This is a genomic window from Geodermatophilus sp. SYSU D00815 (assembly GCF_054050035.1).
On record NZ_JBJGYO010000002.1, the window covers coordinates 280,364 to 380,374 of the forward strand.

The 100,011-nt window shown below is 75.5% G+C and carries 103 protein-coding genes (1 of these 103 running past the window's edge); 49 read left to right on the forward strand and 54 right to left on the reverse strand.

The window, feature by feature from the left end:
• The 6 genes from ACI78S_RS04005 to mftE form a co-directional block, all read right to left on the reverse strand.
• Positions 1-1,622, reverse strand: partial view of a xanthine dehydrogenase family protein molybdopterin-binding subunit gene (locus tag ACI78S_RS04005; RefSeq protein WP_456970917.1) — the 5' portion only. Its footprint begins 883 nt before the window's first position; only the first 1,622 of its 2,505 coding nucleotides appear in the window; it begins with the start codon at positions 1,620-1,622; its stop codon lies off the left edge, out of view.
• Positions 1,619-2,164 carry a (2Fe-2S)-binding protein gene (locus ACI78S_RS04010; RefSeq protein WP_456970918.1) on the reverse strand — a complete coding sequence of 182 codons (546 nt, stop codon included), beginning with the start codon at positions 2,162-2,164 and terminating at the stop codon, positions 1,619-1,621. The genes ACI78S_RS04005 and ACI78S_RS04010 overlap by 4 nt, the downstream gene beginning before the upstream one ends.
• Before the next feature lie 244 nt (positions 2,165-2,408).
• Entirely contained in the window at positions 2,409-3,614 is a 1,206-nt protein-coding gene (locus ACI78S_RS04015; protein ID WP_456970919.1) for an MFS transporter, read from the reverse strand.
• A 158-nt stretch (positions 3,615-3,772) separates the two neighbouring features.
• Complete coding sequence (locus ACI78S_RS04020) at positions 3,773-5,089, reverse strand: GAF domain-containing protein (RefSeq protein WP_456970920.1); 1,317 nt, start codon at positions 5,087-5,089, stop codon at positions 3,773-3,775.
• A gap of 91 nt (positions 5,090-5,180) precedes the next feature.
• On the reverse strand, positions 5,181-6,587 hold the full coding sequence (gene mftF, locus ACI78S_RS04025) for a mycofactocin biosynthesis glycosyltransferase MftF (protein WP_456970921.1): 1,407 nt from the start codon (positions 6,585-6,587) through the stop codon (positions 5,181-5,183).
• On the reverse strand, positions 6,584-7,279 hold the full coding sequence (mftE, locus tag ACI78S_RS04030; RefSeq protein ID WP_456970922.1) for a mycofactocin biosynthesis peptidyl-dipeptidase MftE: 696 nt from the start codon (positions 7,277-7,279) through the stop codon (positions 6,584-6,586). The genes mftF and mftE overlap by 4 nt, the downstream gene beginning before the upstream one ends.
• A 42-nt stretch (positions 7,280-7,321) precedes the next feature.
• On the opposite strand from mftE, the gene ACI78S_RS04035 reads away from it, so the two are divergent.
• Entirely contained in the window at positions 7,322-7,813 is a 492-nt protein-coding gene (locus ACI78S_RS04035) for a pyridoxamine 5'-phosphate oxidase family protein (RefSeq protein WP_456970923.1), read from the forward strand.
• Here ACI78S_RS04035 and ACI78S_RS04040 read toward each other — a convergent pair.
• The 4 genes from ACI78S_RS04040 to mftA all read right to left on the reverse strand — a co-directional run bounded on the left by ACI78S_RS04040 (position 7,810) and on the right by mftA (position 9,814).
• Complete coding sequence (locus ACI78S_RS04040) at positions 7,810-8,055, reverse strand: hypothetical protein (protein ID WP_456970924.1); 246 nt, start codon at positions 8,053-8,055, stop codon at positions 7,810-7,812. The genes ACI78S_RS04035 and ACI78S_RS04040 overlap by 4 nt on opposite strands.
• Positions 8,056-8,202: 147 nt before the next feature.
• Positions 8,203-9,411, reverse strand: coding sequence for a mycofactocin radical SAM maturase (gene mftC, locus ACI78S_RS04045; RefSeq protein ID WP_456970925.1), 1,209 nt, complete (start codon positions 9,409-9,411; stop codon positions 8,203-8,205).
• Positions 9,408-9,680, reverse strand: coding sequence for a mycofactocin biosynthesis chaperone MftB (mftB, locus tag ACI78S_RS04050; protein ID WP_456970926.1), 273 nt, complete (start codon positions 9,678-9,680; stop codon positions 9,408-9,410). Before mftB ends, mftC begins: the two co-directional genes overlap by 4 nt.
• 8 nt (positions 9,681-9,688) lie before the next feature.
• Positions 9,689-9,814 (reverse strand): mycofactocin precursor MftA, encoded by a 126-nt coding sequence (gene mftA / locus ACI78S_RS04055; protein ID WP_456970927.1) that lies wholly within the window; start codon positions 9,812-9,814, stop codon positions 9,689-9,691.
• 110 nt (positions 9,815-9,924) lie between these two features.
• On the opposite strand from mftA, the gene mftR reads away from it, so the two are divergent.
• On the forward strand, positions 9,925-10,524 hold the full coding sequence (gene mftR, locus ACI78S_RS04060; RefSeq protein ID WP_456970928.1) for a mycofactocin system transcriptional regulator: 600 nt from the start codon (positions 9,925-9,927) through the stop codon (positions 10,522-10,524).
• 4 nt (positions 10,525-10,528) lie between these two features.
• Here mftR and ACI78S_RS04065 read toward each other — a convergent pair whose 3' ends face one another.
• Positions 10,529-11,071, reverse strand: a complete 543-nt coding sequence (locus ACI78S_RS04065; protein ID WP_456970929.1) for a hypothetical protein — start codon at positions 11,069-11,071, stop codon at positions 10,529-10,531.
• A gap of 36 nt (positions 11,072-11,107) precedes the next feature.
• Positions 11,108-12,589, reverse strand: coding sequence for a bifunctional 3-(3-hydroxy-phenyl)propionate/3-hydroxycinnamic acid hydroxylase (locus ACI78S_RS04070; protein WP_456970930.1), 1,482 nt, complete (start codon positions 12,587-12,589; stop codon positions 11,108-11,110).
• A gap of 154 nt (positions 12,590-12,743) precedes the next feature.
• Between ACI78S_RS04070 and ACI78S_RS04075 the strand changes: the two genes are divergently transcribed.
• The 3 genes from ACI78S_RS04075 to ACI78S_RS04085 all read left to right on the forward strand — a co-directional run bounded on the left by ACI78S_RS04075 (position 12,744) and on the right by ACI78S_RS04085 (position 15,897).
• A complete protein-coding gene (locus ACI78S_RS04075) occupies positions 12,744-13,871 on the forward strand; it encodes an NDMA-dependent alcohol dehydrogenase (RefSeq protein WP_456970931.1) in 1,128 nt (375 codons plus the stop codon).
• 125 nt (positions 13,872-13,996) lie between these two features.
• Complete coding sequence (locus ACI78S_RS04080) at positions 13,997-14,887, forward strand: AAA family ATPase (RefSeq protein WP_456970932.1); 891 nt, start codon at positions 13,997-13,999, stop codon at positions 14,885-14,887.
• A gap of 92 nt (positions 14,888-14,979) precedes the next feature.
• A complete protein-coding gene (locus ACI78S_RS04085; protein ID WP_456970933.1) occupies positions 14,980-15,897 on the forward strand; it encodes a vWA domain-containing protein in 918 nt (305 codons plus the stop codon).
• Positions 15,898-15,916: 19 nt separating this feature from the next.
• Here ACI78S_RS04085 and ACI78S_RS04090 read toward each other — a convergent pair whose 3' ends face one another.
• The 7 genes from ACI78S_RS04090 to ACI78S_RS04120 form a co-directional block, all read right to left on the reverse strand.
• A complete protein-coding gene (locus tag ACI78S_RS04090) occupies positions 15,917-16,363 on the reverse strand; it encodes an MOSC domain-containing protein (protein ID WP_456970934.1) in 447 nt (148 codons plus the stop codon).
• 121 nt (positions 16,364-16,484) lie between these two features.
• A complete protein-coding gene (locus ACI78S_RS04095; RefSeq protein ID WP_456970935.1) occupies positions 16,485-17,159 on the reverse strand; it encodes an ATP-dependent Clp protease proteolytic subunit in 675 nt (224 codons plus the stop codon).
• Positions 17,156-17,422 carry a helix-turn-helix domain-containing protein gene (locus ACI78S_RS04100; RefSeq protein WP_456970936.1) on the reverse strand — a complete coding sequence of 89 codons (267 nt, stop codon included), beginning with the start codon at positions 17,420-17,422 and terminating at the stop codon, positions 17,156-17,158. Before ACI78S_RS04100 ends, ACI78S_RS04095 begins: the two co-directional genes overlap by 4 nt.
• Positions 17,423-17,497: 75 nt before the next feature.
• Complete coding sequence (locus ACI78S_RS04105; RefSeq protein ID WP_456970937.1) at positions 17,498-18,619, reverse strand: XdhC family protein; 1,122 nt, start codon at positions 18,617-18,619, stop codon at positions 17,498-17,500.
• A 59-nt stretch (positions 18,620-18,678) separates the two neighbouring features.
• On the reverse strand, positions 18,679-19,806 hold the full coding sequence (locus tag ACI78S_RS04110) for a vWA domain-containing protein (RefSeq protein ID WP_456970938.1): 1,128 nt from the start codon (positions 19,804-19,806) through the stop codon (positions 18,679-18,681).
• Positions 19,799-20,710 carry an AAA family ATPase gene (locus tag ACI78S_RS04115; protein ID WP_456970939.1) on the reverse strand — a complete coding sequence of 304 codons (912 nt, stop codon included), beginning with the start codon at positions 20,708-20,710 and terminating at the stop codon, positions 19,799-19,801. Before ACI78S_RS04115 ends, ACI78S_RS04110 begins: the two co-directional genes overlap by 8 nt.
• 113 nt (positions 20,711-20,823) lie before the next feature.
• Positions 20,824-21,720 (reverse strand): DUF2382 domain-containing protein, encoded by an 897-nt coding sequence (locus tag ACI78S_RS04120; protein ID WP_456971021.1) that lies wholly within the window; start codon positions 21,718-21,720, stop codon positions 20,824-20,826.
• A 315-nt stretch (positions 21,721-22,035) separates the two neighbouring features.
• Here ACI78S_RS04120 and ACI78S_RS04125 point away from each other — a divergent pair, with 315 nt between their 5' ends.
• The gene (locus ACI78S_RS04125; protein WP_456970940.1) at positions 22,036-22,845 is read left to right on the forward strand and encodes a DUF3097 domain-containing protein; all 810 of its coding nucleotides are present in this window, start codon (positions 22,036-22,038) and stop codon (positions 22,843-22,845) included.
• A 101-nt stretch (positions 22,846-22,946) separates the two neighbouring features.
• Here the strand turns inward: ACI78S_RS04125 and ACI78S_RS04130 are convergent, their stop codons facing one another.
• The 3 genes from ACI78S_RS04130 to ACI78S_RS04140 all read right to left on the reverse strand — a co-directional run bounded on the left by ACI78S_RS04130 (position 22,947) and on the right by ACI78S_RS04140 (position 26,036).
• Entirely contained in the window at positions 22,947-23,786 is an 840-nt protein-coding gene (locus tag ACI78S_RS04130) for an aldo/keto reductase (protein ID WP_456970941.1), read from the reverse strand.
• Between the two features lie 109 nt (positions 23,787-23,895).
• Entirely contained in the window at positions 23,896-24,774 is an 879-nt protein-coding gene (locus ACI78S_RS04135) for a tryptophan 2,3-dioxygenase (protein ID WP_456970942.1), read from the reverse strand.
• A 5-nt stretch (positions 24,775-24,779) separates the two neighbouring features.
• Positions 24,780-26,036 carry an MFS transporter gene (locus ACI78S_RS04140; RefSeq protein WP_456970943.1) on the reverse strand — a complete coding sequence of 419 codons (1,257 nt, stop codon included), beginning with the start codon at positions 26,034-26,036 and terminating at the stop codon, positions 24,780-24,782.
• Positions 26,037-26,316: 280 nt separating this feature from the next.
• Between ACI78S_RS04140 and moaA the strand changes: the two genes are divergently transcribed.
• The 5 genes from moaA to ACI78S_RS04165 all read left to right on the forward strand — a co-directional run bounded on the left by moaA (position 26,317) and on the right by ACI78S_RS04165 (position 29,267).
• Positions 26,317-27,366 carry a GTP 3',8-cyclase MoaA gene (gene moaA, locus ACI78S_RS04145; protein ID WP_456970944.1) on the forward strand — a complete coding sequence of 350 codons (1,050 nt, stop codon included), beginning with the start codon at positions 26,317-26,319 and terminating at the stop codon, positions 27,364-27,366.
• The gene (locus ACI78S_RS04150; protein ID WP_456970945.1) at positions 27,363-27,602 is read left to right on the forward strand and encodes a MoaD/ThiS family protein; all 240 of its coding nucleotides are present in this window, start codon (positions 27,363-27,365) and stop codon (positions 27,600-27,602) included. Before moaA ends, ACI78S_RS04150 begins: the two co-directional genes overlap by 4 nt.
• A 19-nt stretch (positions 27,603-27,621) precedes the next feature.
• A complete protein-coding gene (locus tag ACI78S_RS04155; protein ID WP_456970946.1) occupies positions 27,622-27,837 on the forward strand; it encodes a hypothetical protein in 216 nt (71 codons plus the stop codon).
• Positions 27,838-27,841: 4 nt separating this feature from the next.
• Entirely contained in the window at positions 27,842-28,687 is an 846-nt protein-coding gene (locus ACI78S_RS04160; RefSeq protein WP_456970947.1) for an SMP-30/gluconolactonase/LRE family protein, read from the forward strand.
• Positions 28,688-28,751: 64 nt separating this feature from the next.
• Entirely contained in the window at positions 28,752-29,267 is a 516-nt protein-coding gene (locus tag ACI78S_RS04165; RefSeq protein WP_456970948.1) for a GAF domain-containing protein, read from the forward strand.
• Between the two features lie 10 nt (positions 29,268-29,277).
• Here the strand turns inward: ACI78S_RS04165 and ACI78S_RS04170 are convergent, their stop codons facing one another.
• From ACI78S_RS04170 to ACI78S_RS04185, 4 genes are all read right to left on the reverse strand, one after another.
• Entirely contained in the window at positions 29,278-29,835 is a 558-nt protein-coding gene (locus tag ACI78S_RS04170; RefSeq protein WP_456970949.1) for a DUF308 domain-containing protein, read from the reverse strand.
• A gap of 84 nt (positions 29,836-29,919) precedes the next feature.
• Positions 29,920-30,342, reverse strand: a complete 423-nt coding sequence (locus ACI78S_RS04175) for a molybdenum cofactor biosynthesis protein MoaE (RefSeq protein WP_456970950.1) — start codon at positions 30,340-30,342, stop codon at positions 29,920-29,922.
• 20 nt (positions 30,343-30,362) lie between these two features.
• Positions 30,363-30,932 carry a nucleotidyltransferase family protein gene (locus tag ACI78S_RS04180; protein WP_456970951.1) on the reverse strand — a complete coding sequence of 190 codons (570 nt, stop codon included), beginning with the start codon at positions 30,930-30,932 and terminating at the stop codon, positions 30,363-30,365.
• Positions 30,929-31,534: a TetR/AcrR family transcriptional regulator gene (locus ACI78S_RS04185; RefSeq protein ID WP_456970952.1), complete on the reverse strand. Its 606-nt coding sequence runs from the start codon at positions 31,532-31,534 to the stop codon at positions 30,929-30,931. Before ACI78S_RS04185 ends, ACI78S_RS04180 begins: the two co-directional genes overlap by 4 nt.
• A 45-nt stretch (positions 31,535-31,579) precedes the next feature.
• Between ACI78S_RS04185 and ACI78S_RS04190 the strand changes: the two genes are divergently transcribed.
• The gene (locus ACI78S_RS04190) at positions 31,580-32,167 is read left to right on the forward strand and encodes a hypothetical protein (protein ID WP_456970953.1); all 588 of its coding nucleotides are present in this window, start codon (positions 31,580-31,582) and stop codon (positions 32,165-32,167) included.
• Here the strand turns inward: ACI78S_RS04190 and ACI78S_RS04195 are convergent.
• The 5 genes from ACI78S_RS04195 to ACI78S_RS04215 form a co-directional block, all read right to left on the reverse strand.
• Positions 32,155-33,201, reverse strand: coding sequence for an ABC transporter ATP-binding protein (locus tag ACI78S_RS04195; protein ID WP_456970954.1), 1,047 nt, complete (start codon positions 33,199-33,201; stop codon positions 32,155-32,157). The two genes, ACI78S_RS04190 and ACI78S_RS04195, sit on opposite strands and share 13 nt — an antisense overlap.
• Positions 33,198-34,007 carry an ABC transporter permease gene (locus ACI78S_RS04200; protein WP_456970955.1) on the reverse strand — a complete coding sequence of 270 codons (810 nt, stop codon included), beginning with the start codon at positions 34,005-34,007 and terminating at the stop codon, positions 33,198-33,200. The genes ACI78S_RS04195 and ACI78S_RS04200 overlap by 4 nt, the downstream gene beginning before the upstream one ends.
• Positions 34,004-34,795, reverse strand: a complete 792-nt coding sequence (modA, locus tag ACI78S_RS04205; protein WP_456970956.1) for a molybdate ABC transporter substrate-binding protein — start codon at positions 34,793-34,795, stop codon at positions 34,004-34,006. The genes ACI78S_RS04200 and modA overlap by 4 nt, the downstream gene beginning before the upstream one ends.
• A gap of 64 nt (positions 34,796-34,859) precedes the next feature.
• Positions 34,860-35,255: a TOBE domain-containing protein gene (locus ACI78S_RS04210; RefSeq protein ID WP_456970957.1), complete on the reverse strand. Its 396-nt coding sequence runs from the start codon at positions 35,253-35,255 to the stop codon at positions 34,860-34,862.
• 38 nt (positions 35,256-35,293) lie between these two features.
• The gene (locus ACI78S_RS04215; RefSeq protein ID WP_456970958.1) at positions 35,294-35,887 is read right to left on the reverse strand and encodes a cysteine hydrolase family protein; all 594 of its coding nucleotides are present in this window, start codon (positions 35,885-35,887) and stop codon (positions 35,294-35,296) included.
• On the opposite strand from ACI78S_RS04215, the gene ACI78S_RS04220 reads away from it, so the two are divergent.
• The 9 genes from ACI78S_RS04220 to ACI78S_RS04260 all read left to right on the forward strand — a co-directional run bounded on the left by ACI78S_RS04220 (position 35,886) and on the right by ACI78S_RS04260 (position 44,546).
• The gene (locus ACI78S_RS04220) at positions 35,886-37,247 is read left to right on the forward strand and encodes a DUF2786 domain-containing protein (RefSeq protein ID WP_456970959.1); all 1,362 of its coding nucleotides are present in this window, start codon (positions 35,886-35,888) and stop codon (positions 37,245-37,247) included. The two genes, ACI78S_RS04215 and ACI78S_RS04220, sit on opposite strands and share 2 nt — an antisense overlap.
• Before the next feature lie 104 nt (positions 37,248-37,351).
• Positions 37,352-37,792 (forward strand): flavodoxin family protein, encoded by a 441-nt coding sequence (locus ACI78S_RS04225; protein ID WP_456970960.1) that lies wholly within the window; start codon positions 37,352-37,354, stop codon positions 37,790-37,792.
• Positions 37,793-37,838: 46 nt separating this feature from the next.
• Positions 37,839-39,560, forward strand: a complete 1,722-nt coding sequence (locus tag ACI78S_RS04230) for a RecQ family ATP-dependent DNA helicase (protein ID WP_456970961.1) — start codon at positions 37,839-37,841, stop codon at positions 39,558-39,560.
• Positions 39,561-39,660: 100 nt separating this feature from the next.
• Positions 39,661-41,304 (forward strand): carbamoyltransferase family protein, encoded by a 1,644-nt coding sequence (locus ACI78S_RS04235; RefSeq protein ID WP_456970962.1) that lies wholly within the window; start codon positions 39,661-39,663, stop codon positions 41,302-41,304.
• 125 nt (positions 41,305-41,429) lie between these two features.
• Complete coding sequence (locus ACI78S_RS04240) at positions 41,430-41,867, forward strand: DUF4383 domain-containing protein (RefSeq protein WP_456970963.1); 438 nt, start codon at positions 41,430-41,432, stop codon at positions 41,865-41,867.
• Between the two features lie 199 nt (positions 41,868-42,066).
• Positions 42,067-42,474 (forward strand): DUF4383 domain-containing protein, encoded by a 408-nt coding sequence (locus ACI78S_RS04245; protein WP_456970964.1) that lies wholly within the window; start codon positions 42,067-42,069, stop codon positions 42,472-42,474.
• Positions 42,475-42,601: 127 nt separating this feature from the next.
• Complete coding sequence (locus tag ACI78S_RS04250) at positions 42,602-42,883, forward strand: DUF3040 domain-containing protein (protein ID WP_456970966.1); 282 nt, start codon at positions 42,602-42,604, stop codon at positions 42,881-42,883.
• 51 nt (positions 42,884-42,934) lie between these two features.
• A complete protein-coding gene (locus ACI78S_RS04255) occupies positions 42,935-44,146 on the forward strand; it encodes an acyl-CoA dehydrogenase family protein (RefSeq protein ID WP_456970967.1) in 1,212 nt (403 codons plus the stop codon).
• Positions 44,147-44,177: 31 nt separating this feature from the next.
• On the forward strand, positions 44,178-44,546 hold the full coding sequence (locus tag ACI78S_RS04260) for a hypothetical protein (RefSeq protein ID WP_456970968.1): 369 nt from the start codon (positions 44,178-44,180) through the stop codon (positions 44,544-44,546).
• A 19-nt stretch (positions 44,547-44,565) separates the two neighbouring features.
• Here ACI78S_RS04260 and ACI78S_RS04265 read toward each other — a convergent pair whose 3' ends face one another.
• Both ACI78S_RS04265 and ACI78S_RS04270 read right to left on the reverse strand, forming a co-directional pair.
• Positions 44,566-44,766 carry a hypothetical protein gene (locus ACI78S_RS04265; RefSeq protein WP_456970969.1) on the reverse strand — a complete coding sequence of 67 codons (201 nt, stop codon included), beginning with the start codon at positions 44,764-44,766 and terminating at the stop codon, positions 44,566-44,568.
• 241 nt (positions 44,767-45,007) lie between these two features.
• Positions 45,008-45,583, reverse strand: coding sequence for a hypothetical protein (locus ACI78S_RS04270; RefSeq protein ID WP_456970970.1), 576 nt, complete (start codon positions 45,581-45,583; stop codon positions 45,008-45,010).
• A 95-nt stretch (positions 45,584-45,678) separates the two neighbouring features.
• Here ACI78S_RS04270 and ACI78S_RS04275 point away from each other — a divergent pair, with 95 nt between their 5' ends.
• The 13 genes from ACI78S_RS04275 to ACI78S_RS04335 all read left to right on the forward strand — a co-directional run bounded on the left by ACI78S_RS04275 (position 45,679) and on the right by ACI78S_RS04335 (position 58,531).
• Positions 45,679-46,242, forward strand: a complete 564-nt coding sequence (locus tag ACI78S_RS04275; protein ID WP_456970971.1) for a hypothetical protein — start codon at positions 45,679-45,681, stop codon at positions 46,240-46,242.
• Between the two features lie 65 nt (positions 46,243-46,307).
• The gene (locus tag ACI78S_RS04280; RefSeq protein WP_456970972.1) at positions 46,308-46,577 is read left to right on the forward strand and encodes an ArsR/SmtB family transcription factor; all 270 of its coding nucleotides are present in this window, start codon (positions 46,308-46,310) and stop codon (positions 46,575-46,577) included.
• A 38-nt stretch (positions 46,578-46,615) separates the two neighbouring features.
• Positions 46,616-46,972 carry a VOC family protein gene (locus ACI78S_RS04285; RefSeq protein ID WP_456970973.1) on the forward strand — a complete coding sequence of 119 codons (357 nt, stop codon included), beginning with the start codon at positions 46,616-46,618 and terminating at the stop codon, positions 46,970-46,972.
• Positions 46,973-47,048: 76 nt separating this feature from the next.
• Positions 47,049-48,299 carry a multidrug effflux MFS transporter gene (locus ACI78S_RS04290; RefSeq protein ID WP_456970974.1) on the forward strand — a complete coding sequence of 417 codons (1,251 nt, stop codon included), beginning with the start codon at positions 47,049-47,051 and terminating at the stop codon, positions 48,297-48,299.
• Between the two features lie 164 nt (positions 48,300-48,463).
• Positions 48,464-49,261, forward strand: coding sequence for a DeoR/GlpR family DNA-binding transcription regulator (locus tag ACI78S_RS04295; RefSeq protein WP_456970975.1), 798 nt, complete (start codon positions 48,464-48,466; stop codon positions 49,259-49,261).
• Complete coding sequence (locus tag ACI78S_RS04300) at positions 49,258-50,757, forward strand: rhamnulokinase (protein ID WP_456970976.1); 1,500 nt, start codon at positions 49,258-49,260, stop codon at positions 50,755-50,757. The genes ACI78S_RS04295 and ACI78S_RS04300 overlap by 4 nt, the downstream gene beginning before the upstream one ends.
• A gap of 85 nt (positions 50,758-50,842) precedes the next feature.
• Complete coding sequence (locus tag ACI78S_RS04305; RefSeq protein ID WP_456970977.1) at positions 50,843-51,889, forward strand: autoinducer 2 ABC transporter substrate-binding protein; 1,047 nt, start codon at positions 50,843-50,845, stop codon at positions 51,887-51,889.
• Between the two features lie 75 nt (positions 51,890-51,964).
• Positions 51,965-53,530, forward strand: coding sequence for a sugar ABC transporter ATP-binding protein (locus ACI78S_RS04310; protein ID WP_456970978.1), 1,566 nt, complete (start codon positions 51,965-51,967; stop codon positions 53,528-53,530).
• Positions 53,527-54,570: an ABC transporter permease gene (locus ACI78S_RS04315; RefSeq protein WP_456970979.1), complete on the forward strand. Its 1,044-nt coding sequence runs from the start codon at positions 53,527-53,529 to the stop codon at positions 54,568-54,570. Before ACI78S_RS04310 ends, ACI78S_RS04315 begins: the two co-directional genes overlap by 4 nt.
• Positions 54,567-55,673 carry an ABC transporter permease gene (locus ACI78S_RS04320; protein ID WP_456970980.1) on the forward strand — a complete coding sequence of 369 codons (1,107 nt, stop codon included), beginning with the start codon at positions 54,567-54,569 and terminating at the stop codon, positions 55,671-55,673. Before ACI78S_RS04315 ends, ACI78S_RS04320 begins: the two co-directional genes overlap by 4 nt.
• Positions 55,670-56,446, forward strand: coding sequence for a class II aldolase/adducin family protein (locus ACI78S_RS04325; RefSeq protein ID WP_456970981.1), 777 nt, complete (start codon positions 55,670-55,672; stop codon positions 56,444-56,446). The genes ACI78S_RS04320 and ACI78S_RS04325 overlap by 4 nt, the downstream gene beginning before the upstream one ends.
• The gene (locus tag ACI78S_RS04330) at positions 56,443-57,141 is read left to right on the forward strand and encodes an HAD family hydrolase (RefSeq protein ID WP_456970982.1); all 699 of its coding nucleotides are present in this window, start codon (positions 56,443-56,445) and stop codon (positions 57,139-57,141) included. The genes ACI78S_RS04325 and ACI78S_RS04330 overlap by 4 nt, the downstream gene beginning before the upstream one ends.
• 10 nt (positions 57,142-57,151) lie before the next feature.
• The gene (locus tag ACI78S_RS04335; protein ID WP_456970983.1) at positions 57,152-58,531 is read left to right on the forward strand and encodes an FGGY-family carbohydrate kinase; all 1,380 of its coding nucleotides are present in this window, start codon (positions 57,152-57,154) and stop codon (positions 58,529-58,531) included.
• Between the two features lie 16 nt (positions 58,532-58,547).
• Here ACI78S_RS04335 and ACI78S_RS04340 read toward each other — a convergent pair whose 3' ends face one another.
• From ACI78S_RS04340 to rhaI, 4 genes are all read right to left on the reverse strand, one after another.
• Positions 58,548-59,405 (reverse strand): aldo/keto reductase, encoded by an 858-nt coding sequence (locus tag ACI78S_RS04340; RefSeq protein ID WP_456970984.1) that lies wholly within the window; start codon positions 59,403-59,405, stop codon positions 58,548-58,550.
• A 9-nt stretch (positions 59,406-59,414) separates the two neighbouring features.
• The gene (locus tag ACI78S_RS04345) at positions 59,415-60,893 is read right to left on the reverse strand and encodes a rhamnulokinase (protein ID WP_456970985.1); all 1,479 of its coding nucleotides are present in this window, start codon (positions 60,891-60,893) and stop codon (positions 59,415-59,417) included.
• Positions 60,890-62,926 (reverse strand): bifunctional aldolase/short-chain dehydrogenase, encoded by a 2,037-nt coding sequence (locus ACI78S_RS04350; RefSeq protein WP_456970986.1) that lies wholly within the window; start codon positions 62,924-62,926, stop codon positions 60,890-60,892. Before ACI78S_RS04350 ends, ACI78S_RS04345 begins: the two co-directional genes overlap by 4 nt.
• Before the next feature lie 106 nt (positions 62,927-63,032).
• Entirely contained in the window at positions 63,033-64,205 is a 1,173-nt protein-coding gene (gene rhaI / locus ACI78S_RS04355; protein WP_456970987.1) for an L-rhamnose isomerase, read from the reverse strand.
• 219 nt (positions 64,206-64,424) lie between these two features.
• Here rhaI and ACI78S_RS04360 point away from each other — a divergent pair, with 219 nt between their 5' ends.
• Genes ACI78S_RS04360 through ACI78S_RS04375 form a run of 4 tightly spaced genes read left to right on the forward strand, consistent with a single transcriptional unit; the run spans position 64,425 to position 68,306 of the window.
• Entirely contained in the window at positions 64,425-65,441 is a 1,017-nt protein-coding gene (locus ACI78S_RS04360; RefSeq protein ID WP_456970988.1) for a LacI family DNA-binding transcriptional regulator, read from the forward strand.
• Entirely contained in the window at positions 65,438-66,226 is a 789-nt protein-coding gene (locus ACI78S_RS04365; RefSeq protein ID WP_456970989.1) for a (Fe-S)-binding protein, read from the forward strand. The genes ACI78S_RS04360 and ACI78S_RS04365 overlap by 4 nt, the downstream gene beginning before the upstream one ends.
• On the forward strand, positions 66,223-67,683 hold the full coding sequence (locus tag ACI78S_RS04370; protein WP_456970990.1) for a LutB/LldF family L-lactate oxidation iron-sulfur protein: 1,461 nt from the start codon (positions 66,223-66,225) through the stop codon (positions 67,681-67,683). The genes ACI78S_RS04365 and ACI78S_RS04370 overlap by 4 nt, the downstream gene beginning before the upstream one ends.
• Positions 67,680-68,306 (forward strand): LutC/YkgG family protein, encoded by a 627-nt coding sequence (locus tag ACI78S_RS04375; RefSeq protein ID WP_456970991.1) that lies wholly within the window; start codon positions 67,680-67,682, stop codon positions 68,304-68,306. Before ACI78S_RS04370 ends, ACI78S_RS04375 begins: the two co-directional genes overlap by 4 nt.
• 22 nt (positions 68,307-68,328) lie before the next feature.
• Here ACI78S_RS04375 and ACI78S_RS04380 read toward each other — a convergent pair whose 3' ends face one another.
• Positions 68,329-69,888, reverse strand: a complete 1,560-nt coding sequence (locus tag ACI78S_RS04380) for an LCP family protein (RefSeq protein WP_456970992.1) — start codon at positions 69,886-69,888, stop codon at positions 68,329-68,331.
• Between the two features lie 189 nt (positions 69,889-70,077).
• On the opposite strand from ACI78S_RS04380, the gene ACI78S_RS04385 reads away from it, so the two are divergent.
• From ACI78S_RS04385 to ACI78S_RS04405, 5 genes are all read left to right on the forward strand, one after another.
• A complete protein-coding gene (locus tag ACI78S_RS04385; protein ID WP_456970993.1) occupies positions 70,078-71,010 on the forward strand; it encodes an acyl-ACP desaturase in 933 nt (310 codons plus the stop codon).
• A 67-nt stretch (positions 71,011-71,077) separates the two neighbouring features.
• Positions 71,078-71,869, forward strand: a complete 792-nt coding sequence (locus ACI78S_RS04390) for an exodeoxyribonuclease III (protein WP_456970994.1) — start codon at positions 71,078-71,080, stop codon at positions 71,867-71,869.
• 72 nt (positions 71,870-71,941) lie between these two features.
• Positions 71,942-72,403 (forward strand): ester cyclase, encoded by a 462-nt coding sequence (locus ACI78S_RS04395; RefSeq protein WP_456970995.1) that lies wholly within the window; start codon positions 71,942-71,944, stop codon positions 72,401-72,403.
• Positions 72,404-72,414: 11 nt separating this feature from the next.
• The gene (gene yaaA, locus ACI78S_RS04400; RefSeq protein ID WP_456970996.1) at positions 72,415-73,203 is read left to right on the forward strand and encodes a peroxide stress protein YaaA; all 789 of its coding nucleotides are present in this window, start codon (positions 72,415-72,417) and stop codon (positions 73,201-73,203) included.
• Positions 73,200-74,624, forward strand: a complete 1,425-nt coding sequence (locus ACI78S_RS04405) for an amidase (RefSeq protein ID WP_456970997.1) — start codon at positions 73,200-73,202, stop codon at positions 74,622-74,624. Before yaaA ends, ACI78S_RS04405 begins: the two co-directional genes overlap by 4 nt.
• Positions 74,625-74,672: 48 nt before the next feature.
• On the opposite strand, the gene ACI78S_RS04410 is transcribed toward ACI78S_RS04405, so the two are convergent.
• The 4 genes from ACI78S_RS04410 to ACI78S_RS04425 all read right to left on the reverse strand — a co-directional run bounded on the left by ACI78S_RS04410 (position 74,673) and on the right by ACI78S_RS04425 (position 82,123).
• A complete protein-coding gene (locus tag ACI78S_RS04410; protein WP_456970998.1) occupies positions 74,673-75,161 on the reverse strand; it encodes a hypothetical protein in 489 nt (162 codons plus the stop codon).
• A 10-nt stretch (positions 75,162-75,171) separates the two neighbouring features.
• Positions 75,172-76,545, reverse strand: a complete 1,374-nt coding sequence (locus tag ACI78S_RS04415) for a glucose-6-phosphate dehydrogenase (RefSeq protein ID WP_456970999.1) — start codon at positions 76,543-76,545, stop codon at positions 75,172-75,174.
• Positions 76,546-76,734: 189 nt separating this feature from the next.
• Positions 76,735-81,678, reverse strand: a complete 4,944-nt coding sequence (locus ACI78S_RS04420; RefSeq protein WP_456971000.1) for an NAD-glutamate dehydrogenase — start codon at positions 81,676-81,678, stop codon at positions 76,735-76,737.
• A 73-nt stretch (positions 81,679-81,751) separates the two neighbouring features.
• Positions 81,752-82,123: a phage holin family protein gene (locus ACI78S_RS04425; RefSeq protein ID WP_456971001.1), complete on the reverse strand. Its 372-nt coding sequence runs from the start codon at positions 82,121-82,123 to the stop codon at positions 81,752-81,754.
• A gap of 97 nt (positions 82,124-82,220) precedes the next feature.
• Between ACI78S_RS04425 and ACI78S_RS04430 the strand changes: the two genes are divergently transcribed.
• Positions 82,221-83,258: a chemotaxis protein CheB gene (locus ACI78S_RS04430; RefSeq protein WP_456971002.1), complete on the forward strand. Its 1,038-nt coding sequence runs from the start codon at positions 82,221-82,223 to the stop codon at positions 83,256-83,258.
• On the opposite strand, the gene ACI78S_RS04435 is transcribed toward ACI78S_RS04430, so the two are convergent.
• Positions 83,255-83,629, reverse strand: coding sequence for a nuclear transport factor 2 family protein (locus ACI78S_RS04435; RefSeq protein WP_456971004.1), 375 nt, complete (start codon positions 83,627-83,629; stop codon positions 83,255-83,257). The genes ACI78S_RS04430 and ACI78S_RS04435 overlap by 4 nt on opposite strands.
• A gap of 88 nt (positions 83,630-83,717) precedes the next feature.
• Here ACI78S_RS04435 and ACI78S_RS04440 point away from each other — a divergent pair, with 88 nt between their 5' ends.
• Genes ACI78S_RS04440 through ACI78S_RS04450 form a run of 3 tightly spaced genes read left to right on the forward strand, consistent with a single transcriptional unit; the run spans position 83,718 to position 86,627 of the window.
• Positions 83,718-84,902, forward strand: coding sequence for an AAA family ATPase (locus ACI78S_RS04440; RefSeq protein WP_456971005.1), 1,185 nt, complete (start codon positions 83,718-83,720; stop codon positions 84,900-84,902).
• Between the two features lie 54 nt (positions 84,903-84,956).
• A complete protein-coding gene (locus ACI78S_RS04445; protein WP_456971006.1) occupies positions 84,957-85,721 on the forward strand; it encodes a ZIP family metal transporter in 765 nt (254 codons plus the stop codon).
• A gap of 9 nt (positions 85,722-85,730) precedes the next feature.
• Positions 85,731-86,627, forward strand: a complete 897-nt coding sequence (locus ACI78S_RS04450; RefSeq protein ID WP_456971007.1) for an alpha/beta fold hydrolase — start codon at positions 85,731-85,733, stop codon at positions 86,625-86,627.
• Here the strand turns inward: ACI78S_RS04450 and ACI78S_RS04455 are convergent.
• Entirely contained in the window at positions 86,624-88,354 is a 1,731-nt protein-coding gene (locus ACI78S_RS04455; RefSeq protein WP_456971008.1) for a SpoIIE family protein phosphatase, read from the reverse strand. The two genes, ACI78S_RS04450 and ACI78S_RS04455, sit on opposite strands and share 4 nt — an antisense overlap.
• Before the next feature lie 184 nt (positions 88,355-88,538).
• Here ACI78S_RS04455 and ACI78S_RS04460 point away from each other — a divergent pair, with 184 nt between their 5' ends.
• A complete protein-coding gene (locus tag ACI78S_RS04460) occupies positions 88,539-90,227 on the forward strand; it encodes a SpoIIE family protein phosphatase (RefSeq protein ID WP_456971009.1) in 1,689 nt (562 codons plus the stop codon).
• Between the two features lie 101 nt (positions 90,228-90,328).
• Positions 90,329-90,778: an ATP-binding protein gene (locus tag ACI78S_RS04465; protein WP_456971010.1), complete on the forward strand. Its 450-nt coding sequence runs from the start codon at positions 90,329-90,331 to the stop codon at positions 90,776-90,778.
• 87 nt (positions 90,779-90,865) lie between these two features.
• On the opposite strand, the gene ACI78S_RS04470 is transcribed toward ACI78S_RS04465, so the two are convergent.
• From ACI78S_RS04470 to ACI78S_RS04515, 10 genes are all read right to left on the reverse strand, one after another.
• Positions 90,866-91,354, reverse strand: coding sequence for a hypothetical protein (locus tag ACI78S_RS04470; protein WP_456971011.1), 489 nt, complete (start codon positions 91,352-91,354; stop codon positions 90,866-90,868).
• Complete coding sequence (locus tag ACI78S_RS04475) at positions 91,351-91,713, reverse strand: response regulator (protein WP_456971012.1); 363 nt, start codon at positions 91,711-91,713, stop codon at positions 91,351-91,353. Before ACI78S_RS04475 ends, ACI78S_RS04470 begins: the two co-directional genes overlap by 4 nt.
• A 25-nt stretch (positions 91,714-91,738) precedes the next feature.
• A complete protein-coding gene (locus tag ACI78S_RS04480) occupies positions 91,739-92,245 on the reverse strand; it encodes a chemotaxis protein CheX (RefSeq protein WP_456971013.1) in 507 nt (168 codons plus the stop codon).
• Positions 92,242-92,625, reverse strand: coding sequence for a response regulator (locus ACI78S_RS04485; RefSeq protein WP_456971014.1), 384 nt, complete (start codon positions 92,623-92,625; stop codon positions 92,242-92,244). Before ACI78S_RS04485 ends, ACI78S_RS04480 begins: the two co-directional genes overlap by 4 nt.
• 3 nt (positions 92,626-92,628) lie before the next feature.
• Positions 92,629-93,453, reverse strand: coding sequence for a CheR family methyltransferase (locus tag ACI78S_RS04490; RefSeq protein WP_456971015.1), 825 nt, complete (start codon positions 93,451-93,453; stop codon positions 92,629-92,631).
• Positions 93,450-94,553, reverse strand: a complete 1,104-nt coding sequence (locus ACI78S_RS04495; protein WP_456971016.1) for a protein-glutamate methylesterase/protein-glutamine glutaminase — start codon at positions 94,551-94,553, stop codon at positions 93,450-93,452. The genes ACI78S_RS04490 and ACI78S_RS04495 overlap by 4 nt, the downstream gene beginning before the upstream one ends.
• Positions 94,554-95,238: 685 nt before the next feature.
• On the reverse strand, positions 95,239-96,126 hold the full coding sequence (locus ACI78S_RS04500; protein ID WP_456971017.1) for a hypothetical protein: 888 nt from the start codon (positions 96,124-96,126) through the stop codon (positions 95,239-95,241).
• Between the two features lie 311 nt (positions 96,127-96,437).
• A complete protein-coding gene (locus tag ACI78S_RS04505) occupies positions 96,438-96,890 on the reverse strand; it encodes a chemotaxis protein CheW (RefSeq protein ID WP_456971018.1) in 453 nt (150 codons plus the stop codon).
• A gap of 2 nt (positions 96,891-96,892) precedes the next feature.
• Positions 96,893-99,376, reverse strand: a complete 2,484-nt coding sequence (locus ACI78S_RS04510) for a chemotaxis protein CheA (protein WP_456971019.1) — start codon at positions 99,374-99,376, stop codon at positions 96,893-96,895.
• Between the two features lie 126 nt (positions 99,377-99,502).
• The coding region (locus ACI78S_RS04515; protein ID WP_456971020.1) for a methyl-accepting chemotaxis protein at positions 99,503-100,011 on the reverse strand (509 nt) is incomplete at its 5' end.

The window sequence follows — 100,011 nt, forward strand, 5'->3', positions numbered from 1 at the left end:
TCCTCGAACGGCACGCCGAGCTCGTCGGCGACGAGCTGGCTCCACGCCGTCTCGTGGCCCTGCCCGTGGGGGGTGGAGCCGGTGACGACCTCCACCTTGCCGGTGGGCAGCATGCGGATCGAGGCGTGCTCCCAGCCGCCGGCGCCGTAGGAGAGCGAGCCCAGCACCCGGGACGGCGCCAGGCCGCACATCTCGGTGAAGGTGGAGAAGCCGATGCCCAGCTGGACCGGGTCGCCGGACTCGCGGCGGCGGCGCTGCTCCTCGCGCAGCTCGTCGTAGCCGATCAGCCGCAGCGCCTCCTGCGTGGCCTGGTCGTAGTCGCCGCTGTCGTACTCGAGCCCGGCCACCGTGGTGAACGGGAACTCCTCGGCCTTGATCCAGTTCTTCCGGCGCAGCTCGAGCGGGTCCATGCCGAGCTCGACGGCGAGCTCGTCCATGATCCGCTCGATCGCGAACGTCGCCTCGGGCCGCCCGGCGCCGCGGTAGGCGTCGGTGGGCGTCTTGTTGGTGAAGACGCCCTGGCAGTCGAACCGGTAGGCGGGGAACTTGTAGATGCCCGGGTACATGAACGCGCCCAGGATCGGCACGCCGGGGCTGACCAGGCGCAGGTAGGCCCCCATGTCCGAGAGGATGTGGACCTTCAGGCCCTTGATGGTGCCCTCGCGGTCGGCGGCGATGTCGACGTACTGGATCTGGTCGCGGCCGTGGTGGGCGCTCATCAGCGACTCGCTGCGCGTCTCGGTCCACTTGACCGGCTTGCCCAGCCGCTTGGCCACCAGGAGGGTGATCACCTCCTCCGGCGTGACCTGCAGCTTGCCGCCGAAGCCGCCGCCCACGTCGGGCGCGATGACCCGCAGCTTGTGCTCGGGCGTGCCGGTGATCATGGCCAGCATCAGCCGCAGGATGTGCGGGACCTGCGTGGAGGACCACATCGTGTAGTTGTCGCCCTGGGGCTGCACGACCGTGGCCCGCGGCTCCATGAACGCCGGGATCAGCCGCTGCTGCACGAACCGCCGGCTCACCACGACGTCGGCGTTCGCGAACGCCTCCTCGGTGTCCTGGCCGGTGCCGGCCTCCCCGGCGTCGAAGACGAACCGGAAGCTCTCGTTCGACTGCAGGTGGTCGTGGCAGAGGTAGGGCTGGTCGGCCTGCTCGGCGAGCGCCTCCTCCATGTCGAGGACGACGGGCAGCTGCTCGTAGTCGACGTCGACGAGCTCGACGGCGTCCTGGGCCGCGGCCTTGCTACGGGCCACGATCACGGCGACCGCCTCGCCGACGTGGTTGACCTCCTCGACGGCGAGCGAGGGGTGGCCCGGGTTCACCATGTCGGGCGTCACCGGCCAGGCGCAGGGGATGGAGCCCTGCTCCTCGGCGAAGTCGCGGCCGGTGAAGACGGCGACCACGTTCGGCGCCGAGCGGGCGGCCTCGACGTCGATGCCGCGGATCTTGGCGTGCGCGACCGGGCTGCGGACCACCGCGAGGTGGAGCATCCCCGGCAGCACCAGGTTGTCGGTCCACTGCGTCCGGCCGGTGATCAGCCGGGCGTCCTCCTTGCGCCGCCGGGCCTGGCCGACCTCCTTGGCCGGGGCCTGCGTGTCCGGGCGCTCGTCGGTGACGGTCATGCCTCCACCGCCACGTGGGGAGCGGCCGCGGTGTCGACCGCGGCCGGGGAGACGTGCCCGTTGCCGGCCTGCCGGCCGCTCATCTCGGCGGCGGCCTGCTGCACGGCGCGGACGATGTTCTGGTAGCCGGTGCAGCGGCAGAGGTTGCCCTCGATGCCCTCGCGCACCTCGTCCTCGGTGGGGTCGGGGTTGTCCCCCAGCAGGTCGATCGAGGCCATGATCATGCCCGGCGTGCAGAAGCCGCACTGCAGGCCGTGCATCTCGTGGAAGGCCTTCTGCACCGGGTGCAGGCTTCCGTCGGGCGCCGCGACGCCCTCGATGGTCGTGACCTCGCTCCCGTCGGCCTGCACGGCCAGCACGGTGCAGCTCTTCACCGCCTCGCCGTCGAGGTGCACGGTGCAGGCGCCGCAGTTGCTGGTGTCGCAGCCGACGACCGTCCCGATCTTGCCCAGCTGCTCGCGCAGGTAGTGGACCAGGAGGGTCCGCGGTTCGACGTCGTCGGTGTACGAGGCCCCGTCGACCCGCACGCTTATCTGTGTCACGCGTCCTCCGCTCGACTCGCACGTTCGGACGACCCGGGCACGGGCCCGGGTTCGCGAGCGGAGTCTGACCTCTCCGGAGTGACTTAGGCCACGCTAACCTGCGACGGGCGGCGGCCGACCGCGGGCAGGGCGACGCCCGTTCCGCATCTGCGGCGAGATCCACCTGCCGCCTCCGCGCCTGCGGGTCGGCGCAACGTTGCAGCGTCGTTGCAGCGCGGCTCCCCCGCCGTCGGCCGGCAGGCCGTCAGCCGGCCGACGCGTAGACCTCGGCGCGCCCGGCGGCCGCCGGCCGGGTGGCGCGGCGGCGCAGCAGCGCCGAGGCGAGCAGGGGCAGCAGGCCCGCGGCCGCCAGGCCGGCGCCCACCACGCTGGGCGCGCGGTACCCCAGGCCGGCGGCGATGACGAGGCCGCCCAGCCAGGCGCCGAGCGCGTTGGCGGTGTTCAGCGCGGAGTGGTTGAGGGCCGCGCCCAGCATCTGGGCCTCGCCCGCGGTCTCCATCAGCCGCAGCTGCAGGCAGATGGCCAGGACCGAGGCGGCGACCGAGACCAGGAAGACGCCGGCGAACAGCGCGGGCGCCCAGGGGGAGGTGAGCGCGACGACGGTGAGCAGCACCCCGAGGACGACGAGGCTGCCGACCAGCGAGCGGAACAGGGCCAGGTCGGCCAGCCGGCCGCCGAGCGCCGTCCCCACGATGCCGCCGAGCCCGTACGCCAGCAGCACCCACGGCACGGTGCCGCGGGCCAGGCCCGCGACGTCCGTCGCCACCGGGGCGATGTAGCTGTAGAGGGCGAACATGCCGCCGAAGCCGACGGTCCCGACCAGCAGGGTCAGCAGCACCTGCGACCGGCGCAGCGCGTCGAGCTCGCCGCGCACGGTCGCGTCGGAACGGCCGGGCGAGCGCGGCACGACGGCGAGGACGGCGGCCACCGTGGCGGCAGCGAGGACGACGACCAGCCAGTAGGCGGCGCGCCAGCCGACCGTCTGCCCGAGCCAGGTGGCCGCCGGGACGCCGGCGACCATGGCCACCGCGAGGCCGAGCATCACCGAGCTGACCGCGCGCCCGCGCAGGTGCGGGGCGACGAGCGAGGCGGCGACCAGCGAGGCGACGCCGAAGTACGCCCCGTGGGGCAGCCCGCTGAGGAAGCGGGCGACCGAGAGCGTGCCGTAGCCGGGGGCGAGGGCGCTGAGCGCGTTGCCCACGAGGAACGCGGCCATCAGGCCCACGAGCAGGGCGCGGCGGGGGAGGCGGGCCGAGAGGGCGGCGATGACCGGGGCGCCGACGACGACGCCGAGCGCGTAGTAGCTGATGACGTGGCCGGCGGTCGGGATGTCCACCGCCACGCCGTCGGCGATGTCGGGCAGCACGCCCATCGTCACGAACTCGGTGGTGCCGATCGCGAAACCGCCGAGCGCGAGCGCGACCAGCGCCACGACGGCACGGGCGGTCACGCGGGTGGGAGGAAGGGCGGTCTCGGGCGCGGCACTCACGTGGAACTGCGAAGCCGCTCCCCGGCGACCGCATTCCCGGCGGGCGGGGGGTGTGACGGAGCTTTCGGTGCAGTGAGCCCGGGTGTCCGAGGGCTTCCTGCACCGGAGCGCCGGCGACGTCAGCGGGGGCGGACGCCCCGGCGCAGCCGCTGCAGGTGGGCGGCCGCCTCGGCCCGCCGCGGCGAGGCGGCCGGCAGGACGTCGACGCAGGCCTGCCAGACCGCGACGTCGTCCTCGGCCTCGGGCAGGGTGCTGTAGCGCAGCAGCAGCTCCGGCCGGCGGCTGCGCAGCACGTGGTGCCGCAGCAGCGCCGAGAGCCGCTCCCGCGACGACGTCACCCCCGGCGCGCGCGACGCCGGCAGCACCGCGCCCGGGTAGCGCTCGAGGGCCGCGCCGACCGACCCGCGGCCGAGCAGCCGGCGCACCCGCTCGAGGTCGGTCTCCAGCGGGCCGAGCAGCCGGTAGGGCCGCGAGCCCACCAGCCGCGGGCCGACCAGCCGGCGCAGCCGGGACAGCTCCGCGCGCACCGTCACCGCCGCCGTCCCGCCGGGGTGGCACTCGGCGGCGAGCTGCTCGGCGGTGCGCCCCTGCCCGGCCACCGCGGCCTCGGCGAGCAGCAGCAGCAGCTCGGAGTGGCGCAGCGAGAGCTCGAGCCGCCCGCCGGGCAGGGTGAGGCGGGCCCGCTCCCGGCCCAGGACCTCCAGCCGCGGCGCGGTGCGCGCGACCGGCGGCGCGCCGGGGCGGCGGGCCGCCTGCTCGCGGTGCAGGAGCCGCAGCTCCGACTCGACCGCGGCCACGGTCGCGCGCACCAGGGTGAGCATGTGCGGGCTGGCCACGTGGTCGCCGCCGGTGACGTCGATGGCGCCCAGCAGCACACCGGAGACGGGGTCGTGCACCGGCGCGGCCGAGCAGCTCCAGGGCTGGACGGGCCGGCGGAAGTGCTCGCTGCCGAAGATCTGCACCGCGTGGTCGAGGGCGAGCGCCGTCCCGGGGGCGTTGGTGCCGGCCACCTCCTCCGACCAGCGCGCGCCCTCGACGAAGTGCATGCCGGCGGCCCGCGAGCGCAGCCGCGCGTCGCCCTCGACCCACAGCATGCGGCCGGCGGCGTCGGAGACCGCGACGATCATCTGGTCGGCCTCGGCGTCCTCGACCAGCAGCCGGCGGATCACCGGCATCACCGGCGCCAGCGGGTGCGCCTCGCGGTAGGCGAGCAGGTCGTCGTCGAGCAGGTCGACCGGCGGGAAGGCGCCGTCGGGGTCGACGCCGCTGCCGAGCGAGCGCCGCCACGACTCCCACACCACGTCGCGGACACCGGCGGCGGGCGCACCCGCGCCGGCGGTCACGAAGGTCTCGTGGGCGGCGCGCAGCCGTCGGGTCAGCCCGGGGGTCGGCCGCCCGTCGGGGAGCGCCAGCCACGGGTTCACGGTCGACGTCACGCACGCTCCCCGTCGAGTGGCCTGGATCGCACCCATCGTGACCTGCGGACGGCGTTTCCACCAGCGACCGTCCCACCGGGCAGGGGCGGGCTCAGAAGCGCGGCGGGACCGTGGGGAGCAGCGCGCGGGCGTCCCGGGCCCGCGCCGCGCCGGCCCAGAGCCCCGCCCCGTAGGCGAGGTCCTCGAGCCGGCGGGCGGCGGCGAACCGGAGCAGGCCCACCTCGCGGCGGTGCGGCCACCACCCGTGGACGGCGTCGGCGACGGCGACCGCGGCGACCAGCCGCCGCGCGCGCCGGGACGCCAGCGCGGCCGCCGCGGCCAGCGGCCAGTGGTGGCGGGTGACCGCCCGCGCCAGCGTCGTCCCCGCCGTCGCCGTCCCGCGGAGCACGAGGCCGGCGGCGAACGCCCACGGCGCCGGCTCCCCCGGCCGCGCCAGGCGGACGGCGAGCCGGACCGACGCCGCGCCCACCACCCCGGCCGCCGGCAGCAGCCCGCGCCGGCCGGCGAGCAGCAGCGCCCACGCCGCGACCGACCACGGCGAGACCACCAGGGGCGAGACCAGGGCGCCGTGCCGGGCGGCCAGCGGGGCGGCGCCCGTGCCGTAGAACGCGCGGCGGAGCAGCCAGGCGCCAGGTGCGGTGCGGTGGTCGTGGGCGACGCGCGCGGCCGGCTCGTAGCGCACCCGCCGGCCGGCGGCGACCAGCCGCCACACCAGGTCGACGTCCTCGGCCACGCGCATCGCCTCGTCGAACCCGTCGCCGAGCGCGGCGCGCCGGGCCAGCAGGGCCGCGCTGGGCACGTAGGACACCGCCGACAGCGGGCGCACCGGCGCCGGGCGCGGACCCATGTCGAGCGCGCCGGCGACGGTCTCGTACGGCGCCAGCCAGGAGGGGCGGGACGGCGGCAGCCCGACCACCCGCGGGGCGACCAGCGCCAGCCGGGGGTCGTCGAGGTGCGGGGCCAGCGCCTCGAGCCAGCCCGGCCGCGGCACGCAGTCGGAGTCGAGGAAGGCGACCAGCTCGGTGGTCGCGGCCCGCAGGCCGGTGTTGCGGGCGGCGGCCGGACCGCGCGCGGTGCCGTGCCGCAGCACCCGGACCCCGGGAGCGCGCACCGGACCGGCCGAGCCGTCGTCCACCACGAGCACGGGCAGCGCCGCCGTCGCCGGGTCGGCCCGCAGCGCCGCGAGCAGCCGCGCGAGCTCTTCCGGGCGGTCGCGCACGGGCACCACCACGGTGACGTCGTCCCGGCGGCGGGGCGCCAGGTCGGGGTGCGCGAGCCCCCCGTCGAGCAGCCGGCCGGCCAGCTCCGCCGTCGCGCCGTCGCGCACCACCAGCCGGTCGCCGGCCAGCAGCGCCCGCGCCCGGGGCGACAGCCGCACCAGCCGCAGCGGCGAACCGCCGAGCAGCGCCGCTCCCCCGTCCCGCCGCCGGACCGCCGGGTCCAGCCGCACGGCGAACCCGTCGGGCAACCGGTCCCCGGACGGCGGGCCGGCCGTCACGCGCGGAGGCGGCCGGCCAGGTCGACGTCCCAGGCCGCGACGGCGGCGACCAGCCGGTCGGCCACCAGGGCCAGCAGCTCGGCCCCCTCGACGGCGGAGGCGCCGGCCGGGTCGCCGAGCACGCCGGTCGGGCTCACCGCGCCCACCCCCTCGGCCCGCAGCCGGGGGAGGATCTCCTCGAGCGGGCGGACCTCCCCCGCCACCGCCTGCTCCCCCACCACGCGCTCCGGTTCCACGTGCAACATCAGCGACGTCTCGGTCCGCCCGGCGTGCGCGTCGCCACCCGGGACGGCGCAGGGGAACCAGGCCACCTCGCGCCGCTCGTGCCGCAGGACGCGCCCGGCCGCGGCCAGCGCCTCGAGGTTGCCGCCGTGCCCGTTGACGAGGAGCACCCGCCCGGCCCAGCGGCAGGCCGAGCGCCCGTACTCGACCAGCAGCCCGGTGAGCGCCTCCGTGCCGAGCGAGATCGTGCCCGGGAAGCCCTCGTGCTCGCCGCTCGCCCCGTACGCGAGGGCCGGCGCGAGCAGGGCGCCGTCCAGCCGGTCGGCCGCGGCCTCGGCGACGGCGCCGGCCACCGCGGTGTCGGTGGTCAGCGGCAGGTGGTGGCCGTGCTGCTCCACCGAGCCGAGGGGGACCACGAGCAGCGGCGACTCCGGGACGTCGGGCCAGACCAGGCCGTCCAGGATGCGCACCAGGGCAGCTTAGGAACGCGGGACGGCGGGCAGGACCACCGCATGGCATCAGAGGAGACGACCAAGGTCGCCGAGCTGCTGCAGGACGAGCGGTTCGGCCTGTTCACCACGATCGCGCCCGACGGCACGCTGATCAGCCGGCCGATGGCGATGCAGGAGGTCGAGTTCGACGGCGACCTGTGGTTCTTCGCCCGGCGCGGCTCGCGCAAGGTCGCCCACGTCACCGCCAACCCGCAGGTCAACGTCTCGACGTCCGGCAGCTCGAGCTGGGTGTCGCTCACCGGCCACGCGGTCGTCGTCGACGACGTCGAGAAGAAGCGCGAGCTCTGGAACTCCGTCGTCGAGGCGTGGTTCCCCGACGGGCCGGAGGACCCCGACGTCGTCCTGCTGCGCGTCGAGGCCGCGTCGGCGGAGTACTGGGACTCCCCCGGCGGCCGGCTGGCCAGCGCGATCAGCTTCGCCAAGGCGAAGGTGACCGGGCAGGCCTACGACGGCGGCGAGAACGAGCGGGTGGAGCTGCGCGGCACGCCCTAGGCCGCCGACTGGGGCTGCGCCTGGCGCTGCGACCCGTCCTGCGCCCGCATCGCCTGCGCGAACGCCTCGAGGCTGGCCGCGCCGGCCGTGCCGCCACAGGTCAGCGAGGCGAGCAGGTTGCCGAGCAGCCCCGACCGGTCGGCCACGATCCGGATCCGGCCGATCTCGACCACCAGCCCCAGGAGGTCGAGCCGCAGGCCGTCCGGGATGTCGAGGATCACGCATTCGACAGGTGTGGTCATCGCACGCTCACCCTCTCGGCCCCCGTGTCTCAGCCGGATACGGAAGAGTTTCGGCCGGTTCGGCGGACGCCGTCACCGGGGAGGCGCGCGGGCATGTACGGGCCCGGCGCGGCGATCACCCGCTGCACCGGAACGGGGCCGGCCGGGTCAGGCCATCCCGGCCAGGGGCGACTCGTCGCACATCTTGGCGGGGATGCCCGGCATGCCCAGCAGGGTGGGCTGGCCGCGGACGGGGCCGGTGTGCGAGTGGTCGAGGTGGCTGCGCGGCGTCACGGTCGTGGCGTCGCGGGCGGCGAGCGCCGTCTCCCCGTGGCCCTGCACGCACTCGGGGTCGGGGCCGTCGAGCGGCAGGCCGGTGAAGAACTTCGCCGCCATGCACCCGCCGCGGCAGGCGTCGAAGTGCCCGCACCGGGTGCAGGCGCCGCCGGTCTGCGGGCTGCGCAGCTCGGCGAACAGCTCGCTCTCCTGCCACACCCGCCGGAACCCGCCCTCGTCGCGGACGTTGCCGGCGAGGAACTGCTCGTGGATGGCGAACGGGCAGGCGTAGACGTCGCCGACCGGGTCGATCAGGCACACCACCCGCCCGGCGCCGCACAGGTTCAGCCCGGGCAGCGCCTGCCCGTAGGCCGACAGGTGGAAGAACGAGTCGCCGGTGAGCACGTGCTCGCCGTTGGCCAGCAGCCACGAGTAGAGCTCGCGCTGCTGGGCCTGCGTCGGGTGCAGCTGGTCCCAGACGTCGGCGCCGCGGCCGGACGGGCGCAGCCGGGTGATGCGCAGTTGGGCGCCGTAGCGGTCGGTGAGGGCCGTGAAGTCGTCGAGCTGGCCGACGTTCTCCCGGGTGACGACGACGGAGACCTTGAAGTCGCGCATCCCGGCCTCGGCCAGGTTCTCCAGCGCCCGCACCGCGGTGGCGAACGAGCCGGCGCCGCGCACCCGGTCGTTGACCTCGGCGGTGGCGCCGTCCAGGGAGATCTGGACGTCGACGTAGTCGGTGGCCGCGAGCTGCCGGGCCCGCTCGCGGGTCAGCTTGACTCCGTTGGTGGAGAACTTGACACCCACCTGGTGGGCGATCGCGTAGTCGAGCAGGTGCCAGAAGTCCGGCCGCACCGTGGGCTCGCCGCCACCGACGTTGACGTAGAAGACCTGCATCCGCTGCAGCTCGTCGATCACCGCCTCGGCCTCGGCGGTGGACAGCTCGCGCGGGTCCCGCCGTCCGGACGACGACAGGCAGTGCACGCACGCCAGGTTGCAGGCGTAGGTGAGCTCCCAGGTCAGGCAGATCGGCGCGTCGAGCCCGTACTCGAACTGGTCGATCAGCCGGCCACCCACGGGCCGGTCCGGGACGACGGCGGTCATGCGCGCACCTCGATCATCTGGGAGCGGGCGAGGTCGGCCAGCGCCTTCTCGTAGGCCGGCCGCTGGGGCTCGGCGACGCCGCAGGCCGCCAGGGCGGCCGTCGCCGACGGGTGGTCGGCCAGCGACTCGACCACCGCCACCAGCTGATGCGACTTCAGGAACGACAGCTTGCGGTTGGCGAAGGAGTAGACCAGCGCGCCGAACGGCTCGGGCCGCAGCGCCACCGACCGGGCCCGCCGCCAGGGCAGGCCCGGGTCGAACTCGGGCACGGGTGGGCTCAGTAGACGCCGCACATGCCGTCGATGGAGACCTCCTCGACCAGGGACTCCTCCACCAGCGCCTCCTCGGCCGCGGGCACCTCCGCCTCGGTCTCGACTGCGGGGGCGGTCGTCGGCTCGGGCATGCGGGCCTCCTGGAGCGGTGTGACGGGGATCGCACGGGACGCTAGTGGCACCGGGTGCCACCGGCAAGCCGGGCCCGGGACGCGGCCGCCGCGCGGGGAGAGGGCGCAAGATGGCTGCCGTGACCCAGGCCTGGGCGGACCCGCGCGAGGAGACGCGCGCCCGCATCGAGCAGGCGGCGCTGGACCTCTTCGCGGTCAAGGGCTTCGAGCAGGTCACCATCGACGACGTCGCGGCCGAGGCCGGCATCGGCCGCCGGACCTTCTTCCGGTACTTCGCCACCAAGGCCGACGCCGTGTGGGGCGACTTCGGCGGGCACGTGGCCCGGCTGGAGCGGCTGCTCGCCGCGGCCGACCCCGCAGAGCCGGTGCTGGCCGGCATCTGCGCCGCCTACGTCGAGGTCAACGACTACGCCGCCGGTGAGCTGCCGCTGCTGCGCGAGCGGATGCGGCTGATCCTCACCGAGCCGGCGCTGCAGGCGCACTCGCAGCTGCGCTACGCCGAGGTCGACCGGGTGGTGGCCGAGCACGTCGCCCGGCTGACCGGGACGCCGGCCGGGTCGCTGCTCCCGCGGCTCGTCGCCACCACGACGCGGGCCGCCGCCACGACCGCGTTCGAGGTCTGGCTGGCCGACGGCCGGACGAGCCTCGCCGACGTCCTGCACGCCGCCTTCGACGAGCTCGCCGGCGCGTTCCCCGCCCTGCGCGGGTAGCGGCTCAGGCCTTCTCGGCCAGACCCCGGGCGACCTCGGACGGCCGCTGCTGCTCCCCGGCGTAGGAGCTGACGACGACGAGGGCGCCGGTGATCGCCGGCACCACCCACTGGAGCGCGTCGAGCCGCTCCTGGGCCGCGGCGATCTCCCGGCGGGCGCGCTTGGACGGCTTGGTGGCCTTCTTCGACGGCGTGGCGCCGCCCTGCGACACGATCTGCCCCAGCGCCCGGCTGTAGGCGGTCACGCCGAGCGCGGCCAGCGTGAGCGCCGTCTTGGTCACCGACAGGCCGGCGGCCCCCTGCTGGCGCGCCACGCGGGTGCGGTTGCCCAGCAGCTGGCCGACGCTGCCGACGAGGTGGGCGCCGATCGCGGCCGCGTTGACCGGCGTCCAGCGGTCCCAGCCGGCGTTGGCGACGGCACCGGTGGCCGCGGCGCTCCCGGCTGCGCCCGCGGCCTCGTTCAGGGCCACGGCGTTGGCCAGCGTGCCGCCGAACCAGGCCGCCAGGCCGAGGTCGTGCAGGGAGCGGGACAGGGTGTTGCGAGCCATGGGACGCCTCGTGTGCTCGGGGAAGGGGATCCCCCACTACCCCACCGCGCGCGGCCCACGCCTCTCAACCGGATGGCGCGCAACCTTCCCGCGGCGCCGCCGGCCGACCGCGGCCACCACCCGGTCGGGGCGCACGAGGACCGACCGGCCGCGCAGCCACCCCGCCAGCTCGGGCACGCGCACCACCGACGCCGGCTCACCGGTCGGCGGCGCGAGCACGGGACCGCCGTCGGTGACCACCGCCCACCCGTCGCCGAGGACGTCGTCGAGCCGGCGGGCGCCGCCGTCGACGGCCACCGTCGGCTGCGGCAGCAGCGCGCCCACCGGCGAGCCGACCGCGAACCGCGGACGGCGGACCAGCGGCCCGCGGCGCAGCGGCGGGGTCCGGCTGCTGCGCGCGAACGCCCCGACCAGGGGCAGCCGGCGGACCACGGCCAGCACGACCCGGCGGACGGCGGCGGCGCCGTGCCCACCGCCGGTCATCAGCCACCCCACCAGCTGGGCGATGCGGATCAGCGCCCGCGCGTGCGGCTCGCGCTCGGCCTGGTGCGTGTCGAGGAGCGTCCCCGGCGCGCCGGCCAGCACCGCGGCCAGCTTCCAGGCCAGCGAGTGCACGTCGCGCAGCCCCAGGCCCAGCCCCTGCCCGATGAAGGGCGGGGTCAGGTGCGCCGCGTCGCCGGCGAGCAGCACCCGGCCGGTGCGCCAGCGGTCGGCCACCTGGGCGCGGAAGGTGTACTCGGCGGTCCGCTCCACCTCGACCGGTCCGACCCCGTAGGGGGCGAGCAGCTCGTCGAGCCGGCCGACCAGGTCGGCGGCGGACTCCCCCGGCGCCAGGCGGAACTCCCAGCGGTGCCGGCCGCCGGTCAGCGGCATCAGGGTGGCGGCCCGGCGCGGGTCGCAGACCTGGTGCACACCGGGCCAGTACGGCGTCGCCGGCCGCGCCCGGACGTCGACGACGAACCAGCGGTCGGCCGGTCCGAGGTCGCGCATCGCGGCGCCGGTGAGCGTGCGGACGGTGCTGCCGGCGCCGTCGCAGCCGAGCACGAAGCGGGCGGTGACCGACCGGTCGCCCCCCGTCGCCCGGTCGACGACCTCGAGGACCACCTCGTCGTCCTTGCCCCGCAGGCCGGTGACGTCGGCGCCCCAGCGCAGGTCGATGCGCGGCTGCGCGGTCACGGCGTCGAGCAGCGCCGCCTCGAGGTCGGGCTGGTGGAACAGCACGCCCGCCGGCCAGCCCAGGGCGCCCGGGCCGGCGTCGCGGGCGAACTCGGCCAGCACCCGCAGCCGGGCGTCGAGCAGCCGCATGCCGGCCAGCGGCTCGGTGCGCGGCAGGAAGGCGTCGGCGACCCCGGCGGCCTGCAGCACGCGCAGCGCCTCGTCGCCCAGGTGGACCGCCCGGGGCAGCGGGTACGGGCCGGCCTGCCGGTCGAGGACGACGACGTCGACCCCGCGGCGGGCGAGCAGCAGCGCCGCCGTCAGCCCGACCGGTCCCGCGCCGACCACCGCCACCTCGTGCACCGGCCCAGTCTGACCACCGCCGCGGCCGGACGTAGCGCGGACGTTGCACCCGGCTTCCACCGCCTGTGACGGGGGTCATACCGTGCGGTGCAGCCATGCGCACTCGCGCATGCCGTCCGGGCCCTCACCGACGAGGGCGACGAGGAGGTTCCCTGTGCCCGTAGAGACACGCGGCGCGATCATCCGCGAAGCACCCGGCACGTTCGAGGTCGTCGACCTGATCTCCGACGATCCCCGCCCCGGCGAGATCCAGGTCAAGCTGGCCGCCTCGGGCATGTGCCACTCCGACGACCACCTGGCCACCGGCGACATCCCCGTGGCGCACTACCCCATGTGCGGCGGGCACGAGGGCGCCGGCGTCGTCACGGCGGTCGGTCAGAACACGAAGGGCTTCACGGAGGGCGACCACGTCGTCTTCTCGTTCCTGCCGGCGTGCGGCCGCTGCCGGTGGTGCGCCAGCGGCATGTCCTACCTGTGCGACCTCGGCGCCGGCCTGCTCGTGGGCGCCCGCTTCGACGACCTGGAGAGCTTCCGCTTCCAGACCACCGACGGCACGCCGGTCGGCCAGATGTGCGGCCTCGGCACCTTCTCCGGCTACACCACGGTGAACGCGGAGTCCGCCGTCAAGATCCCGGACGACATCCCCCTGCAGGTCGCCTGCCTCACCGGCTGCGGCATCGGCACCGGCTGGGGCTCGGCGGTGAACGCGGCGGACGTCCAGCCGGGCGACACGGTCATCGTCATGGGCGTCGGCGGCATCGGCATCAACGCCGTGCAGGGCGCCGCCTACGCCGGCGCGAGCCACGTCATCGCCGTGGACCCGGTCGCGTTCAAGCGCGAGAAGGCGCAGGAGCTGGGCGCGACGCACGCCTACGAGGGCATCGAGGAGGCCGCCGACTTCGCCCGCAGCGTCACCAACGGGCAGGGCGCGGACAAGGCCATCGTCACCATCGGCGTCACCACGGGCGAGCACGTCGCGCAGGCGTTCTCGTCCATCCGCAAGGCCGGCACCGTCGTCGTCACGGGCCTCGGCGACATCACCGAGGTGGGCCTGCCCATCTCCATCGGCGAGCTGACCCTGTTCGCCAAGGAGATCAAGGGCGCGATGTTCGGCGACTCGAACCCGCACACCGACATCCTCAAGATGCTGCGCCTCTACCAGGAGGGGCACGTCAAGCTCGACGAGCTGGTCACGAAGACCTACACCCTGGACGAGGTCAACCAGGGCTACGAGGACATGCACGCCGGCAAGAACATCCGCGGCGTCATCGTCTACGACTGAGGAAGACCTCGCTGCCCCCCCCGCGCCTCGCACGCCCGGCGCGGGACCCTGCAGCGAGGCCGTCCCAGCGCCTCCTCCCCCGCGGTGCCGCGGGGGAGGAGGCGCTCACGTGGGGAGGAGGCCCGGTGGGGACGACGACCGCCTCGCGGCTCGACGCCGGCGGCATGGTGCGCGTCGCCCGCGAGCGGGTGGTCGCCCGCGTGCGGGAGGCCGAGGTCGTCGCCGCGGCGCTGGCGGCCGGGCGCAACGTCGTCCTCGAGGGACCGCCGGGCACCGGCAAGACCACGCTGCTGCGCTCGCTGGCCGACGGCGCCGGCGTCCCGCTGGTCCTGGTCGAGGGCAACGCCGAGCTGACCCCGACCCGGCTGGTCGGCCACCACGACGCCTCCCGCGTGCTCACCGAGGACTACCGGCCGGAGAACTTCGTGCCCGGCCCGCTCACCCGGGCCATGACCGAGGGCGCGCTGCTCTACGTCGAGGAGTTCAACCGGGTGCCCGAGGAGACGATGAACGTCCTCCTCGGGGTGCTGTCCGAGCGCGAGATGCACGTGCCCCGCTACGGCCGGGTGGCCGCCCTCCCGACGTTCCGGCTGGTGGCGGCGATGAACCCGTTCGACGCCGTCGGCACCGCGCGGGTCACCCCCGCGCTGCACGACCGCTCCTGCCGGGTGGCCATGGGCTACCAGGACGAGGACGCCGAGCTGGCCGTCGTCGCCGCGACGACCGGCGCGCCCGCCGAGCTGGTGACCCGCGCGGTGCGGGCGGTGCGGCTCACCCGCGACCACCCGGAGCTGCGCATCGGCGCCTCGGTGCGCGGCGCGATCGACACCGTGCTTATCGCCCGCGAGCTCGCCGTCGTCCGCGGCCGGGAGGGCGTCGACGACGGCACGGGGCTGGACGCCGCGCTGGCCGCGCTCACCGGCAAGGTCACCGTCGCCGACGGCGTCGCCCGCCCGGTGGAGGACGTCGTCGCGGACATCTGGCGACGGGCCGGTGAGGCGCCGGGAAAAGCCTGACGCCGGAGGACGCCCCGGCCTCCGGTCCCTCCCCGGGTCCACCCCCGGGCGGCCGCCCGCGGCCGCCCCGCGTCGTCGAGAACCCCGCCGAGGTGGAGGAGCTGCTGCGCGCCTCGGCCGCCCGCCGGGCCAGCCGCGACCAGCTCTCGCGCAGCAACCCCGACTTCGACGCGGTCTCCCCGGCGGCCGGCCGGCTCGACGCGGCCGCCGTCGCCGAGCTGGCCGCCCGCGACCCCGACGCCGCGCTGCGGGTGCTCGCCGCGGCCGCGCGCGCGTTCGACCCTGCGCTGCGCGCCGCCGCGCGGGCGCTCGCGGCCCGGTTGCCGGTGGGCCGGTCGCGGGTCGGCGTCCCCGACCGGCCGGGGGTGTCCCGGATGGTCACGCGGCCGGACGCCACCGGCTCGGACGTCGACCTCGACGCCAGCCTCGCCGCGCGCGGCGGGGACCCGCGCTGGCGCGCCGACCACCTGCGCACCCGGGGCTGGCGCTCGACCGGCCGGGCCACGCTGCTGCTGGTCGACGCGTCCGGCTCGGTCGCCGGCGACCAGCTCGCCACCGCCGTCCTGACCGCCGCGGCGCTGGCCCAGCGCCTGCGGCCGGGCGACGAGCTGGGCGTCGTGGCGTTCTGGTCGAGGGCGGTCGTGCTGCGGCCGCTGTCGGGCGACCCACGGGTGGACGTCGTGGTCGACCGGCTCTGCGACCTGCGCGGCGGCGGCACCACCGACCTCGAGCTCGCGCTGCGGACGGCGGCGGCGCAGGTGGCCCGCTCCCCCGTGGCCGACCGGTCGGTGCTGCTGCTCTCCGACGGGCTGGCCACCGACAGCCCCGACCCCACCTCGGCCGCCTCGGCGCTGGCCCGGGTGCCGGCGCGGCTGTCGGTGCTGGCCCTGTCGGGCGAGGACGAGGCGATGGCCTCCTGCGCCGCGCTGGCGGCGGCCGGCGGTGGGCGCGCGGCGCCGCTGCACCGGCCGTCGGAGGCGCCGGCCGCCGTCCGCGACCTGCTCGGCTGAAGCGGGCCGACCCGCGCGGTCAGGAGCGGCGGTGCGGCAGGAGCCGGTGGACCGCGCCCGCGCGGGCGGCCTCCAGCGGGACGGCGGAGCGCAGCACGGCCGGGCCCAGCCGCAGCAGCCCGTCGGACAGGGCGGCGCAGCGGACCCCGGCCCGCCCGCGCAGCCCGCGGTGCGCGCCGGGGGCCAGGACGACGTCGAGCCAGGCGCAGGGGTTCGCCGGCCGCCCGCCGCGCAGCCGCACCACCCCGGCGCCGCAGTCGAGGGAGAACTCCTGCCCGCGCAGCGCCTCCACCTCGGCGCCGCGCAGGACGACGTTGCGGCGGGCGAGGAGCGCGTCGGGCACGGGCACCCCGAGCTCGGCGGCGAGCTCCTCCACCGCCTCGGCGGCCAGCACGGTGACCTGCGCGTCCCGGTGCGCCGGCTGGCCGAAGTAGCGGTCGCCCACGACGCCGGCGCCGGCCCGCACCTCGAGCTCGGTGCGCCGGTCGCCGTCCTGGGGCGGGACCGTCGTCCCCGGCCGGCCGTCGTAGCGGTGCTCGCGCGAGGCGAGCAGCCCGACGACCTCGACGTCGTACCGGTGCGGGAGGTCAGCGCTCAGGGTCGACCAGCCCGTACTCCCGCGCCTCCTCCGCCGACAGCAGCCGGCCGGCGCGCATGTCGGCGGCGATCTGCTCGGCGTCGCGCCCGGTCGCCGCGGCGAGCCGCTCCTGCAGCCGGCGCACCTGCCGCGCGTGCTCGGCGGCGAGGGCCTCGACGTCCCCGGAGAGCCCCCGGCGGGGGCCGCGCGGCTCGGTCAGCTGGAACACGGCGTGCGCGCCGGCGGCCCGCCGGTCGCAGACGGCCAGGACGACGACCGCCACGCCGCGCAGCGCGCCCAGGCTCGTGGCGTGCACCGGCGCGCCCATCAGGTCGAGGGCGTCGACCAGGGTGAGCGCGGCCTCCACGTCGGCGCTCACCCCGGAGAGGCGCAGCTGCACCGGCTCGTCGCCGGAGGAGTCGAGCAGCGCCAGCTCGGCGACCGCCCGGTTGACCGCCTCGGCGTCGAGCTCCCCGGCCAGCGCCACGACCCGCCGCTCGAGCAGCCGCTCGGCCAGCCAGTCCGCCGTCTCCACGACGACGGACATCGAGGTGGACGGGCCCGGCGCGGCCGGCCGGGGCTCCGGCTGCCACGGCGTGCGCGGGAACTCCGGCGGCCCGGGCGGGAAGGGCGGCTGCGGCGGGCCGGGTGGGACCGGCGGCCAGGCACCTGCGGGTCGGGTCATGGCGACTCCTCGGACGGTCGGACCTGCCACTCGACGGTGCGGCCGAGCGCGGCCGCGTAGCGCTCCAGCGTCGACAGCCGGGCGTCCAGCTCGCCGCTCTCCAGCCGGGCGACGGCGGACTGCGAGGTGCCCATGCGCGCCGCGATCTCGGTCTGGCTCAGCTCGCTCTCGCGGCGGGCGCGGACCAGCTCCTCGATCAGCTCGCGCCGGCGCTCACCCCGACCCTCCAGGCCGGGGAAGCGGCTGCGGCGCGCCGGCGGCATACCGGAAACGGTATACCTCTTCGGCTATACCGGGCCAGCCCTCCGCGACCGGGTCGCCGATGCGGGCAGGGCCGGTCAGCGCTCGGCGGTGCGGTGGATGGGGCCCTCGGTGCCGGACAGGCGCTCACCCGAGCCGCCCCAGCGCCCGGCGATGATCTCCGCGGCGATGGACACCGCGGTCTCCTCCGGCGTCCGCGCGCCGAGGTCGAGGCCGATCGGCGAGGACAGCCGTGAGAGCTCCTCCTTCGACAGCCCCGCCTCCTCCAGCCGCGCCAGCCGCTCGTCGTGCGTGCGCCGCGACCCCATGGCACCGACGTAGGCCACCGGCAGCCGCAGCGCGACCTCCAGCAGCGGGACGTCGAACTTCGGGTCGTGGGTGAGCACGCAGAGGACGGTGCGCTCGTCGATCCGGCCGGCGTCGACCTCGGCCTGCAGGTAGCGGTGCGGCCACTCGACGACCACCTCGTCGGCGTCGGGGAAGCGCTTGGGGGTGGCGAACACCGGCCGGGCGTCGCAGACGGTGACCCGGTAGCCGAGGAACGAGCCGACCCGCGCGACCGCGGCGGCGAAGTCGATGGCGCCGAACACGACCATCCGCGCCGGCGGGGCGAAGGAGTTGACGAACAGCTCGAGCTCGTCGCCGCGGCGCTCGCCGTCGTGGCCGAAGTGCAGCATCCCGGTGCGGCCGGCGGCGAGCATGCCGCGCGCGTCGGCGGCGACGGCGTCGTCGAGGCGCTGCAGGCCGAACGTGCCCGACGCCCGGTCGGGCCAGAGCACCATCCGCCGGCCGAGGCGGTCCTCCGGCCCCTTGACGCAGGTGACGACGGCGACCGGCTCGTGCCGGTCCACGGAGTCCTTGACCTCGCCGAGTTCCGGGAAGGACTCGCGCGACACGGCCTCGACGAACACGTCGAGGATGCCGCCGCAGGTCAGGCCGACGGCGAACGCGTCGTCGTCGCTCACCCCGTACCGCTGCAGGACCGGCTCCCCGGTCTCGACGGCGTCCTTCGCCTCCTCGTAGACCGCGCCCTCGACGCAGCCGCCGGAGACGCTGCCCACCGCGGTGCCGTCGGGGCCGACCAGCATCGAGGCGCCGGCCGGCCGCGGCGCGGAGCGCCAGGTGGCCACGACGGTCCCCATGCCGACGGTCTGCCCCGCCTGCCACCAGCCGACCAGGTCGTCGAGCACGTCACGCATCGCAGCTCCCTTCGGAGTGCCACGGCGCGGGATCCGCGCCCGTGGCACTCCACAACGTCTCACGCACGGCCGATCACTCCCGACAGCTCCTCGAACGCCGCGAGGCTGTGCCCGGAGACGAAGTGGTCGACCGACGGCAGCGCCGCCCGCATGCCGCCGGTGAGCGGTTCGTAGCCCTCGCGGCCCTTGTGCGGGTTGACCCAGACCACCGCGTGGGCCAGCCGCCGCAGCCGGGCCATCTGCTCGCCGAGCAGCTCGGCGCCGCCGCGCTCCCAGCCGTCGCTGCAGATCACCACCACCGCGCCGCGTGCGGTCCCGCGCTGCCCCCACCGGTCGAGGAACGCCTTGAGCACCTCGCCCAGGCGGGTGCCGCCCGACCAGTCGGGGATCGCCGACCCGCTGGCGGCCAGCGCCTTGTCGGGGTCGCGCAGCCGCATCTCCCGGGTCACGCGGGTCAGCCGGGTGCCGATGGTGAACACCTCGGTCGACGCCGGCCGGGCGCGGACGGCGACGTGGGCGAACCGCAGCAGCGCGTCGGCGTACGGGCTCATCGAGCCGGACACGTCGACCAGCAGGACGACGCGCCGCGGCCGGGGCGCCGCCCGCCGGTGCAGCAGCCGGGTGACCTCGCCGCCGTCGCGCAGCGCCCGGCGCACCGTGCGCGCGGGGTGGACGGCGCCCTGCGGGTTCGGTCGCCGGCGCCGGGAGGGACGCATCGGCGACGCCGGCCGCAGCAGCGTGAACAGCCGCCGCAGGTGCTCGCGCTCGGCGACGGTGAGCTCGGAGACGTCCCGGTGGCGCAGCACCTCGGCGGCGCTGGCCTGCGCGGCCAGCTCCGAGGCGTCGTCGCGCTGCTCGCCCTCCCCCGAGCCGACGTCCAGCGGCGCCATGGCCGAGACGATCTCCCGGTCGCGCGGGGCCGGGGGCGCCTGCCGGGGCCGGTCGCCGCCGAACCAGGCGGCGAACGCAGCGTCGTAGCGGTCCAGGTCGTCCGGGCCGGCGCACAGGGTCAGCCGGCCGGCCCAGTACACGTCGGTGGCGTCCAGGACGTCCAGCGAACCGACGGCGGCCAGCATCGCCTCCACCCGGTCCGGTGAGGCGGCCACCCCGGCGGCGCGCAGCGTGCGGGCGAAGCCGAGCAGCGTGTCGACGACGTCCCGGGCCGTCGCCGTGCCGGCCTCAGCCACCGAACAGCGCCCCCCGGACCATCGAGTGCACCCGCTCGGTGTCCTCGCGGTACTTGAGCACCGCGCCGAGCGTGCGCGCGGCGACGTCGGGGTCGAGGTCGCGGGCGCCGAGGGCGTGCAGGGCCGTCGCCCAGTCCATCGCCTCGGCGATCCCCGGCGGCTTGAGCAGGTCGAGGGTGCGCAGCTTCGCCGTCGCGCGGGCCACCTCGCGGGCCAGCTGGTCGGTGACCTGGGGCAGCCGGCGGCGCAGGATGGCCACCTCGCGGTCGAAGTCGGGGTGCTGCAGCCAGTGGTAGAGGCAGCGGCGCTTGAGGGCGTCGTGCACCTCGCGCGTGCGGTTGCTGGTGAGGATCACCAGCGGCGGCTGCACCGCGCGGACGGTGCCGAGCTCGGGGATCGAGATGGTGAAGTCGCTGAGCACCTCGAGCAGGAACGCCTCGAACTCGTCGTCCGCCCGGTCGACCTCGTCGACCAGCAGCACCGACGGCGAGTCCTCCAGGGCCTGCAGCAGCGGCCGGGCCAGCAGGAAGCGGCGGTCGTAGAGGGAGGCCTCGAGGGCGTCGGGGTTGTCGGTCGCGTGGGCGGCCTCGGCGGCGCGCAGGTGCAGCAGCTGGCGGCCGAAGTCCCAGTCGTAGAGCGCCTGGCTGGCCTCGAGCCCCTCGTAGCACTGCAGGCGGTAGATGGGCCGGCCGGTCACCTCGGCCAGCGCGTGCGCCAGCGCGGTCTTGCCGACCCCGGCCTCCCCCTCGAGGAACAGGGGGCGGTGCATGACCAGCGCGAGGTACGCGGCGGTGGCCAACCCCTCGTCGGGCAGGTAGCCGGTGCCCTCGAGGGCCGCGGCCAGCTTCTCCGGGCTGGAGAGGTCGGAGGGCACATCCTGGGTCGCGACGGTGGGGTCGGTCACGTCCCGAGCATCCCACCCCGCCTGGTCCGGGGCCGGGCATGGGAACGGTGGCCGGCCGAGTCTGGTCCTCGGCCGGCCACCGTCGTCAGCGGCCCTGGTTCAGGGCTGGGCGCTCAGAGGCGCCGGTCGGTGTCGCGGGCGCCGTCCACCTCGATCTCCTCCTTGCGGAGGTCGGCCGAGACGGTCTCGGTGTCGGTGACCGTCTCCTTGTCCAGGCGGACCCGCTCGACCGGGACGGCCTCCTTCTCCACCACCGGGCGCTCGGCGCGGAGGGTGACCTCGTGCTCCTCCTCGCTGATCGCCGGCCCGTCGAGGGCGTTGCCGACGTTGGCGTCGGTGATCGGCTCGCGCTCGACGCGGATCTCCTCGCGGGAGACCGGCACGGTCTCGGTGACGTTCTCGCTGACGACGTACTTGCGCAGCCGCGCCCGGCCGATCTCCTCGGAGCGGGTGCCCACGTTGAGGCGCTCCTCGGACCGGGTCATGGCGTTGTCCGTCGTCGGGCCGGAGGTGTCGTGGCCGACGGTGCCGGTCGCGTCGGTGCCGGTCGTGCCGCCCGCGGTCATGCCGCCGGCGGTCATCCCGGCGGTCCCGGTGCCGGCCATGCCGGTCGTCGACTCGGTGGTCGTGGTCGTCTCCGGGCGGTCGACGCGGCCGACGGTGGTGTCGGTCCGGCCGGTCTCGTAGCCCCCGCTGCCGACGTCCATGCCGTAGTAGCGGTAGAGCTCCTGCTCCTCCTGCGGGGAGAGGTGCCCGTCGGTGTCGATCTTGGGGGCGTCCTTCACCTTGTCCTTGCTCACGGACACGCGTACGCCGTCGTCGGTCAGGTCGGCGTTGCGGATCGGGACGAAGGACTCCTTGGTGCCGAACAGGCCGGTCCGCACCGTCACCCACTCCGGCTGGCCGCTCTCGTCGTCGAGGTAGACCTCGGAGGCCGAGCCGATCTTCTGGCCGGACTCGTCGTAGACGTCGCTGCCGATCACACGGCTGATGGTCTCGGTGCCGATCATGGTCGTGGTCGCTCCCATCTGAGCACTCGTTCGTCGGTCGCACAGATGGGTGACCGGACCTGGCGGGCCGAAACGGCCCGGTCCCGAAGTTCCCCCGCCCCCGGGCGCGCCCTCCGCGGCCGCGCCGTCGCCGCCGGCCCCCGGTGCCGAGCCGCATGGGGCCTGGTCAGAGGCGCGTTCGGCGGCACGGCTCGTGGCCGCCGACCCCGGGGCCGGTGGGTTGAGGGCATCAGGTGACGGGATCGTCCCGGGCGTGTCGCGCTCCGCCCGGCGCGTCGCCCCGGGATCCGGCCGGCGGCTGCTCAGCATGGACGGGTGCCTCCCCGCTCGCCGTACGACAACCTGGTCCACCCGCGCACCGTGAAGAAGCCGGTGCCGCAGGTGGAGGCCGAGAAGGACCTGGTCGTGGAGGACCCGAGCAGCGGGTTCGTCGGCGCCGTCGTCCGGTGCGAGAAGGACGTCGTCCACCTCGAGGACCGCTTCGGAAGGGTGCGCGGCTACCCCCTGGGGCCCGGTTTCTGGGTGGACGGGCGGCCGGTCGTCCTCGTCCGGCCCCGGGTCGCCGCGCCCAAGGCCCCGGCGCGCAGCGCGTCGGGTTCCACCTACGTCGCCGGCGCCAGGGCCCGCGTGGCGCGCGAGGGCCGCATCTACGTCGAGGGCAAGCACGACGCCGAGCTGGTGGAGAAGGTCTGGGGTCACGACCTGCGCGTCGAGGGGGTCGTGGTCGAGCCGCTGCACGGCGTCGACGACCTGCCGGCGATCGTCCGCGACTTCCGCCCCGGCGCCGGGCGGCGGCTCGGGGTGCTGGTCGACCACCTGGTGCGCGGGTCGAAGGAGTCGCGCATCGCCGAGCAGGTGACCGGCGAGCACGCGCTCGTCGTCGGCCACCCGTTCATCGACATCTGGCAGGCGGTCAAGCCGTCCGTCGTCGGCATCCGGGATTGGCCGGCGGTGCCCAAGGGCGAGTCGTGGAAGGACGGCGTCTGCCGCCGGCTCGGCTGGGAGGACGACACCGGCTACGTGTGGAGCCAGCGCGTCCTCGCGCGCGTGCGGACGTGGACCGACCTCGAGCCGGCCCTCATCGGCCGGGTGGAGGAGCTGATCGACTTCGTGACGGGAGAGTGAGCGCGCCCCGCGACGCGGGACCCGGAGGGTCCCCGCCGCGGGGCGCGGTAGGGCTCAGCGGCGCAGGGGGACGGCACCCGGTCGCGCTGTGACGCGGAGCGTCACGAAGGGATCCAGTTGAACGTGTCGGGGTCGGCCCCGGTGCGCTCGCCGCGGTCGAGGCCGGTCAGCGCGGCCATGTCGCCGTCGGAGAGCTCGAAGTCGAACAGCGCGAAGTTCTCCGCCATCCGCTCCCGGTTGACCGACTTCGGGAACACCACGTCGCCGCGCTGGACGTGCCAGCGCAGCACGACCTGCGCCGGGGTGCGGCCGAGCTTCTCGGCGATCGCCACGATGGCCGGGTCGTCGAGCACCTTGCCCTGCGCGATCGGGGACCAGGCCTCGGTCACGATCTCGTGGTCGGCGTTGAAGGCCCGCAGGTCGTCCTGCGCCAGGTAGGGGTGCACCTCGATCTGGTTGACCGCGGGGCGGACCTGGGAGTCGCCGAACAGCCGGCGCAGGTGGTGCTCCTTGAAGTTGGAGACACCGATCGCGCGGCACTTGCCGCCCGCGTAGATCTCCTCCATGGCCTTCCAGGTCTCGATGTAGTCGACGTCGATGCCCGGCAGCGGCCAGTGGACGAGGAAGAGGTCGAGGTAGTCGAAGCCGAGCGCCTCGAGGGTGTCGTCGAAGGCGCGCAACGCCTCGTCGCGGCGGTGGAACGCGTTGCTGAGCTTGGAGGTCACGAAGATCTCCTCGCGCGGGATGCCGGAGCTGCGCACGGCCTCCCCCACGCCCTTCTCGTTGCGGTACATCTCCGCCGTGTCGATGTGCCGGTAGCCGATCTCCAGGGCCGCGGCGGTCGCCTCGGCGGTCTCCTCCGGCTTGATCTGGAAGACGCCGAACCCCAGCTGCGGGATCTCGACGCCGTTGTTGAGCGCGATGGCGGGCACGGGTGCCACAGGTGTTCCTCTCGTCGTCGGACGGGGCGGCGGGAGGCCGGCCGCTCTGCCGGCGCGAGACGCTCTGCCCCGGTGGGACCGCCTACCCGATGACCGGCGGCTCAACCGGTCACAGTTCGGTGCGCGCCTCCCACAGGTCGGGGAAGACCACCCGCGCGGCGCTGCGCTCGAGCCAGGCCAGCCCGGCGGACCCACCGGTCCCAGGCTTGGCGCCCATCGACCGGCGGACGGCGACGACGTGCCGCTGCCGCCAGGTCAGGAACTCCTCGGCCACGTCGGTGAGCGCCTCCCCGAGCGCGAACAGCTCGCTGGTCGGGCGCGGGTCGCGGTAGACGTCGACCCAGAGGGCGGTGACGGCGGGGTGCGCGGGGTGGGTCACGGTCCGGTCGCGGTCGAGCACCTCGTCGGGCACGGGCAGGCCGCGACGGGCCAGGAAGGCCAGGACGTCGTCCTCCAGCGACGGCGCGGCCAGCGCCCGCTGCAGGTCGGCGTGCACGGCCGGCAGGCCCTTGTGCGGGCGGACGACGGACTCGGCCTTGAGCCCCAGCAGGAACTCGACGTGCCGGTACTCGTAGGACTGGAAGCCCGACGCCTCGCCGAGCCGGTCGCGGAAGCCGTTGAACTCGCCGGGGGTGAGCCACAGCAGCGAGCCCCAGGATGCGTTCAGCGAGCGCAGGTGGTGCACCGAGCGCCGGATCGCGGCCAGCGCGCCGTCGAGGTCGTCGACCCGCAGCCGCCGCTGGGCCAGCTCCCACTCGCGGCGCAGCAGCGTGAACCACAGCTCCATGACCTGGGTGACGACGAGGAACGACGGCTCGGCGGGGTGGTCGGTGACCGTGCGCACCAGCGCCTGCAGCTGGCGGACGCCGACGTACTGCTCGTAGGGCGTGGCCTCGGCGAACTCGAGGATCGGCTCCGCCGGGCCGGGGTCGGCGGCGGCCGTCCCCGCCGGGGCGCTGGCGCGGCCGTGCGTGCGTCGGGTGCTCACCCGCGTCAGCATTCCCCGGCGGTCGTCGGCGCCGGAAGGGGCCCCACCACCGGCCGCCTCCGGCGCGGGCGCAGCAGCAGCGGCGCCCCGGCCAGCGCGAGGACCCCGGCCACCCCGGCGGCGAGCGCCGGGACGGCGAAGGCGGGCTCGGCGCCCCAGGCGTCCACCGCCGCACCGGCGACGGCGGAGCCCGCGGTCACGCCGAGGGTCAGACCCGTCGTCGTCCACGACAGCGCCTCGGTCAGCGCCGCCCGCGGCACCCGGGACTCGACCAGCGACGTGCCCGAGACGAGCACCGGCGCGATGGACAGGCCGGAGACGAACGCGACCGGGACGAGCACCGCGAGCGACCCGACGAGCAGCAGCAGCTGCACCGAGACCGCGAAGAACAGCGCGCAGGCGATGTAGCGGGTGACGAGCGTGCCGGGCAGCCGGACGACGCCGTAGGCGAAGCCGGCGACCAGGCTGCCGAGGGCGAAGACGGCGAGCGCCGCCCCGGCCATGACCGAGGCGCCCTGCTCCTCCGCGAAGCCGACCACGACGACGTCCACCGCGCCGAAGACCGTGCCGACGGCCAGGTACACCAGGCCCACGACGAGCACGGTCGGGCTCAGCAGCGCCGCCCGGCGCGACCGGTCCCCCGGTTCCACCACCTGCGGCGGCGGCTCGGTGGCGCGCAGCCGGGCCAGCCAGAGCCCGCCGACGACGCCGAAGAGCAGGCCGGCGAGGAAGCCGACCGGCGGGGCGATCGCCGTGGCGAGCAGGGTGACCAGCGGCGGGCCGACGACGAAGACGACCTCGTCGACCACCGACTCGAAGGCGAACGCCGTCTGCCGGCCGGCGTCGTCGAGGGCGTGCGCCCACCGGGCGCGGACCAGCGCGCCGATGTTGGGCTCGGTCGCGCCGGTCAGCGCCGCGAGGCCGTACCAGAGCCAGTGCGGTCCGTCGGCGACGACCGAGACCACGAACGCGACCCCGAACAGCAGGTAGGCCGCGACGACCCAGCGCAGCACCCGGCCCTGGCCGTGGCGGTCCATCAGCCGCGACCACTGCGGGTTGGCCACCGAGAAGGCCAGCGCCAGCGTGCCGGACAGCGCGCCGGCGAGGCCGTAGCTGCCGGTCTCGCCGGCCACGAGCAGCACGGTGCCGAGGCCGACCATCGGCATCGGGAGCCGGGCGAGCCAGCCGGCGAGGGAGAAGGCGACCGCGCCGGGGACGGCGAACAGCCGCGCGTAGGGCTGGAACAAGGTGCGGGGCGACACGGTTCTCTCGCGCTTCCTGGCCACAGGCGAGTGCGGGGACTGCCCCGCCGGTCCCTCGGGTGGCACCGCGACGGTAGCAACGGGGGCCGACGGGACGCCGCCGGTTTTCGCGGCGCGCACCCGCACGGGCGGGAGCGCTCCCGGTGGGGCAACGTCCCTGCAGCGCACCGGTCCGCAGGTGCGGTGGATCGGCGCGCCGGCCTCCGCGGATGCGGCCTCGACCGGAAGGCGGGTCTCGCGCCCGGCGACGCCGTCCGTCCCCGCGATTACATTCGCGGACGTGAGCGCGACCGATCTGCCGACCCCCTGGGTGCGCCCGCCCGACGGCGTGCCGGGCAGCGGCGGGCTGGTCGACCGGCACGGCCGGGTCGCCACCGACCTGCGGGTCTCGCTGACCGACCGCTGCAACCTGCGCTGCACCTACTGCATGCCGCCCGAGGGCCTGGCGTGGCTGCCCAAGCAGGAGGTGCTCACCGACGACGAGATCAACCGGCTGATCCGGATCGGCGTGGAGCAGCTGGGCATCCGCGAGGTGCGCTTCACCGGCGGCGAGCCGCTGCTGCGCCCCGGGCTGGTCGGGCTGGTGCAGGCCGCGACGGCGCTGAGCCCGCGCCCCGAGGTCAGCCTCACCACCAACGCGATCGGCCTGGCCCGGGTGGCGCCGGCGCTCGCCGGGGCCGGGCTGGACCGGATCAACGTCAGCCTCGACACCCTCGACAGGGAGCGGTTCAGGCAGCTCACCCACCGCGACCGGCTCGACGACGTCCTGGCCGGGCTGGCGGCGGCGCAGGACGCCGGGCTCACGCCGGTCAAGGTCAACGCCGTCCTGCTGCACGGCATCAACGAGCAGGACGCGCTCCCGCTGCTCGACTTCTGCCTCGAGCACGGCTACCAGCTGCGGTTCATCGAGCAGATGCCGCTCGACGCGCACCACGCGTGGACCCGCGGCCGCATGGTCACCGCCGAGGACATCCTCGAGAAGCTGTCGGCGGCGCACCGGCTCACCCCCGACTCCGAGGAGCGCGGCTCCGCCCCGGCCGAGCGGTGGCTGGTCGACGGCGGCCCGGCGACGGTCGGGATCATCGCCTCGGTCACCCGCTCCTTCTGCGGCGCCTGCGACCGCACCCGGCTGACCGCCGACGGCCAGGTGCGCAACTGCCTGTTCGCCCGCGAGGAGTCCGACCTGCGCACGCCGATGCGCGAGGGCGCCACCGACGAGGAGCTGGCCGACCGCTGGCGGATCGCCACGCTGGGCAAGCTCCCCGGGCACGGCATCGACGACCCCAGCTTCCTGCAGCCGGCGCGACCGATGTCGGCGATCGGCGGATGATCACCGTCCGCTACTTCGCCGGGGCCCGGGCGGCCGCCGGCGTCGACACCGAGACCCGCGAGGCCGCCACCCTCGACGAGCTGGTCGGCCAGATCGTCGGCGACCACGGCGAACGCCTGGAGCGGGTGCTCACGGCGTGCTCGTTCCTCGTCGACGGAACCACGATCCGCGACCGCTCGTTGGCGCTGGCGCCGGGCGCGGTGGTGGACGTCCTGCCCCCGTTCGCCGGCGGCTGACCTGCGGGAGGATCTGCGCATGGGCATCGTGGGCAAGGCGAAGGCGAAGTGGGACGAGCTGCTGGGTCGCGCCGAGGAGCTCTACGGGGAGTCGCACGGCGACGCCGCGGCCACCGTCGGCGGCGAGGCGCGCCGCCTCGAGGGCGAGGCCGAGGAGGAGGCCGCCGCGCGCGAGGAGGCCGAGCGCGAGGGCAGGCGCGATCCCGGGGACGACGGGCTGGCCGGCGTCCGCTGACCGGGTGCGCGCCGAGCAGGTGACCGACCCGGTCACCTACCACGGGGAGGGACCGGTCTGGTCGGCCCGCTGGGGCGGGCTGCGCTGGGTGGACATGCTCGCCGGCGACGTGCTCGCGCTCGGCGCTGACGGCGCGGTGTCGCGCCGGCACGTGGGCGACGTCGCCGCGGCGCTGCGGCCCCGGCGGGCCGGCGGCGCGGTGATCGGCGTGGAGCGCGGCTTCGCGCTCGAGGCCGCCGACGGCGCGCTGACCACGCTGCCGCCGCTGTGGACCGACCCGCAGCTGCGCATGAACGAGGGCGGCTGCGACCCGGCCGGCGCGTTCTACTGCGGGTCGATGGCCTACGACCACCGCCCGGGCGCCGGCAGCCTGTACCGCCTCGACCCCGGGGGCGCGGCCACCGTGGTGCTCTCCGGGGTCACGATCTCCAACGGTCTGGACTGGAGCCCCGACGGCTCGCTGGCCTACTACGACGACACGCCCACCCACCGGATCGCCGTCCTCGACTGGTCCCCGGAGGGCGGGCTGACCGGGCGGCGGACGTTCGTGCAGCTGGGGGACGACGAGAACCCCGACGGCCTGACCGTCGACGCCGAGGGCGCGGTCTGGGTGGCGCTGTTCGGCGCCGGCGTGGTCCGGCGCTACACCCCCGACGGGCGCCTGGACGGCGTCGTGGAGGTGCCGGCCCGCCAGGTCACGGCGTGCGCGTTCGGCGGCGCGGCGCTCGACCGGCTGTTCATCACCACGTCGCGGGAGGACCTGGCCCCCGACGACGACCCGCTGGCCGGCTCGCTCTTCGCCGCCGACGTGGGTGTGACGGGCCGGCCGGTGCGCGAGTTCGCCGGCTGATCCCGCCCGGGTCCGACAGGGACCGGAACGTGTCGTTCCGGCCGGATCGGGGAAACAACGACCTATGGGGATCCCCGGGCAGAGCGGGATCGCCGACGTCAGGCCGTGGCCCGACTGGTTGGCCGCGGCCGAGGGCGCCCTGGCGTTCCTGCACGAGCAGTTCGGCTGGGACGTGTGGGCGGTGACCCGGGTCGAGGGCGCGGCCCAGGTGGTCGTGCGCGCCTCCCCGCCCGGCGCCGTCCCGCCGGGCACCGCGTTGTCGTGGGACGCGTCCTTCTGCCGGCAGATGGTCACCGGCCGGGCGCCGCGGGTGGCCACGGTGACCGCCGCCGTGCCCGAGTACGCCCGCTGCTCGGTGGGCCTGGCCGCCGACGTGGCGGCCTACCTCGGCGTCCCGCTGGTGACCCGCGGTGGCGAGCTCTACGGCACGCTGTGCGCGCTGTCCTTCCGGGCGCAGCCGCGGCGGGCCGCGCTCGGCCTGCCGACCGTCGAGTTCGCCGCCCGGATGCTCAGCACGCTGCTGGCGGTCGAGCCGGAGGGGCCGCTGCCCGCACCCCGCGCGGCCACCCCCGACTCCTGAGCCGCCGCGCTCAGGCCGACACGGGCGGCCGGTCCTCCGACCGCACGTCGAGGTGCAGCCGGCCGAACAGCAGCAGGGTGATGCCCTCGGTGAGGAGCTCGACGCCCAGCAGGATGCCCAGCAGCGTGAGCGTCGCGTCCCAGATGTCGAAGAAGATGATCAGCCCGAGGATCGTCGACACCGCGCCGCTGAACAGCAGCGGCACCCGGGCGGCGGGGACCTGCGCGGCACCGACGAGCCGGGTGATGCCGCCGGCCAGGAACAGCGCGCCGGCCAGCAGGGTCAGCGCCAGCGCGCCGACGCCCGGCCGCCGGACGAACATCAACCCGAGCACGAGCAGCAGGCCGCCGCCGATCGCGATCGGCCAGAAACCTCCCTTGCCGATCCGGAGGAAGGCCCCCACGAGGGTGGCGAGGCCGCCGATGACAGCGAACCACCCGATGAAGAGCACCGACACGGTCGTGGCCAGGACCACGTTGCCGAACACGACGAGGCCGGCGAGCACGGCCAGGACGCCCATGACGACGTCCCACCCGGTGCGGCGCCGGCCGATGCTGATCTCCGTCATCTCTCCGCCCCTCTGCCAGGTCGACCGCGATCGTGGTCGCGGGCGGGCGGGGACCACCTCACCCGGCGCGGGTGAGGGAGAGCCTCAGGGGCAGGCGACCCACTCCTCCTCGCCGTCGGTGAAGACCTGCCGCTTCCAGATCGGCAGCCGCTCCTTCACCACGTCGACGAGCTCGGCGCAGGCGGCGAAGGCCTCGCCGCGGTGCGAGGCGCTGACCGCGCAGGCCAGGGCGACGTCCCCGATGCCCAGCAGCCCGATCCGGTGCGAGACGGCGACGGCGTGCAGGCCCGGCCGGGCGGCGAACTCGGCGGCGATCCCGGCGAGCACCTCGGGCGCGGTCGGGTGGCCCACGTACTCGAGCTCGGTCACCGACCGGCCGCCGTCGTGGTCGCGGACGACGCCGGCGAAGGAGACGACGGCGCCGGCGGCCTTGTCGGCCACGGCGTCCTCGTGCTCGGCGACCGACAGCGGCTCGTCGACGACCCGGGCGATCTGCGCCTGACTCACGCCGCGCACGGTACCCGCGCCTACGGCGACGGCGGGACGTCGAGATCGGTGGGGTCGGCCAGACCCGTGCAGTCGACCTCGGTGACCTCGCGGGCGGCGAGGTAGCGGCGGGCGCCCTCGTCGCCGGTGGCCGTCGCGGCCACCCCGGCCCAGTGCTCGCGGCCCAGCAGCACCGGGTGGCCGCGGACGCCGTCGTAGGTGGCGACGGCGAGGGCGTCGGGGGCGGCGTGGTCGGCCAGGCGGCGCACCGCCGCGGAGGTCATGCCGGGCATGTCGACGAGGAGCACGACGGCGGCGTCCACGGCCGCCCCGCCCGGCAGGCCGCGCAGGCCGTCGAGCCCGGTGCGCAGCGAGGAGGCCATGCCGGTCTCCCAGTCGCGGTTGGCCAGCACGATCACGTCCTCCAGCCGCGCCGACCGCCAGACGTCGACCGCCTGCGCGCCCAGGACGACGAGCACCGGGTCGCAGACGGCCTGCGCGACGCGCACGGCGCGCTCGACGAGCAGCTCGCCGTCGACCTCCACGAGCGCCTTGGGCATGCCGTAGCGGCGGCCGCCCCCGGCGGCGAGGACGACGGCGGCGACGCTCACCGGGACACCCTCTCAGGCGCCAGCCCGCGGAGGTGCCGCTCCAGCAGGTCCAGGCCCTCCGCGGGTGGGAGGTGTCCGGGCGAGAGCAGGGTGTGCAGGACCACGCCGTCGAGCAGCGCGTGCAGGCGCCGCGCCTCGAGGTCGAGGTCGAGGTCCGCCCGCAGGAGCCCGCCGTCGGCCAGCCCGCCGAGCACCGCGCGGCAGGCCAGCCCGAGCTCCTCGTGCGTGCGGTCGCGCAGCGCGTGCAGCGCGGGGTCGACCTGGGACTGGGCGACGAACGCCAGCCACACCTCGCTCTCCGCCCGCCGCTGCGCGTCCACGGGGACGAGCTCGGCGAGCAGGCGCAGGACGGCGGACCAGCGGTCGCCGGAGAGGTCGAGCGCCCCGATGCGGGCCCGCACCTGGTCGCCGACCCGGGCCATGGCGAAGGTCAGCAGCTCGGACTGCGTGGTGAACCAGTGCCGCAGCGCGCCGACGCTGGTGCCGGCCTCGGCCGCCACCGCGCGCACCGTCGCGCCGGCCAGCCCGTCGCGGCGGACCACCCGCCACACCGCGTCCCCGAGCTCGTCGCGGCGCCGGTCGCGGTCCACGTGGCGGGGCACCCGGCCGTTGTAGCACAGGTGTACTGCTACCGTTGCGGTACACCTGTGCTGGAACGAGGGGACGACGTGCTCATCGGCCTGATCGTGGCGTGCGAGATCGCCTTCTGGGTCCTGCTCCTGGGCGGCCTGCTGCTGCGCTACGCGGCGCGCCGGCCGCGCGCGGGCGCGGTGGTCCTCGTCTGCGTGCCCCTCGTCGACCTCGTGCTGCTCGGAGCGGCCGCGCTCGACGTGCGCTCCGGCGGGACCGCCTCGCTCCCGCACGCGCTGGCCGCGGTCTACCTGGGCGTCTCGGTCGGCTTCGGGCACCGGATGGTCCGCTGGGCCGACGAGCGGGTGGCGCACCGGTTCGGCGGCGGCCCCCGGCCGGTGCGGCCGCCCGAGGCCGGCCCGGCGCACGCCCGCCACGAGCGGCGGATGTGGCTGCACCACCTGCTGGCCTGGGGTGTCGGGGTCGCGCTGCTCGGCGCCGGGGTGGTCGTCGGCGGTGGCCTCGAGCGCACCGCGGCGCTCTGGCAGGTGGCCGCCGTGTGGACGGTCGTGCTGCTCGTCGATCTGGTCGTGTCGATGAGCTACACGGTGTGGCCGCGGCCGCAGCCGACGGCCGATCGGTCCGCGGTCCCTCAGCGGGTGTAGACCGCGACCTCGGAGGCCTTGACCGCCGCCCAGACGGCCGCGCCGGGCGCGAGGCCCAGCTCGACGAAGGCCCGCTCCGTGACGTCGGCGACCAGCGGCACCTCGCCGTCGAGCTCGCAGCGCACCGTCGCGCCGTGCGGGGTGGCGCCGACCAGGCGCGCCGGCCACACGTTGCGCGGGCTCCCCTCGGGCCGGACCGGGTAGAGGGCCACCGACTCGGGGCGGACGGCGACGAAGACCGGGCCGGCCGCCTCCTCGGCGACCGCGACCACGCCGCCGCCGTCCAGGCGCACCGTCGTCCCCTCCCCCGTGCCGGGCAGCAGGGACAGGCCGACGAGCCGGGCGACGTAGTCGGTCCGCGGGCGGCGGGCGACCTCGACCGGGGCCCCGCTCTGCACCACCCGGCCCTCCTCGAGCACGAGCACGCGGTCGGCCAGCGCCATCGCGTCGACCGGGTCGTGGGTGACCAGCACGGTGCTGCCGGGGAACTCGGCCAGGTGCCGGTGCAGCTCGGCGCGCACGGCGAGGCGGGTGCGGGCGTCGAGCGCCGAGAGCGGCTCGTCGAGCAGCAGCAGCGCCGGCTCGGGGGCGAGCGCGCGGGCCAGGGCCGTCCGCTGCGCCTGACCGCCGGACAGCTGGCCCGGCCGGTGGTCGGCCAGCCCGCCCAGCCCCACCCGGGCCAGCCACTCCCCCGCGCGCCGGCGGGCCTCGGTCCGCGGAACGCCTCGGGTGCGCAGGCCGAAGGCGACGTTGTCCGCCGCCGACAGGTGCGGGAAGAGCAGGTGGTCCTGGAAGACCATGCCCAGCGCCCGCTCGTGCGGGGCCAGGTGCACGCCGTCGTCGTCCCACGTCCGGCCGTCGACGACCACCCGGCCGGTGTCCGGCGGGAGGAGGCCGGCGAGCACCCGCAGCACCGTGGACTTGCCGGCGCCGTTGGGTCCGAGGACGGCGAGCACCTCGCCGTCGGCGACGTCGAGGTCGATGTCGACCCGCAGCCGGCCGCGGCGGACGCCGATCGAGGCGTGCAGCGTCATCCGGCGGCGGCCCGGCCGAGCCAGCGGTCGCGGAGGAGGAGCAGGGTGGCCAGCGAGACGAGGAGCAGCAGCAGCGAGAGCACGATGGCCGCCTCGGGCTCGCTCTGCAGGGCGAGGTAGACCGAGAGCGGCATCGTCTGCGTCGTCCCCGGGAAGTTGCCGGCGAAGGTGATCGTCGCGCCGAACTCGCCCAGCGCCCGCGCCCAGCACAGCACCGCGCCGGCCGCGATCCCGGGGGCGACGAGCGGGAGGGTGACGCGGCGGAAGGTGGTCCACCGGTCGGCGCCGAGGGTCGCCGCGGCCTCCTCGAACCGGGCGTCGGCGGCGCGCAGCGCGCCCTCGACGCTGATGACGAGGAACGGCATGGCGACGAACGTCTCGGCGATGACCACGGCGGCGGTGGTGAACGGGATGGTCACGCCGGTCGTCTCGTGCAGCCACTGCCCGACCAGGCCCTGCCGGCCGAGGACGAGGAACAGCGCCACCCCGCCGACCACCGGTGGCAGCACCAGCGGGACGGTGACCAGGGCGCGGAGGACGGCCCGCCCGCGGACGCGCGTCCGGGCCAGCACCCAGGCGAGCGGGACGCCGAGCACGAGCGACACGGCGGTGGCCAGGGTCGCCGAGACCAGGCTGAGCCGCAGCGCCTCGCCGACCTCGGGCTCGGCCAGGCGCGCGCCGAGCTCCGACCACGGGGCGCGCACGACCAGCCCGAGCAGCGGGAGGACGAGGAAGGCGATGCCGACGGCCGCCGGCACGAGGAGCGGGAGCGGGACGCGGCCGTCCCGCCGGGCGGACGTCCTCACGGAGCGCGGAAGCCGGCGTCCTCGAGGGCCTGCTGCCCCTCGTCGGAGAGCACGAGGTCCACGAACGCCTGCGCCGCTTCGGGGTTCGGCGCGCCGGCCAGGGTGCAGATCGGGTAGCGGTTGACGGCCTGCTCGGCCTCGGGGAACGGGATGCCCTCGACGGCGTCGCCGGCGGAGCGGACGTCGGTGGCGTACACGAGGGCGGCGTCGACCTCGCCGAGCTCCACCTTGGTGAGGGCCGCGCGGACGTCCTCCTCCAACGTGTCTGGCCGGGCGGTGACCCCGGCCGTCTCGAAGACCTGCTCGGCGGCCGCCCCGCAGGGCACCTCGGGGGCGCACACCGCCAGCGCCAGGTCGGCGTCGGCGAAGTCGGCCAGCCCCGTGATGCCGGCGGGGTTGCCCGGCGGCACGGCGATCTCCAGGAGGTTCTCCGTGAAGACCGTCGGGTCCTCGCCCTGCAGGCCGGCGCCGGTGACGACCGCCATCCGGGCCTCGTCGGCCGACGCGAACACGTCGGCCGGCGCGCCCTCGGTGATCTGGGTTGCCAGGGCCGAGCTGCCGGCGAAGTTGAACCGGACGTCCAGCTCCGGGTTGTCCCCCGCGAGCCGGTCGCCCAGGGCGGTGAAGACGTCGGTGAGCGACGCGGCGGCGAAGACGGTGAGGGTGCCGGTGAGCCCGCCGCCGTCCGCCCCGGTGCCCTGCCCGGTGCCGGTGCCGGGGTCGGCGGCGGTCGAGCCGCAGGCGGCGAGGGCGAGCAGGGCCGCGAGGAGCAGTGCCGAACGCCTCACCCAGGCCCCCTTCTTCCGCGACTGCGGAGAAGGGGAACAGATGGCGCCGCAGTTGCGCAAGCCGCTACGGGATGTCGACGCTCACCTGCGTTGCCTTGACCGTCGCGACGGCGCGGACCCCCACCTCGAGGCCCAGCTCGTCGGCGGCCTCGCGGGACATCAGCGACACCAGGCGGAACGGCCCGGCCTGGATCTCGACCTGGGCCATCACGGTGTCCCGGACGACGCGGGTGACGATGCCGGTCAGCCGGTTGCGGGCGGAGGAGGACCGCGTGGTGCCGGGGTCGGGCGGCTCGTGCAGCTGGGCGGCCACCCGGGCGAGGTCGGCGCCGTCGACGCGGGCCGGCCCGCCGCCCTCCCGGCGCACCGGGAGCCGGTTGCTGTCGATCCAGCGCCGCACCGTGTCGTCGCTGACGCCGAGCAGCTCCGCGGCCTCGGCGATGCGGTAGGAGGCGGCCACGGCCAGACCCTAGACGGCGAGCCCGGCCGCTCCCGTCCTCAGTCCGGGATGGCCCGGCCGTCGGGCACGACCAGCCCGAACAGGTCGGCGATCGCGGCCAGGCTCACCGTCTGCACCGCGGCGGCCGGGACGGTGCCCTCGGGCCCGGGCAGGTCCCGCGTGGCGGTCGCCGACGCCACGACCGTCGGCCGGTACCCCAGGTTGAAGGCGCCGCGCGCGGTGGAGTTGATGCACATGTGCGTCATGAACCCGGCGAGCAGGACGTCCCGGCCCGAGGCCGCGCACCGGGCCTCCAGGTCGGTGCCGACGAAGGCGTTCGGGCGGTCCTTCACGACCACGGGCTCGTCGCCCCGCGGTGCCACCCGGTCGACGATGGCGCCGCTCTCCGCCCGCACGTCGTAGGGCGATCCCGGACCGGCGTCGTGCTGGATGTGGATCACGGGGACCCCGGCGCTGCGCGCCCGGTCGAGGAGCTCCTCGACCTGGTCGAGCGCCTGCTGCACGCCGTCGAGCTCGAGCACCCCGCGGGTGTAGGTGTTCTGGCAGTCGACCAGCACGAGGGTCTGGTCCCGCCACGACGCCGGGGTCTCCGGCAGACCGCTCAGGCGCCGCAGGCTGGTCGTCTCGCTCATGGGGGCTCCGATCCCGGGGACGGGGGCGCCCATGGTCGCGCCGTGCCACGCTCGGCACAACGGCCTGTGGACGACGCCGCGCCGTCCACAGCTCGTGCTCCGGTCGGCGGCCGGGCCGGGCAGCATGGCCGGGGTGTTCGACGACGCCTGGCTCACCGACCTCCTCCGGCACCGCAGCGGCCTGCTCACCGACGCCGGGGTGGCGCAGGAGCTGGCCGCCACGCTGGCCGTGCACCACCCCACGGTCGACGGCGGGGGGATCGCGACGCGGGCGCTGCAGGACGCCCTCGACGAGGCGTGGGAGCGCGGCTGGCAGCCGGCCGACCTGGTGCACGCGGCCCGCCGCGAGGCGACCTCGGCCTCCGTGCCGCTGGCGGTGGCGCTGATCGGCGAGCACGCGCGGCGCAGCGACGCCGAGCGCCGGGCGCCGGACGCGTGGCTGGCGCAGCTGCACGACCTCGGCGCCCTCCCGCCCGGGGCCCCCGAGGTCGTCGCCGCCTGGCACCGGGCGCACCGCCGGCCGCCGGCCGAGGCGTGGCGCACCGTGCTGCGGCTCGCCGGGCTGCTGCGCACCGCCGCGCGCATCGACCAGCTGGTCCCGCCGCCGTCCCGCTGGCCGGCCGCCCGGCCGGCCGCCCGGCCGGCCACCCGCACGGCCGCCCCGGACGACGCCCGCGTGCTGCGCCGCATCCGCGGGCTGCTGGCCAAGGCCGAGTCGACGGAGTTCCCGGAGGAGGCCGAGTCGCTCACCGCCAAGGCGCAGGAGCTGATGGCCCGGCACGCGGTCGACGCGGCGCTGCTGGGCGCCGCCGCCGACGGTCCGGCGCCGGCCGGTGTGGGCACCCGGCGGGTGCACGTCGACGACCCGTACGTGCGGGCGAAGATGCAGCTGCTCGGGGCGGTCTCCGACGCCAACGGCGTGCGCCTGGTCTGGTACCGGAGCCTCGGCATCGCCAACCTGGTCGGCATGCCGGCCGACCTGGACGCGGTCGAGCTGCTGTTCACGTCGCTGCTGCTGCAGGTGGCGCAGGCGCTCGCCGTCGCCGAGCGGCGGGCGGGGCACCGGTCGGCGTCCCGGTCGTTCCGGCGGTCGTTCCTCCTCGGGTACGCGCACCGGATCGGGGAGCGGCTGACCACCGCGCGGCAGCAGGCCACCGCGGAGGCGGCCGCGGAGAAGGGCGTCGACCTGCGGCCGGTGCTGCGCAGCCGGCAGGCCGCGGTCGAGTCGGCGTTCACCGAGCTCTTCCCGCGCGTGCGCACCAGCCGCAGCCGGGCCTCGGTCGACGGCGGCGGCTGGTACGCCGGCCGGGCCGCCGCCGACCGCGCCGACGTCGGCACCCGGCGGTCGTCCCTCCGCTGACGCTCGTCGAGGCCGGCGCCCCGCTGATCGGCCGACCGGCGTTCCCGCGGGAACGCGGGAACGCGGGAACGCGGGAACACGGGAATGCGGGCGATGATGCGCGCGTGCCCCGCCTGCTCGTCGTCCACCACACGCCCTCACCAGCCATGCAGGCCGTCCTCGAGGCGGTGAAGGAGGGCGCGGCGATGGTGGAGGAGGTGGAGCTGACCCTGCGGCCGGCGCTGTCGGCCGGTGCGGCCGACGTGCTGGCCAGCGACGGCGTCCTCCTCGGGACGCCGGCGAACATCGGCTACATGTCCGGTGCCCTCAAGCACTTCTTCGACACCGTCTACTACCCCTGCCTCGACGCCACCGTCGGGCTGCCCTACGGCGTCTACGTGCACGGCAACGACGACACTGCCGGCGCGCTGTCCGCCATCCGGAAGATCACCGGCGCCCTGCGGTGGAAGGAGGTCGCCGCGCCGCTGGGCCTCACCGGGGCGCCGGGCCGGGACGACCTGGAGGAGGTGCGCGAGCTCGCGGCCACGGTCGCGGTCAGCCTGTGACGTCCGGCGCGGTTTGCCGCTCCGGGCGGTCGGGCAGCCTGAGCCGGTGCCACCACGCGGACGCAACGACGACCAGGACAACCCCGCCGGCAACTCCGCGTCGGTGCGGACCCGGCGCATCCGGGAGATCGCCCGCGACGTCCTCGGCTACGACGACTTCCGCCCCGGCCAGGAGCGGGCCATGCAGAGCGTGGCCGCCCTCCGCGACACCCTCGCCGTGCTCCCCTCCGGCGCCGGCAAGTCGGCGATCTACCAGGTGGCCGGCCAGCTGCTCGACGGACCGGTCGTGGTCGTCTCCCCGCTCATCGCCCTGCAGCGCGACCAGGTCGAGCGGCTCGAGGAGCTGGGGCCGGACCGCGTCGGCCGCGCCGCCCAGCTCAACAGCAGCCTGCCCGCGGGCGAGCACCGCGACGTCCTGGAGGGCCTGGGGGACGGAACGGTCCGCTTCGTCCTCCTCGCCCCCGAGCAGCTCACCAAGCCCGAGGTGGTCGACGCGATCCGCGACGCGGCGCCGGCGCTGTTCGTCGTCGACGAGGCCCACTGCGTCAGCGCCTGGGGCCACGACTTCCGCCCCGACTACCTCCGCCTCGGCGGGGTGATCGAGCAGCTCGGGCACCCCACGGTCCTCGCGCTCACCGCCACCGCCGCTCCCCCGGTCCGCGCCGAGATCGTCGAGCGCCTCGAGATGCGCGAGCCCGACGTCGTCGTCGCCGGCTTCGACCGCCCCGAGATCCGCCTCGAGGTCGACCAGCACGCCGACGCCCACGGCAAGCGTGCGGCGGTCCTCGACCGCGTCCTGCAGCAGGTCGGCGACGGGCAGCTGCCCGGCATCGTCTACAGCGCCACCCGCAAGGGCACCGAGGAGCTGGCCGAGGCCCTCGCCGAGCGCGGCCTGCGGGCCCGCGCCTACCACGCCGGCCTGCGCAAGGCCGAGCGCGAGGACACCCAGGAGGCGTTCATGACCGACGGGCTCGACGTCGTCGTCGCCACCACCGCCTTCGGCATGGGCATCGACAAGCCCGGCGTCCGCTTCGTCGTCCACGCCGAGCCCGCCGACTCCGTCGACAGCTACTACCAGGAGATCGGCCGCGCCGGCCGCGACGGGCAGCCCGCCCTCGCCGTGCTCGTCTACCGGCAGGAGGACCTCGGCCTGCGCAAGTTCTTCGCCGCCGGGATCCCGCCCGAGGAGGAGCTGCAGCAGGTCGCCGGGCTGGTCGCGGCCGCGGAGGCCGCCGGCATCGAGGACGGCGTCGACGTCGCGGCGCTGCGCGACGAGACCGGCCGCGGCGCCACCCCGCTCGCGCGCGACCTCAACCTCCTCGAGCAGGTCTCCGCCGTCGTGCTCGACGAGGAGGGCGCCGCCCACCCGGCCGAGGGGGCGCCGTCCCCCGGCGACGCCGCCGCGGCCGCGCGCGAGCTGGCCGAGCACCACGAGCGGGTCGACCAGAGCCGCGTGGAGATGATGCGCGGCTACGCCGAGACCACCGAGTGCCGCCGCCAGTTCCTGCTCGGCTACTTCGGCGAGCAGCTGGAGGAGCCCTGCGGCAACTGCGACAACTGCTCCGCCGGCCTCTCCCAGCAGCAGCCCGAGGACGACGAGACCCCCTTCCCGGTCGAGACCCCGGTGGAGCACCCGGAGTGGGGCGCCGGCGTCGTCATGCGGGTGGAGGACGACCGCCTCGTCGTCCTCTTCGACGAGGTCGGCTACAAGACCCTCGCCCTCGCCGCGGTCACCGAGCACGGCCTGCTCAGGACCCGCACCGCCTGACCGGGTCACTCGTTCGGGCCCTCACCCTGCGGGGTGATCGCGAAGGCTTGATCATCAGCACTGGAACCGGGCGCGGCGCCCGGCCGGAAGGAGTCCCCGCGTGAAGGTCCTGGGCATCAACGCCATCTACCACGACCCGGCGGCGGCCCTGGTCGTCGACGGCAAGGTCGTGGCGGCGGCGGAGGAGGAGCGCTTCAGCCGTCGCAAGCACGGCAAGCGCCCGCTGCCGTGGAGCGCCTGGGAGCTGCCCGAGCTGTCCGCCGCCTGGTGCCTCGAGGAGGCCGGCATCCGGCCCGACGAGCTCGACGCCGTCGCCTACTCGTTCGACCCCGCGCTGATGGTCACGCCCGAGGAGACCGGGCTGTTCGACGACGGCGACACCATGCGCAAGAAGTACGCCGAGATGGCGCCCGACTTCCTCGCCCACGCCCTGCCCGGCCTCGACCCCGCCAAGGTCCGCTTCGTCAAGCACCACGTGGCGCACGCCGCGTCCGCCGGGCTCGCCGCGCCGCAGCGGGACAACGCCGTCCTCGTGCTCGACGGCCGCGGCGAGGCCCACAGCCACCTCGCCGGCCGCTACGTCGACGGGCAGCTGGAGATCCTCGCCGGCCAGGCGCTCCCCCACTCCCTCGGCCTCATGTACGAGGAGCTCACCGACCACCTCGGCTTCCTGCGCAGCTCCGACGAGTTCAAGGTCATGGCGATGGCCTCGTACGGCAAGCCGCGCTTCCTCGGCGAGCTGTCGGAGCTGATCCGGGCCACCGGCGACGGCGGCTTCGTCACCGAGAAGATCGACTTCTCCGAGTTCGCCCCGCGCCTCGGCAAGGACGAGCAGTGGACCGAGGACCACGCCGACCTCGCCGCCAGCGTGCAGACCCGGCTGGAGGAGGTGCTGGTCGAGCTGGCCCGCTGGGTGCACGAGCAGACCGGCGACAAGGTCCTGACCATGGCCGGCGGCACCGCGCTCAACTGCGTCGCCAACACCCGCATCCTCGCCGAGAGCCCGTTCGAGGAGGTCTGGGTGCAGCCGGCCGCCGGCGACGCCGGCACCGCGCTGGGCAGCGCCCTGCACGTGGCGCACGAGCTGGGCGAGCGCACCGAGCCGATGCCCGGCGCCGCGCTCGGCCGCGGCTGGACCGACGAGCAGATCGAGAAGTGGCTGCAGACGGCGGCGATCGACTACGAGCGGCCCGACGACGTCGCCGAGGCCGTCGCGGAGGTGCTCGCCGACAACGGCATCGTCGCCTGGTTCCAGGGCCGCAGCGAGTACGGCCCGCGGGCCCTGGGCCACCGCTCCCTGCTGGCCCACCCCGGCTTCGAGACCAACCTCGAGCGGATGAACGACGTCAAGGGCCGCGAGCAGTTCCGCCCGGTGGCCCCGATGGTGCTGCTCGAGAAGGCCCCGGAGATCTTCAGCCGCGGCCCCATCCCCTCCCCGTACATGCTGTTCGTGCACGACGTCGCGCCCGAGTGGAAGGACCGCATCCCCACGGTCACCCACGTCGACGGGACGGCGCGCATCCAGACCATCGACCCGCGGACCGAGCCGCTGGTGCACCGGATGATCTCCGCCTTCGAGCGGCGCACCGGGCTGCCCGTCGTCGTCAACACCAGCCTCAACACCGCGGGGCGGCCCATGGTCGACGACCCGCGCGACGCCCTGGAGTGCTTCGGCTCGGCGCCGGTCGACCTGCTGGCCATCGGCCCGTTCGTCGTCCGCCGGCCCCGGCCCACCCCGCGCTGACGACCCGGCAGGTCGTGCCCCACCCGGTCGGGTGACATCTGTTTCCGCAGGTCACCCGACGGGTAACGCACGGTCCGGATCCGTCGAGCCACCGGCGGAGGACGCACACCTCCTGGAGGACACCCATGGCCGCTTCGGCGGGCAACACCGACGCCGGCGCCCGCACCTGGCCGCAGCTGCTCGCGCTGGTCTTCGGCGCGGTCTACCTGCTGGTCGGCATCGTCGGCTTCTTCGTCACCGGGTTCGACAACTTCGCGGGCAACGCGGAGCACGAGACCCTGCTCGGGTTCATGATCAACCCGCTGCACAACATCGTCCACATCGTCATCGGCCTCGCCGGCCTGCTGCTCGCCCGGACCCTCTCCGGCGCGCGCACGTACGGCTGGCTGCTGGCCGTCGGCTACGGCGCCGTCTTCGTCTACGGCCTGATCGCCGCCGGCGAGGACTGGGACTTCCTCAACATCAACGCCGCCGACAACGTGCTGCACATCGCCACGGCCGTGGTGGGCCTCGTCATCGCGCTGGGCCCCGTGCGGACCGCGGTGGGCAACCGCAGCGCCTGACCGCCGCACGCCGCGAGGCCGGGTCCCGTCGGGGGCCCGGCCTCGCCGCGTGTCGGTGTGGGTCACGACCGGATCGCGTCGTTCCGCAAGCCCTTGACGGCGCGGCCACGGCGCGGACCGTTGGGGACGCGGGGAACACCGCGCAGACCGCATCCCCTGGAGGACACGGATGTCCACCGACCGCACCACCGCCCGAGGCATGACCTGGCCGCAGCTGGCCTCGCTCGTGATCGGCGCGATCTACACGCTCATCGGCATCATCGGGTTCTTCGTGACCGGCTTCGACGACTTCGCCGCCGACACCGGCGAGTCGCTCCTCGGCTTCATGGTCAACCCGCTCCACAACATCGTGCACCTGGTCGTCGGCATCGCCGGGCTGGTGCTGTCCCGGTCGCTCTCCGGCGCCCGCACCTACGGCTGGGTCCTGGTCGTGGGCTACGGGGCGGCGTTCGTCTACGGCCTGTTCGCCGTCGGCGAGACCTGGGACTTCCTCGCCCTGAACTGGGCCGACAACATCCTCCACCTGGTCACCGCGCTGCTCGGCGCCGCGATCGCACTCGGCCCCGTGCGCAGCGCGGTGGGCGGCGGCCACCGGGTCGGCGCCTGACCCCACGGGCCGGCCGGTCCCCGGCGACACGCCGGGGGCCGGCCGTGTGGGACGACCGACGACGGGGAACCGCACGCGACGACGGGCCAGCACGCGGCCCGTCCCGGCCCGGCGAGGGGCGGCGGCCATGGACGACGATCCCGTCCTGCGGGCGCTGGACGAGGCGCTGGAGCACGACGACCCGCGTCTGGCGGCGCGGATGCGCGGCGCTCCGCGGCACGGCCCGGCGCTGATGGCGGCGGGGGTGCTCGCCGCGGTGCTGGTCCTCCTCGCCGCGGTGGCGCTCGGCCCCGTGGTCATCGGCGCCGTCGCGGTGGTCCTGCTCGTCGCCGCGCCGATCGCGGTCTGCCGCTGCACCGACTGCGTCGACCGGCTGCGCCCGCCGGAGGGCCCGCCCGACCCCCGCTGACCGCCTCCACCCCACCGCGACACCCCTGGTGGGGGCGGATACGTTCCGGGCATGGACTTCGCCCTGTCGGCACGCGCCGAGGACGTCTGCGGCCGCATGTGGGACTTCATGCGGGAGAGCGTCTTCCCCGCCGAACCCGTCTACGACGAGTGGCGCGCCGCGCGCGGCCACGACAACCACGACCACCCGCCGGTCCTGGAGGACCTCAAGGCCGAGGCGCGCAAGCGCGGCCTGTGGAACCTCTTCCACCACGAGCTCGGGGGGCTGTCCAACCTGGAGTACGCCTCGGTCGCCGAGATCATGGGGTGGTCGCCGGTGATCGCGCCCGAGGCCACCAACTGCGGGGCGCCCGACACCGGCAACATGGAGACGCTCATGCTGTTCGGCACGCCCGAGCAGAAGGAGCGCTGGCTGAACCCGCTGCTCGAGGGCGAGATCCGCTCGGGCTTCGCGATGACCGAGCCCGACGTCGCGTCCTCCGACGCGCGCAACATCCAGACCTCGATCGTCCGCGACGGCGACGAGTACGTCATCAACGGCCGCAAGTGGTGGACGACGGGCGCCGCCGACGAGCGCTGCCAGATCTTCATCGTCATGGGCAAGACCGACCCGGACGGCCCCGCGCACCGGCAGCAGTCGATGGTGCTGGTCCCCCGCGACACCCCCGGCCTGGAGATCGTGCGGCACTTGCCGGTCTTCGGCTACCAGGACCAGCACGGCCACTCGGAGCTGCGGTTCACCGACGTCCGGGTGCCGGTGTCGAACATCCTGGCCGGCGAGGGCGACGGGTTCATGATCGCGCAGGCCCGCCTCGGCCCGGGCCGCATCCACCACTGCATGCGGGCCATCGGCATGGCCGAGCGCGCGCTCGCGCTGATGGTGGAGCGGGCCAAGGACCGGGTCGCCTTCGGCCGGCCGCTGGCCGAGCAGGGCACCGTCCGCGAGCAGATCGCGCTCTCGCGCATCGAGATCGACCAGGCCCGGCTGCTGGTGCTCAAGACCGCCGACCTGATCGACAAGTTCGGCGCCAAGGGCGCCCGCACCGAGATCGCCGCGATCAAGGTGGCGGCGCCGCGGGTCTGCCTCGACGTGATCGACCGGGCCATCCAGGTCCACGGCGGGGCCGGCGTCAGCGACGACACGCGCCTGGCGCGGATGTGGGCCAGCGCCCGCACGCTGCGCATCGTCGACGGGCCCGACGCCGTGCACATCCGCTCCGTGGCGCGCGAGGAGCTGGCGCGCGAGCGCCCCTGGAGCGGGTGAACCTGTCGGGAGGGCCGGTCACACTCCCCCGGTGACCGTCCCTCCCGAGGTGCAGCGGCTGCTCGACGAGCACACCGACGACGTCGCCCGGACCGCGCTCGAGCTCCGGCAGGTCCTGCTCGAGGGCCGACCGGACCTGGTCGAGCGCGTCCGGCACGGCTGGCACAGCCTCAACTACCGGCACCCCTCCGCCGGCTACGTGGCCGGCCTGTTCCCCCTCGCCGACCGCGTTCGGCTGGTGCTCGAGCGCGGCGCGGAGCTGCCCGACCCGCAGGGCAGGCTGCGCGGCGCGGGGCTGCGCACCGTGCGGTACCTGGAGTTCGGCCCGGGCGACGGCGTCGACGGCGAGGTGGTGCTCGAGCTGGTCGACCTCGCCGTCGGCCTGGGCCCGCGCCGCTGAGGGCGGGCGGAGCGCGGCGTCAGGGCGCCAGCGTGCCCCCGAGGGCGCCGCCGGCCAGCTTGGCCTGCAGCGTGGAGCGGTCCAGGCCGATGGACTCGAGGGCGCCGGCGTCCCCGTCGGTGTCCACCTCGTCGGGCAGCGCGCTCTCCGCCCTGTCGGCGGTGTCGTTGTCCCCCTCGGTGCGCAGGATGCGCACGAGCTCGTCCCTGGCGATCTTCACGCGGGCACCTCCCCATCCGGCGCACCGCGCTGGGCGCCGTCCGACCTGGTGCTTCCCCGCGCGCCCCGGCCGAAACCGGTGGCGGGGGCAGCGGTGCGGGGGGAAGGCCTCGGGCGCGACGACGCTGGCGCGCCCGAGGAGGGCAGACGGTCCCCGGCCGCGCTCGGTGAGCGCGGTGGCGAGCGGCACTGCCATGCCGACACGATGCCAGTCGTCCCAGACGTCTTCCACGTGAGCCGCGTCACCCGATGGGCGGAACCGGCTCCCGCCCGGGCGGCCAGGTCCAGGTGAAGCCGACCGTCACCCCCTCGGCCGAGTCGACGAACCGGTGGGCGGCGTGCTCGCCGTCCAGGGTCACCACCTCCGCGGCCCGGATGCGGGCGCCGGCGCCGAAGCCGTCCCAGACCGCCCACTCCAGGAGGGCGGGCAGCCGCTCGGGGGAGAACTCCACCCGCATGTCGAGCCGCTCCACCCGCTGGCGCATGGCCCGGCGGACCTCCGGCGCGGGCACCGAGCGCCAGTCGAAGAGCGTCTCGTACTCGAAGGACGCGGTCTCCCCCGCGGCCAGCGGGCGGGGGAACTCGAGGTCGACGGCCACCAGCCCGTCGGCGTCCGGGCGCGGCCGGCCGGCCCGCGCCCCGCGGAGCGCCCGGACGCGCGCCTCCCGGCTGTCGAAGCGGTAGGTGTAGCGCGTCACGCCCGACCGCAGCGCCCGCAGCACGTGCACGGTGCGGTGCCGGACCGGCAGGCCGTCGGGCCCGACGCTGTGCCACTCGTGCAGCGACACCGTCCGGTGCGCCGGCGCGCCTCCCGCCACCCGTCCTCCCGGCCCCCGCGGTATCGGAACTCGCCGTCCACCTGCGGCTTCCCGAAACGGGTGAGACCGTACCGGGATCGGGCGAGAGGAGCACGGTGGTGGAGCACGGGGGCGCCGCACCGAGCCGGGTCGCGGTGGTGGCCGACGACGCCGCCGACCGGCGCTGCCTGACCGCGTCGCTGCGCCGGGTGCCCGGCGCCGAGGTGGTCGCCTGGGCGGAGGACGCCGAGGTCCTCCTCGTCCTGGGCAGCCGGGTGGACGCCTGCGTCTTCGCCGCGGCACCGGCGGAGGCGTGGGCGGCCCGGCTGCGCCAGCGGGGCATCTCGCTGGTCGTCCTGCCGCGGGGCGCCGACCCGGTGGAGGTGCTGCGCAGCGAGCTGCAGGTCGGTCGCGGGGGCCTGCTGCGCCGTCCCCGTCTGGCCCCGCGGCAGCGGGAGGTGCTGGTCGCCTACGTGTCGGGCAGCGACCTGCTGCCGACCGTCGCCCGCGAGCTGGGCATGGACCGCGAGACGCTCAAGACGCACCTGCGCCGGATCCGGGCGAAGTACGCCGAGGTGGGTCGGCCCGCGCCGACCCGGCGCGACCTGTACGTGCGCGCGGTCGAGGACGGCCTGGTGCCGCCGCCGGCCGAGAGCGACCCCTCCCACCGCCACCCCTGAGGGCGGGGCCGCGGCTTCGCGGCGGGGTCTTGTCAGGCAAGCGTGCACTTGCCTATCGTTCCGTCGTGGGTGACGTGTTCAAGGCCCTCGCGGACCCGACCCGGCGCGCCATCCTCGACGAGCTCCAGGACCGCAGCGGTCAGACGCTGTTCGAGCTGATCAACCGGCTGATCTCCCGGCACGGGTTGAGCTCGACGCGCCAGGCCGTGTCCCAGCACCTGGAGGTCCTCGAGGCGGCGGGCCTGGTCCGGTCGCGGCGCGAGGGGCGCTACAAGTTCCACGACCTGGACACCTCACCCCTGAAGGCCATCGTCGAGCGGTGGCGCATCGAGTGAGAGGAACTCCTGTGCGGATCAACCTGAGCGGTATCCACGTGGACGACCAGGCAAAGGCGCTGGCCTTCTACACCGACGTGCTCGGCTTCGTGAAGAAGAACGACGTCCCGCTCGGGGAGCACCGGTGGATCACCGTGGTGTCCCCCGAGGAGCCGGACGGCGTCGAGCTGGTGCTGGAGCCCAGCGACCACCCGGCGGTCGGGCCGTACAAGGCGGCCCTGGTGGCCGACGGCATCCCGTTCACCTCCTTCGCGGTGGCCGACGTGCACGCCGAGTTCGACCGGCTCAAGGGCCTCGGCGTCACCTTCACCCAGGAGCCCACCCGGATGGGCCCGGTGACGACGGCGATCTTCGACGACACCTGCGGCAACCTCATCCAGATCGCCGCCGTGTGACGCCCGCGCGGGGGCCGGGTCGATGGCCCGCGCAACGATCCGGAATGAACCGCCGCCGGCTCGACTTGGCCCTCGCGTGAGCCCCGCGCAGACCACCCCCGCTCCCCGCCCCCTCGGCACCGCCCGGCTCGCGCTGGTCCTGGGCGCGTTCGTGGCCGTCGGCCCGCTCACCATCGACATGTACCTGCCCGCGCTGCCGGCGCTGCGGTCCGACCTGGGGACGACGTCGGCGGGCGTCCAGCTCACCCTCACCGGCACGCTGGTCGGTCTGGCGGTGGGCCAGCTCGTCGTCGGGCCGTGGTCCGACGCCCTCGGCCGGCGCAAGCCGCTGCTGGCCGGCGTCGCCCTGCACGTGGTGGCGTCGCTGCTGGTGCTGGTCGCCCCGGACCTCGCCACGCTCGCCGTGCTGCGGGTGCTCCAGGGGGTCGGCACCGCGGCCGCCGGCGTGGTCGCCCTGGCCGTCGTCCGCGACCTCTTCGACGGGCGGCGGGCGGCCACGATGCTCTCCCGCCTGTTCCTCGTCATGGGCGTCGCCCCGGTGCTGGCGCCCACCCTCGGCGGCGAGGTGCTCCGGTTCACCTCGTGGCGCGGGGTGTTCGCCGTCCTGGCCCTCTACGGCGTGGTCCTGCTGGTCGTCGGCGCCCTCGCCCTGCCCGAGACGCTGCCGCCGGCCCGCCGCCGCAGCGGCGGCGTCGCGGGGACCGTGCGGACCTACGGGGTCCTGCTGCGCGACCGGGCGTACGTGGGGCTCGTGGTGGTCGCCGGCCTCACCATGGCGGCGCTGTTCACCTACGTCTCCGGCTCCTCGTTCGTCTACCAGCGGCAGTTCGGCCTCGACGAGCAGGAGTTCGGCCTCCTCTTCGGCGCGGGCGCCGTGTGGCTGATCGCCGCCACGCAGCTGAACCCGCTGCTGCTGCGCCGCTGGTCGCCCGCGCAGGTCCTGCTCACCGCGACCGTGGCCGGGGCGCTCGGCGGCGCCGCCCTGCTCGTGCTCTCCGCCACCGGCGCCGGCGGGCTGCCGGCGGTCGTGGCGCCCCTGTGGGCGATCCTCTTCGCCGCGGGTCTGGGCCTGCCCAACGCGCCCGCCCTGGCGCTGTCGCGCTACGGCGACGCGGCCGGCTCGGCGGCCGCGCTGCTCGGCGCCGTGCAGTTCGGCGTCGGGGCCGCCGTCTCCCCTCTGGTCGGCCTGCTGGGCAACGACGCGCTGGCGATGGGCGAGGTGATCGTCGCGGCGCTGCTGCTGGCGGTCGCCGTGCTCGTGGTCGTCGTCCGGCCGTGGCAGCTGGCCGAGCCGCAGGAGTCCTCCGCGCCCGCGTTCGCGCACTGACGCCCCCCGAGGACGGACCGGTCCGCCGGGGGCCTCCGAAAGCCACCACCTCCCGATCGGAATCCGAGCGCTTTCACTTCTCTGCGCAGCCTTGACCCCCGCTTTCGCGGGCCTTACGTTCGCTCGCGCATGTGGCTCCGGTCACAGGCCCGTCGACGGAGGGGGTGGTCCCGCTGCCCTCGCTCGACGAGCACGCGCGGTCGGAGGCGATCCTCTCCGCGCTGGGCGCCACCGGCCGGGTGGAGGTCAACGAGCTCGCGCAGCGCCTCGAGGTCTCCACGGTCACGATCCGCAAGGACCTCGACGCCCTCGAGCAGCGGGCGGTGCTGCGCCGGGTCCGCGGCGGGGCCGTCGCCGCGCCGGTCGTCGACGAGGGGTCGTTCGAGACGCGGCTGCGCGTGCGGCGGGCCCAGAAGGTGGCCGTCGCCCAGGCGGTCGCGCCGCTGGTCGGCGACGGCGACGTCATCGCGCTGGACTCCTCCACCAGCTGCCACTACCTGGCCCAGGAGCTGCTCGACCGCCGCTCCCTGGTCGTGATCACCAACAGCATGCCGACGGCGACGCTCTTCTCCGAGCGCTCCGAGGCCACCGTGCTGGTGCCCGGCGGCATCGTGCGGCGGTCGGCCCGCTCGATGGTCGGCATGCTCGGCGACGTGCTGGCCGGCCGGGGCCGCATCGACAAGGCCTTCATCGGCGCGCACGCCGTCTCGGCCGAGCGCGGCCTGCTCGACATGGCGCTGGAGGAGGCGCAGGCCAAGCAGTACTTCGCCGCCCACGCGCGCGAGCTGTACGCCCTGGTCGAGTCGGGCAAGTTCGGCGCCTTCTCGCTGCACCCGGTGGTGCCGCCGCCGGAGCTGACCGGCCTCTACACCGACCGCGGGGCCGACCCCGCCGTCGTCGCGGCGCTCGAGCAGGCCGGCACCCGGGTCCACCTCGTCGACGTCCCGGAGGACCGGCGGTGACCGCGGTGCGCACCGTGGCCGCGGTCGACCTGGGCGCCGAGAGCGGCCGGGTGGTGCGGGCCGACTTCGACGGCGCGCGCATCGACGTCCGGGAGGTCGCCCGGTTCCCGCACGCCCCGGACGCCGTGGACGGGATCCTGCGGTGGGACCTGGACCTGCTGGTCCGGGAGATCACCGGCGGGCTGGCCGCGCTGGGCGCGGACGGTCCCGTGGCCTCGGTCGGGGTGGACGCCTGGGGCGTCGACTACGGCCTGCTCGACGCCGACGGCGCCCTGGTGGACCGGCCCACCTGCTACCGCGACCCGCGGCAGGTGCCGGCCATGGAGGAGGCGCTGGCCCTGGTGGGCCGGGAGCGCCTCTACCGCGCCACGGGCGTCCAGCTCAACGAGATCAACACGGTGTTCGCGCTGCTCTCCGACGCCCGGACCACCCACCGCCTGGACCGCGCGGCCACCCTGCTGATGCTCCCCGACGTCGTGCACCACCTGCTCGCGGGCAGCCGGGTCACCGAGGTGACCGCCGCCTCGACCAGCGGCCTCTACGACGTCGCCACCGGCCGCTGGGTCCGCGAGCTGGCCGAGGAGCTCGGCATCCCGTCCCGGCTGTTCCCGGAGGTGGTGCCGGCCGGGACCGACCTGGGCCGGGTCCTCGGCCCGCTCGGCGACGGGCCGCTGGCCGGCACCCGGGTCGTCGCGCCGGCCGGGCACGACACCGCCAGCGCCGTCCTGGCCACGCCCTTCGCCGAGCCCGGCTCGCTGTTCGTCTCCTCGGGCACGTGGTCGCTGGTCGGCGTGGAGCTGCCCGCCCCCGTGGTCACCGACGCGTCGCTGCACCTCAACCTGACCAACGAGGGCGGGTACGCCGGCACGACCCGGCTGCTGCGCAACGTGATGGGGCTGTGGCTGCTCCAGGAGTGCCGGCGGGCCTGGGCGGAGGCCGGGCTCGCGCTCACCTACGCCGACCTGACCGCGCTCGCCGGCCGGGAGCCCGCCCTGCGCAGCGTGGTCAACCCCAACGCCCGCCAGTTCCTCGGCCGCGGCGACATGCCCGCCCGGGTGCGGGACTACTGCCGCCGCACCGGTCAGGCGGTGCCCGGCACGCCCGCCGCGATCACCCGCTGCGTGGTGGACTCGCTGGCCCTCAGCTACCGGGTGGCCGCCGAGGACATCGCCGCCGTCACGGGCACGCCGCCGCCCGCCGTCTCGGTGACCGGCGGCGGCGCCCGCAACGAGCTGCTCGCCCAGGCCACCGCCGACGCCACCGGGCTGCCGGTGCACTGCGGCCCGGTGGAGGCCACCTCGCTCGGCAACGCGGCCGCCCAGCTCGCGGCGCTCGGCGAGCTGGGCGGGCCGGCGGACGTCCGCGCCGTCGTGGCGCGGGCCGCCGACGTCCGGACCTTCGTCCCGCGCCCCGACGAGCGCTGGGCGCAGGCCGCGGCCCGGCTGCGGGAGATGGCCCGCGACGACGACCGGCAGCGGGGGTTGCTCCCCATCTGACCCGCGCGCACCACCCGAACTGCACCGGCTCGCCGAGCCCGGTGGCACCACGGGGGAACCCACCCCCCAGCCCGAGAGGTGACCGATGAGGAAGACACGCACCACGCGGATGGCCGGCGCCCTGGGCCTGTCGGCCGCGCTGATCCTGACCGCCTGCGGTGAGGGCAGCGGCGGCTCGGCGGGCGGGGACGACGGCGGCGGCGGCTCGGAGGGCGGCGGCGGCGACGTCACCGTCGCCTTCGTGCCCAAGCTGCAGGGCATCCCGTACTTCGAGGCGATGAACACCGGCGGCCAGCAGGCCTGCGAGGAGCTCGGCTGCACCTGGCTCTACCAGGGCCCCGTGGAGGCCGACCCGGCCGCCCAGGCCGACATCGTGCGGTCCTACATCCAGCAGGGCGTCGACGCGCTCATCGTGGCGCCGAACGACCCCGACTCGATGGCCCCGCTGCTGCAGCAGGCCGCCGACGCCGGCATCTCGGTGGCCACCTCCGACACCGACGCCCCCGACTCGGTCCGCGAGGTGTTCGTCAACCAGGCGTCCACCGAGGGCATCGGCCAGGCCCTGACCGACGCGCTGCTCGAGGCCATGGGCGGCAGCGGCAGGTACGCCATCGTCTCCTGCGGCCAGACCGCCGAGAACCTCAACTCCTGGATCGAGGTGCAGCAGGCCTACACCGCCGAGAAGTACCCGGAGGCCGAGATCGTCGACATCGTCTACGCCGGCGAGGACCAGGCGATGGCCACCCAGATGGCCACCGACCTCATGAACGCCCACCCGGACCTCACCGGGCTGGTCGGTGAGTGCACCTCCTCGGCGCCCGGCGTGGCCCAGGCCGTCCGCGACGCCGGCAAGATCGGCCAGGTCTTCACCGTCGGCCTCGGCACGCCGCAGTCGATGCTGCCGTACCTGGAGGACGGCTCGTCCAGCGCGAGCATCCTGTGGGACGTCGAGGCGCTGGGCTACCTGACCGCCTGGGCCGGGGTGCAGCTCGCCAACGGCGAGGAGTTCGCCGCGACCAACGAGGTCAGCGCCGACCTGCCCGAGGTCGAGTACGACGAGGAGACGAAGACGCTGCTCCTCGGCCCGCCGCTGCGCATCACGGCGGAGAACGCTGGCGACTACGACTACTGACCCGCGGCCCCGGGGAGGGCCGGCCCGCCGCCGGCCCTCCCCGGGTCCCCGGCCACCGGCCGCAGCGAGGAGACCATGAGCGAGACCCAGACGCCCGGTGCCGGGGCCGCCGCGGCCGACCGGCCGGCCGGGCCCGGAGCCGAGCGGCTCGCCGTCCGCGGCGTGTCGAAGCGCTACGGCGCCGTCCGCGCCATCCGCAACGCCGACATGACCGTCCGCGCCGGCAGCGTCCACGCGCTGGTGGGTGAGAACGGCGCCGGCAAGTCCACCCTGATCAAGATCCTCTCCGGGGCGGCGACCGCCGACACCGGCGAGATCACCTTCGACGGCGCGCCGGTGACCATCTCCGGCACGGCCGACGCGATCCGCCTCGGCATCGCCACCGTCTACCAGGAGCCCCAGCTCTTCCCCGACCTCACCGTCGCCGAGAACGTCTTCACCGGCCGCGAGATCACCCGCCGCGGCAAGGTCGACTGGGCGGCGCAGAACGCCAAGGTCGTCGAGCTGCTCGAGCTCATCGGCCTCCCCCGCCGGTACGCGACGGTCCCGGTCAGCGACCTGTCGATCGCCGAGCAGCAGCAGGTCTCGATCGCCAAGGCCCTCGTCGGCGACGCGAAGGTGCTCATCCTCGACGAGCCCTCGGCGATCCTCACCGACGCCGAGATCGAGGTGCTCTTCGGCGTCGTCCGGCGACTGGCCGCCGCCGGCGTCGCGATCATCTACATCTCCCACCGGCTCGACGAGCTGTTCGTCATCGCCGACGAGGTCACCGTCATGCGCGACGGGCAGACGCTCGGCACCTGGCCGATCGGAGAGCTCTCCGTCCGCAAGGTCGTCGAGCTCATGGTCGGCGGCATCCTCGAGGACACCCCGCCCCAGCACACCGTGCCCGACGCCCCGCCCCGCCTGGTGCTGGAGGGGCTGGGCCTGGAAGGGGAGTACGCCGACGTCGACGTCGCCGTCCGGCCGGGCGAGATCGTGACGCTCTACGGCCTGGTCGGCTGCGGAGCGGCCGAGATCGCCGAGACCGTGTACGGGATGCGCCGGGCCGACACCGGCCGGATCCTCCTCGACGGCCGGCCGGTGGCGCCGTCGTCCCCGCGGGCGGCCAAGCGGCTCGGGATCGCGCTGCTGCCGGCCAACCGCAAGCTGCAGGGCCTGTTCAGCTTCCAGTCCATCGCCTTCAACATCTCGGCCGGCCACCTGCCGCTGCTGTCGAAGCTGCGGCTGTGGATGGACCGCCGGCGCGAGCGCCAGGTGGCCCGCGACTTCATCCAGCGGCTGTCGGTCAAGACGCCGTCGGAGCGCCAGCCGGTGTCGGCGATGTCCGGCGGCAACGCCCAGAAGGTCGTGCTCGCCCGGCAGCTGGTGGAGCGGCCCAAGGTGCTGGTGCTGGCCGAGCCCACGCAGGGCGTCGACGTCGGCGCCAAGGAGGAGATCCACAAGATCGTCCGATCGCTGGCCGACGAGGGGACCGCCGTCCTCATCGTCACCTCCGACCTGCCGGAGGCCATCCGGGTGTCCGACCGGCTGCAGGTCGTGCGGGCGGGGACCACGACGGTCGAGTTCGGCCCCGGGGCGAGCCAGGCCGACGTCCTGGCCGCCGCCGCGGGCGCGGTCGAGCAGGAGGAGGCGGCATGAGCACACCGACCCTCACCCCGCCCGGCGGGGCGCCGCCCGGCGGGGCCGAGGCGCACACCGCCAAGGAGCGCGGGCGGGTGCTGCCGTTCCCGATCACCGGTCAGGAGATCGTGCTGATCGTCGTGATCGCGCTGCTGTGGGTGGCGCTGGCGTTCTCGACGCCGGCGTTCCTCACCGAGGGCTCGATCGTCCCGCTGCTGGTCGCCATGGCGCCGGTCGCGCTGATCGGCATCGGCATGACGGTCATCATCATCACCGGCGGCATCGACGTCTCGGTGGCCGGCATCGTGATGGTCTGCGCCGTCGTCGTGGCCAAGGCGATGGTCGACTCGGGCGTCCCGCTCCTGGTCGCCGTCCTGTTGTCGGTGGTGCTGGGCGGCGTGCTGGGGCTGGTCAACGGCGTGCTCATCGCCTACGGGCGGGTGCACGCGATCATCATCACCTTCGGCACCGCCAACCTGTTCCGGTGGCTCGGGCTGCAGCTGTTCGGCGGCACGACGGTCGACAACATCCCCGGCACGCTGGCCTTCTTCGGGCGCGGCGAGGCCGGGCGCACGCTGGGCGTGCCGCACAGCTTCGTGATCATGCTGCTCATCGCGGCGCTCGCCTGGTACTACCTGCGGCACACGGCCGGCGGGCGCCACCTGTACGCCATCGGCGGCGACGCCGACGCCGCCCGCCTCGCCGGCGTGAAGGTGCAGCGACGGGTCCTCTCGGCCTACGTCCTCACCGGACTGCTCACCGGCCTGGCCGCCTGCTTCGTGATCGCCCGCGGCACCTCCACCCTGGCGCCGAACGTGGGCGCCGGGATGGAGCTCGCCGCGATCGCGGCGGTCGTCATCGGCGGCACCTCGATCATGGGCGGCCGAGGCTCGGTGCTCGGCACCGTGCTCGGCGCCCTGCTCGTGCAGACGGTCACCTCCGGGGTGACCCAGCTGGGCTGGCGGTCGCAGCTGTCCAGCCTGTTCGTCGGCATCCTGATCCTGATCGCCGTCGGAGCGGACCTGCTCCGGGAGCGGCGCGCGAGGAGGACCACATGAGCACCGCGGTCTCCCCCCCTCCCCCGGCACCCGCGACGGAGGACGGCGGCGCGCCCCCGTCGCGGATCCGCCAGATCGGCGCCGCGGCGCTGCGGGCGCTGCTCACCCAGCGCATCGTGCTGCTGCTGGTGCTCATCGTGGCGGTGGTCGTCACCTTCGTGACGCTGTCCCAGCGCAACTACCTCACCGCGCCCTACGACGCCGGCTACATGTCCAGCAGCCTCATCAGCGCCGTGCCGCTGGTCATGCTGGGCCTGGCCGAGCTGCTGGTCATCACCTCCGGCCGGGGCGGCATCGACCTGTCGGTCGGCGCGATCGTCTCGCTCACCAGCATGGTGTTCGGCTTCGCCTACGGGGAGTGGGGCTGGCCGCTGTGGGCCTCGATCCTCCTCGCGGCGGCGTTCGGGTGGCTCTGCGGCGCGGTCAACGGCTTCCTGGTCGCCTACATCGGCTACCCGGCGCTGATCACCACGCTGGCGACCTACTACGCCTTCTCGTCGATCGCGATCGTCATCAACGACCAGCAGCCGATCAGCACGCAGCCGATCCAGGACTTCTTCTCCGCCGCCCGCTCCATCCCCGTCGGCGGCGGCGACGACCCGCTGCAGGTGCCGCTGGGCACGCTCACCTTCCTGCTGCCCACCGCGGTGGTCATCTGGCTGCTGCTCAACCGCACGACGTACGGCCGGCGGCTCTACGCCATCGGCACCAACGACGTCGCCGCGGAGTGGTCGGGCATCGACGTCCGGCGCACGCGCTTCACCGCCTACGCCACCGCCGGGCTGATCTCGGGCCTGGTCGCGGTGGTCACGGTGGCCCAGTTCGCCTCCGCCCGGCCCGACGCCGGCGTCGCCGGCAGCGGCATGGCGCTGCCCGCGATCACCATCGCCGTCCTCGGCGGCGTCGCCATCACCGGCGGCATCGGCCGGGTCGCGGGCGTCGTCCTGGCCACGCTGCTGGTGGTGTGGCTCAACGCGGGGATCCTGCTCGCGGTGCCGGGCAACGCCGGCTCGCAGCTCCAGCTGTTCGCTCTCGGCGTCGTCCTCATCTTCGCCGCGCTGCTCAACGGGCTGACCCAGCGCCGGTACGGCAGCACCGGATGACCGCCGTCTGGGACCCCTCGGTCGTCTCGGACGACCTGGTCGCGCTCACCCGCTCGCTCGGCGAGCGGGAGCGCGACCTCGTGATCCTCGCCGAGGGCAACACCTCCGCCCTCCTGCCCGACGGCCGGGTGGTGGTCAAGGCCTCCGGGTCGGGGATGCGCGGGGCGACGGCCGAGGACTTCGTCGTCGTCGACGTCGACCCGCTGGTGGAGCTGATGCGCTCGCCGACCGCCACGCAGGCCGACCTCACCGCGGCCCTCGACGCCGGGGAGCAGGGGGGCCGGCGGCGGCGGGCCTCGATCGAGACGCTGGTGCACGTGGCCGCGCAGGCGTTCGCCCCCACCGCGTTCGTCGGGCACACGCACCCGACCGCGGTGGTGGGGCTGCTGGCCAGCGTGCACGGGCCCACCGCCTGGGACCGGCACGTGTACTCCGACGAGGCCGTGGTCATCGGCCGGCCGCTGTACGTGCCGTACGCCACTCCCGGGATCGACCTGGGCCGGCTCTACCTGCGGGCGCTGGAGCGCCACGTCGGCGAGCACGGCGAGCTGCCGACGCTGGTGCTGCTGGGCAACCACGGCATCGTGGTCAACGCCCCGACGCCGGCGGGCGTCGAGGCCGCCTCGGAGATGGCGGTCAAGGGCGCGCAGGTGCGGGTGGCCGCGTACTCGGTGGGCGGGGTGGTGCCCCTGGACACCGCGAAGGTGGACGAGTTCTTCACCCGGGAGGACGTCGTCGAGCGGCGGGCCCGGCTCAGCGGCAGCCCGGCGTGACCCTGCCGCGGACGCTGCGGGCGGTGTTCCTCGACGTCGGCGGCCCGGTGTACGACGACGGGAACTACCTCACCGCGGTGCTGCGGGCGCTCGACGAGCTGCGCGCCGAGCAGGGCCGCGGCCCGGCGGACCGCGTCGTGGTCCGGCGCGTGTACGACGCGGTGCGGGCCCGGCAGGGTGGGTCGCTGCGCACGGCGCTCGCCACCGAGCTGCTCGGCGACGCCGGCCTGCGCGGCGCGCTGCACGAGCGCACGCGGCAGCACTGGGTGCACCCGCCCGGCACGCTCCAGCCCGACGTGCTGCCGCTGCTGCGGGCGCTGGCCGGGCGGGTGGTGGTGGGCGTGCTGGCCAACCAGGAGGCCGGTGTGGTCGACGCGCTCACCCGCGACGGCGTCGCGCCGTTCGTCGACGTGTGGGGGGTCTCGGCCCTGGTCGGCCACGAGAAGCCGAGCCCGGAGCTGTTCCGGTGGTGCCTGGCGCAGGCCGGCTGCGCCCCGGGGGAGGCGGTGCACGTCGGCAACCGGCTGGACACCGACGTGCGCCCGGCGGCCGCCCTGGGCCTGGGCACCGTGTGGGTGCTGCGCGGCGAGGCGCCCGACGAGCCCACGCCCGCGCAGCTGGCCGAGCCCGACCTGGCGGTGCGCGACCTCATCGGGCTGGCCGACGTCCTGCTGCCGCTGGCCGCGCGCCCGTGAGCGGGCACCCGTGAGCGACCAGAGCCTCGTCCTCGGCGTCGACCTCGCCACGGCCGACGTGCGCGTGCTGGCGGTCGACGCGGGCACGGGCGCGGTCGTCGGCCGCGCCGCCGCGCCGCTGCCCGCCCCGTCGGTGCCCGGCCCGGGGCAGCAGGAGCAGCCGCCGGTGCACGCGGCGGTCGCCCGGGCCGTCCTGCGGGCGGTCACCACCGCGCTGGGCCGCCGGGCCGCGGACGTCGGCGCGCTCGCCGTCACGGCCACCTCGGGCAGCGTCGTCCCGGCCGGCGCCGACGGGGCGCCGGCCGGGCCGGTGCTGCTCTACGCCGACCGGCGCGGCGCCGGGCTGCTCCCGGCTCCGGGCGCCCCGACCCTGCACCGGCTGGCCTGGCTGGCCGCCGAGCGCCCCGGCGCCCGCTACCTGCACGTGCCCGACCTCGTCGTCGCCGACCTGACCGGGCGGCTGGTCACCGACACGTCGCACGCGCTCAAGGCCGGCATCGACCCGGTCGCCGCCCGCTGGCCGCTCGACCTCCTGGCCGCGGCCGGGATCCCCGCCGGCGCGCTGCCCGAACTGGTCCGCCCCGGCACCGACGTCGGCGAGGTCCGCGCCGCCGCCGCGGCCGACGTGGGGCTGCCCGCCGGGGTGCGGGTGGTCGCCGGCATGACCGACGGCTGCACGGCGCAGCTGGCCACCGGCGCCGTCGTCCCGGGCCGGACGACCGGGGTGCTGGGCACGACGCTGGTGCTCAAGGGGGTCGCGGACCACGAGGTCACGGGCTTCGGCGGCGCGGTCTACTCGCACCTGGCCCCGGACGGCGCCTGGTGGCCCGGCGGCGCCTCGAACACCGGCGCCGGGGTGCTCGGCGCCGACGTCGACCTGGCAGCCGCCGACGCCGCCGCCGCCCGGCTCGGCCCGTCGCCGTGGACGGCCTACCCGCTGCCCGGCACCGGCGAGCGCTTCCCCTTCGCCCGGCCGGACGCCACCGGCTTCCTCACCGGCCCGGGCACGCCCGCGCCGGCCGAGCGGCACCGCGCCCTGCTCGACGCCGTGGCCCTCGTCGAGCGGCTCGGGCTGGAGCGCCTGGCCGCGCTGGGCGTCGCCTCCACCGACCACCGCGTCGCCGGCGGCGGCACCCGCTCCGCCGTCTGGACGACGATCCGCGCCAGCGCCCTCGCCCGCCCGGTCACCGTGCCGGCGCAGCCCTCCAGTGCCTTCGGCGCCGCCGTCCTGGCCGCCGCCGCGCGGGCCGGGGAGCCGGTCGCCGCCGCGGCCGACCGGCTGGTGGTCCCGGCGGCCGTGGTCGACCCCGACCCCCGGCAGACCGGTCCGCTGGACGAGGGCTACCGGCGGCTGACCGGGGAGCTGCGCCGGCGCGGCTGGCTCGGCTGAGCGGTGGGGACGCCGGTCAGACGAACAGCGGCGCCGCCTCGGTCCGGGACGCCAGCGCGGCCATCTCGTCGTCCCCGGGACGGCGCTCGAACCGCTCGGCGGCGTCGAGCAGCCGCGGCAGGAGCTCGACGTCGCCCGTGGTGAGCAGGAAGGCCTCCGGCCGGCCGAGCACCCAGTGCACGGCGAGGTCGACGTCGGCCTGCGCGCGCAGCGGCTCGTACCAGGTGGCGGCGGTGGCCGCCCGGCCGTCCCACCGCCGCCGCGCCAGGCTCTTGATCGTCTGCAGCGCGACGCCCCGCTCGGCGCAGACGGCGGCGAGCGCCTCGAAGCGGTCGGCGTAGCGCTCGTCCTGCATCTGCACCCAGTTGTAGGGGCAGAGGACCGAGTCGAACGGGAAGCGGTCGAGGCTGCGGCGGTGCATCTCGGGCACCGACAGGCCGTGCCCGGTGACGCCGATGAAGCGCACCAGCCCCTCCTCGCGCGCCTCGACGGCCGCCTCGAGCGCCCCTCCGGCCCCCAGGGCGACCTCCCACTCGATGACGTCGACCAGGTTGTGCAGCTGGATCACGTCGACCGAGTCGACGCCGAGCCGGTCCAGCGAGCGGTGGATCGACTCCCGCGCCTCGCGGTAGCCCCTCTTCTCGGTCTTCGTGGCCAGGAAGAAGGTGCCCGGGTTGCGCTTGAGCCACGGCGCGATCCGCAGCTCGGCGTCGCCGTAGCTGGCCGCGACGTCGATGTGGTTGACGCCGTGCGCGAGCAGGACGTCGAGGGCGCGGTCGGCGTCGGCCTTCGGCCCGCGGGCCAGCGCCGCGGCGCCGAAGACCACCCGGCTGGACTGGTGCCCGGTCGCGCCGAACGGCGCCCGCCCGATCATGCGCCGACCCTAGGGCTTGACGCGCTCCTCGGCAGCGGCCCAGCCGGCCTCCGCGCCCGGGGTCGGCGCGTACGTGCGCACCTCCTGGGTGGCCCGCAGCAGCGCGCGCAGCTCGGCGAGCCCGCCGGCGACCGCTCCCCCGGCCCGCGCCTGCACCAGCGCGTTGCCCAGCGCCGCGGCCTCCACCGGGCCGGCGACGACCGGCAGCCCGCACGCGTCGGCGGTGAGCTGGCACAGCAGGGCGTTGCGCACCCCCCCGCCGACCAGGTGCACCACCTCGACATCCCGCCCCGACAGCTCGGCGGCGGTGCGGACCACCCGGCGGTAGGCCAGCGCCAGGCTGTCGAGGATGCAGCGGACCGTCTCGGCCTGGCTCTGCGGCGGGGTCTGCCCGGTCTCGGCGCAGAACGCCGCGATCCGCGCGGGCATGTCGCCCGGCGGCAGGAAGCGCGGGTCGTCGGGGTCGACGAGGGCGGTGAACGCCGGCACCCGGGCCGCGGCGTGCAGCAGCTCCGGCAGGTCGGCCGGCAGCCCGGCGGCGGCCCAGGTGCGCAGCGACTCCTGGAGCAGCCACAGGCCCATGACGTTGCGCAGGTGGCGGACCGTGCCGTCCACCCCGAGCTCGTTGGTGAACCCGGCCGCGCGGCCGGCCTCGGTGAGCACCGGCTTCTCCAGCTCCACGCCCACCAGCGACCACGTGCCGCAGGAGACGTAGGCGAACCGGTCGCCCCCGGCGGGGACCCCGACGACGGCCGAGGCGGTGTCGTGCGAGCCCACGGCGGTCACCGGCACCGGGCCGGCCAGCCCGGTCTCGGTCAGGACCTCCGGCAGCAGCTGCCCGATGCGCTCCCCCGGCCGCCACAGCGGCGGCAGGAGCTCGCGGGGGAGCCCCAGGCGCAGGACGAGGTCGTCGGCCCACTCGCGGGTGGTGGCGTCGAGCAGCCCGGTGGTCGAGGCGTTGGTGACCTCGGCGCCGACCTCGCCGGTGAGCCAGTACGCCAGCAGGTCGGGGACCAGCAGCATCCGCCGCGCCGCGGCGAACTGGGCGGTCCGCCGGGCCGCGACCAGCTGGAAGACGGTGTTGAACGGCAGGTGCTGCAGCCCGTTGACCCGGTAGAGCGCGGCCGGGTCGACGGCGGCGTGCACCGCGGGCACCGCCGTCTCGTGCCGGGCGTCGCGGTAGTGGACGGGGTTGCCGAGCAGCGCGCCGTCGGCGTCGAGCAGGCCGAAGTCGACGGCCCAGCTGTCGATGCCCACGCCGTCGAGCCCACCGCCGGACTCGCGCCCGGCCGCCCGCAGCCCGTCGAGGATGCCGCCGTGGAGGGCGAGCACGTCCCAGTGCAGCGTGCCGCCGATCCGCACCGGGCGGTTGGCGAAGCGGTTGACCTCGCGCAGGTCGAGCCGGCCGGGGCCGACCCGCGCGGCCATCACCCGGCCGCTGGACGCGCCCAGGTCGACGGCCGCGAGGGTCAGCTCCCGTTGCGTCACCGGAGGAACGCCGCCGCCACGCCGCTGTCCACCGGGACGTGCAGGCCGGTCGTCCGGGTGAGGTCGCCGCCGGTGAGCGCGAAGACGGCGTCGGCCACGTGCTCGGGCAGCACCTCGCGCTTGAGCAGGGTGCGCTGGGCGTAGAACTCGCCGAGCTTCTCCTCCGGCACCCCGTAGACCGCGGCGCGCGAGGCGCCCCAGCCGCCGGCGAAGATCCCCGACCCGCGGACGACGCCGTCGGGGTTGATGCCGTTGACCCGGATCTGGTGCTCGCCCAGCTCGGCGGCCAGCAGCCGGACCTGGTGCGCCTGGTCGGCCTTGGTGGCGCCGTAGGCGACGTTGTTCGGGCCGGCGAACAGCGAGTTCTTGCTGGAGATGTAGACGAGGTCGCCGCCCATCCCCTGCTCGATCATGATCCGGGCCGCCTCGCGGGAGACCAGGAAGCTGCCCTTGGCCATCACGTCGTGCTGCAGGTCCCAGTCCTGCTCGGTGGTCTCCAGCAGCGGCTTGGAGATCGACAGGCCGGCGTTGTTGACGACCAGGTCGACGCCGCCGAAGGCGAGCACCGCCGTGCGGAACGCCTCGGCCACGGCCTCGGCGTCGCTCACGTCGGCGGCCACGCCGACCGCGACGTCGGGGCTGCCGATCTCCTCGGCCGCCGCCCGGGCCTTGTCCTCGTCGAGGTCGGCGACGACGACGCAGGCACCCTCGCGGGCCAGCCGGTGCGCGATGGCCTTGCCGATGCCGCTCGCCGCACCGGTGACCAGGGCGACCCGGGTGGCCAGCGGCTTCGGCTTCGGCATCCGCTGGAGCTTGGCCTCCTCCAGCGCCCAGTACTCGATGCGGAACTTCTCGCTCTCGTCGATCGGCGCGTAGGTGGAGACCGCCTCGGCGCCGCGCATGACGTTGATCGCGTTGACGTAGAACTCGCCGGCCACGCGGGCGGTCTGCTTGTCCTTGCCGAAGCTGAACATGCCCACGCCGGGCACCAGCACGATGGCCGGGTCGGCGCCGCGCATCGCGGGGGAGTCGGGGGTGGCGTGCCGCTGGTAGTAGGCGGCGTACTCGGCGCGGTACTCCTCGTGCAGCTCCTTCAGCCGCGCGACGACGTCGGCCAGCGGCGCGGTGGCCGGCAGGTCGACCACCAGCGGGCGCACCTTGGTGCGCAGGAAGTGGTCGGGGCAGGAGGTGCCCAGGGCGGCCAGCCGCGGGTGCTCGGAGCCGGCCAGGAAGTCGAGGACGACGTCGGCGTCGGTGAAGTGGCCGACCTGCGGTCGGTCGGTCGACGCCAGGCCGCGGACCACCGGCGCCAGCGCGGCGGCGCGGTGCCGGCGCTCGCCGTCGGGCAGCGCCTCGTAGCCGGGCAGCGGCTCGCCGAACGGCTGCGGCCGGCCGCGCTCGGCGAGGAACCGCTCCGCCGTCCGGATGATGTCGAGGCTGTTGGCCTCGCACTCCTCGCTGGTGGCGCCCCAGGCCGTGATGCCGTGACCGCCGAGGATGCAGCCGATCGCCTGCGGGTTCTTCTCCCTGATCTCGGCGATGTCCAGGCCGAGCTGGAAGCCGGGGCGGCGCCACGGCACCCAGACGACGCGGTCGCCGAAGCACTCGCGGGTCAGCGCCTCGCCGTCGGCCGCGGTCGCCAGCGCGATGCCCGAGTCGGGGTGCAGGTGGTCGACGTGCGGGGCGGCCACCAGGCCGTGCATCGCCGTGTCGATGGACGGCGCGGCCCCGCCGCGGCCGTGCAGGCAGAAGTCGAAGGCGGCGACCATCTCGTCCTCGCGCTCGACGCCCGGGTAGACGTCGACCAGCGAGCGGAGCCGGTCCAGGCGGAGGACGGCGAGGCCGCTCTCCGTCAGCGTGCCGAGGTCGCCGCCCGAGCCCTTCACCCAGAGCAGCTCGACCGGCTGCCCGGTGACCGGGTCGGTCTCGGTGCCCTTGGCGGAGGTGTTGCCGCCGGCGTAGTTGGTGTTGCGCGGGTCGGCGCCGAGCCGGTTGGACCGGCCGATCAGCTCACTGACCACGGGGTTGGTCATCGTGTGTGCTCCTGGGTCTCGACCGGCGAGATCGCCGGTCTCGCACGGATGGAGGGTCGAAGGTGTGCGAGATCGCCGATCTCGCCGGGGGGGTGGCGGCCCTGCGTCAGGCGCCCCAGCCGGCCTGCTGGCCGCCGACGCGCTCGCGGGCGATCCGCTCCTGGTGGCCGGAGCGGGCGTAGGCGGCGTACGGGTCGGGGTCGAGGCCCTTCGACTCGCGCAGCTCCGCCAGCAGGGGGCGGACGTCGGTGCTGTAGGCGTCCATCAGCGCGCCGTGGGCGGCGAGGACGTCGCCCGAGCGCTGCGCCTCGTGCAGCGCCTCCCGGTCGACCAGCAGCGCCTTGGCGGTCGCCTCCTGCACGTTCATCACCGAGCGGATCTGGCCGGGGATCTTCGGCTCGATGTTGTGGCACTGGTCGAGCATGAAGTTGACCCGCGACTCCGGCCGCAGGGCGTCGGCCTCGACGATCTCGTTCATGATCCGGAACAGCTGGAACGGGTCGGCCGAGCCCACGATCAGGTCGTCGTCGCCGTAGTAGCGGGAGTTGAAGTCGAAGGCGCCCAGCTTCCCGACCCGCAGCAGCTGCATGACGATGAACTCGATGTTCGTCCCCGGCGCGTGGTGTCCGGTGTCGAGCACGACGGTCGCCTGCTCGCCGAGGGCCATGCAGTGCACCAGCGAGGTGCCCCAGTCGGGGATGTCCATCGCGTAGAAGTACGGCTCGTAGAACTTGTACTCCAGCAGCAGGCGCATGCCCGGGTCGAGCAGGGCGTAGATCTGCTGCAGCGAGTCGGCCAGCCGGTCCTGGCGGGCGCGCAGGTCGTCCTGGCCGGCGTAGTTGGTGCCGTCGGGCAGCCACAGCTTCAGGTCGGTCGAGCCGGTCTGCCGCATGACCTCCACGCAGCGGGCGTGGTGGGCGATCGCCCTGTCGCGCACCGCCTTGTCGGGGTGGGTCAGCGAGCCGAGCCGGTACTCGTCGTCCTGGAACAGGTTCGAGTTGATCGCGCCGATCCGGACGCCCAGGTCGGCGGCGTGCGCGGCGAGCTTGCCGAAGTCGTCGACCAGGTCCCACGGGATGTGCAGCGACACCCGCGGCGCCGCGCCGGTGTACCGGTGCACCTGGGCGGCGTCCTCGAGCTTCTCGAAGGGGTCGCGGGCGACGCCGGGCTGGCCGAAGACCTTGAAGCGGGTGCCCGAGTTGCCGAACGCCCACGAGGGCAGCTCGATGGTCTGGGCGGCCAGCGCGTCCAGCGCGCGGGCACGGGGATCGGTGGTCACGAGCGCCTCCTGGGCGACGGCCGCCGGCTGCGCACCGGGACCGTGCGGTCGCGTGAAACGTTTCAGGATGTGATGGCGCCGACAGTAGGGCCCGTGCTAGGAATGTGTCAAGCGCCATGGCGCCCCCGGGTCCCTGGCCTGCTCGGCGAGGTCGACCGGCCGGGTTTGAGACGGTTCAACGCATCCGAGGAGGCGCAGCTGAACGCCAGCATCCGGGACGTGGCGAGCCTCGCCGGCGTCTCGGTCGGGACGGTCAGCAACGTCCTCAACCGCCCGCAGGCGGTCAGCGAGACGACGCGCGACCGGGTCCTCGAGGCGATCGAGCGGCTGGGCTTCGTCCGCAACGAGTCGGCCCGCCACCTGCGGGCCGGGCGCAGCCGCACGATCGGGCTCGTCGTCCTCGACATCGCCAACCCGTTCTTCACCGACGTCGCCCGCGGCGTCGAGGACGTCGCGAACGCCGCGGGCCTGGCCGTCATCCTGTGCAACTCCGACGACCGCCCCGAGAAGGAGTCGGCCTACCTCGACGTGCTGGCCGAGCAGCGGGTGCAGGGCGTCCTCGTCACGCCGACCGCCGAGCTCTCGCCCCGGCTCGACGCCCTGCGGCAGCGCGGCGTCCCGGTCGTGCTGCTCGACCGCCGCGCGCCCGACGCCGCGCAGTGCGCGGTCGCGGTCGACGACGTGCTCGGCGGGCGGCTCGCCGCCGAGCACCTGCTCGAGCGCGGCCACCGGCGGATCGCCTTCGTCGGCGGGTCGTCGGGGCTGTCGCAGGTGCAGGAGCGGCACGCCGGGGTGGAGACGGCGGTGCGCGACGTGGCCGGCTCCGACGACGCCCTGCTCGTGCTGTCCCCCGAGGCGCTGACCGTGGCGGGCGGTCGGGAGGCGGCCGAGCGGATCATCGGCCTGCCCGCCTCGCGGCGCCCCACGGCGGCGGTGTGCGCGAACGACCTGCTGGCACTTGGCATGCTTCAGGAGATGGTCCGGCACGGCATCGCGGTGCCCGACGACTTCGCCATCGTCGGCTACGACGACATCGATTTCGCCGCGGCTGCCGCGGTGCCGCTGTCCTCGGTCCGCAAGCCCCGCCGCGAGCTGGGCCGGCGGGCCGCCGAGCTGCTCATGGACGAGGCCCGCGGGGAGGGGCACCGCCACGAGCAGCCGGTGTTCGAGCCGGTGCTCATCGTCCGGGAGTCGAGCATGGTCCGCCGCAGGGCGGCGACGAGAGGAACCGCATGAGAGTCGCGCTGTTCGCGACCTGCCTGGTCGACACGGTGGCGCCGCAGGTGGCGATGGCGACCGCACGGCTGCTGGAGCGGCTCGGGCACGAGGTCGTCGTCCCGCCGGGCCAGGCCTGCTGCGGCCAGATGCACGTCAACACCGGCTACCGGCGCGACGCCGTCCCGGTCGTGACCAACCACGTCCGCGCCTTCCGCGACGCCCTGGCGTCGGGGGTCGAGGCGGTGGTGGCGCCGTCCGGCTCGTGCGTGGCCTCGATCCACCACCAGCAGGCGATGGTGCTGCGCCGGGCGGGGGAGGCGGCGCTGGCCGACGAGGCCGCCGCGCTGGCGGAGCGCACCTACGAGCTCTCCCAGTTCCTCGTCGACGTCCTCGGGGTCACCGACGTCGGCGCCTACTACCCGCACCGGGTCACCTACCACCCGACCTGCCACTCGCTGCGCATGCTGCGGGTGGGCGACCGGCCGCTGCGGCTGCTGCGCGCCGTCCGCGGGCTGGAGCTGGTCGAGCTGCCCGCCGCCGAGCAGTGCTGCGGCTTCGGCGGCACGTTCGCCGTCAAGAACGCCGACACCTCCACGGCGATGCTCACCGACAAGATGGCGAACGTGCTGTCCACCCACGCCGAGGTGTGCACGGCCGGTGACGCCAGCTGCCTGACGCACATCGGCGGCGGGCTGTCGCGTCTGCGCTCGGGCACCCGCACCGTCCACCTGGCCGAGATCCTCGCCTCCACGGAGGACGAGGTCTCCCCGCGCCAGTCCACCCGGCCGGCGGTGACCGCGTGAGCCAGACCTTCCTCGGCCTGCCCACCGCCCCCCGGCACGTCGGCAACCTGCGCGGGGACAAGCCCTTCCCCGACGCCGCCCGCGAGGCGCTGCGCGACGGCCAGCTGCGGGCCAACCTGGGCCACGCCACGACGACGATCCGGGGCAAGCGGGCCGCGGTGGTCGGCGAGGTGCCCGACTGGGCGCAGCTGCGCGAGGCCGGCCGGGCGATCAAGGCCGCCACCATGGCGCGGCTCGACGAGCACCTGGAGGAGCTCGAGCGCCAGGTCACCGCCCGGGGCGGCACGGTGCACTGGGCCCGCGACGCGAACGAGGCCAACGCGATCGTGCTGGAGCTGGTGCGCGCCACCGGCGCCGACGAGGTGGTCAAGGTCAAGTCGATGGCCACCCAGGAGATCGGGCTCAACGAGGCGCTCGAGGCCGCCGGCATCGCCGCGCACGAGACCGACCTCGCCGAGCTGATCGTGCAGCTGGGGGAGGACAAGCCGTCGCACATCCTCGTGCCGGCCATCCACAAGAACCGGGCCGAGATCCGCGAGATCTTCCTGCGGACCATGCCGGGGGTGGACCCGGACCTCACCGACGAGCCGCGCCGCCTGGCCATGGCCGCCCGCGCGCACCTGCGGGAGCGGTTCCTGCGGGCGCGGGTGGCGATCAGCGGGGCCAACTTCGCCGTCGCCGAGACCGGCACGCTGGCGGTCGTGGAGAGCGAGGGCAACGGGCGGATGTGCCTGACCCTGCCGCAGACGCTGATCACGGTCATGGGGATCGAGAAGCTCGTGCCCACCTGGCGCGACCTCGAGGTCTTCCTGCAGCTGCTGCCGCGCAGCTCCACCGGCGAGCGGATGAACCCGTACACCTCCCTGTGGGCCGGGGTGACGCCCGGCGACGGGCCGCAGGAGTTCCACCTCGTGCTGCTGGACAACGGGCGGACCGCGACGCTGGCCGACGAGGTGGGCCGCGAGGCGCTGCACTGCATCCGCTGCTCGGCCTGCCTCAACGTCTGCCCGGTCTACGAGCGCACCGGCGGCCACGCCTACGGCTCGGTGTACCCCGGGCCGATCGGCGCCGTCCTGTCCCCCCAGTTGACCGGGGTCGAGGACAACGCGTCGCTGCCCTACGCGAGCTCGCTGTGCGGGGCCTGCTACGACGTCTGCCCGGTGGCGATCGACATCCCGTCGATCCTCGTGCACCTGCGCGCCGAGCACGTCGAGGCCCAGCGGCGGACGACGGTCGAGGGCCTGGGCTTCCGGTGGCTGGCGCGGGCGATGTCGTCGCCGCGGCTGTGGCACGCCGCCCAGCGCGCGGCCGGGCTGGGGCGCTTCCTCGCCCGGGGCAGGCCCGTCCTGCCGGCCACCCTGCCGCCGCCGGCGTCGAGGTGGACCCGCACCCGCGACCTGCCCGCGCCGCCGGCGAAGACCTTCGTGCAGCAGTGGACCGAGGAGCACGGGCGGTGAGCGCCCGCGACGAGGTGCTCGGCCGCATCCGGACGGCGCTGGGCGCGACCCGCCCGCCCGCGGCCGAGGTCGCCCGCGGCTACCGCACCACCGACGGGCGCGCGCCCGAGGTGCTGCGGGAGGTCCTGGTCGACCGGCTCGTGGACTACAAGGCGCAGGTGCTGCGCTGCGCGCCGGACGAGATCGCCGCGACCGTCGCGGCGGCGCTCACCGCCGGGCTCGGGGAGGGGTGGCGGCCGGCCGACGTCGTCGTCGCCCCCGGCCTGCCGACCGGTTGGCGACCCGACGGCGTGACGGAGGACGACGGCCGGCCGGCGGTCGAGCTGGCCGCCTTCGCGGCGACGGTGACCGGGACCGCGGTGGCGATCGCCGAGACCGGCACGCTGGTGCTCGACGGCACGCCGGCCACCGGCCGGCGGGCGCTGTCCCTGCTGCCCGACTGCCTGGTCTGCGTCGTCACCGCCGACCGGGTCGTCGGCGGCGTCCCGGAGGGCCTGGCCCGCCTGGACCCGGTCGCGCCGCTGACGATGATCAGCGGCCCGTCGGCGACCAGCGACATCGAGCTGTCCCGCGTCGAGGGCGTGCACGGCCCGCGCACGCTCGTCGTCGTCCTGGCGGGGTAGGGCAGGGCCCTCCCGCCGGGCCTCAGCCGGCGCGGGACGGCGGCTTGCCCGCGGCCAGCTGCTCCTGCGCCTGCTGCGCGTTGTACGCGCACGCGTCGCTGACGTCGGCGACCGGCGCCGAGGACGGCGGCGGGGCCTCGCCGGCCGTCGGGGTCGCCGGCGGCGTGGTCGCGGACGGCGGTGCGCTGCTGCTCGTGGCCGGCGGCGCCGGCGGCTCGATCGCGTCCTGCACGATCTGCCGCATGAGCGCGTAGTCCGGGTACGCCGGGTGGATCAGCGTGTTGTCGAAGACCACGCTGCGCACCTCGGCGTCCTTGACCAGGAAGCCCAGGTCGACGAAGTCGCCGAGGACCGACTGCGGGATGTCGGTGCTGACGATGTCCTGGGTGGTGCGGGCGATGTCCTGGTACTGGCGGAGCAGGGTCACGGGATCGGCGGCGTCGATGATCGCGTCGATCGTGCACCGCTGGCGGGCCATCCGGTCGTAGTCGGTGAGGCCGAAGCGGCCGCGGGCGAACTGCAGCGCCTGGAACCCGTCGAGGCGCTGGTTCGCGCCGGGGGCGAGGTAGTCGTCGGGGAGCTCGCCGGTGCCCGGGTCGCCGTTGATCGGCACCCAGTAGTTGATGTTGACGGTGATCCCGCCCAGGGCGTCGATCAGCTGGCTGAAACCCTCGAGGTTGACCAGCACGAAGTAGTCGATGTCCAGGCCCAGCGCCTCGCCGACGCCCAGCTTGAGGAAGTCGGCGCCGGGGTCGTCGGTGGGCCCCAGGATGTCGGGGTACATCGCCGGGCCGTTGCGGTAGACCGCGTTGAGCAGGCTCTCGCTCTCGCTGCCGGCGTCGAAGCCGTCGGGGTACACCGCGGCCAGCGGGCTGTCGGCCGGGAACGGCAGGTCCTCGAGGTTGCGCGGCAGGCTGAACAGGACCGTGTCCCCGGTCTCGGTGTCGATGCTGGCCACGATCACCGTGTCGGTGCGCACGCCCTCCCGGCCGGGACCCGCGTCGCCGCCGAGGAGGAGCACGTTCACCCGCTCCTGCTCGCCGAAGGGGTCGGCGGTCTCCTCGACCGTGGCCGACTCGCGGTCCTCGGCGAAGACGCCGTCGAGGAGCCCGCGCTGGGCGTCGACCAGCCGCACCCCCCAGAAGGCCGGCAGCGCCACCCCCGCGGCGAGCAGCACGACGAGCACCGCCCCGACGACGTGCTGCAGCGGCCGCGTGCGGGCCGGGACGAGCATGCGGTACCCCGCGACGACGACGGCGACCCAGAGCAGCCCGACGAGGGCCAGGCCGCCGATCAGCCACAGCAGCGAGCTGCTGTCGACGGCGAGCCGGACGGCGGCGCGCCGCCCGCCGGTGGCCAGGTACACCCCGCCGGCGACCAGCACCAGGAAGAGCGCGAGGGTGACCGCCCCGAGCCGGCGGCGGCCGGCGACGAGGAACGCGGTGCCGGGGACCAGTGCGCCGAGGGCGGTCAGGCCCAGCGCGGCGGCGAAGCTGCGGGCCGGCCGGCGACGGTGCCGGTGGCGCGGCGGCCGCTCCTCCTCCGGGCCGGTGGCCGAGGGGGCGTCGGGATCAGCGCGCACGCGCGCTCCACCGCTCGGAATCGCTGGTCACCAGACGATGATCGCACCGAATGGCGTCCCGGGTGGCCGTCGTGGGGAACCGGACGTGCTCGTGCGTGAGGTGAGCCTCACCTGGGCACTGGGAGTTGATCGGAGTCCGTCGGCTACGCCAGCGTAGGTTACGCAGTCGTAGGGAACCCGGAGGTGGTCATGTCGAGCACGTCGCCGCAGAGCGCGGTGCTGATCGAGCTGGAACCGGTGGTGGCGCAGAACCTCGACCGGCACCTGTCGCTGGCCAAGGAGTGGCACCCGCACGACTACATCCCCTGGGACGAGGGCCGGAACTTCGCGTTCCTCGGCGGGGAGGACTGGTCGCCCGAGCAGTCGCGCCTGGACGAGACCGCCAAGGCGGCGATGATCACCAACCTGCTCACCGAGGACAACCTGCCGAGCTACCACCGGGAGATCGCCACCCGGTTCGGCAAGGACGGCGCCTGGGGGCAGTGGGTCGGCCGCTGGACGGCGGAGGAGAACCGGCACGGGATCGCGCTGCGCGACTACCTCGTCGTCACCCGGGGCGTGGACCCCGTGGAACTCGAGCGGGCGCGGATGGACTACATGACCACCGGCTACGACTCCGGGGACAAGTCCCCCCTCGAGGCGATCGCGTACGTCTCGTTCCAGGAGCTGGCCACCCGGGTCTCGCACCGCAACACCGGCCGGGCCACCGGCGACCCGATCGCCGACAAGCTGCTCGCCCGGATCGCCACGGACGAGAACCTGCACATGGTCTTCTACCGCAACCTCATGGGCGCGGCCTTCGACGTCGACCCCGACCTGGCGATGCAGGCGGTGACCAAGGAGGTCGTCGGCTTCGAGATGCCCGGCGCGACGATGGCCGGCTTCCGCCGCAACTCGATGCTGATCGCCAAGGCCGGCATCTACGACCTGCGGCTGCACCACGACGAGGTCGTCAGCCCGGTGCTGCGCGCCTGGAAGGTGTTCGAGCGCACCGACCTCGGCCCGGCCGGCGAGAAGGCCCGCGAGGAGCTGGCCGCCTTCCTGGAGGGCCTCGACGCGCAGGCCACCCGGTTCGTGGAGAACCGCGAGCGCCAGCGAGCACGAGCCGCGGCGAGGGCCTGAGCGGCGGGCCTGAGCGGAGTGCCACGGCGCGGAGATCGCGTCCCTGGCACTCCGTATGGTCGGTCCCGTGCGGCTGGCGACCTGGAACGTGAACTCCATCCGGACCCGGGCCGACCGGGTCGCGGCCTGGCTGCAGCGGCGGGACGTCGACGTCCTGGCCCTGCAGGAGACCAAGTGCCGCGACGACCAGTTCCCCGAGATGGTGTTCAGCGCGCTCGGCTACGAGGTCGCGCACGTGGGCTACTCGCAGTGGAACGGCGTGGCGATCCTGTCCCGCATCGGCATCGACGACGTGGAGATCGGGTTCCCCGGGCAGCCGTGCTGGGGCGAGAAGGCAGAGACCGAGGCGCGGGCGCTCGGCGCCACCTGCGGCGGCGTGCGGGTCTGGAGCCTGTACGTGCCCAACGGCCGGACCCCGACCGACCCGCACTACACCTACAAGCTCGACTGGCTCGCGGCGCTGCGGTCGACGGCCGCCGGCTGGCTCACCGCCGATCCCGGCGCCCAGGTGGCGCTGGTGGGGGACTGGAACATCGCTCCCCAGGACGACGACGTCTGGGACATGCGGGTCTTCGCGAACTCCACGCACGTCACGCCGCCGGAGCGGGACGCCTTCCGGGCGATCGTCGACGCCGGGTACGCCGACGTCGTCCGCCCGCACGCCCCCGGGCCCGGGGTCTACACCTACTGGGACTACACCCAGCTGCGCTTCCCCCGCCGCGAGGGCATGCGCATCGACTTCGTGCTCGGCTCCCCGGCGCTGGCCGGGCGGGTGACCGGGGCGCTCATCGACCGGGAGGAGCGCAAGGGCAAGGGCGCCAGCGACCACGCGCCGGTGGTGGTGGAACTGGCCGGCTGACGGGCGGGAGTTCCCTGGCGCGCTCGCGGACGCGGTGCCAGCGTTCCCGCGGCCGGGCACCCGGGAGGGACCATGGCGGCTCCCGCCGCACGGCACGAGGACGCCCGCCGCCGCTGGAACGCCGGCGACCTGCCCGGCTACCTCGAGCTCCGCGCCGACGACCTGAGGTCCCACGGGGCCTCGCCGGAACCCATGGACGAGCCCTCCGCGGCGGAGTTCTACCGGGCGTTCTGGTCGGCGCTCGGGTCACCGGAGCGTCCCGACCCGCAGCTCGTGTTCCACGAGGTGCTCGTCGACGGCGACCTGCTCGGCGCCCGCACCACGGTGACCGGCGAGCACCGCGGCGAGTTCCTCGGGGTGCCCGCGACGGGACGGATGCACGCGCTGCCCGGCATCACGTTCATGCGGTTCCGCGGCGACCAGGTGGTGGAGCGCTGGACCACCATGGACTTCCTCGGCCTGATGGTGCGGCGGGGCGGCGTCCCGGCCCCCGTCCGAGGCGCGGCGCGGGACCGGTCGGCGCCGGCCACGTAGCCTGGCGCTCCGTGCTCGTGCTGCTCCCCCCGTCCGAGACCAAGTCGCCCGGCGGTGCCGGCGCCCCCCTCGACCTCGCCTCCCTCTCCTCGCCGTCGCTCACGCCCGTGCGGGCCCAGCTGGTCGAGGCGCTGGTGGCGCTGGCCGACGACGTCCCGGCCTCACGGGCGGCGCTGGGGCTGTCGGCGCAGCAGGACGGCGAGATCGCCCGCAACGCCGCGCTGCTCTCGTCCCCCACCGCGCCGGCGCTGGAGCGCTACACCGGCGTCCTCTACGACGCGCTCGACGTCCGGTCGATGACGAAGGCGCAGCGGTCGCGGGCCGCGGCGCGCCTGGCGGTCGGCTCGGCGCTGTTCGGCCTGGTGCGCGACGGCGACCGGATCCCGCCGTACCGGCTGTCGGCCGGCTCGCAGCTGCCGGGCCTGCCCACGCTGCGCGCGCTGTGGAAGCCGGCGCTGGGGCCGGTGCTCGCCGGGGTGCAGGACCTGGTGGTGGACCTGCGCAGCGGCTCGTACGCCCAGCTGGCGCCGGTGCCGGGGGCGGTCACGGTGACCGTGCTCAGCGAGCGGCCCGACGGCGCGCGGGCGGTCGTCAGCCACTTCAACAAGGCGCACAAGGGCCGGCTGGCGCGGTTCCTCGCGACGACGACCGCCGAGCCCGCCGACGCCGGCCGGCTGCGGGCGCTGCTGCGGCGCAACGGGTGGACGGTGGAGCCCGACGGCGCCTCGGGGCTGACCCTCGTCGTCCCGGCCGACCAGGTGGTCACCGGCCGCGCCCAGCGTGGGAACCTCGCCGGGTGAGCAGCCACCCCGACACGGACCTCTGCTTCCGGCCGGCGACGGAGCTGGCCGCGCTCGTGCGCGGCCGGGCGATCTCGGCGCGGGAGCTGCTCGAGGCGCACCTGGACCGCATCGAGCGGGTCGACCCCGGCGTCAACGCGATCGTGACCCTCGACGTCGAGGGCGCGCGGGCGGCGGCCGACGCCGCCGACGCGGCGCTGGCGGCGGGGGAGGAGGTGGGCCCGCTGCACGGCCTGCCGGTCGCGCACAAGGACACCCACGCCACCGGCGGGATGCGGACGACGTGGGGCTCGCCGCTGTTCTCCAGGACGGTGCCGGCCCGCGACGAGCTGGTGGTCGAGCGGCTGCGGGTGGCCGGCGCGGTGCGGGTCGGCAAGACCAACGTGCCGGAGTTCGCCGCCGGTTCGCACACCTTCAACCCGGTCTTCGGGGTGACGCACAACCCGTACCGGCACGGGCTGTCGGCCGGCGGGTCGAGCGGGGGAGCGGCGGCCGCGCTGGCGGCGGGCCTGGTGCCGCTGGCCGAGGGCTCGGACATGGGCGGCTCGCTGCGCAACCCCGCGGCGTTCTGCAACGTGGTCGGGCTGCGGCCGACGCCGGGGCGGGTGCCGACCTGGCCGTCCCCGCTCGGCTGGTCGACGCTGTCGGTGCAGGGACCGATGGGGCGCACGGTCGCCGACGTCGCGCTGCAGCTCTCGGCGATCGCCGGGCCGGACCCGCGGGTGCCGATCTCGCTGGAGGCGCCGGGCCAGGACTTCGCCCCGCCGCTGCACGGCGACCTGCGCGGGCTGCGGGTGGCGTGGGCGCCCGACCTCGGCGGGCGGGTGACCGTCGACCCGGCGATCCCCGCGGTGCTGGCCGGCGCCGTCCAGGTCTTCGCCGACCTCGGGGCCGCCGTCGAGGAGGACTGCCCCGACCTCTCCGGCGCCGACGAGGTGTTCGGCACGCTGCGGGCGTGGCTGTTCGAGCAGGCGCACCTGGAGAAGTCGCGCAGGCACCCGGAGCTGGTCAAGGAGAGCATCCGCTGGAACGCGGAGATGGGCGCCAAGCTCACGGGCGCCGACGTCGCCCGGGCCGAGGTGGCGCACACGCAGCTGCACGAGCGGGTGGTGGCGTTCTTCGAGCGCTACGACGTCCTGCTGGCGCCGACGACGCAGGTGCTGCCCTTCCCCGTGGAGCTGGAGTACCCCACCGAGATCGGCGGGGTGGCGCAGGAGAACTACCTGGAGTGGATGCGCTCCTGCACGCTCCTCTCGCCCACCGGCTGCCCGGCGCTGTCGGTGCCCGGCGGGTTCACCACCGACGGGCTGCCCGTGGGGCTGCAGGTCGTGGGGGCGCCGCGGGCCGACCGGCGGGTGCTCGAGGTGGGCCACGCCTTCGAGCAGGCCACCCGCTTCGGCGACCGCCGTCCGCCCCTCTGAGCCGTTCTACACCTCTCTAGCGGTGGCGCTAGAGAGGGCGAGACGCGCCTAGCGGAGCCGGACGACGCGCTCGGGCTCGATCGTGCGGCCGAACCGCCCCCGCAGGTCGTGGCCCCACAGCCGCTCGCCGGTGTCGGCGAACCGCCACTGCACCTGCGGCCGGCCGCGCGCCGTCCACTCCAGCCGCTCCACCGGCCGGGCGAGCTGCTCGAGCAGCCACGGGACCGCCCGCCGGGCGGCGTCCTCGGGGGACCGCTCGGCGGCGATCTCCCGGAGCGCGGCGCCGGCGTCGGGGTCGTGGCACTCGTCGGTCCACCGGCCGGCCAGGGAGCCGTCGACGCGGTCCAGCCGCAGGGCGACGTCGGCGTCGGCGTCGGAGACCCCCGGCACGACCGCGCACACCGCCAGGCCGTCGCCGCCGGTGTGCACGTGGGTGGCGGCCGGCTCCACGTCGCGCAGGCCCGTGCGCGCGACCTCGGCCCGCAGCGCGGTGAGGAACGGGTCGCCGTCCGGACCGGGGAACCAGGACGGCGTCACGGCCGGGGAGTCAACCAGCCGCCGGGCCGTCGGACCCCGCCGGGTACTCCCGCAGCGGCACCTCGTCGGCCGCCCAGGCGGCGAGGACCGGCTCGACGATCCGCCACGACTCCTCGGCCTCGACGTCGCTGATCGACAGGGTCGCCGACCCCGCGAGCATCTGCTGCAGCAGCAGGCCGTAGGCCGACAGGCGCGGCGGCGGCAGGGCGATGTCGAGAGCCCGCCGCTCCAGGTCGAAGGGGTCGCCGCTGCCGTTGAGGTTGATCTCGAGCGCGATCCCGTCGGGGTCGAAGCCCAGCCGCAGGACGACGGGCTCGGGCTGCTCCTCGGCGAACGCCAGGTGCGGCACCGGCTTGAAGCGGATCGCGATCTCCTGCCGGTCGGAGCCCAGGGCCTTGCCGGTGCGCAGCCGGAACGGCACGCCCGACCAGCGCCAGTTGTCGACGGTGACCGTGAACTCGGCGTAGGTCTCGGTCCGCCGCTGCGGGTCGACCCCCTCCTCGGCTGCGTAGTCGGGGATCTCCCGCCCGTCGACGCGGCCGGCCGTGTACCGGCCCCGGGCCGTGTCCCGCGCCATGTCGGCCGGTGGGCGGACGGCGCGCAGGACGTCGGCCTTGCGCGCCGACAGCGTGGCGGCGTCGATGGCGTGCGGCGGTTCCATCGCCACGATGGCGAGCTGCTGCAGCAGGTGGTTCTGCAGCATGTCGCGCAGCGCGCCGGCCGTGTCGTAGTAGCCGGCCCGCCCCTCCAGGGCGAGGCTCTCGTCGAACACGATGTCGACCCGCTCGACGTGCCCGGCGTTCCAGACCGGCTCGAACAGGCGGTTGGCGAAGCGCAGCCCGAGCACGTTGAGCACGGTCTGCATGGCCATGAAGTGGTCGATCCGGAAGACCGCCTCCTCGGGCAGCATCCGGTGCAGCACCCGGTTGAGCTCGCGGGCGTCGTCGCGGTCCCGGCCGAAGGGCTTCTCCACCGCCACGATCGCGCCCTCGGGCAGGCCCGCCTCCTCCAGCGCGAGCAGGGTCGGCAGGAACACGGTGTTGGGCAGGGCCAGGTAGACCACCGGCGCGCCCGCCGTCCCGCCGAGCACGGCGCGCAGGTCGTCGGCGGAGGTGACGTCCCCGCCCCGGTAGCGCAGCCCGCCGACCACCCGGTCCCGCGCCTCCTCCGGCACCGAGGGGGCGTGCTCGGCCAGCCGCTCCCTCGCCCACCCGCGGAAGTCCTCGTCGCTGCGGTCGCCCCGACCGACGGCGACGACCTCCTCGAGCTCGTCGGCGCCGCCGGCCGCCACCAGCTCGGCGAGGCCGGGCAGCAGCAGCCGGCCGGTGAGGTCGCCGGTGCCACCGAGCACGACGAGGGAGCGGGTCTGCGGGGGGTGCGGCACGGCGACGTCCTCGAACGGGGGGCAGGTCCACCGCCCCCTGCCCGTCCCGGCTCCGGCTCAACCCCCTCCGACCCACCCGGCGAGGGGCGCGGCGGCGTCCTCCCCCACCGCGACGGGTCCTCCCCCGCGCCGCACCGCGGGGGAGGACCCGTCGCGATCAGCCCGGCTGATCGCGGCCGCGCGCCCCCGTCAGCGGCGGCGCAGGCCGCGCAGCGTGCGGACGGCGACCAGCAGCTCGGCCAGCTCCTGGCGGTCCCCGGCCGCGATGTCGGTCAGCTGCGCCGCGGCCCGCCGCTGCCCGGCGTCCCAGCCCGCCGCCCACGTCTCGACCAGCTCGGCGGGGCTGTCGCCGTCGCCGGCGCGCAGCGCGAGCACGTCGGCGGTGAGCGCGGCCTGCTCGGCGGCGAGGTCGTCGCGCAGGGTGGCCCGCGCCATCGAGTTCCACCGCCGGTCGCGGGGCAGCCCGATGATCAGCTCGCGCAGCGGCACCAGCGCCAGCCGGTCGGCCAGCCGCTGCATGACCTGGCCGGCCTGCTCGATGGGGGCGCCGGTGCGCTCAGCGACGACGGACAGGTCCAGCGCCGCGGGCAGCAGGGGAGCGGCCGCCGCCTCCGCGGCCAGCCCGGCCGGCACGCCGGCCGCCTCCAGCCGGGCCGCCCGTTCCGCGTAGGCGTGCGCCTCGGCACCGAGCAGCCAGTGCGGCAGCCCGGCCCGGACGGCGGCCACCGGCGGACCGAACCGCTCCGTCACGTCGGCCAGCGCCACCGGCTGCTCGCCGGTGAGGTCGGGCAGCCGCAGCAGCCACCGCGCCGCCCGCTCGGCCAGCCGGGTGGCCTCGGTGCGCAGCTCCACCTGCGCCGCCGCGGGCACCCGGTTGTCCAGCGGCCGGACGGCCGACCACAGCCGGTCGACGCCGAAGACGTCCAGCGCCACCGCGTGCGCCCGGACCACGGCCGCCAGCGGCACGCCGGTCTCCTCGGCCAGCCGGAACAGCCCGGTGACGCCGGCGACGTTCACCGCCCGGTTGGTCACCGCGGTCGCGACGATCTCCCGCCGCAGGGGGTGGGTGGTCAGCGCGCCCGGGAAGCGCGCCCGCAGCGCGGTGGGGAAGTAGCCGACGAGCAGCTCCTCCAGCGCCGGGTCGTCGGGCAGCGCCGAGGAGAGGACGGCGTCGCCGGCCTCGAGCTTGGCGTAGGCCAGCAGCACCGACAGCTCCGGGCCGGTGAGCGCCTGCCCGTCCCGCCGCCGCTCGGCGAGCCCCCGCTCGTCGGGCAGCGCCTCGACGCTGCGCACCAGCCGCCCCGACCGCTCCAGCGCCCGGATGAACCGCTCGTGGGCGTCGAGGAGCGAGCGGGCCGAGGTGACCTCGGTGGCCAGCGCGGCGTTCTGCGCGTGGTTGTCGGAGAGGACCTGCGCGGCCACCTCGTCGCTCATCTCGCCCAGCAGCGCCGCCCGCCCGGCGGCGTCGAGCGCCCCGTCGTCGACCACGCGATTCAGCGCGATCTTGATGTTCACCTCGTGGTCGGAGGTGTCGACGCCGGCGGAGTTGTCGATCGCGTCGGTGTTGATCCGACCGCCCGCGAGCGCGTACTCGACCCGGCCGCGCTGGGTGAGGCCCAGGTTGCCGCCCTCGGCCACCACGCGCACCCGCAGCTGCTCGCCGTCCACCCGCACGGCGTCGTTGGCCTTGTCGCCGACCTCCAGGTCGCTCTCGTCGCGCGCCTTGACGTAGGTGCCGATGCCGCCGTTGAACAGCAGGTCGGCCGGCGCCAGCAGGACCGCGCGGATCAGCTCGGTCGGGGTCAGCGAGTCGACGTCGTCCTCGAGGCCCAGCGCCGCCCGCATCTGCGGCGACACCGGCACCGACTTCGCCGTCCGCGGCCAGACGCCACCGCCGGGGCTGATCAGCGCCGGGTCGTAGTCGGCCCACGACGAGCGGGGCAGCGCGAACAGCCGCCGGCGCTCGGCGAACGACGTCGCCGCGTCGGGGGAGGGGTCGACGAAGACGTGCCGGTGGTCGAAGGCGCCGACCAGCCGGATGTGCTCGGACAGCAGCATCCCGTTGCCGAACACGTCGCCGGACATGTCGCCGATGCCGACGACGGTGAAGTCCTCGGTCTGCACGTCGACGCCGAGCTCGCGGAAGTGCCGGGTGACCGACTCCCAGGCGCCGCGGGCGGTGATGCCCATGGCCTTGTGGTCGTAGCCCACCGAGCCGCCCGAGGCGAAGGCGTCGCCGAGCCAGAAGCCCCGCTCGAGCGCCACCTCGTTGGCGAGGTCGGAGAAGGTGGCCGTGCCCTTGTCGGCCGCGACGACGAGGTAGGTGTCGTCCCCGTCGTGCCGCACCACCCGCTCGGGCGGGACGACGCGGCCCTCCACCAGGTTGTCGGTGAGCGACAGCAGGGCCCCGATGAACAGCCGGTAGCAGGCGATGCCCTCGGCCAGGACCTCGTCGCGGGAGGCGCCCTCACCCGGCGGCCGCTTGACCACGAAGCCGCCCTTGGCGCCGGTGGGCACGATGACGGTGTTCTTGACCATCTGCGCCTTGACCAGGCCGAGCACCTCGGTGCGCAGGTCCTCGCGGCGGTCGGACCAGCGCAGCCCGCCGCGCGCGACCGCCCCGAACCGCAGGTGGACGCCCATCACCCGCGGCGAGCTCACCCACACCTCGCGCCACGGCCGGGGCTCGGGCAGGTCGGGCACCTGCGCGGGGTCGATCTTCAGGGCGAGGGGACCGCCGGCGTAGTAGGTGGTGCGCTGGGTGGCGGTGACGGCGGCGAGCAGAGCGGAGAGCACCCGGTCGGCGTCCAGCGAGGCCACCTCGCCGATCGACCGGCGCAGCGCCGCGACGAGCTCCTCCTGCCGCGCCGCGCGGCCGGCATCCCGGCCGGGGGAGAAGCGGGTCTCGAACAGCGCGACGAGCCGGCCGACGATCTCCGGGTGCGCGGCCAGGGTCGCCTCGACGTAGCCCTGGCCGAAGGGCAGCCCGGTCTGCCGCAGCCACTGCACGTAGGCGCGCACCACGGTGACCTGCCGCCAGTTCAGCCCGGCCAGCAGCACCAGCGCGCCCAGCCCGTCGTCCTCGGCGTCGCCGCGCCACACGGCGCTGACCGCCTCGGTGAACCGCTCGGGGAGGGAGCGCAGCAGCGGCAGGTCGGCCACCGACGTGGTCAGCCCGAAGTCGTAGATCCAGGCCAGCGGCGCGCCGATCCGGTCGATCTCGTACGGCCGCTCGTCCACGACGCCGACGCCCATGTGCTGCAGCACCGGCAGCACGTCGGAGAGCAGCAGCCGCTGGCCGACCCGGTAGATCGTCAGCCGGCGCTCGGCCGGGTCGGCGCCCTGCGGGGTCCACAGCCGCAGGGCCATCCCGCCGGGCTGCAGCGCCTCCAGCCGCGCCAGGTCCTCCACGGCCCGGGTGGCCGGGAAGTCCTCCTGGTAGGCGGCCGGGAAGGCGTCGGCCACCCGGGCCAGGAGCCGGTCGGCCTCGGCCGGCTCGTGCGCCGCGTGCAGCGCCTCGGCCAGCTCGTCGGTCCAGCTGCGGGCGACGGCGGCGAGCTCCGCCTGCAGCGCGTCGACGTCGACCTCCGGTGGCCGCGGCGCGCCGCGCCGGCCCTGGGGCACCCGGACGACGAAGTGGAGCCGGGTGAGCACCGACTCGGTGGACCAGGCGGTGTACTCGATCGACGTGCCGCCCAGCCGCTCGAGCAGCACCTGCTGCATCCGGGTGCGGACCTCGGTGGTGTAGCGGTCGCGGGGCAGGTAGACCAGCGCCGACCAGAACCGCCCGGCCGGGTCGCGGCGCAGGAACAGCCGTGTCTGCCGGCGCTCCTGCAGGTACAGCACCGCCATCGCGACGGGCAGCAGCTCGTCGGTGCCGATCTGCAGCAGCTCGTCGCGCGGGTAGGTCTCCAGGACGTCGAGGAGCGCCTTGCCGGTGTGGCTGTCGGCGGGCACGCCGGAGCGGGCGATCACCTCGGCCACCCGGCGCCGCACCAGCGGCACGTCGAGCACGCTGGTCGTGTACGCGGCGGTGGGGAACAGGCCGACCAGGCGGTGCTGGCGGGGGTTGCCGTCGGCGTCGGGCAGGGTGACGACGACGAGGTCCATCCACGCCCGGCGGTGCACCGGCGAGCGGGCGTCGGCCTTGGTCACGGCCAGCAGCTGCGGCCCGGTCGAGCGCCGGGCCTCCGGCGCGGCCAGGACGGCGGCGCTCATGTCGGTGTCGCTGCGCAGCACGCCCAGCCCCGTCCCGGGGACGGCGCGCACCGCGCTCTTGCCCCGCGAGGGCGCCGGCTCGACGTCGCGGGCGCCGAGGAAGACGAAGTTGCCGTCGGCCAGCCAGCGCAGCAGCGCCGCCGCCTCGGCCGGGTCGTCGGCCGGGTCCGCCGCCTCGCGGCGCTCGCCGGCCAGCGCCTCCAGGCGGCCGGCCAGCTCCAGCGCCCGGGTGCGCAGCTTGCCGGCGTCCTCGTCGACCGCCCGGACGTCGGCGAGCACCGCGCGCAGCCCGGCCACGAGGTCGTCGGCGGCCTCGTCGTCCAGCGGCCCGTCGAGGACGACGGCCATCCACGACTCGGGCAGGGCGTCCGGGCCCAGGCCCTCGGGGGAGGCGGTGTCGCAGAACTCGCGGATGCGGCCGGTCAGGTCCCGGCGGACGACGACGACCGGGTGCACCACGTGCGCCAGCCCGATGCCCTGCCGGACCACCTCGGCGGTGACCGAGTCCACCAGGAAGGGCATGTCGTCGGTGACGATCCGGACGACCGCGGCCGGCCCGCCCGTCCCGGCCGCGTCGGGGGTCCGTTGCACGTCCACCGTCGCCGAACCCTGCGGGCGCACCTCGGCCAGCCGGAGGTGGCCGAGCGCCAGCGCGGCGAGCTCCTCGGGGTCGTGGCCGAGCACCTCGGCCGCGGGCTCGCTCCAGTAGTAGCGCTGCAGCAGGGCGGGGACGTCCCCGGGGGAGCAGCCGGGCGGCAGCGGCGCAGACCCGGCGGCGGTCTCGGCCGCCCGGGCCAGCAGCTCGCGCTTCTCGGTCCGCTCGGCCTCCAGCGCGGCGAGCTCGGTGGGAGCCGCCGCACCGCCCCCGCGCGCGTTCCCCGGGGTGGCCGGAGCAACGTCGGTGGTGCTCGCCATGGAGGCCCACGCTAGCCGAAGGCCCCCCTTCCCCCCACCGCTCGCGAGCTCGCGGCGGGTCCCCGAAGGGGGTCTAGCGGTCGAGCACCTGGTCGGCCACCCAGCCGACGACGGCCAGGATGAGCCCGCCGAGGATCGCGGTGCCGAACCCGTCGACGGTCAGCCGGTCGGTGACCCCCGCCGTGATGGCGAGCAGCGCGGCGTTGATGACCAGCAGGAACAGGCCGAGGGTGAGGATGACGAACGGCAGCGAGAGCAGCCGCAGGATCGGTCCCACGATCGCGTTGACGACGCCGAAGACCAGGCCGATCCACAGGTAGGTTCCGAACTCGCCGAGCGGTCCGTCGGGGTTGGGGGTCACCCCCAGCCCCTCCGGGATGTGGAAGTAGGCCATCCCGTAGAAGGCCGCCGCGAGGATCACGACCTTCAGCGCGAACTTGATCACCGGGTCACGCTAGCGCCGCCATCCCTCCGCTTCCCGCATCTGACGCGCTCTACCGCTCTCTAGCGTCGTCGCTAGACGAGCGCAGACGACGGCCGCGGTGCCACGATGGGGGACCGGTCGGGGAGCCGGCCGGACCCGGCGGGAGGAGGCGGTCCCCCTGGCCGAGCGCGTGGTCGTGATCGGCGCCTCCGCCGGCGGCATCGAGGCCCTGCAGCAGGTCGTGGCCGCGCTGCCGGCGGACCTGCCGGCCGCCGTCCTCGTGGTGGTGCACGTGCAGCCGAGCTCGGAGAGCGTGCTGCCGCGGGTGCTGTCCCGCGTCGGCGCGCTCCCCGCCCGCCATCCCCGCGAGGGGGACCGGCTGGAGGCGGGGGAGATCCTCGTCGCCCCGCCGGACCGCCACATGGTGGTGCGCGACTCCCGCGTGCACCTCTCGTCGGGGCCCCGGCAGAACCGCCAGCGACCGGCGGTGGACGCGCTGTTCCGCAGCGCGGCCACCGCGTACGGGCCGGGCGTCGTGGCGGTGGTCCTCTCCGGGGCGCTGGACGACGGGGCGGTCGGCGCCGCCGTCGTCGCCGCCAACGACGGCACCGTGCTGGTGCAGGAGCCGTCGGAGGCCCGGGTGAGCAGCATGCCGCGGGCCGCCCTGCGCGCGGTGCGGCGGGCCCGCGCCCTCCCGTCGGCGGAGCTCGGCCCCGCCGTCGACGACTTCGTGCGCCGGCCGGACCCCGCCGACCCGGTCCCCCGCGTGCAGGAAGGACGCCTCCCCATGCCCACCGGCCCCACCGCGACGACCGACCTCGGCGTCCCCGCGGCGCTCGGCTGCCCCGAGTGCCAGGGCGGCATGTACGAGTCCGTCCCCGACGGCACCGTGACCTACACCTGCCACGTCGGCCACACCTGGTCGGCGCAGACGCTGCTCGACGCGCAGCGGCAGGCCGTCGAGGGGGCGGTCTACAACGCGGCGTCGAAGCTGATGGAGATCGCGGCGGTCCATCGGCGCCTCGCCGAGCTGGCCGAGCGGCGGGGCGACGGCGATCCCGGGGAGCACCGGCGCGCCGCGGCGGCGGCCGAGGACCGGGCGCAGCGCATCCGCGAGCTGGCCACCGAGAGCCCCCACCCCGACCCGGAGCCCTAGGGGACCGGGGTCTGCGTGTACGCCGCCAGCCGCCAGCCGTCGTCGGACCGGACGTAGGTGCTGGTCATCGCGCCGACGAACGGGGGCTCGGACTCGTCGCGCCACGCCCGGCCGGTGTAGACGAGCACCGCGGCAGACGCCCCGGCAGCCACCACCCGCGCGCTCTCGATCTCGAAGCGCTGCCAGGGCGGCGAGCCGCGCAGCGCCTCCACCACGGCGTCGCGGTCGGCCACGGCGCCGTTGGCCAGCACCATGACGCCGTCGTCGGTCATCAGGGAGCCGTAGAAGTCCGCACCGCTGCCGTCGCGCAGGGATTCCCAGCCGCGGTGCTCCAGCGCGAGCAGCTCGCGGGTCAGGTCGTCGTCCGTCATGCGCAGGGGGCTGCCCGCCGACGACACGCGCTACACCGTTCTACGGATGTCTACGGCGATCGCTAGACGGCCCCATACGGTGCTCGACGTGGACCCCGTGCGGAACCCCTACGCGCCCGGGGCGGGGCAGCGCCCGCCCGAGCTCGCCGGCCGCGACGGCGAGCTCTCGGCGTTCGACGTCGTCCTCGAGCGGATCGCCCACGGCCGGCCGGAGCGCTCGCTCGTGCTCACCGGCCTGCGCGGGGTGGGCAAGACCGTGCTGCTCAACCAGCTCCGCTCGGCCGCCATCGGTCGCGGCTGGGGGACCGGCAAGATCGAGGCCCGTCCCGACCAGTCGCTGCGCCGCCCGGTGTCCTCGGCGCTGCACATGGCGCTGCGCGAGCTGCGCCACCCCGACCAGGACTCCATGGACGCCGTCCTCGGCGTGGTCAAGGCCTTCGCGCTGCGCCAGCAGCCGGACGCCAAGGTGCGCGACCGGTGGCAGCCCGGCATCGACGTGCCGCCGGCGAGCGGCCGGGCCGACTCCGGCGACATCGAGATCGACCTGGTGGAGCTGCTCAGCGACGCCGCCGGGCTCGCCGCCGACGTGGGCAAGGGCATCGCGCTGTTCATCGACGAGATGCAGGACGTGCAGCCCGACGACGTCTCGGCCATCTGCGCCGCCTGCCACGAGCTGTCCCAGCAGGGGGCGCCGCTGATCGTCGTCGGCGCCGGCCTGCCGCACCTGCCGGCGGTGCTGTCGGCGTCCAAGAGCTACTCGGAGCGGCTGTTCCGCTACCTGCGGATCGACCGGCTCGACCGGGCCGCCGCCGACCGGGCGCTGCTCGCCCCGGCCGAGCGGGAGGACGTCACCTTCGAGCCGGCGGCGCTCGACGCCCTCTACGCGGCCGCCGACGGCTACCCGTACTTCGTGCAGGCCTACGGCAAGGTCACCTGGGACGTCGCGGCCGCCTCGCCGATCACCGCCGACGACGTCGCCATGGCGGCCCCGGTCGCCGAGGCCGAGCTGGCCGTGGGCTTCTTCGGCTCCCGCTACGACCGCGCGACGCCGGCCGAGCGGGAGTACATGCACGCCATGGCCGAGCTCGGCGGCCCGCAGGGCACCGCCGTCGCCACCTCGGAGGTCGCGGTGTCGCTGGGCCGCAAGCCGGCCTCGCTGTCGCCGGCGCGCGACTCGCTGATCAAGAAGGGGCTGGTCTACTCGGCCGAGCGCGGCCAGATCGCGTTCACCGTGCCGCACTTCGGCCGCTACCTGCTCACGCACCCCGACTAGGAGCGCCGGGACGGGTCGGCATGACCCGGCGCTCGGACGGGCACCCGGCGAGCCGTGCCGACGTGGGTGGAAGCGGGGCTGTGGGGGCTGCTGGGCGGCGCCGCCCTCGTGCTGGGGGCGCTGGTCGCCTGGTTCGTCCGCGTCCCGCAGGCGGTGATCGCGTCGGTCATGGCCTTCGGCTCCGGCGTGCTCGTCTCGGCGGTCGCCTTCGACCTCATGCAGGAGGCGGCGGAGACCGGCGGGCTGGCCGCCGCCGGGTTCGGCTTCCTCGCCGGCTCGCTGGCCTACGTCGGCGCCAACGCCCTGCTGGCGCGGCGCGGCGCGCGGCACCGCAAGCGCTCGGGCGGCGACCCCGACGAGGACCAGCCCAGCGAGCAGGAGCAGGCCGGCAGCGGCACCGCGATCGCCGTCGGCGCGCTGCTCGACGGCGTCCCCGAGTCGGCCGTGCTCGGCATCGGCCTGCTCAGCGGCGGCGGGGTGAGCCTGTCGGTGCTCGCCGCCGTGTTCATCTCCAACGTGCCCGAGGGGCTCTCCAGCGCCGCGGGCATGAAGCGCAGCGGGCGCTCGGCGCGGTACGTGTTCGGGCTGTGGGGCGCGATCGCCGTGGTCAGCGGCATCGCGGCGCTGGTGGGCTACGCCGCGCTGGGCGCCGCCTCGCCCCAGGTCATCGCGTGGATCACCGCGGTCGCCGCGGGGGCGATCCTGACCATGGTGGCCGACACGATGATCCCCGAGGCGTTCGAGCGCACCCGCACGTGGACCGGGGTGATCACCACCCTCGGCTTCCTGGTGGCCTTCGCCATCGAGGTGGCGGGGTAGGAACGGGTCATGCCCGAGCCGCGCGACCCCGAGCTCACCACGGTCCCCGTCGCGGGGGGCGACCTCGCCGTCCTGCGGTGGGCGGCGGACCGCCCGCACGCGCCGGTCGCCGTGCTGCTGCACGGCATCACCTCCAACGCCCTGGTGTGGGCGCGGGTCGCCGCGGAGCTGGCGGGGGAGTTCGAGATCGTCGCGCCCGACCTGCGCGGCCGCGCCGCATCGGCGGCGCTGCCGCCGCCGTACGGGCTGGCCGCGCACGCCGACGACCTCGCCGCCGTGCTCCGCCGGGACGGGGACGCCGTGCTCGTCGGCCACTCCATGGGCGCGTTCGTCGCCACGCTGGCCGCCTCCGGCGTCGTGCGCGACCGGGTGCGCGGCCTCGTGCTCGTCGACGGCGGCCTGCCGTTCCCCCAGCCCCCGGGGGAGGACGTCGACGCGATGCTGGCCGCGCTCCTGGGCGGCACGCTCGACCGGCTGGCGACGACGTTCCCCGACCTGGCCGCCGTCCGGGCCTTCTGGGCGCGGCACCCGACCGTCGGGCCGTGGGTCGACGTCCCGTCGGTGGCCGCCTTCCTGGCCCGCGACCTCACCGGCTCGCCGCCGGCGCTGCGCAGCGCCGTCGTCCCGGAGGCCGTGCGGGTCGACGGCGCCGACCTGCTGGCGAACGAGCGGGTGCTGGAGGCCACCGCCGACCTGCCGGTCCCGGCCACGCTGCTGTGGGCGCCCCGCGGGACGACCGACGCGCCGCCCGGGCTCTACGACGAGCACCGGCTGGCCCGGCTCGGCGCCGACCGGCAGGGCGTGACCGCGGTGCCCGTGCCCGACACCAACCACGACTCGATCGTCTGGGCCGCGGAGGGCGTGGCCGCCGTCGCCGCCGCGGTCCGGGCGGCCGCGGCCCGCTAACCGGCCGGCGGCACGAGCGGCGGCAACCGCTCGGGGCCGGCCTCCGGCGGCCGGGGCCCGTCGAGGGGGTGCGCCCGCACCGCCAGGACGGCGACGTCGTCCTCGACGCGGTCGCCGACCAGCTCGGCGAGCAAGCGGTCGCACAGCTCGGGCAGGGGGGTGCCGGCCCCGGCGGCCAGGAGCCGCCGCACCCGGGCACGGCCCTCGTCCAGCGGCACCCCGCGGCGCTCGAACAGGCCGTCGGTGAACAGCAGCAGGGTGCTGCCCTCGGGGAGCGGCGCCCGCCCGTCGGCGCGCGGGCCGCGCCAGCCGATGCCCAGCGGGGGGCCGACCGGGGACTCCAGGTCGTGCACGGTGCCGTCGTCGAGCAGGAGCATCGGCATCGGGTGGCCGGCCGAGGCCCAGCGCAGCCGGCGCAGCCCCGAGCGGCGGTCGGCGTCGTCCTGCTCCACGCGGCACACCAGCGCCGTGGCCAGCGTGGGCACCGCGAGGCCCACCAGGGCGTGGTCGACGCGGCGCAGGACGCCGGCCGGCTCCTCGCGACGGTCGAACGCGATGCCCCGCACGAGCGTCTTGACCTGCCCCATGGCGGCGGCGGCCTCGATGTCGTGGCCCATGACGTCGCCGATGACCAGCACCGTGTCGCCGTCGGGCTGGAGGAACGCGTCGTACCAGTCCCCGCCGATCGAGACGCCCTCGGTGGCGGGCCGGTAGCGGACGGCCAGCTCCAGGCGGTCCGGCTGCACCGGCGGCGACAGGAGGCTGCGCTGCAGCCGCTCGGCGACCTGCTGGTTGGCCGCCGCCAGGCGGGCGTTGTCCAGCGCGAGACCGGCCCGCCGCGAGGCGACCTCCGCCGTGCGGAGCTCGGCGTCGGTGAACGGCCCGCGCTCCGGCCCGTTCACGAGCGTGAGCGCGCCGATCAGCTCGCCGCGGGCCACCAGCGGGAACGCCGCGGCCGCGGCCGGCCGGAGCGGGGCGAGCGCCCGGCGGCTCTCCTCGTCGCCCACCATCGCCTCGACGAGCTCGGGGGTGAGCTGCTGGACGACCACCGGCTCGAGCTCGCGCATCAACCGCGGGACGGGTGCCGCCTCCCGGTTGGACGCCACCCGCAGGTCGGCGTACCGGTGCATCGCCTCGACCATGGCCGGGTCGCGGTGCGCCCGCCCGACGTCGCGCCGCCGCCCGTCCGGCTCGATCACGCTCACCAGGCACCAGTCGGCCAGCAGCGGGACCACCAGGTGGGCGAAGCGGTCGACCGCCTCGTCGGTGTCGGTGGTCGACGTCATCGCCAGGTTGATGTCGCCCAGCAGCATGATGTGCCGCCCGGCCTCCTCGGCCCGCGCGGCCGCCGCCACGCGCTCCTCCTCGCCGCGGCGGCGGGCGGTGACGTCGTCGTAGGTGACCACCAGCCCGGCGTCGGTGAGGAAGGCGTCGGCCCGGAACCACTTGCCCAGGGGCCCGAACCACGCCTCGGTGCTGCCGGACGCGCCCGTCCGCCGGACCCGGGTGTAGAGCTCCTCGAACGGGCCGCCGACCGCCTCGGGGAACTCGTGCCAGATGCCGCGCCCGAGCAGGTCGCCGACGGTGCGGTCGAGGACGCGGGCCCCGGCCGGGTTGACGTAGCGGAACCGCCAGTCGTCGTCGAGGACGAACAGCGGCCGGTCCATGCCCTCGACCGCCTGCACCAGCAGGTCGCCCGAGGGGTTCCCGACCGCGTCCCCGTCCATGGCACCACTCTGCCCCATGCCCGCGCGGGCGCCGCACCGTGATCGTTTCGTGCCCGCCCGCACGCCGCCGCCGCTTGGCAGCGGCCGTGACCCCCGCCACACTGCTCCTGTCCACCCGCCCCGCGCAGGGGCCGGGCGGTGCTCCAACAGCGGGGCCGGGAAGCGCCGACGGTTGGAGGCTGGGGTGGCCGAGCAGCAGCCCCCGGCCGGGATCCTCGCGGCGAGCGCCCCGCCGTTGCGCGTGGTGCAGGGCGAGGGCGGCCGGATCTCCCACGCGACCCTCGCCGACGTGCTCGAGGCGATGCCGGCGGCGTTCTTCCTGCTCGACGGCGAGTGGCGGTTCCGCTACGTGAACACCGAGATGGACCGGCTGCTCTCCCGCCCGCGGGAGGAGCTGATCGGCCGGTCGATCTGGGACGTCTACCCGCGGATGGTCGGCAGCGCGTTCGAGACCGCCTACCGGGACGCCGCCGCCACCGGCCGGCCCGTGGCGTTCGAGGCGCCCTACGTCGGCGAGCGCAGCGGCTGGTACGAGGTGCGGGCCTGGCCCGGTCCCGACGGGCTGGCCGTCTACTTCCTCGACGTCACCGCCCGGCACGAGGCGCAGGAGGCCGCCCGCCGCGCGACGGCCCGGCTGGGGCTGCTGGCCCGCGTGAACGCCGAGGTGTCCGGTGCCCTCGACGGGACCTCGGCGCTCGGCCGGCTGGCCCGGCTCGTCGTCCCCACCCTCACCGATGCGTGCATCGTGACGGTGGTCGACCGCGACGGCCGCGCCCGCGACGTCGGGTCGTGGCACGCCGACGCGGGCCGGCGCGAGCTCCTGCACCGCTACGCGGCGGTGCGCATGGAGACGCTGCCGCCGGACTCACCGGTGGCCCGGGCGCTGGCGACGGGCACGCAGGTGACCGAGCCCGTGGCCGACGTGCTCGCGCTCATGCGGCCGGGGCCGGCCCGCGACTTGCTCGAGCGGCTCGGCCCCGACCGGGCGAGCGTGCTCCCGCTGCCCGCGGCCGACCGCACCGTCGGCGTCCTGACCCTCTACCACGACCCGGGCCGGGTGCTCGACGACGAGGACCTGGAGACGGCGCGGGAGGTCGCCGCCCAGGCCGGGCGGGCCGTCGACCGCGTGCACCGGCAGAGCGAGCAGGCCAAGCTGGCCGAGGCGCTGCAGCGCAGCCTGCTCACCGATCCCCCGGCGGTGCCCGGGACCGAGGTCGTCGTGCGCTACGTCCCCGCCGCCGAGGCCGCCCGGGTCGGCGGGGACTGGTACGACGCCTTCCACCTGCGCGACGGCACGGCCGCGGTCGTCATCGGCGACGTCGTCGGCCACGACACCGCCGCGGCCGCCGCCATGGGGCAGCTGCGCGGCCTGCTGCGCGGGATCGCCCACCACAGCGGCGCGGGCCCGCGGGAGGTGCTGCGCGGCCTGGACGAGGCCATCGCCGCGATGCACACCGGCACGCTGGCGACCGCCGCGGTCGCGCAGCTCGGCGGGCTGACCGGCGGCCCGGTGCGGGTGCGCTGGGCCAGCGCGGGCCACCCCCCGCCGTTCCTCCTCGCGCCCGACGGCGCGATCGACGTGCTCGGCGGGCCGCTGGGCGACCTCATGCTGGGCGTCGACCCGTCCGCCGACCGCGCCGAGCACGTGCTCGACCTGGCCCCCGGCACGGTCCTGCTGCTCTACACCGACGGCCTCATCGAGCGGCGGGGCCGGACGCTCGACACCGGGCTGGAGCGGTTGCGGGGCGCGCTGGCGGCGCTGGCCGGCCGGCCGCTCGCCGAGCTCTGCGACGAGCTGCTCGACCGGATGCTGGAGGGCACCCCGCAGGACGACGTCGCCCTCGTCGCGGTCCGCGTCCGGCCGGGGGCCTGAGCCTCACCCCCGCGGGGCAGGGCGTGGTTGGGCGGGCCGCTTCCTGGGCACCGAGAGGAGGTCCCAGAAGAAGGACGGCGACCGGAGGAGGCATGGCTCGCATGACCTGGCCATTACGGCCGTTGCCGGATGGTCGCGGGGAGGTCTGGCGCTGGCACCTCGGGGCGGTCGGTGAGCTGCCCGCGGCACGGTCGGTGCTGCGGAGCAGGCTGGACGACGTCGGCTTCCCGAGAGACCCCGACGACCCCGCCGCCGAGCAGCTCATCCTCGCTTTCGACGAGCTCGCCTCCAACGCGCTGCGGCACGGCGAGACGCCGGTGGTGGCCACGGTCGTCGCCGGCAGCGGCGGCTGGCTGCTCGACGTCAGCGACCGCGACGCGGAGACGATGCCCGTGCCCGCGGTCGACCGCGACCCCGCGCAGGGCGGCCTCGGGCTGCACCTGGTGGCCCGGCTGTCGGTCGCGCACGGCTGGTACGTCGACGGCAGCTGCAAGCACGTCTGGGCCTGCCTGCCCACCGAGATCCGGGAGCGCAGCGCGGCCCTCGTGTGAGCGGTGTTCCACGTGCAACAGGCGGTCCCCGGGAAGCCCGAAGGGCCCCACCCGCGCGACGGGTGGGGCCCTTCGGGCGGTCGGGTGTCAGGCCACGACGAGCGACAGGCCGCCCTTGCCGTAGCCGGGGACCTCGACGACGAGGTCGATCCGGTTGAAGTTCGCCAGCATGCCGGCGATGTCGGCGTCGATCTCGTCGCCCGGGACGAACAGCTTGTGCAGCTTCGAGTGCGGCGCGCCCGGGGTGTTGAACAGCGCGGACAGGACGTTGACCACCTCGTGCAGCGCCTCGGCCATCAGCCCGCTGAGCTCGCCGTCCTCCTCCACCGCGTCCTGGCAGCCGCCGGGGGGAAGCAGGGCCAGCGCGCCGCCGGTGTAGGCGGAGGCGGCGAGGTCGAGGACGCACAGGGCGTTGACCGCCATCTGCGGGTCGACGTACACCGCCACCGACACCGGGCTCTTCGGGGTCGGGGTGACCGGCGCGCCCGGGCTGACGGTGACCGGCTTGCCCAGCAGGCCCGCGAGCATGTCGCGGACGTCCTTGGCGGCCGGCAGATGGACGGTGCCGGTGGTCACGCGATCACCCCGTCGAGGGCGTCCTTGAACGTCTCCTCGTTGAACGGCTTGGCGATGAGGAACAGCGCGCCGGCGTCGGCGGCCCGGTCCCGCATCTCCTGCGAGCCCTCCGAGGTGACGAACCCGAACGGCACGGTCGAGCCCGAGGAGCGCAGCGCCTGCAGGCACTCGATGCCGGTCATGTTCGGCATGTTCCAGTCCGACAGCACCAGGTCGGGCTGCTCGGAGCCGACCTTGGCCAGCGCGTCGGCGCCGTCCTCGGCCTCGACGATGTCGTGGTCGTCGTAACCGGCCTGGCGCAGGGTGCGGATGACGATCTGCCGCATCACGCGGCTGTCGTCGGCGACGAGGATCTTCACAGGGACACCTCTTCCGTGATGCGGATCAGTTGTGGGAACCGGGCAGGGCCGGGAGCGCGCCCTGCACGGAGATGGCGACCGGCTCGCCCCGCCAGAGGACGTCGATGCGCACGACGTCGGCGGGGTTCCGGACGGCGGGGGCCTGGCCGACCTCGGGCAGGCTGAGCGCCGACGGGCCGGGGAGCGCGGCCTTGACGTTGCCGCCGACGACGTTGGCGATCTCGCCGAAGGCGTCGACGACGTCGAGGTGCTCGAGCACCTCGGGCGCGGCCGGCCCGAGGAGGGCCCGGGTGAGCTCCTCCGCCGTCCGCACCCCGGTGGTCAGGACGACGCTGCCGGTCCACGGGCCGACGACGTCGACCCAGCTGGAGAGCACCTCGGCCGGCAGCTCGCCGGGCAGGGGGACGAGCAGCTCCTCCTCGCCGACCAGCGCGATCCAGGCCTCGCCGGCGATGGAGTGCACGGTCGCCTCGTCCATCAGCTCGGGGATGACCGGCCGCGCGTGCACGCCGGTGTCGAACGACGTCGTCACAGGACGACCTCCTGGGGGAGCAGGCCGAGCAGCGCGAGCTTGTCGCGGATGGCGTCGGCGGTGAACGGCTTGATCACGTACTCGTGGGCGCCGGCGGCCAGCGCGCGCACGATCTGCGTGTGCTCGCTCTCGGAGGTGACCATCATCATGGTCATCGAGCGCCAGGCCGGGTTGGCGCGGACGGCGGAGACGAACTGCAGGCCGTCCATCACCGGCATGTTCCAGTCGATGGTGGCCAGGTCGGGGACCCAGCCCTCGTCGAGGACGTCCAACCCCTCCCGCCCGTTGCCGGCGTCGCGGACCTCGTACCCGAGGTTCTCCAGGATGGAGGTGACGATCCGGCGCATGGCGCGGGAGTCGTCGATGACCAGAGCACGCATTCCTCAAGCCCCCTTCAGCGGGCGGTAGGCGGAGCTGCGGCCGATGACGACCCGCTCCCATCTGTCATCGACGCCGAGGGTGGTCTCCGCGGCGCCCAGGAACAGCCAGCCGTCGGGGCGCATCAGGTCGCGCACCCGGCGGAGGATCGACTGCTTCGTCGGCAGGTCGAAGTAGATGAGCACGTTGCGCAGGTAGACCACGTCGAACGGGCCCATCCGCGGCAGCGGGGCGGCGAGGTTGCACTCGGCGGCGGTGACCATCCGCTTGAGCGCCGGCGCCACCTCCCACTCGGTGCCGACCCGGCTGAAGTGGCGCACCAGCATCGGCGCGGGCAGGCCGCGGTTGACCTCGAGCTGGCTGAACCGGCCGGCCCGGGTCCGGTCGACCATCTCGCGGGAGAGGTCGGTGGCCATGATCGAGACCCGCGACGCCGCGTTCGGCAGCGCGTCCTCGAGGAGCATGGCGATCGTGTACGGCTCCTGCCCGCTGGAGCAGGCGGCCGACCAGATCTTCAGCGGCTCCGACGCCCCGCGGGCCGCCACCAGCGCCGGCAGCACCGTCGAGGTCAGCGCGGTGAACGGGTCGCCGTCGCGGAACCAGGACGTCTCGTTCGTGGTCAGCGCCTCGACGATCCTGCGGGTCGCGTCCGGGTCGGGACGGGTCCGCACGGAGTCGACGAGCTTGCCGACGTCGGGCAGCCCCATGGCCCGGGCCACGGGCAGCAGGCGCGCCTCGACGAGGTACTCCTTGCCCGGCTGCAGGACGATCGCGCTCTCCCTGTGCACCAGCTGGCGCACCCAGTCGAAGCTCGTGGTCGCAAGTGTCATCGCCGGCCTCCGACCGTCGCAGGGGTGGGAGCGCTCGTGGGCAGACCGGACAGGTGCCGGCCGATCGCCTCGGCGACCCGGTCAAGGGGAAGGACCTCGTCGGCGTAGCCGGCCTGGGTGACCGCGCCCGGCATGCCCCAGACCACGGAGGTCGCCTGGTCCTGAGCGAGCACCGTGCCGCCGGCCGAGCGGATCGCGCCCGCGCCGGTGCGGCCGTCGGAGCCCATGCCGGTGAGCACCACGCCGAGGACGGCGCCGTCGTAGGCGGCGACCGCCGAGCGGAACAGCGGGTCCACGGCGGGGCGGCAGAAGTTCTCCGGCGGGTCCTGGGTCAGCGCGGTGACGGGGCCGCGGCCCGACGTGCGGACGACGAGGTGCCGGTCGCCGGGGGCCAGGTGCACGGTCCCGGGCTGCAGCGGCGTGCCGTCGACGGCCTCCACGACGCGCAGCGCGCTGAGCCGGTCGAGGCGCTGGGCGAACTGGCGGGTGAAGACCGGCGGCATGTGCTGCACGAGCAGCACGGGCACCGGCAGCGACGCCGGCAGCGTGGGGAGCACCCGGGCCAGCGCCTCGGGGCCCCCGGTGGAGGAGCCGATCACGAGGACGGCGGGCTTGCGGCGCGGGCCGGTGCGCGGCACCGGGGGCGGGGCCACCGGGGCGGGGGCGGCGGCCCGCGGGCCCGGCGTCGCCGGCCGGCCGAGCAGCGCCTTGATCTTGGGGATGAGCTGCTGGCGGACGCTCTCCATCGACTGCGCCACGCTGCCGACGTTGGCCGGCTTGGTCACGTAGTCGTTGGCGCCGGCGGAGAGCGCGTCGAGGGTGGCCGACGCGCCCCGCTCCGTGAGCGTGCTGAACATGATGATCGGGACGCGGCTGCGCGCGCCGCGGATCGCGCGGACCGCCTCGATGCCGTTCATCTCCGGCATCTCGATGTCCATCGTGACCAGGTCGGGCTTGAGCTGCTCGAGCTTGGCGAGAGCCACCCGGCCGTTCACGGCGGTGCCGACGACCTCGATGGACGGGTCCTCGGAGAGCACGTCGGTCACGATCTTCCGCACGACGACCGAGTCGTCGACGACCATCACCCGGATCGGGTCCACGCGTGTCCTCCTGCTTCTGCTGGGCGCCAGCCCAGCAGGCTGTCGATTTCTGTATCGGCATCCACGGCCCCTGCTTGAGCGGGAGGCGCGTGAAATCTGAGAATTGTCGGGAATGCGCAGGTGGCCGGGGTCGCGGACGGAATTCCCCGGCCGGGTCGTCGGCCCCGCCGGCCGTCCGGGGCGTCGCGCCGGCCCGCCTGCGCGTCGCGGCTCGGGGCGGTCGTGGTGGGTGCGGCGGCGGTCACGGTGGGCGGCGGCCGGCGGGCCGGCGGTCCGATCTCCCCCCGCCCGGCCGGCCGGTGGCGTCGCGGGGCCCGCCGCGGTGCGCCGGGGACCGGTCCTGGCGCCCGCGGTGCCGACCGGCCCGCACACGGGGACGAGGCCCACCCGCGGCGTCGTCGCCGTCCGCGGGTCGCGGGACAGCACGAGCGGCCGCAGGGCCGGCGAGGCGGGGGCATGGGGGTCCGTCCGGGGCGGGCCCCCGCCGCCGGGGGGTCCGGCGGATCCGTGGGGGGCGACTGGCTGGGGCCCGACCAGCGTGACCGGACGGACTCGTAACCGGCCCGCGCAACGCCGCGCCGGCGCCATTCTTTATCCGCCCGCGACCATTCCCGGAAATTGTCGGAATGTCGACGCGGGGAGGGCGGTCACCGCATTGTCGACAAAGCGCGGGCGGGAGCGGCGGTCAGCGCTGCCCGGTGACCCGCAGCCAGGGGGCGCGCAGCACGGCCAGCGACCGCTCGTCGAGGAGGTCGGCCATCACGACCGCCTGCACGCAGCCGGCGACGGCGTTCCAGACGCCGTGCGCGCCGTCGCGGCCGTCGAAGCCGCCGGCGGTGAACGCCCTGACGGCGTGCAGCTGGGCGGCGGCCAGCGTGCGGGTGCGGCCGGAGACGTGCGCCGCCCAGCAGGCGTCGTGCATGGCGCTCGCCCACGGCCGGCGCTCGGTCCGCCCCTCGTCGACGGCGGCGCGCCAGCGGCCGCGGCCGGCGGCGTCCAGCTCGGCGACGGCGGCCAGCAGGCCGGCCAGCCCGGCGGTCGCCGGACCGAGCTCGGGCAGGCCGCCCCAGCCGACGGCCGCGCGGTGGTAGGCGGCGGTGAGCTCGCGGTGGACCAGCGGCGGCAGCACGTCCTGCGCCCAGAAGCCGATCGCGGCGTCGGCCAGGACGTCGGCGGCCTCGGCGCGGACGACGTCGTCGACGACGGCCGGGTGCTCGGGCCCGAGGACGTCCTCGCGCAGCAACCGCTCGAGGGTCGGCGCGTTGCCGATCGTGCCCCGCTCCAGCTGCTCGACCAGGACGGCGGCGCGGTCCTCCGCGGCGGCCACCCGGCCGGCGACCCCGCTGACGTGCGGCACGCCGGTGGCCAGCTCCCGGGCCCGGCGCGACCGGACGGCGAGGACCCCGCGCTGCTCGGGCGAGGCCTCCCGGCCCGGGTGGGCGGAGGCCAGGCGCTCGAGCGTCGCGGCGTCGGCGTTCAGACCCGTGAGCAGCACCTCGGCGACGTTCCGGCCGGCCGGCAGGCGGACCAGGTCGAACGCGAGCGTCGCGGCACTGACCAGCGAGTAGGGCACGGCGACGCCTCCAGCGGGCTCCCGGGAAGTGGGCCCGTCCACTGTGACGGTCCGGAGCCGTCCACGCCATGCGGCCGTCACCCGTTCGCCGGAGGTGCGGTGCGGGACAGCCGCGTGTCCGGCTGCTTTCGGTCTCCGGTCGATCGCGCAGCGTGACGGGGTCCGGGCGCGGGGGCGCGGTCCGGTCGACCGCCGTCCGGGTCGAGCCGGGCCGCAGCAGCCCCCGGACGCGCGCCACCCCCGGCCCCGCCCTGGGTGGGCGGGACCGGGGGTGGCGAGGTGCTGGGACGGCGCCCTGCAGGGGCCGTCGGTCAGGCGGAGACGGCCTTCTGCACGTCCAGGGCGAGCAGCAGCTGCCCGTCCAGCTTGTACGCGCCGCGGATCAGCTCGCGCGCCTGGCCGTCGAGGGTGTCCGGCGGGGTCTCGAAGTCCTTGGCGTCGACGTCGACGACGTCGGCGATCGAGTCGACGAGCAGGCTGACGGCCTCCCCGTGCAGCCGGACGACGATGACGACGGCGTCGGTGCCCTCGGGCCGCGGCGGGCGGCCGAGCCGCTCGCGCAGCTCGATGGCGGTGACGACCTGGCCGCGCAGGTTGATCAGGCCGGCGACGGCCGGGGGCGCGAGCGGCACCCGGGTCAGGCCCTGGCTGCGCAGCACCTCCTGCACGTGCTCGACCTCGACGCCGTACAGGTCGCCGTCCAGCCAGAAGGTGGCCAGCTGACCGCTCGTCGCGGGCGCGGGCGTGGCGGTGGGAGCGGGCACGGTCAGACCTCCAGCAGCGGGGCCGCGACACCGTCGGTCGCCGGCGAGTGGTCGGGGGCGGAGTAGAAGGCCGGGTCGGCGGCGAGGATCGCGGCGCGGACGTCGAGCAGCTCGGTCACCTTGTCGCCGAGGACGGCGGAGCCGAGCAGGCCCAGGTCGTCGATGTCGCTGCGGACGGCGGCCTCGCCGTCGACGATGTCGAGGATCTCCTCGACCACGATGGCGACGCTGCGCCCGTGGTCGGAGTAGACGATGACCTCGAGCACCTCGCGGTCGGTCTCGCCGTAGGCGCCGAGGTGCCGGTCCAGCCGCACCATCGGCAGGATCGCGCCGCGGTACTGCACGACCTCGCGGTTCCCGACCTTCTCCACCGTCTCGATGCGCACCTGCTCGAGCCGGGTGACGGTGTCGAGCGGGATCGCCACGCGCCGGCCACCACCGATGGCGGCCAGCAGCATCCGCTGGCGGTCCCGGTCGGTGCGCTCGGCCGCCGCGGCGGCCTCGCGGGACTCCTGGCGCTCGGTGGTCTCCGTGCGCAGGGCCCGGCGGGAGAGCGCCTGGACGTCGAGGATCAGCGCGATCGCGCCGTCGCCGAGGACGGTCGCCCCGGAGTACAGCCCGATGGACTTCAGCTGGCCGCCGAGGGCCTTGACCACGATCTCCTCGGTGTTGAGGACCCGGTCGACGACGAGGCCGAACCGGCGGCCCTCGGAGCGCAGCACCGCGATGACCACGTGGCCGTCGTGCCGGTCGCTCGGCAGCTCGAGGACGTCGGTGAGCCGGACGAGCGGCAGCAGCTCGCCGCGCAGCCGGTAGACCGGCGCGCCGCCGACCATCTCCACCGCGCTCGCCGCCTTCTCGGCGTCGAGGGCCACCAGCTCCTGGAGGCTGATCTGCGGGATGGCGTAGCGGTCGCCGGCGCACTCGACGGTGAGGGCCGGGACGATCGCCAGGGTCAGCGGGATGCGCAGCCGCATGCAGGTGCCCTGACCGGGCTGCGACTCGACCTCGATGGTGCCGCCGATGGACTCGATGTTGGTCTTGACGACGTCCATGCCGACACCGCGGCCGGAGACGTTGGTGACCGCCGCCGCCGTCGAGAACCCGGGCAGGAAGATCAGCTGGAGCAGGTCCTGCGGGCTCATCCGGTGCAGCGCGTCGGCGCTGATCAGGCCGCGCTCGACGGCCTTGGCGCCGATCCGCGCCGGGTCGATGCCGGCGCCGTCGTCGGCGACCTCGACCACGACCTGGCCGCTCTCGTGCTTCGCGCGCAGGGTGAGCACGCCCTCGGCGGGCTTGCCCTTGGCCTTGCGGACGTCGGCCGGCTCGATGCCGTGGTCGACGGAGTTGCGGACCAGGTGGGTCAGCGGGTCCTTGACCGCCTCGAGGAGGGTCTTGTCGAGCTCGGTGTCACGGCCCTCCATCTCCAGGCGGATGGTCTTCTTCAGCTGCAGGCCGAGGTCGCGGACGACGCGCGGCAGCTTCGACCAGATGTGGTCGATCGGCTGCATGCGCGTCTTCATGACGCCCTCCTGCAGCTCGCTGGCGATGAGGTTGAGCCGCTGCGAGGCGCGCACCAGGTCGGTGTCGGTCTGGCGGGCGACGTACTGGACGATCTGGTTGCGGGTGAGCACCAGCTCCCCGACCAGCAGCATGAGCTCGTCGAGCAGGTCGACGTCCACCCGGATCGTGCTGTCGGCGACGCCGCGGCGGCCGGCCTGGCCGGCGCCCTCACCGGCGCCCTCCGGGTGGTCGGGGTGGTCGTCGGCGGCCGGCCGGGGCTGCGGCACGCCGAGGTCGGCGGCGGGGGCCTCCACCGCCGGCTCCTGCGGCAGCTCGGGGAGGGCGGCCTCCGGGGCGGGGTCCGGCGCGGGGGCGAGGTCGTGCGCAGGGGCGACGGGCTCGGCCGGGGCGGCCGGGGTCTTGGCGGCCGGGGCCTTGGCGGCCGGGGCCTTGGCGGCCGGGGTCTTGGCGGCGGAGGTCTTGGGAGCGGCCTTCGCCGCCGGCTTGGCGGCTGCCTTGCGGGCGCGGGCAGCGGGCTTGGCCGCCGGCGCCTCCGGCGCGGGGGCCTCGACGGGCGCCGCGGCCGGGGTGGGAGCGGTGTCGTCCATCGCCGCGCTGATCTCCGCGACGACGCCCGAGACGTCGACGTCGCCCTCGCCGCCGGTCGCCTCGATCGACGTCAGCAGCGACCGGACGGTGTCCACCATCCGCAGCAGCACGCTGGTGCGGTGCGGGGTGAGGGCCAGCTCGCCGTCCCGGAGCCGGGAGAGCATGTTCTCCCCGACGTGGGTGACCTCCTCCAGGCGGTTGAACGCCAGGAAGCCGCTGGTGCCCTTGATCGTGTGGATCGTCCGGAAGATGCTGGACAGCCGCTCCCGGGAGTTCGGCTCCTGCTCCAGGGCGACGAGGTCCGTGTCCAGCTGGTCGAGGTTCTCGTGGCTCTCGACCAGGAACTCCTCGACGATGTCGTCCAGACCGTCCACTGCTGCTCTCTTCTCTCAGGTCGCTTCCGGAGCGCAGCGCTCCGACTGTCTCTATCGGCGGGGGGCGCCGGGATGTGGAGGTGAACCCGGCCGGGGCGCGCGGCGCACGCGCCCCGGCCGCGCCTCCTAGTAGGTGAAGGTGCTGACGGCGCTGCGCAGGTCGGCCGCCATGCGGGAGAGCTCGTCCACCGCGGTGCGCGTCTGGGTGAGCGCCTGCGTGGTGGAGTCGGCGGCGGCGGAGACGCCGGTGATGTTGCCGGCGATCTGACCCGTCCCGTCGGCGGCCTCCTGCACCGAGCGGCTCATCTCGTTGGTCGTGGCGGTCTGCTCCTCCACCGCGGACGCGATGGTGGTCTGCCGGTCGGAGATCTGGGCGACGATCGCGCTGATCTCGGCGATCGCGGCCACCGCCGCCGTGGTGTCGCCCTGGATCGTCTCCACGCGGCGGGCGATGTCCTCGGTGGCCTTGGCGGTCTCCTGGGCCAGCTCCTTGACCTCGTTGGCCACGACGGCGAAGCCCTTGCCCGCCTCCCCGGCCCGCGCCGCCTCGATGGTCGCGTTGAGCGCCAGCAGGTTGGTCTGCTCGGCGATGCTCGTGATCACCTTGACGACGTTGCCGATCTCGGCCGAGGACT

Coding starts and splice junctions, on each gene's coding strand:
- ACI78S_RS04220 (WP_456970959.1), top strand. CDS start 35,886: ATGGGGGCTCCGATCCCGGGGACGGGGGCGCCCATGGTCGCGCCGTGC.
- ACI78S_RS04320 (WP_456970980.1), top strand. CDS start 54,567: ATGAGCACCGCGGTCTCCCCCCCTCCCCCGGCACCCGCGACGGAGGAC.
- ACI78S_RS04240 (WP_456970963.1), top strand. CDS start 41,430: ATGGCCGCTTCGGCGGGCAACACCGACGCCGGCGCCCGCACCTGGCCG.
- ACI78S_RS04255 (WP_456970967.1), top strand. CDS start 42,935: ATGGACTTCGCCCTGTCGGCACGCGCCGAGGACGTCTGCGGCCGCATG.
- ACI78S_RS04095 (WP_456970935.1), bottom strand. CDS start 17,159: ATGACCCGACCCGCAGGTGCCTGGCCGCCGGTCCCACCCGGCCCGCCG.
- ACI78S_RS04315 (WP_456970979.1), top strand. CDS start 53,527: ATGAGCACACCGACCCTCACCCCGCCCGGCGGGGCGCCGCCCGGCGGG.
- ACI78S_RS04245 (WP_456970964.1), top strand. CDS start 42,067: ATGACCTGGCCGCAGCTGGCCTCGCTCGTGATCGGCGCGATCTACACG.
- ACI78S_RS04100 (WP_456970936.1), bottom strand. CDS start 17,422: ATGCCGCCGGCGCGCCGCAGCCGCTTCCCCGGCCTGGAGGGTCGGGGT.
- mftR (WP_456970928.1), top strand. CDS start 9,925: ATGGCTGCCGTGACCCAGGCCTGGGCGGACCCGCGCGAGGAGACGCGC.
- ACI78S_RS04340 (WP_456970984.1), bottom strand. CDS start 59,405: ATGATCGGGCGGGCGCCGTTCGGCGCGACCGGGCACCAGTCCAGCCGG.
- ACI78S_RS04490 (WP_456971015.1), bottom strand. CDS start 93,453: ATGACACTTGCGACCACGAGCTTCGACTGGGTGCGCCAGCTGGTGCAC.
- ACI78S_RS04120 (WP_456971021.1), bottom strand. CDS start 21,720: ATGATCGGCACCGAGACCATCAGCCGTGTGATCGGCAGCGACGTCTAC.
- ACI78S_RS04040 (WP_456970924.1), bottom strand. CDS start 8,055: ATGACCACACCTGTCGAATGCGTGATCCTCGACATCCCGGACGGCCTG.
- ACI78S_RS04365 (WP_456970989.1), top strand. CDS start 65,438: ATGAGAGTCGCGCTGTTCGCGACCTGCCTGGTCGACACGGTGGCGCCG.
- ACI78S_RS04170 (WP_456970949.1), bottom strand. CDS start 29,835: ATGACGGAGATCAGCATCGGCCGGCGCCGCACCGGGTGGGACGTCGTC.
- ACI78S_RS04485 (WP_456971014.1), bottom strand. CDS start 92,625: ATGCGTGCTCTGGTCATCGACGACTCCCGCGCCATGCGCCGGATCGTC.
- ACI78S_RS04310 (WP_456970978.1), top strand. CDS start 51,965: ATGAGCGAGACCCAGACGCCCGGTGCCGGGGCCGCCGCGGCCGACCGG.
- ACI78S_RS04420 (WP_456971000.1), bottom strand. CDS start 81,678: ATGGCGAGCACCACCGACGTTGCTCCGGCCACCCCGGGGAACGCGCGC.
- ACI78S_RS04385 (WP_456970993.1), top strand. CDS start 70,078: ATGTCGAGCACGTCGCCGCAGAGCGCGGTGCTGATCGAGCTGGAACCG.
- ACI78S_RS04435 (WP_456971004.1), bottom strand. CDS start 83,629: ATGACGGACGACGACCTGACCCGCGAGCTGCTCGCGCTGGAGCACCGC.
- mftC (WP_456970925.1), bottom strand. CDS start 9,411: ATGACCGCCGTCGTCCCGGACCGGCCCGTGGGTGGCCGGCTGATCGAC.
- ACI78S_RS04395 (WP_456970995.1), top strand. CDS start 71,942: ATGGCGGCTCCCGCCGCACGGCACGAGGACGCCCGCCGCCGCTGGAAC.
- ACI78S_RS04465 (WP_456971010.1), top strand. CDS start 90,329: ATGACCTGGCCATTACGGCCGTTGCCGGATGGTCGCGGGGAGGTCTGG.
- ACI78S_RS04215 (WP_456970958.1), bottom strand. CDS start 35,887: ATGAGCGAGACGACCAGCCTGCGGCGCCTGAGCGGTCTGCCGGAGACC.
- ACI78S_RS04150 (WP_456970945.1), top strand. CDS start 27,363: ATGATCACCGTCCGCTACTTCGCCGGGGCCCGGGCGGCCGCCGGCGTC.
- ACI78S_RS04105 (WP_456970937.1), bottom strand. CDS start 18,619: ATGCGTGACGTGCTCGACGACCTGGTCGGCTGGTGGCAGGCGGGGCAG.
- ACI78S_RS04155 (WP_456970946.1), top strand. CDS start 27,622: ATGGGCATCGTGGGCAAGGCGAAGGCGAAGTGGGACGAGCTGCTGGGT.
- ACI78S_RS04165 (WP_456970948.1), top strand. CDS start 28,752: ATGGGGATCCCCGGGCAGAGCGGGATCGCCGACGTCAGGCCGTGGCCC.
- ACI78S_RS04065 (WP_456970929.1), bottom strand. CDS start 11,071: ATGGCTCGCAACACCCTGTCCCGCTCCCTGCACGACCTCGGCCTGGCG.
- ACI78S_RS04195 (WP_456970954.1), bottom strand. CDS start 33,201: ATGACGCTGCACGCCTCGATCGGCGTCCGCCGCGGCCGGCTGCGGGTC.
- ACI78S_RS04350 (WP_456970986.1), bottom strand. CDS start 62,926: ATGACCAACCCCGTGGTCAGTGAGCTGATCGGCCGGTCCAACCGGCTC.
- ACI78S_RS04305 (WP_456970977.1), top strand. CDS start 50,843: ATGAGGAAGACACGCACCACGCGGATGGCCGGCGCCCTGGGCCTGTCG.
- ACI78S_RS04035 (WP_456970923.1), top strand. CDS start 7,322: ATGGCATCAGAGGAGACGACCAAGGTCGCCGAGCTGCTGCAGGACGAG.
- ACI78S_RS04455 (WP_456971008.1), bottom strand. CDS start 88,354: ATGGACGGGGACGCGGTCGGGAACCCCTCGGGCGACCTGCTGGTGCAG.
- ACI78S_RS04450 (WP_456971007.1), top strand. CDS start 85,731: ATGCCCGAGCCGCGCGACCCCGAGCTCACCACGGTCCCCGTCGCGGGG.
- ACI78S_RS04250 (WP_456970966.1), top strand. CDS start 42,602: ATGGACGACGATCCCGTCCTGCGGGCGCTGGACGAGGCGCTGGAGCAC.
- ACI78S_RS04325 (WP_456970981.1), top strand. CDS start 55,670: ATGACCGCCGTCTGGGACCCCTCGGTCGTCTCGGACGACCTGGTCGCG.
- mftA (WP_456970927.1), bottom strand. CDS start 9,814: ATGCCCGAGCCGACGACCGCCCCCGCAGTCGAGACCGAGGCGGAGGTG.